We start from the raw sequence: 115343 nt of genomic DNA, 5'->3' as shown, positions 1-115343 counted from the left end.
GGCCCCTATACCTACAAACGTTTCTGGTTCCGCGATGCCGTGTTCATCATCCAGTCACTGCTTCAGGCCGGCCTGACAGCCCGGGCGGAGCGGGCCCTGGACCAGTTCCCGAAACGGCAAAAGCACGACGGCTTCTTCCTCTCTCAGGACGGCGAATGGGACTCTAACGGCGAAGCCCTTTGGATCTTCGATCTCTTCTGCCAGATGACCAACCGGCCTCTGAAAAGAGAGTGGCGCGAACCGGTACTGCGCGGTGCCCGCTGGATTGTGAACAAGCGGCTGCATAAAAATGGTGGCCGTTGCGGCGGCCTGCTGCCCGCGGGCTTCAGCGCCGAACATCTGGGTCCCAACGATTGCTACTACTGGGACGACTTCTGGGGTGTGGCCGGCCTGCGTGCGGCAGCCAGAATCTGCAAGCGAGAGGAACTTTTCCGGGAAGCCCGCGCGTTTAGCGCCGAGGCCGACGATTTCCAAAAAACCATTGAAGACAGCCTGGCCGCGGCTGCGCGGCGGCTGGGCCGTGCGGCCATGCCGGCCTCTCCCAACCGGCGCCTGGACGCAGGTGCCATAGGTTCCATCGTCGCCGGTTATCCGCTGCAACTCTACCCGGCGCAAGACCCGCGCCTGACCGATCTGACGGAATTTCTACTGGAAAGGTGTTTCGTCAGCGGCGGCTTTTTCCAGGACATGGTCCACTCAGGCATCAATGCCTATCTGACGCTACATATTGCCCAGGTACTGCTACGCTCCGGCGATTCCCGCTGCTTCGAGCTGATGCGCAATGTCGCGGCACTCGCCTCCCCCACAGGCCAGTGGCCGGAAGCGATACACCCGCACTCCATGGGCGGCTGCATGGGGGATGGCCAACACGCCTGGGCCGCCGCCGAGTGGGTGAGCATGATGCGAAACTGCTTTGTACGCGAAGAGGGCGAGTCGCTGATACTTATCTCCGGGTTGCCGTCAGAATGGCTGACAGGCGAGTCCGCCCAAAAACCCATTCACTTCGGCCCTGCACCAACCCGCTTCGGCACCATTGATCTGGAAGTAATTCCCGGGACCGAACCGCAAGTTTCCTGGACAACCCACTGGCATAGTGATACACCGCGAATAGAGATACGCCCTTTCGGCTTCCGGCCTATAGGCGCATCTCCGGGGGAAAATCGAGTAACCTTGTCTCCTCTGTGAGTTGCCAATGAACATCGTCATGCTCACAAACACCTACCTGCCGCATGTAGGGGGTGTTGCACGTTCGGTGGCTGCTTTCTCTGAAGAATACCGGAAGCGAGGCCATCGGGTTTTGGTAGTAGCACCGGAATTTCCGGAAAAAATCAAAGGCGAGCAGGATGTAATACGCATCCACGCACTACAGAACTTCAACGGCAGTGATTTTTCGGTGGCTCTGCCCTTCTCCGGCCACTTGCGTGAGCGGTTGGAAGCTTTCCGGCCGGACATTGTCCACGCCCACCACCCCTTCCTACTCGGCATGACCGCCCTGCGAATCTCCCGCGCCTGGGAGCTGCCACTGGTATTTACCCACCACACACTCTACGAGCGCTACACCCACTATGTGCCCGCGGACTCCCAGGCGCTCAAGCGCTTTGTGATAGAGCTGGCCACCCGCTATGCCAACCTGGCGAGCCTTGTATTTGCACCCAGCGCCAGTATCGCTGCCCTGCTGCGCAGACGCGGTGTCAAAACAGCGATTGCCGAAGTTCCCACCGGTGTGCAAAGACAACACTTTATCGCCGGCAACGGCAATAAAGCGCGGGAAAAATATCAGATTCCGCAATCCGCCTTTGTACTCGGACACCTGGGGCGACTGGCACCGGAAAAAAATCTAACCTTTCTCTCCGCGGTAGTGGCGGAGTTTATGCAAAACAATCCCCATGTACATTTTCTGCTGGTAGGCGACGGCCCTATGGCAAAGGAGATAAAGGATTTATTTGCCAGCAGGGGGCTATCGGCGCGCTTGCACATGCCCGGAACCCTTCAGGGCGCTCTCCAGAGCGACGCCTATGCAGCGATGGATGGTTTCATTTTTACGTCCACCAGTGAGACTCAGGGCATGGTACTCAGCGAGGCCATGGCCTCCGGAGTCCCGGTCATCGCCCTGGATGCAAACGGGACCCGTGAAGTGGTACGCGACGGTATCAACGGCCGTCTTCTGCCTCGAGAGAATCGCGGTGATTTTATCGCCGCGCTGCAATGGCTTTGTGAACAAACGCCACAACAGCGCCATAAACTGAAGCAAGAGGCACTGCGCACCGCGGAAAATTTTTCCATGGAAAACTGCGCAACCCGCGCTCTGGCGCTCTATGAACCCCTGCTGAAACACAATTGGCCACTGGACGACTCCCTCTACGCCCAATGGCACCGACTGCGTAACCTGATAGGTGCCCAGTGGGAAATCCTAGAAGGCGTAACGGGGGCAGCGGGGGCCGCATTTCAACACACACCGCCAAGGTGGCCCTGAAGATGCTCACGCGTATAGAGACGGCGCTGCGCCGCTGGCGCCGGCGATTCAGCCGCAGTGAATGGATGGTGCGCCTCCTCAAGCTCCCCACCAGCAAGTGCCCCCCCAGCGCTCACGGCCTAGTACTCATCCAAATAGATGGTCTCGCTTATCCGCAATTGCAAAAAGCCCTGGCGAAGAATCGCATGCCTTTCCTGCAACGCCTGATCCGCAAGGAGCATTACCATCTGGAGCATATGTTTCCCGGTGTTCCCTCCACCACCCCGGCTGTGCAGGCGGAACTCTTTTACGGCGTGCGAGCCGCCGTACCCGCTTTTGCCTTTATGATGCGCGATACGCAGCAACTGGTACGTATGTATGATCCAGACGCAGCAACACGGGTTGAAGCCCGCTTGCAAAACATCGCTTCCGATCCGCTACTCAAAGGTGGCTCTTCTTATTTAAGCCTGTTTCGCGCCGGCACGGATGAGGGTGAGGCCCATTTTTGTCCAGCCTCCCTTGGCTGGGGACCGGCACTCCGCAACGCCAGCCCGTGGAAGCTATTGGCCCTTCTGGCGAGCAATCTTTGGGGGCTCTTGCGCACAGCCGGCCTGCTGATTGTGGAGACCGTACTGGCACTGGTGGATCTGGTGCGCGGTGTTATCCAAGGGCAGAACTTCCTGCGCGAACTCATGTTCGTACCCACCCGGGTTGCGGTTACTATCCTGATGCGCGAATTGTGCACCTTCGGCGTCAAGATGGATATTGCCCGCGGCATGCCGGTGATCTATATCAACCTGCTCGGTTACGACGAACAATCTCACCGCCGCGGCCCCGACTCCGCCTTCGCCCACTGGACACTCAAAGGCATAGACGACGCCATAGGGCGCATCTGGCGCGCCGCGCACCGGTCCGAGCGGCGACACTATGACGTCTGGATATTCTCCGATCACGGCCAGGAGCATACGGAACCCTACGAAACCCGCTACGGTCGCACTCTGGGCGAAGCCCTGACCGAAGCCCTATCCGAACTGCCCGGCCTTCCCAGGGAGTACCGGTCCGCCGGCCGCCGCGCCGTACAGCTGGAGCCAGCGCGCCTCTTTGGCGCCGAATGGATCGAAAAATTTATTCCGGGCGAAGGCCCGGAACATCCACACAGCCAATCCCCTCTGGCACTGACAGGGCTGGGGCCCATGGCCATGCTCTACAACCTGCACCTGGGCGGGGTACCGCCAGCTCAGGTGGCGCAGCGGATCGTCGAGCGGGCTGGTGTCCCTCTGGTCCTCTACCGCTCCGGCCCGGAAGATGGGGCGCCGGTGCACGGCTGGTGTAAAGACGGGCCGGTAAAACTGCCTGAGGACGGCCTCCGCCTGATGGGGGAAGATCACCCTTTTGCTGCGGAAACCACCGCAGATCTGGTCCAACTGTGCCGCCACCCGGACGCCGGGGACTTTATTATGTGCGGCTGGTGTGCCGGTGAACGTCCCATGACCTTTGCGGTGGAAAACGGCAGCCACGGCGGGCCCGGCCCCAACGAAACCCACGCCTTCGCCCTACTGCCCGCGGACTTCCTTCCGCCGGAACAAGGCTACTGGCGCGCGGAAGACCTGCGCCGCTGCGCGCAAACATTCCTGCGCGAGATAGAGACACCACCCGCGCCGCGCCCACAGACAGCAAAGACTCTGCGGGTAATGACCTACAACGTGCACAGCTGCCTGGGGTTGGACGGCAAATATTCCCCGCGGCGTGTCGCCCGCATTATCGCCCGCTATCGGCCAGATGTAGTGGCGCTGCAGGAACTGGATGTCACCCGCTCCCGCAGCGGCGGTGTGAATCAGGCCGAGCAGATCGCCAAGTACCTGGCGATGGATTACCACTTCCACCCGGCGATTCACATGGAAAATGAGCGCTACGGCGATGCAATTCTCAGCCGCCTGCCAATGCGCCTGGTCAAAAAAGGCATACTGCCCGGCCCGCCGCCGCGCAGCGGCGTGCGCCTGGTACCCAAGGTGATCGAACCCCGCGGCGCCATATGGATAGAAGTGCAACTGGAAGGAGAAAAGCTACAGATACTCAATACCCATTTGGGACTGGATAAGCTCGAACGGCTGCGGCAGATAGATACGCTGCTAGGCCCCGAATGGCTGGCACACATCGACTGCCAGGGCCCCACAATACTGATGGGAGATTTCAACGCCCTGCCCAACTCGGTGGAATACAAGCGCCTTTGCGGCCGCCTCCACGACGTACAATTGCACGCGCCGCGCCACAAACCCAAAGGTACCTTCCCCAGCCGCATGAAGCAGGTCCGTATCGATTACATTTTTGTAGAAAGGCACCTCAGGGTGAAGAAAACCCTGGTGCCGCGCAACGAACTGACCAAGTTAGCCTCGGACCATCTGCCTCTGATCGCAGACATTCAACTGCCGTAAAGCAGCTGGTACACAGAACCAAGGGCGAAAGGCAGCGACTCTATTCCTATTTTTTGTGGCCAAATCACTGCAACGCTGGCAGCTGGTCAAGGAAATCGTCAACGAACGGCCTGTTGACTTGATGGTCCAATCTAGCGGCTATATGATTCAATACAATTGTTCACTAGCAGGAGTCGCTAATGCAGCCGCAAATATACACACAGTCCGGAGCGCTGGACCGCCAGGATACGGCCAAGGTTCTGCGCAACACCTACGCCCTATTGGCGATGACCGTACTCTTCAGTGCCGTGACCGCCGGTATCGCGCTGGCGCTGGACATGGGTCGCGGTATGGGCCTTATCTGCTCCATCGCTGCCCTGGTACTCATCTGGTTCGTGCTGCCGCGCACCGCCAACTCTGCCTCGGGTATCGGAGTGGTATTCGCCTTTACCGGTCTGCTGGGCGCTTCTCTCGGCCCGATGCTCAAGCATTATCTCGGCCTCGCCGGGGGCGGCCAGATCGTCATGCAGGCACTGGGAACCACGGCGCTGATTTTCTTCGCCCTGTCCGCCTATGTTCTAACCACCCGCAAGGATTTCAGCTTTATGGGCGGCTTCCTTTTCGTGGGGCTGATCGGTGTGCTGGTGTGTAGCCTGGGCATGGTGATCGCCGGTTTCTTTGGTGTATATATGCCCCTGGCCAGCGTAGTATTAAGTGGTGTAATCGCCCTGCTGTTTTCCGGCTTTATCCTCTTCGATACCAGCCGGATTATCCACGGTGGTGAAACCAACTACCTGATGGCCACCACTGCGCTGTACCTGGATATCCTGAACCTGTTTACCAGCCTGCTGCACATCTTCGGCTTCGCTTCCGACGATTAATCCGCAGCCCTGCTTTCAGGTCCACCCAATGCCCCGCTTGTGCGGGGCATTTTAATTGCCAAGCCTATGAAATTTGCCCTAGCCGTCCACTCAGCCCCGCACACATCCCAGTCCGCGGCCAGCGCACTGCGGTTCGCCCGCGCTCTGCTCGCCCAGGGCCACGAACTCTACCGGGTGTTCTTTTACTGCGACGGTGTGCACAACGGCAGTGTCCTGGCCGCACCGCCACAGGATGAGGCAGACTTGGTCGGCGAATGGCAGGCGCTGCAACAAGCCCACGGTCTGGACCTGGTGGTCTGCATCGCCGCGGCCCAGCGCCGGGGCGTATTAAGCGAATCCGAAGCCGGACGCTTGGAAAAATCAGCAGCAAACCTGGCACCCGGTTTCGAGCTGGCCGGCCTCGGCCAGTTGGCTGACGCAATCGCCAATGCCGACCGGCTGGTAACCTTTGGAGGCTGACACGGTGGAGGGAAAAAGCACACTGGCACTTTGCCGCCAGCCGCCCTACGGCAATGCCCTGGCCCGCGAAGGACTGGAAGCCGTGCTTGCCGCCGCGGCAATGGACTTGGTACCAGACCTGTTATTTCTATCAGACGGTGTTTTTCAGCTGCTCGACAACCAGTCCCCCGCTGAAATACACCAAAAAAGCCTGCAGCGAAACCTACAGGCACTCCCAATGTTTGGCATCGAACAAATCTTCGTCTGTGGGCGCAGCCTCATTGAGCGCGGCATCAGTGCGGATCAAATTACGATCCCTGGCGTGGAAGTGCGCCAAGTACAGGATACCGGTAAGCTAATCGCCGCTTACGATACGGTTTTGAGTTTCTGAAAATGACTCTGCATATCGTCAGTAAATCTCCCTACGGCTGTAACGCCCTGACCGAGTGCCTCGCCACCTTTGCCGAGGGCGATGTACTGCTGTTGATTGAAGATGGTGTCTACGCTCTGACCGACCACAAGTGGGAAGCGGCCCCCGCGGGGTCTGTCTACTGCCTGAGAGCAGATGCGGAAGCCCGCGGAATCGCGATACCGGAAAAGGTCGAGGGCATTGATGACACCCGCTGGGTAGAGCTCTGTACCCGGCACAATCCCATTGTCAGTTGGTACAAGTGATGAACAAGCTCCTGGTGCAAGGGCGCGAAATTGCGCTGGACAAAGAGGGCTACCTGCGCAATCTGGAAGACTGGAGCCCTGCGGTAGCCGAACAACTCGCGGGTGCCGAAAAAATTGAGCTCACAGAAGCACACTGGGAAGTCATCCGGCTGTTGCAAGCCTTCTACAAAGAGTTCGAGCTGTCCCCGGCAATGCGCCCGCTGGTGAAGTACATCGGCCAGCACCTGGGGGCTGAAAAAGGGAAAAGCATCTACCTGATGCAGCTGTTTCCCCCCAGCCCAGCAAAGGTGGCAAGCAAAATCGCCGGACTGCCGAAGCCGACAAACTGCCTGTAGCCCCCCCTCGCCCGTCAGATATGCACAATCACGCGCCGCCTGCCGCGGCAGTGCCTGTGCTCCCACAAATAGATGCCCTGCCAGGTGCCCAACAGCAGGCGCCCGCCTTTCACTGGAATAGAGAGGCTCGTTGCCGTCAACGCCGCTTTGATATGCGCCGGCATATCGTCGGGCCCCTCAAGCGTGTGTGTATAGAGCCTGTCACCTTCGGGTACCAGCCGGTTCAGCCAGTTTTCCAGGTCTGTGCGCGCCGAAGGGTCAGCGTTCTCCTGGATCAGCAAGCTGGCGGAGGTATGCTGGATAAACAAGGTGCACAGCCCTTCATCGACATTCTGCTTCGCCAGCCATTCAGCCACCTGCGCGGTGAATTCGTGCAAACCCTGCCCCCGTACCGGGATGCTAAGCTCCCCTATCGCCATAGAGATTCCTCAATGCTTTTCTTACAATGCGCGCCCGCTTACTGATCCAGCACGGCATTTTAATATGGCTATACATCGCGTTAACACCGGAGACTATGAAAACCAGCTGCGGCAAAAGGCCGAACGGCTGCGCGAGGCCTACAGCGGCTATACGGACCTGGAACCGGAAGTTTTCCCGTCACCGCCGATCCACTACCGCCTGCGGGCCGAGTTCAAGATCTGGCAGGAAGGCGGCCGCGCCCACTACGCCATGTACCGCCAAGGTGAGTACAAAAAGCCATTTGTTATCGAGGAATTCACCGTCGGCTCCGAGCTGATCAATAACCTGATGCCAAGGCTACTAACCGCAGTCAACGACAGTGAAGTATTGCGTAAAAGGCTGTTCTCAGCGGAATTCCTGACCACCTTGAGCGGTGACGCACTGATCACCCTGATCTACCACAAGAAATTGGATGATGCCTGGGTGGCGGAAGCCCGTGCATTGCAAGAAAAACTCGGCTACCCGGTTCTCGGCCGCTCACGCAGGCAAAAGCTCGTACTGGAGCGGGACTATGTCACCGAAGCGCTGAAAATAGGTAATAAAACCTATCACTACAAGCAGGTAGAAGGCAGTTTTACCCAGCCCAACGGCGAAATCTGCCGCGCCATGATCCAGTGGGCCAAAGATGCCTGCGGCGATAGCGGGGGTGACCTGCTGGAGCTTTATTGCGGCAATGGCAACTTCACCATTCCCCTGGCTGAACATTTCAACAAGGTGCTGGCAACAGAGATTTCGAAGGTTTCGGTCAATGCGGCGCAGGAAAACATCCGCATGAACGGCGTAAGCAATCTAAACATCGTGCGCCTGTCCAGCGAGGAGTTTACCCAAGCCATTGACCGGGTGCGGCCCTTCCGAAGACTACGGGACATCGACCTGGACAGCTACGACTTTTCCACGGTGCTGGTGGACCCGCCGCGGGCCGGCCTGGACGCGGAGACCTGTGCCATGGTCGCGCGCTTTCCGCGTATTCTGTACATCTCCTGCAACCCCCATACACAGCTGGACAATCTAAAGGCTCTGAGCAAGACACACAGAATTGAGCGCTTTGCCTTATTCGATCAGTTTCCCTATACGGAACATACTGAAACGGGATTGTTACTGGTGCGAAAATAGGCGCGGCGCAAAAGCCGCACCGACAGAGCAGCGATCAAGCCTGGGAACCTCTGATCCATGCGCACTGCAACTGTGGCCGCCCCGGTCCGCCAAGGAAGCGCGATTCTTTCACAAAGGGAACCTCTGATTAATTCGAGGGGATACTACGGTGGGTTCCGGGGCACTCAGGCAACAGGATGGGTATTTCGAAAACGCACAAGTACTTCCCTGTAGCTCCGTCGGATACATCCCTGTATCCGACGGTTTCGAAATATCCATCCTATCACCTGAGCTTCTCATCCACGAAGAATCTCTGCCCCCAGAACGTGAATTAATCAGAGTTTCCAAAGGTCGCGGATACCCCCGGCCCCTGGCACCGTAACACCGCACACCTGTCAGAAGGTGCGACCCAAAATCCGCCGCGCCGCATCCAGGGCAAAATCCCGGTACTCATCTTCGATTTTTGCCATTTCGCGCTCAAACTGAAACTGCTTTTTGCGCGGCAGTTTTTTCCATTCCTTCAGGATTGGAATATGGCTGGTTTTCTCAGCGACCGTATAAAAAACCACAAATTCCTCGCGGACGCCCTGCTCCACCTGCAGGGCATCCAACAGTACGCGAATACGGATCGACGCCTCCGTCAGCCCTACACCATCATCCAACAATGTGCGCGCAATTATCTGAATACTGTCGTTAACCCGCTGGCGCTGGTCTGCAGCGGCCTGTTCCAACTCCGCCAGCTGCTGCGCCTGCTGTTTTTGTGCAAGATGCAGTTTGCGCAGGTAATAACCAGCCACCACCGCCAAGGCAAATACGATCAGGGCGGCCACAATCAGTACCCAAACGGGAAAAACATTCATTGGAAAAACACCTCTAACAACGCCAGCCCTAGGCTCGCGGTAATAATGGAAAGGAGTGTACTGAGGGCAACAACATTGGCGGCAAGCTGACTATTGCCACCCATTGCGCGCGCCATAATAAAGGAAACCGTGGCGCTCGGCGTACAGGCAAGCAATAACAACACCCCCATGGACTGTGCCGGCAGCTGAAAAAGCCAACCGGCGGTGAGCATGACTGCGGGCACCAGCACTAATTTGAAGCCGACCGCCCCCAAAGCGGCCAGGGAGCTGCGGCGCAACAGGCTAAAATCCAGACTGGCACCGATGCACAAGAGCGCCACCGGAAGCGTAATCGATGCCAGGTATTCCCCTGTTTGCAGCAATATCTGCGGCAGCGCCAATGCCAGTTGTTTACAGATCAGCGCCAGCACTATGGCAATAATCAGTGGATTCTGGGCAATATCTCTCGCCAGTTTGCGCCAACTGAACTTGATATCCTGGCTGTACACTGAGAACAAAATGACGGCTGCCAGGTTGTAGACGATTGTCACCACCGCCATCAGCAGCGCCGCCTGCGCCAATCCACTATTGCCGTAAGCATTGGCCGCCCAGGCGAGGCCGATAATTCCCAAATTGCCGCGAAAGGCGCCCTGAATAAATGCACTGCGATCCCCCCGTGTCAGCGGTCGCGCCGCCAGCCATGCGAGAGGAATGGTCACCAGGGTACCGATCAATCCCGCCGCCAGCAGCGGCAGTTCGCGCCGAAGCTCCGCCTCTGCGGTAAAAATATTGATAAACAGCAATATCGGCAGAGTGATCAGAAACACCAGGCGCGACGAGTCGTCGACAAAGGCGCGCCGCAACAAACCGATCTTCGCCAGCCAGTAACCGATAATCAGCGTCAGAAAAATCGGCCCGGTAACAGAGAAAGCAAAGGAAAATGTCTCCATCTGGCTCAGCCGCCGTCCGCTTCCGGCTCTGGCAGAGCTGCCTGTTCCTCCGCCGCCGCGCGCTCGCGCAGCTCCGCGGCAATCTGCTTGCGAGTGCGGGCACCCAGCTTGCGCAGGCTGTCGATACGCTTGACCGCATTGCCGCGGCCGGTGGCCAGGCGCTTATAGGTCTGGTCATAGGCATCCTGCGCCTGGCGCAGGCGCCCTCCCAGTTCATCGAGTGATTCCAGTACCATGGCGAACTGATCGTGCAGTTTGCCCGCTTCCTCGGCAATCTTCTCCGCGTTTTTATTTTGTTTCTCATAACGCCAGATATTCTCCACCGTGCGCAAGGTGGCCATCAGGCTGGTGGGGCTTACCAGCACGATCTGGCGTTCATAGGCAAAGCGGAACAACTCCGGGTCCGCCTGCATTGCCAGCATGTATGCCGCTTCGATGGGAACAAAAATAAAAACGAAGTCCAGTGTGCGCACACCTTCCAACTGCTCGTAGGCTTTTTTATTAAGGCCTGTAATGTGGGCGCGCAGGGAGTTCACATGCTGCTTCAGTGCCCGGGCCCGCTCCTCTTCAGTTTCCGCGGCGCTGTAACGCTCGTAATCCACCAGTGAAACCTTGGCATCGATAATCAGATCCTTGTTCTCCGGCAGGCGCACGATCACGTCCGGCTGGCGGCGGCGGCCATCTTGGGTAATGGTCACCTGGGTCTCGTACTCGCGCCCTTTTTGCAGCCCAGACTCCTCCAGCAACCGCTCCAGCACCACCTCGCCCCAGTTTCCTTGAATCTTGCGATCCCCCTTCAGGGCCGAGGTCAGATTCAACGCCTCCTCGCTGATCCGCTGTGTCTGTTCACGCAGTGCCTTTATCTGCCCCAACAGGCTATTGCGCTCCGCGTTTTCGCGGTCGTAGACATGTTCCACCCGCTTGCGGAACTCTCCCAGCTGGCGCTCCAACGGGTCCAGGCTCTTGCGCAGGCTGTCCTCGCTGCGGCGCACAAACACCTGTTGCTTTTCCTCGAAAATGCGATTGGCCAGATTTTCAAACTGTTCCGCCATGGCCCTGCGGGTCTGCTCGAGCAGCGCCTGCTGCTCTTTCAGGGCCGCCTCATTTTTTTCCACCAGCACCTGACTGCGGGTCAGACGTTGCAATTTGTCCGCAAGATCCTCGCGCAGCCTTTTCACCTCACCCTCGAGCTGAGTCTCGCGCTCGCGGCTGCTGTCCAAGCGCGCTTCCACGATCTTCAGTTCCGCCCCGGCAGCCTGCAACTCCGCCTCTGTCTGTGCAAGCCGGCGCCCCAGCGCCGCTCTCGCCAGCCACGCGGTCAAAACGACGAGTATCGCCACGGCGGCGGCGAGCAAAATAACGAGATCCAGGCTTAACTGCAGCGGAAACAATTCCATATAAAACTCTTGGATTTGAGGTATTCTTTTCTGACCGGATTGAGCAGTCGGGATTAATTTGTGAACAATGACGGAAGCCGCGTATTCTAACAGCTTGCCCCCCAGCGCGCTGATCTTCGATTCCGGAGTGGGCGCCATCAGCATAGCGCGGGAGATACGCCGCCTGCTGCCCGGTCTAACCCTGCACTTTGGTATAGACAACGGCTTTTATCCCTACGGTATTAAAAGCGAAGACGAGTTGCGCCCGCGTATCGTCGATCAAGCCTACAGAATGATGTCCCGCTGTCGAGCCGACATCCTCGTAGTCGGCTGTAATACGGCCAGCACCCTGGCCCTGCCGCAGCTGCGGGAAGTGCTCACTGAACCAGTGGTTGGTGTCGTACCGGCCATCAAGCCGGCGGCGGCGGCAACCCAGACACGCACCATCGCCCTGATAGCTACCCAGGGAACCGTAAACCGCAACTACACCCGTGAACTGATCGAGCAGTTCGCCAACGGCAACCGCGTTATCAATGTGCCGGCTCCGGAACTGGTACACCTGGCCGAAGCCAAGCTCCGCGGCGAAACGGTAACCGCAGAAGCATTGACGCCCGTACTGGCGCGGATTTTTCACACTGCCGGTGGCGACAAGGTGGACATCGCCGTGCTGGCCTGCACCCACTTTCCACTGCTCCGCGAAGAGCTCGATCGCTTCGCACCGCGCCGCATTCAATGGCTGGATTCCGGAGAGGCAATCGCGCGGCGGGTGCGTTGGTGGCTCGAAGAGCTGAACCTGAAGACCGGCGCACAACCGGAGCAAAGCCTGCTGTTGACCAGTGCCCCCGATCCCGGCGGCCGCATTGCCGGCGCTTTTTCCGAATTTGCCCCCCTGCTGATTTCCAGCGGTTCACCCGCTTGACACCTGCCAGCGAAACCGGGTTAATCCAAGCGACACGTAAAACCGAAATCCTGATTCCATGCTGCAACCGGCATTCCCCGCCCTGGATATCCTTGCCGAGCTTCCCCCGGGAGGCCTGCTCCTAACGCCAAACAACCGCTTGCGCAACCGCTGTCAGCAAGTCTTTGCAGCCCAGCAGCCGCCCGGTGGCAGCTGGGTACCACCGCCGGTGGAATCCCTTTCAGGCTGGCTGGATAAACTGTGGGATGACTTGCAGCAACGCGGCTGGAAACCCGCCATGAAACGGCTGCTGAACCGCGAGCAACGGGAACTGCTGTGGCAGCGGGCCCTGGATGAAGCCCTTGAGCGCCCGCTGTTGAACGCGCCGCAGCTTTGTCGGGATGCGGACAACGCCCTGGCACAACTGCTTCAGTGGCAGCTGGTGGACGATATTGAACAACTGGATACGGCGCTGGACCCGCTGCTGGAACGCTTCGCACTGACCCTGAATAAAGATCAGTATCCGCTCTTTGCAATGATCCGCAGCTTCGCCCGGCAACTTCACAATCACCAGGCGATCACACCGGATCAGCGCGACCAGCTGATTCTGCGCGCCCTGCGCGAGCATGTCCTGCAACCACTGCCGCGCATCGACACCGCGGGGTTCGCGCAGATGCCGCCGCTGGCGGCAGCCATCATTCACAGTGCGGCGGACAAAGTGGTCAAACACCAGTCCAGTCAACGCCGTGCGGAAATCCGCCGCGCCCCCTGCCGCGACCTGGAAGACGAACTCTATCAGGCCGCCCGTTGGGCCGCGCAAAAACTGGCGCACTCTCCCAACGCCAGTGTCGGTATCGTGGTCAACAATCTGGGGCAGTGTCGCGCCCAGGTTGAGGCCGTCTTCGCCCGCGTACTGGAGCCACAGTTCCTAAGTCCTGCCCAGCACCGCTACACCCTGCCGTTTAACTTCTCCGCCGGCACACCACTGGCCCAGACACCGGTCGGGAGTGCAGCCCTGCAACTGTTGGAACTGCTGCGGGACGACTGGGACTGCACCCAGCTCAGAAACCTGCTCTTCAACCCTTTCTGGCATACCCCCGATGAAGCGGAAACGGATGGCCTCTGGCTCAGAAGTGCCCTTTTCCGCCGCCTGCAACAACTCGAGCTGCGACGTATCGATGGCGCCACGCTCCGCTACTGGGCCGAGCGCACAGCGGAAAAACTGGGGCTGGAAACCGCACAGCTGCCGCGCCAACTGGAACAGATCGGTGACCGGCAGCGCCGCTGGCAGCGTGCTCCGGCGGAAATTTGGGCGGTGCGATTTTCCGAGGTGCTCGCAATCCTCGGCTGGCCCGGCTGCCGCAACCCGGACAGCCAGGAATATCAGCAGCTGCAACAGTGGGAAAGCGCGCTCGAAGACTTGGCCGCCCTGTCCGAGTTTGCCGGCAGCCTCAGTCTGGCCCAAGCCCTGCAGCAACTGCGCCAGATCGCCAGCCGGACCCCCTTTCAGGCAGAGACCCGCGACGGGCCACTGCAGATTCTCGGCGTGCTCGAAGCCGGCGGTCTCGCCTTCGATCACCTGCGCCTGGTGGGATTCGGCCAACAGCAATGGCCGCCGGTACCCAATCCCAACCCACTGTTGCCCATCCAGTGGCAGAAACACTGGAAAATGCCCCGCGCCACCGCCGAGCGGGAGCTAGAGCTGGCCACTGAGCTGACCGCCGACCTGCTCAACGCCAGCCCGGAAATCGTCGTCAGCTATGCCTGCGAAGAAGATGGCGTCGCACAGGAACTCAGCCCCCTGTTCGGCAAGCTGGAAACAGCAGGTCCAGTGGATGGCGACCCTCTGAGCACGCACTGCGAACAACTTGCCGCCGCAGTGGCGCTGGAGAAAATCACCGACGACCGCCTTCCGCCTCTAACCCCGGCAGACTGCCGGCGCGTGCGGGGCGGCGCCTCGGTACTCCAGGCCCAAGCCCGCTGCCCTCTCAACGCGCAGCTGCGCCACCGCCTTGGCGCCGTGGAATTCCAGCTGCCGGATATAGGTCCCAGTCCCGCCGAGCGCGGCAATATCGTGCATCAGGTACTGGCGGAGTTCTGGCAACAGTGCGGCGATTCCGTGCGGCTCCAGTCCGTGGACAGCGAAGCGCGCCAAGGGATCATAGATGCGGCCATAGACCGCTCACTGCGCGGCGCACGCAAAAAGCACGGACAACTGCCCGCGGGCTTCTGGGACATGGAGAAACAGCGGCTACAGCGCCTGCTCCAGCAATGGCTACAACTGGAAGCCGCGCGCCCTGCCTTTGCGGTGGAAAACATCGAATGGGAACAGCAGGTGGAAATCGGCGGACTCAAATTCAGCCTGCGCCTAGACCGCCTCGACCAGCTCGCCAGCGGCGAGCAGCTGGTTATCGATTACAAAACCGGCCAACCAAATATCAACGACTGGCTCAGCGAGCGTATTCGCGAACCCCAGTTACCCCTCTATGCCCTGACCCAACCTAAAGCCCGTGCCATCGCCTTTGCTCAAGTGCGTACCAACGATTGCAAATGGAATGGCTGCGGCGACCTGCAAGACCCCATCGACGGGATCAAGGCTGTTGTCGATACCCAGAAAGACGCCCCCTACAGCACTTGGCAGGAGTTGAACGACCGCTGGCGGCAGAGCCTGCAAATGCTGGCCGAGGAATACCGCAGCGGGACCGCCACCCTGATCTTTGATCGCCCCGCGGACAACGATCCGCAACTCTGGCCCCTCAACCGCTGGCCGGAACGGGAACAGGACCGCTAACTGAAAACTGCGCATATGAATGAAGTGCTCACCACATCCCGGCCCATCGACGCCGAAGTCCGCGACCGCGCCCTGGACATCACCCAGAGTTTTGCCGTATCCGCTCCCGCCGGCTCGGGGAAAACCGGCCTGCTCACTCAGCGGGTGTTAAAACTGCTCGCCACCTGCCAGCAACCGGAGGAAGTGCTGGCGATCACATTTACCCGCAAGGCCGCCGGAGAAATGCACCAGCGCCTGATCGAAGCGCTGCACATGGCCCGCGACACAACACAGCCACAAAATCCCCACGACGCTACTACCTGGGAACTGGCCAAAAAACTGCTGGCCCGCGACGCGGAACTGAACTGGCAACTGCTGCAAATGCCGCAGCGACTGCGCATTCAAACCATCGACGGCCTCTGCCGCAGCCTCGCCAGCCAGCTGCCGATCGAAAGCGGCCTGGGCGCGCCGGGAGAGCCACTGGAGCAAACCCAGATTGCCTTCGAAATGGCCGTGGTCAACCTGCTCAAACACCTGCAGGGAGACACACCCGATCCCCACCTGCAGGACCTATTACTGCATCTGGACAACGACCTCGGACAACTCAACAAGCTGCTGCAGACACTACTGGAAAAGCGCGAGCAATGGCTGGGTCCGCTGCTCAGCGTCAGCCAGGCGGGCGCACAGGACTATTTCCATTTCGTGATCGATGAACTGGTGGCGGAGCGCCTTACCCAGCTGGCAGAGCGTCTCGTTCTCTATCGGGGTGAGCTGCTGGAGTTGGCGGATTTTGCCGGCGCCTACCTGCGCGAAAACGACAGCGGCCATCCGCTTGCCGCCTGCGCGGGCATCGACGAACTTCCCGGCGCCGATGCCAGCGCCCTGCCCCGTTGGCTGGCTCTGATCAATATGCTGGTCACCGACAAAAACACACCGCGCAAGCGGGTGGATAAACGCCACGGATTTCCGGCGGAAAAAGAAGTCCCGGGTGCCAATTGCTACAAAAGCCGCCTCTATGCACTGTCCCAGGAAATCTGTGAAAACTCGGCCCTGACGGAGGCCTTCGATGAGGTCCGCGCCCTGCCGACGGGGCTTCAGCAAAACCAGTGGCAACTGCTGCAATCACTCGCGCAGGTGCTGCCGAAACTAGTGGCGGAATTAAAGCTCGTCTTTCAACAGCTCGGCGCCACCGACTATACCGAAGTGGCCCAGGCCGCACTGGTGGCACTGGGCAGCAGCGAAGAGCCCACCGACCTGGCACTGAAAATGGACTTGCAGACCCGGCATATCCTTGTCGACGAATTCCAGGACACTTCGCAACTACAGCTGCAGCTGCTGGAAAAGCTCACCACCGGCTGGGAGCCGGGCGACGGACGTACCCTGTTTATCGTCGGCGACGGCATGCAGTCCTGTTATGGGTTCCGCAATGCCAACGTGGGCATTTTTCTCGAAGCCCGCGCACACGGCATCGGCCAAGTACCGCTCACACCACTGGACCTTCAAGTCAATTTCCGCTCCGAGAGCGCGGTGGTGGAATGGGTGAACGAAACCTTCCAGCACGCCTTCCCGGCCGAAGACAATATCGGCCGCGGCGCAGTGCGCTACCTGCACTCCCATGCCTTCAAAAAGACCCATTGGCCGGGGCCGGCGGTGAATTTCTACGGCTGTATCGACGACGATGAACGCATCCGGGAGGCCCGACAAGCGGTCGAGCTTGTGAAAACGCTGCAGGCAAATGATCCGGAAGCCCGCATCGCCATACTGGTACGCAAGAAAAAACACCTGGGGCGCATACTGCCCGCACTCGCCGCCGCCGGTATTCCCTACCAGGCGCCGGACCTGGCGCCGCTGGCGAGCAAAATGGTGGTACTGGACCTGCTCAGCCTGACCCGCGCCCTGCTCGACCCCAGCGATCGCATCAGCTGGTTGGCCGTGCTGCGCGCTCCCTGGTGCGGTCTGCAACTGGCGGATCTTAACCATTTGGCCAACTGGGGCAATGGCGAGACACCCGCAACCGACACCGCCGCGCGGCCTTTGCTGATGGCACTGAGGGAAATCGATACGATCCAACCGCTCAGCGAAGATGGGCGCGCGCGCCTGCGCCGCACTGCCGCACCAATTCTCGATGCCTGGGAAGAGCGCGGGCGCAAACCCCTGCGCCTCTGGATCGAGGGCCTTTGGCTGGCACTCGGCGGACCCGCCGCTGTCGCGGACAAAAGCGAGCTCGACAACGCACAAGACTTTTTTCAGTTGCTGGAGCGACACGACAGCGGCGGCACCATCGGCGACTGGCAAGCGTTCTACAATGCTCTGGAAAAACTCTTCGCCCGCCCCGGCCAGGATGCCGGAGTACAAGTGATGACAATTCACAAATCCAAGGGGCTGGAATTCGAACACGTTCTGATTCCCGGCCTGGACCAGGGCGGCAAACCCGGTGGCGACCAGCTGCTGCGCTGGGCCGAATGGTTGAACCGGGAGGGCGATCCCCGCTTTCTGCTGGCTCCGAAAAGTGCCCGCGGCGAATCCGACCCGCTGTTCGACTATCTCAAGCATGACAACAGAGAGCGCGAGCGCCTGGAAGGCACGCGCCTCCTCTACGTCGGCTGCACCCGCGCTATCCGCTCCCTGCACCTCCTCGCCTGCCTGAAACGCGACGAAAAAAAAGGCGAACTAAAGGCTCCCGGCCCCGCCGCCCTGCTCGCCGGGATCTGGCCATCGATCGAACGCGATCAAGCGAACAACTGGTGCCACTGGCTGGAAGCTGAGGCTGCGGCTGAAGCACAAGCAAAAGGCGCCGGCGAGCTCGACTACCTACTGCGCCTGCCCCGCGACTGGAAGACCCCGGAGCTGCCCGAACAAAACTGGCTGGCCCGCTACCGCATGCCGGACTATCAGCCTCGGGAAAGCGAAGCGCCGAACTACCCCGAAATGGGCCAGGTGGCTCTGCGCTGGCTGCGGCACGCTGGCACAGTGGCCCACCAGACACTGGCCGCTATTGCCGAATCTGACCTGAACGAATGGAATTCGGAGCGCATTCAAAACCAGCGCCCCCTTTGGCAACTGCGCCTGGGACAACTGGGGCTCTACGGCGGCAACCTGGAAAAAGCCAGAGAAAAAGTCGAGCAGGCTGTCGTGAACACCCTGAACTGCGAAACCGGACGCTGGCTACTCGACCGCAATCACAAATCCTCCGCCTGTGAACTCGAACTTCACAGCGGCGGCCGCCAACTGCGCCGCGCCATTGTCGACCGCACCTTTATCGACGAAAACAATGTGCGCTGGATTGTGGATTACAAAACTGCAGAGCCGGGCGCTGGCGAAAACGAAAACGAATTTGTCCACTTGCAATTGGAGCAATATCGCGGCCAACTGGAAAATTACCGCAAACTCTTTTACGCCAGAGGAGAGCGCAATATCCGCTGCGCACTCTACTTTCCCCTGTTAAAGAAACTGGCTGAACTCAACTAGGAAAGCTCGGATACGTTCACTCCCAGCACTTAAGGAACCTCTGATTAATTCGCGTGAACGCTTTGGTTAGTTTCGTGGCGCTAAGGCAATAGGATGACCATTTCGAAAACGCACGAGTACTTCCTTGTAGCTCCGACGGATACATCCCTGTATCCGACGGTTTCGAAATAGCCATCCTATCACCTGAGCTTCTCATCTAGCTCCAAAGAATTTTTACCGTCAGGAAGCGAATTAATCAGAGGTTCCTTAAAAAACTTCCCGGTCAGGTAATTGGTTTCGATGAACACTGGCAATGAGCCCCAACACAGAAGACAACAATCCGATCCCTCCATGTCGCCAAAAGATAGGAGCTTGTTTGCAATAATGTGCGCGCTTGAAAACCGGCATTTGGTTTCAAATGAAACCCTCGCCCTCCCCCAACCCAGCAAGTAGCATAGGCGCTCCCTCTGCGCGCCAGCCAGAGTATTGGAAAGGACCAGACTGATAGCGAGCCCCATGACCACACAGCAGTTCGACGACCTGAACGTCGTCTCCCAGGAAATCCTGATCAGCCCCGAGGAGCTCAAGGCCGAGTTGCCGGTAACTGATGCCTCCGAAGCCACAGTGGCCGCCGGCCGGGCCGCCGTGCGCGATATTCTCGACCGCAAAGACCACCGTCTAATGGTAGTAATCGGCCCCTGCTCCGTTCACGATGTGGACGCAGCCATCGACTATGCCAAGCGACTGAAAAAAGTGGCGGACCAGGTATCCGACACGCTGCTGATTGTTATGCGCGTCTATTTTGAAAAGCCGCGTACCACCGTCGGCTGGAAAGGCCTGATCAACGATCCTTTCCTAAACGACACCTTCAAGATTCAGGACGGCCTGCATATCGGCCGCAAACTGTTGCTGGATATCGCCGAGCTGGGGTTGCCCACCGCCACCGAGGCTCTGGACCCCATCTCACCCCAGTATCTGCAAGACCTGATCTCCTGGTCCGCGATCGGTGCGCGCACCACAGAATCCCAAACCCACCGCGAAATGGCCAGTGGTCTCTCCTCCGCCGTGGGCTTCAAAAACGGCACCGACGGCAGTTTGGACGTGGCCATCAACGCCCTCCAGTCCACTGCCAACCCGCACCGCTTCCTGGGTATCAACAAACAGGGGCAGGTTGCCATCATTCACACCACCGGCAATAAATACGGCCACGTAGTGCTGCGCGGTGGTAACAACAAGCCCAATTACGACTCCGTCAGCGTCGCCGTGTGCGAGCAGGAGTTGCGCAAAGCAGGCCTGTGTCCGAACATCATGATCGACTGCAGCCATGCCAACTCCAACAAAAATCACGAGCTACAGCCACTGGTTGTTGAAAACGTGATCCACCAGATTCTGGATGGCAACCAATCCATTATCGGAATCATGGTGGAAAGCAATCTCAAAGCCGGCAACCAAAAAATCCCAGAAGATCTGAGCCAGCTGGAATACGGCGTATCGGTAACCGACAAGTGTATCGACTGGGAAACTACCGAGACCCTTCTATTGAAGATGGCTGAACAGTTAAAGGAACCCCTGAAGGCCCGCAACTCTTAAAAATGGATTCGGGTCAAGTGGCCGTGAGGTCCGGCATTCCGGTGCCGGGCCTACCGCCACCACACGGAAATCCCTCCCCCTACCCCTGCACCACCCCGCCTCATCACGTTGAATTTTGCGTCACGACGCCAGTGTGGTAAAAATCGCACTTTCCAGTGGAAAACGCATGAAAAACAAGTAGTTACCTGCGTTTACAGGTGAAATGCAGTTCGGAATTTAGCGGCCAACCGCCCGTAACACACCGGGATCCGCCGCAGCTTTATGCACCCAACAGCAAATCCCCGTCGGAAAATTATCCACCCAACGTATACCCATGCATCAATTGATATGAGGAAATCCAGATGTATACCATGTTCACTTTGATAATCACTCTGCTCCTCGGAACATTCGCCGCTCTGATCCCGGCAGCATGGCTTGCACATCGTGTTCACCCCCTTGCGGGCATCATAGGGTGGATTGCTGTTTTCCTGATGATTTCCGGCCCCACGGTGATCCGTTGGCTGCGATGGCGCAAGCTGCCCACCTTGGCAGACTATAAGTCACAGAACCCCGACGCCAATACAAAGCGCGGTATTCAGTGTATTCACTGTGGTGGAAAGCGAATCCGCAACTGGGGAGTCTGGAACGCCCAAGACACCAAGCGGACCCATATCTGCGAAACCTGTAACAGCGCACTGTACCGGAGCTATGGGAAGCGCTGATTCTGTTTCAGCGGGCTATCTGGCCCAATTCGCCGATGGATTCCCTTCCCTACGCTACATTCCACGGTATCACCTACCGCGCAGTGGTTATTGAAGGAAAAATTCACAACGATGACCCGAATGCCGCTCCAATGTGAATGCCGAGCGGCTCTTTCTGGACACAACCCAAAGGAGAGGTGTAGGGTACGGCGGCACAAGGCCCCACCACTGTCACACTGGTAGAGATTAACAAGGCCCCTATCTCTTACACCCGCCCAAAGACGCATTTGATAGGGGCGAAAGGTCCGTCAATATTGCTGTGGCAAATATTGTATGGACCGTCCCTCCCGAGCATACTTACTCTAAGCTAGGCCCCCAAATCGCCTGTCTATGGAGTAAACTACAGCCATGTCAAGTCTGCGGGTCCTTTGTCAAACTCCCGAGGATTCAAAAGGTGAAATACAGGCCCATGTTGACACCTCCCGCGCCGTAGTGATTAAAGACAGTCAAGTAATCAAAGAACAACTAGCCATAGCCCGACTAATACTGCAAGCGAAAACCAGGGAATCGGAAACGGGAAAACAAAATGAAATCAATTGGAAGATTGGTAATTCTGGTAAAGGACTATGACGAAGCCATTGAATTCTACAGGGATAAGCTGGGATTCGAAGTTTTCGTTGATATAAACTCAGAACCTCACAGGTTTGTACACCTTCGCCTGCCGGGGCAACCCGATGTTGGAATCTGGCTACTAAAAGCCTCTTCTGAACATCAAAAATCCCAAGTTGGTCAACAGACTGCAGGCCAGCCCTGTGCAGTGCTATATACGGATAACCTTCAAGAGGACTACAGAGAACTTAGCGAGCGCGGGGTTATCTTCAATAGCAAACCCAAAGTAGAATCAAATGCGGAATATGCGCATTTTTTAGATTTGTACGGCAATGAATTTGTTCTGGTCGAGCTAAAACAATAACTCTGGTTACAAATTACAGCATCTAATGCATAAAATTATTATCACTTTAAAAATCCCAACTTAATCTCTTTTATCTGAAAACTCTTCACCCTCTTAACCGAAAAAATGAACATCGAATACAAAATAAATGCTGACCTTAGCCCAGAGCAGTTTATCGACCTGCTAAAGAGGTCAACCCTCTCTGAACGGAGACCAATCGACGACAAAAACTGCATAGAAGGAATGCTAAAAAACAGCAATCTTTCCGTCACCGCATGGAACTCGGGAACACTAATTGGCATAGCGAGAAGCGTTACGGATTTCAGCTACGCATGCTACTTATCCGACCTTGCTGTAAGCAAGTGCCATCAGAAAAAAGGTATCGGGAAGCAACTGCTGTCAATCACGCAAAAGCAATTGGGCCCAAAGTGCAAACTTATCCTTGTTGCCGCTCCAGCAGCAAACGCATACTATGAAAAAATTGGATTTCAACGCAATGAGCGCTGCTGGATCCTCGAACGCAGCCACCGCATCGGACAACGATAATCAGCTGAAGAAGTTCAGGCGAGGGTGTTCAAAATTCTGTGTCAGCCAAATAGTCACAGACTGATGTATTTCTCCAAGCGCTCTGGGAAGTGGATCGCCAGCTGTGACAGCGTCAGGTTCCAGTTCTGGATTGGGTGCGTCCAGCGCTCGGAGGCTTTCAGTATACCGGCGTACAGCAGCTTGAGTAAGCTGTTCTCATTGGCGAAGCCACCCTTGGTTTTGGTCAGTTTTCGAAACTGCCGGTGCACGGCTTCAACGGCGTTTGTGGTGTAAATTGGCTTGCGTACGTATTCCGGATATTTGAAGTAGGCCGATAGTGTGGGCCACTTGCTGCGCCAGGACTTGATCACCATCGGGTATTTGTCGCCCCACTTGGCTTCCAGCTCGTCCAGTGCGCTCTCGGCAGCATTGAGTGTTGCCGCCTTGTAGACACATTTGAGATCCGCCATAAAGGCCTTCTGGTTCTTCGAAGCCACGTACTTCATCGAATTGCGGATCTGGTGGATCACGCAGTGTTGGATCTCAGTCTTGGGGTAGATACTCTCGATGGCTTCGGGGAAGCCCTGGAGGCCATCCACACAGGCGATCAGGATATCTTTGACCCCGCGGTTGTATAAGTCGGTCAGAACGCTCAGCCAATGGTGTGCGCCTTCCTGGTCGGACAAGTAGAGTCCCAGCAGCTCTTTCTTGCCTTCGATGTTCAGGCCGAGGATGGTGTAAATAGCCTTGCTGATATAGCGGCCGTTTTCCTTGATTTTATAGTGGATAGCGTCGAGCCAGATGATAGGGTAGATAGGCTCCAGGTCGCGCTCACGCCAAGCCTGAAGCTCGGGCAGCAGCTTGTCTGTAACGGCGTTAATGGTGCCGTTGGAGAGTTCCATACCGTAGATTTCGGCAATGTGTGTGCGGATGTCCTGGTAGCTGTTACCGAGGGCAAACAGGGCAATCACTTTGCGCTCCAGTTCGTCGGTAAGCTGCGTCTGATGCTTTTTGACGATCTGCGGTTCGAAGGTGCCGGCACGGTCCCGCGGCGTATCCAGTTCAAAGCTGCCAGCGGAGCTCTTCATGGTCTTAGATGTATGGCCATTCTTGCGGTTGGGCTTGTCCTCGCTTGCGAGGTGCTCCTCCAGCTCCGCCCGCATGGCCGCTTCGGTAAGCTGTTTGATCAGTGGGGTCAGGATACCGTCTTTGCCACTGAGGTCTTTGCCCTCACGCAGTGCCTTGATGGCGGCATCCATATCGAAGGTAGGTTTGGTCATAGGTCATCTCTTTTTTGTTAATGGTAAAGAAATGACACAGAATTCTGAACACTACCCGCTGCATAAAAAGTTGCACTTATTACTTGAAACCAAGTCATACTGGCGCCCTGCAATCCAACAATTCGATATACCATCCCATCACCTGTGAGACTCCTACCTGCCTTTCAAGTATCTTTGCCGTTAGAAGCAGTTTAACTACAGCCCTCTAGAATTGTTCCCATACCCTCTGCAACACCAGAAACAGAAAAGCCGTGGAACATCCAAACATTAATAAGCCATTGATGGCGACCAAGGGCCCAAGCACTCTCCAGGGATGCCGCAAAACCAAATCTCCATAGCCCAATGCGGTAATCGAGCTTGCTGCGAAATAAATTCCATCACTCAAGCAGACCACCATTTTTTTGCGCCACAGAAAACTCCCCCAAAATACAGCTTCGATAATGTGGGTCAAAAAGAGGATAAAGAAGCAGATACAAACCAAAATCCTGCCGGCATTTGCGGCGCCGTAATTACCCGTCAACCAGCGGTGCAACCACGCCAGATTGCGAGCCACTTCCAGTAATACAGCTGTGTGAAACAGGAAGATGCAGGCAGCCAGTAGTAGGGCTGCGGCCAAAGTCCTACGCCAATGACGCCGCTCTGCCCGCGCCTTCATTTGCTGAGCCCCCCTGGCGCGGCCAGTCCTCCGCCAAAACTACCACCTAGGGCGAGGTGCAGGCGGATGCGGTTGGCAATCCGAGCATTGCGCAACTGAATCACTTTCGCTTCCGCGGCGATTTGTCCCGCCTGCAACTCCTCTACCCAAAGTAGATCTCTCCGCCCAGCGCGATACTGCACTCTGGCAATCTCCACCGCCCTGGTGCGATCTGCCAATGCCCGCTGAGCATATTCGAGTTGGCGTGCCAACAAAGCTTCACTGGCGATTGCATTTTCCACTTCACGGAATGCATTGAGCACCACGCTGCCGTAGTGGGCCACCGCCTGTGCCTGTTCCGCAGTGGCGATATTGAGATAGGCACAGAGGGCGCCGCCTTCATAAATAGGAACAGTCGCGCCCATCTCCACCGACGCGCGGTACGGACTGAGATGCAGAACCTCCAACAGGTGATCACCCAAACGTTCCGCGGTCAGCGAAAGAGAAAAATCCGGCAGCAGAGCGAGCCGCACGGCTTCTCGCTTGCGAAAAGCCGCAAGCACCCGGTATTCGGCGGCGAGAATATCCGGGCGCCGCTCCAACAGGGTGGCCGGCAAACCGGCCGCGACCGGAGGCGGCAACGGCGGATAGTGCGGTGCTGCCTGTATTTCTGCCGCCGGGTACCTGCCGAGGAGCACTTCCAGAGTCCGTCGCGCGCGATCAAAATCGATACGTGCGGACTGCAATTCACTCATGGCGGTTTCCATTCGCGCCCGAGCATCTACCACATCCAGATCGGTGCTCTTGCCACTATCTCTTCGGATTTCGGCCAGCTGCAACAGGCCAGCATAGATTTCCACCGCACGTTCAGCCAACTGGAGTAGCTGGTAAGTCTCTGTGGTCAAATACCAGTTCAAAGCCACCGTCGCCGCCAGGGACTGCTGCGCGTAGGCGTATTCAAAAACACCGGCATCGTATTCAGCTTCCGCCGCGGCGCGCTGGCTGCGCAACCGTCCCCACACATCCATTTCCCAAGCAATATTAAGTGCTGCAACTGTGTGGCTGTGCGTATGCTTTATATAATCTTCGTCGCCGAAATCATGCGTGCGCTTGCCGGCAATCTTGCCTCCGATCTGCGGCAACAGCTTGGCGCCAACCACTGTCACCATCTGCCGCGCAACTTCCACCTTATCCGCCGCCTGGAGCAGATCCAGATTGTTGGCGAGCGCCTCCGCCAGAATGGCGTCCAGTACCGGATCATTGAAAGCGCTCAGCCAGTCGTTCGTCACCGCCCCAGGGTAACGGTCTGCAATCCATTCATGGGGAATAACCGTTTCCGCCGGGAGCGCGCTTGCGAGGATTTCCGGCTGTGATGGCGGCGGCCGCAGCGCGCATCCGGCGAGTGCCAGAACCAAGGTGAGAGCTGCTCGTGATATGCGCATTATCCGGCAAAGGGGTAGAGCCAGTTGGCCCAGGAGTATGCGCGGATTCCAATCTTGCGCAACACTACGAAGCCACTGGAAGTATCAGTGTAAATAGCCGCACGCCCCTGTGTGCCGATGGGAAACTTGGACTGGTCTTCCTCGTCGAGACGGATGGCGACTACAAACTGGCCCTGGGGTAACTCGGTGGGCCTGAAGAAAAAATCTGGCAATTTGCCGCTAGGCAACATTTGTCCGTGGCCACTTCCGCGCCAAATGGCCTCTACCCTGCCGGTAAATATTTGGCCGGGGTAGAGGTCCAAGGCCACCTCCGCCTCTTGCCCTTCCTTCACATGCTTTAGGTTCTCCAAAAAATAATTAGCCAGCAAATAGCGGTCAGAGTCGCATATAAATGTGGCGATGGCACCAATACGCAAAGCCCCTGCCACCATTCCAGGGCGCACTTGTAAATTGATGATATACCCATCCTCTGGCGCCACCATCAGGGTGTTGTCAAGATAGTAACGGGCAAGATCCAGCTTGGCCTGAATAGCGGCCACCGTAGTGTTCACACCATCAATTTGCGATTGATAATTAAGCTCCGCTCGCTTGAGTTCCGCCTGCGCCTCGCGGATAGCCGCTTCATTGGCTGCTACTCGCGCCGCCCACTTTTGCACATCCTCTTCCGGACCTGCACCGCGACTGGCCAGATTTTGTGAAAGCTTCTGCTCATAGCGGGCATACACCAGTTCGCTTTGCAGCTGAATGACCTTTTGCCTGGCGACCTCGATATCCGCCTCCAGGACATGCACATTTTGCTTCGCTTTGGCGAGTTCCGCCTCTAGCTCCCGCACCTTGTACTCGTATGGCCTGCGATCAAACTGAAACAACGGTTGCCCCTTTTTAACCGGGACATTGGGCTCTACCAGTACGTCCGTGACTAAAGTGGGCTCGGTAAGGCGCGGTGTCAGTTGAATGGTGTGTTGAATAATCCGCGCATTAGTGGAGTAAGGTGTGATAAAACGCAGGCCAATCAAAAAAATAATCAAAAGGTGCAGTCCAACTGATACGGAAACTATGCCCCAGGTAATGTTGAACTTCATCCATTTGAATTTGAAAAAGGTCAGCCACACCACAATGATGTAGGCAAACAGGATGACAAATCCCAGGAGCACGGGATCCTCCTCAGCCGCTGTTATCGCTATCCGAATCTCGCCCGTCCTTGTCTGGTGAGCGGGATTCCCCTTGCAGGCGACCAATCTCTTTCTCCATTGCCCGCGCCTCCTCTTCCGGGAAGCGCCGGATATCAACGGTATCGGTCGGTTTAAAGGCCCAGATAAACGCGTTGATCCAGGGCACCACGGCAAGAAATCCCGCATACCCCATAATCTTTACCGCCTCTGCGTCGGGATGCCTCCGCGACAAAGCAATTTTGCCCGGTAATCCCGCAATCCAAAGCAGAATCAAAAGGATAGATATCCCCGCGGCAATGATGACCAGGAAGGTCAGATAGTCCCAGTGGTCGAGTTTAAACCCCATCGCGTTCTCCGTTATCTGTGGCCTCCAGGCAGATAATGACAGGCGCCAAGACTAATACGGTCGTACCAAACTACATAGGCACCGCGCAGCTCAGCCATGTCACACCTTGCAGCAGCCTAAGGTTTAGTTCAGCGGTCAGCCTACTGTAAAGGCGCTCCGCGGCAGGTGGCGCACCACTCGTTACCTGGACATCCAAATACAAAAGGCCCGCATCATCTTCGTCTCAATAAACCAACGCAGTATCTCAGCCGGGGATAGGCAATCTTTACAGCGGCTTTTGGCGACAATATTCTGTTCCGGTTGATCATGTGCGATCTCAATTTCGCAGCAATCAGTTCCCAAAGGTTAATTCATAATGAGTACAAAGTTTCAACAGCTGGCGATTGCGGCATTGGCCGTTGCGGCCACGCCCGCGGTTTGGGCTGAGAAAGACCCCTATTTGTGGCTAGAGAACGTCGACGGCGATCGCGCCATCGAGTGGGTGAAAGAGCAGAACGCCGAAACCCAATCCACTTTGGCGGAAAGTGACTTGTACAAATCCCTCTATGCCGACGCACTGGCGGCTTTGAGCTCAAAAGACCGCCTGCCGGAGATCACCCAGAAAGGAGATTGGCTGTACGAAAACCATCACAGCGAAAAAAACCCGCGCGGACTGTACCGCCGCATCCAGGCAGACAAGTTCGATCGCGGCAACGACCAGTGGGAAACGGTGCTTGATATCGACGCCCTATCCCGCACGGAAGACAAAAAATGGGTGTTTAAGGGCATGGACTGCCAAGATAAGGCCCAGACCCGCTGTCTGGTGGCACTTTCTGAAGGCGGTGGCGACGCAGTGGAATTGCGCGAATTTAACGCCCGAGACAAAAAATTCGTGAAAGACGGTTTCTTCTCGCCGATGGCCAAGCAGTCCGCGGTGTGGATCGATGCAGACCACCTGCTGATCGCCAGCGCCCGGGGCGAGGATGCGGCGACCGACTCCGGCTATGCCCGCAAGGCCAAGATTTGGCGCCGGGGCGAGCCTCTGGCGAAAGCGGAAGTGCTCCTGGAAGTGCCGAAATTGTCCGCATGGCTTTCTCCCGACGCAGTCGGCAGCGGCGATCAGCGCACCATTATTCTCAACGAGGGACTGGATTTTTGGCATTCCCGCACCTTTGCCTACCGCGATAACAAAACCCTACCACTGGCCCTACCACAAACAGCAGTCATCAAGGGTGCCCTGGGCGATTCTCTGGTGGTGATGCTGAACGAGGACTGGAAAGTGGGCGGCAAGCAATGGCCACTAGGTAGTCTGGTACTGGTATCCCTGGATGCACTGATCGAGGGTTCCCCCCGAGTTTCCGCGCTGGTCACCCCAAACGAGCACGAAGTAGTGGAATCCGTGGCAGTTTCTGAAGCCGGTGTACTGGTGACCATGCTGGACGACGTCAAAGGCCGCGCCTACTTTTATCGCCGTGACGACAAAGGCTTTAAAAAGATTCCTGTCACTTTCCCCGACAACGGCAAGTTGGTTATCGCCACCTACAATGATGAAAGCGGTAACGCCTACCTGACCTGGGAAAACTTTGTCACGCCACCGAGCCTCTATCACTACCGTGCCGACAGCGACAAACTCGACCGTATAATGGTGCAGTCGCCAACCTTCGACGGAAGCAAGTTTAAAATTGAGCAGTACTTTGCCAAGTCTGCTGACGGCACCCGGGTACCCTACTTCGCGGTAATGGCAAAGGACATTGAACTGGACAGTGACAATCCCACCCACATCTTCTCTTACGGCGGCTTCCGCAATGCCCTGTTGCCTTCCTACTCCGGTTCCTACGAGCCACTAAACGGCGCCTACGGCAAACTCTGGCTGGAGCGCGGCGGTGTCTTCGTGCTGGCCAATATCCGCGGCGGCGGCGAGTACGGGCCCAGCTGGCATGCAGCGGCTCTGCGCGAGAATCGGATCAAATCCTATGAGGACTTCGAAGCGGTGGCGGAAGATTTAATCGCGCGCCGTATTACCCGCCCACAGCGCTTGAGCATCGAAGGCCGCAGCAACGGCGGGCTGCTTGTGGGAGCGAGCATGGTTCGACGTCCGGACCTTTTCAACGCGGTCATTTGCGGTGTTCCCCTGCTGGACATGAAGCGCTACCACAAGCTTTTGGCCGGTGCCTCCTGGATGGGGGAATACGGCAATCCGGACACCGACGACTGGAAGTTCATCAAGGAATATTCCCCCTATCAAAACCTGAAGCCCGGGGTCGAATACCCGTCGATATTCTTCTTCACCTCCACTCGCGACGACCGGGTGCACCCGGGCCACGCGCGTAAAATGGCTGCCCGCATGAAGGCAATGGGCCAGCATGTGGAATACTTCGAGAATCTCGAAGGCGGCCACAAGGGAAGCGCGACCAACGAGCAGCTGGCGCACCGGGTTGCACTGATGTACACCCACCTCTGGAAAGCATTGGAGCGGAATGATCAGAGCGAAGCACTGAGTGCCGGGCATTAAAACCTGTGAGTAAACCACTTCATAGCGGTAAAGATGATTTTAGGCCAGATGCCAACTCAGGCGATGGAGTGGACATTTCGAAACCGCCGGATACAGGGAAGTATCCGGCGGAACTACAAGAATGAACTCGTGCGTTTGTGACATGCCGACTCCGTTACCTGAGCGCTTCGCTATCAACTACAGCGCTCATTCAAATTTCATCGGAAGTCTCTGAGCCGTGCCCAGCTGATAGGCCCACAATCCGTCATAAGCCGGAGTCTCCCTCCGCATCCTCCCGCTTCACCAGTTTGTGTTGATCCTCGCTGAGTCCCTTTTTCCAATAGCTGGAAATATAGCGGTGGCTGTTTGGTACACCACGCTGGCGAAAATAGCGGCGCAACTGCTGCATTTCGCTGAACTCACAGGCAGCCCATACCGAAGCCTGACCTTGCAGCCAATCGAGCTTCTCGATTTGCGCCAAGATGGTGAAATCATTCTCCCCCTCTTGATGATCAATCACCCACTGAATATCCACACCAGCCGGGTGGTGTAACGGCTGTATATCCGCCTCATCAAGTACTGAGATAACTGCATACCCGCGGGCCGATGCCGGCAAACTTTCCAGGTTCACGCTGATCGCCGGCAGCGCGGTCATATCGCCGGCAAGCAGGAACCAATCCGCCTCCGGATTAATCAGCTTTCTGGCGCCGGGGCCGCCAATCGTTATCCGATCACCCGGCCGTGCACGCCTAGCCCAGGATGACGCCGGGCCCGTATGCTCATGCATCACGAAGTCGATATCAATTTCCCCCTCGCGCTGCTGACGGATGGTATAGGTGCGCATCAACGGGCGGGCCTGTCCAGGCTGGGGAAACAGCAGTTTGACATAGGCACTTTCCTGATCCGGTGGAAAGCCAGCCATTTCCTCTCCGCCCAAAGTAAGGCGTAACATATGGGGGGTGACATAGGCGCTGCGCAGCACCTGCAATTCTCTCATCATAGGTTTGGCCATAGCGTGCTTTCCTCCGGTTCAGCGCTGTGGGGACTCTGGATCGCCGCCGAGGTTTTTGGCCATGGCAGCGGCGAGGCGGACAAATTGCGCCACCTCTTCCCGATCGAGATTCTTTGTCATGGCGGCAGCGGTTTGCCGCTCTATGTTCTGCAGCTGCCCCATGAGTGCCTCTCCTTTTGGAGTGGGAAGTAACAGCTGGCTGCGGCGGTCCGCAGGGTTGTCCCGCTTTTCAATCAAGCCCTCGCCCAGCAGGTCATTGAGTACCCGGGTGATTTGCGCCTTGTCCCGTTGCATCCATTGCGCCACTGACTGGGCGGTGCAATCCGGATGTCTGCATATACCCTTGAGAGCCCGGATATGAGTAATGGGCACCCCCAACTGCTCGTCCTGTAGTGCCCGGCGCATACGAGACTTGTACGCGTGCATCAACCTGAGCAGCGCTTCACTAATGGATGGAGATGACATTTCGCCTCCGACAAATATGTTGACAATGTCAACCATACCGCCAACTAGTTGACATTGTCAACCACTGTATCCGCGGCATATGTCAATCCCCTATAATCGCCGCCATGTCAGAATTACCAATTAACTCCGTACTGCCCCAGCTAATGGCGGCAATGAGCCACAACAATAACCTTGTCCTCCAGGCCCCACCCGGTGCGGGCAAGACCACCGCAGTGCCCTTGGCATTACTGCAATGCGACTGGCTCGGCGACAGGAACATCATCATGCTTGAACCGCGGCGGCTGGCGGCGCGCAGTGCGGCCACGAGAATGGCGGAATTACTAGGGGAATCCGTTGGGCAAACCGTGGGCTATCAGATCCGGGCCGAGCGCAAAGCGAGCGACAAAACTCGTATCTTGGTTGTCACCGAGGGCATACTGACACGGCTGCTGCAATCGGACCCGGAACTGGCACAGACGGCCCTGGTGATCTTCGACGAATTTCACGAGCGAAGCCTGCAAGCAGACTTGGCTCTGGCACTCTGCCTGCAGTCACAGGAATACCTGCGCGAGGACCTGAAGCTCCTGGTAATGTCCGCCACCCTGGAGACAGAAGCGGTCGCCGAGCTGCTCGGCCAGGCACCAGTGATAACCAGCGAGGGCCGCAGCTATCCGGTGCACCTGCACTATTTGCCACAGGAGCAGATACCGGACGATACAAAGCAGCTGCCGCCGCTGATGGCGCGCAAAATCGCTCAGTGGATGGATGAACAAGATGGCAGCCTACTCGCCTTCCTACCCGGCATTGGCGAAATCAAACAACTGGATACGCTACTCAAGGAGCAGCTGGGAGACCGGCCTGAAATCACCATAGCCCCGCTGTACGGTGATCTTAACCGGGAGCAGCAGGACGCAGCGATTGCCCCCACCCCGCCCGGCCGGCGCAAAGTGGTGCTCGCCACCAATGTGGCCGAGACGAGCCTGACCATCGAGGGTATCCGCATGGTGGTGGACTCGGGGTTAATGCGGGAATCCCGCTTTGATCCCAACACCGGGATGAACCGACTGGTAACCACCGCCATTTCCCGCGCGTCCGCCGCCCAGCGCTGCGGGCGCGCGGGCCGCCTGAGCGAAGGGCACTGCCTGCGCCTTTGGAGCGAAGCCCACCACCGTCAGCTGGCGCCAAAAAATACACCGGAAATACTGCTCAGCGACCTGGCGCCCCTGGTACTGGAGTTGGCCAAGTGGGGCGTGCGCGATGTGAACGAGCTCCGCTGGCTGGACCCGCCACCGCCGGGACCGGTGGCACAGGCCCGGTCGCTGCTGCAACAGCTGGGCGCGTTGGATGAAGAGATACGCATAACCCCTCACGGCAGTGCCATGCTGGCCTTTGGCACCCATCCGCGCCTGGCCCATATGATGATCCGCAGCCAGGACCTCGGACTAACAGAAGAAGCCTGTCTACTGGCTGCTCTGCTGTCGGAGCGGGATATTTTCCGCGGTGAGGCGCGCTGGGACAGAGATATCGGTAAGCGCATCGACGTGCTGACCGGCAAAAGCAAACATCACGGCGCAGACCGCGCTGCCGTGCAGCGGATCCGCAAACAAGCAAAGATCTGGCAGAAACAACTGGAGAAAAGTCCACAGCAGTGCGCCGTACACATAGACGATGAAGACCGCATCGGCATTCTCCTCGGTCTCGCCTACCCGGATCGCATTGCACAAAATCGCCGCGACCGGGAGCGACGCTTCCGCCTTTCCGCTGGCCGCGGCGCACGCTTTTCCCACGACGATGCGCTGGCGCTGGCAGACTACCTGGTAATCGCAGAGTTGGATGGCCAGGGGCGCGATGCACGTATCCACCTGGCCGCGCGCATTTCGGAAAGCGCACTGCGGGAACACTTCACCGACCTGATTGTACAAAGCGAGTCTGTACGCTGGGACGACGAGGCCGGGCGCGCCGTTGCCAGCCTTCGCACCCAGCTTGGATGTCTGATACTGGACGAACAACCGGCCCCCACCCCTTCTGCGGAACAACTGAGCCGCGCCCTGCTCGACGCAGTGCGTCAGAAAGGGCTGCACCTACTGCCCTGGAGCAAGCAGGCAAGTGCCCTGCGCGCCAGAGTGGAATTCCTGCGCCGCAACGCGGACCAATTTCCGCAAATGCTCTCGGATCTGCCACTACCAGATTGGAGCGACGCTGCGCTTTTACATTCACTGGAGGAGTGGCTACTGCCACACCTGCAAGGCGCCAGCAAACTGGACCATCTCAAGCAACTGAATCTGCACACTATTCTGCTCAGCCAGCTCGACTGGCCGAGCCAGCAAAAAATCGATGAGCTTGCGCCGGACCTCTTTAAAGTCCCCAGCGGCTCCCGAATCCACATCGACTACGGCGAAGAAGTTCCCGTTCTGGCAGTGCGGTTACAGGAGATGTTTGGCCAGAAACAAACACCCGCGATATTGAATGGCTGCTATCCACTGATGATCCACCTGCTCTCCCCCGCCGGCCGACCGGTGCAAGTGACGCGGGACCTGGCCAGTTTCTGGGTCAATACTTACAATGAGGTGCGTAAAGAACTGCGCATTAAGTACCAAAAGCATTTCTGGCCGGAGGACCCACTGACGGCGCCCGCCACATCCACAACCAAAAAAAGAATGAAGATTTCGTGAACCCCTGACACCGCATCGAAGTCCAGTGCCGAGGCAGGGGTTCAATACCTTTGGAGATAATTGATGAAACGGATTGTATTCACTTTTCTATTCCCCCTGGCTCTTTCGGGTTGCGATTTCGATGATGTTCCGCGTTTCGTACCCGAACAGGGGCATACCGATTACCGGCAAGAAATGCGGGATTTGGTGCAGGATATCAGCCGCTACGCGAAGAGTGTGGACTCTAGCTTTATCATCATTCCCAACGGTGGCGTCGAACTGATCACCACCAATGGCAAAACAAATGGCACTCCCGACAACGCGTATCTGAATGCCATTGATGGCATCAATCAGAATGGCGTTTTTTACGGATATTCCATTATCGACCAACCGACGCCGGAAGCTGAACAGGAACGTCTGCTCGATTTCCTCGATATCGCACAGGACGACGATGTCAGTATACTGGTTACCGACTTCGCACTAAGTGAGGTCAATATCGATGACGCATACGAATTGGCCGAGGGAGCCGGTTACAACGCTTTTGTTACCGACAGCCGGACACTGGACGATATCCCGATCTACCCCCCGGAACCCAATGAAGAAAACCGCAACGATATCGAGCAACTGCTGGAAGCCAGAAACTTCTTAAGCCTGACAAATACACGGCTTTACTCCACACCTCAGGAACTGGTGGACGCAATCAACGATACCAATTATGACTTGATCATCATCGATTTCTTCTTTAACGGCGCCGCCTACACCGAAGACCAGATTGAATCATTAAAAGTCAAGAGCGACGGCGGTAGTCGCCTGCTGTTGACCACCATGAATATCGGCCAGGCGGAGAATGACCGTTTCTACTGGGAAAGTCACTGGTATTCGAGCCCCCCATCCTGGCTAAAAGAGGAAGACCTCAGTGACAGAGGTCACTATTATGTTAATTACTGGCAAGAGGCTTGGCGCGATCTGTTGTTCGGAGAAACCTCTGATTATCTGGACAAGATATTGGACGCGGGATTTGACGGCGTATTCCTGGAAGGCATTGAGGTTTACGAGCACCTCGAAGAAAAAAAGGAATCTGACCAGTAACGAGAAATGTCATTTCCGGTTGGCCAGAAACGAAATCTATGCACAGCGTGCATTTTTCGTGACAGAAGTCAAAGTCCGGAAATGACCCACTCTAAATTCAAAAAATTTCTAACTAACTCCTGCCGACGGCAAACCCCAACGTCTCCCGGTGCACCTCTCTTTATTCGGCACGACGATTAAACACACAAAAAACGCAATGGATGAGCTGGGAAATCCATTAACGTCAACTACAGGAGTTAATACGACAGTAAATTACCCGCGGTGTTTAACGTGATTATGCCATTTTCCGGCCCGCCCAAATCAAGCACACCCCTCCTGTAAATGATTCCAAAGCCTTTCAGCCATCATCCCGAAATGGCGCGAGTTTAAACCAATAAAAATAGATTTTATTTCCAATAGAAAAATTTCCGCACAAAACCAAGTTCACTCATGTGCCACTTTGCGATTTTTGTACTTTGTGGGTCGCTACCGCCCCAACAAAACCCAATAATTCCGCGCGCAGCGTGACGCTGCAAAAGCACCAATTAATATGTCCAACAAGTGGACCACTCATGCATTATGCAGACGGTGCGGTCCATAAAAAAATCAACATAGGCTGACAACTATGACTAGTTTCAGAGTCTTGAAAAAAACCCAGCTATTGATTATGGGCGCCGGCCTACTAGCCGGTGCTTCCATTGCCAACGCTCAAACCACAGTGTTTCAGGCGGAGGATTATGACAACGCCTACGACACCACCCCCGGCAACAGCGGCGGGGCCTACCGCAATGAAGACGTGGATATTGAGGTAACCACGGATACAGGTGGCGGATACAACGTCGGCTGGATTGACGCCGGTGAGTGGCTCGCATACTACAACTTGAATATTCCGACCAGCGGCAAGTACACAGTGCGCTTCCGCGTCGCCAGCGAAGTCGGCGGAACCCTTTCCAATGATCTGAATGGCGGCTCCATCGTGCTCGGCAGTCTGACAGTGCCCAATACCGGCGGCTGGCAGAACTGGCAGACCATTTCCCACACCGTGCATATCGACGCCGGTACCTACTCCCTCGGCGTCTACGCCGTGACCGGCAATTGGAATCTGAACTGGATAGAGGTGGTCCCGGAAAACAGTCAGGGCGGCGTCGCCACTGTCCACGAGCATTGTGACTATAATGGCTGGTCTGCCAGCCTGGATGTGGGTTCGTACAATCTGAGCGCCCTTCAGGCACTAGGATTCGTCAACGACGCCGCCTCTTCCATCAAGGTCTCTCCCGGTTACCAGGTAACCCTCTATGAGCACGATAACTTCACCGGCGCTTCCGTCACCGTCACCGGCGATAACAGCTGCCTGACGGACGAAGGCTTTAACGATAATGTGTCCTCCATCGTCGTCAGCCCGACACAGAGCAATGGCTTGGTTTGGAGCGATGAATTCGACACTATTGACATGAACAACTGGTCGTTCGAAACCGGCGGCGGTGGCTGGGGCAACAACGAACTGCAGTACTACACCAACGGACAGAATGCCTTCATCGAGTATGATCCCCAGGCGGGCAGCAATGTGCTGGTTATAGAGGCCCGCCGCGAAGGCGGCAACAGCTGCTGGTACGGTGCTTGCGAGTACACCTCATCGCGCATGATTACAGCCGGTAAGAAGGACTTCCAATACGGTCGGATCGAAGCGCGCATCAAACTGCCCCAAACTCAGGGCATCTGGCCGGCCTTCTGGATGCTCGGCAGTGACATCTACAGCACTGGCTGGCCCAATTCCGGGGAAATCGACATTATGGAACATGTCGGCTATGAACCCACCCTGTCTCACGGCGCACTGCACGGACCCGGCTATTACGGCAACACACCATTCGCCGGCACTTACTACCACAGCGCCAGTGTCGATACCGACTACCACGTATACGCCGTGGAGTGGGACAGCGACTCTATCCACTGGTTTGTAGACGGCAACAACTTCTACAGTGTCTCCCGCGCTCAGGTGGAACAGTATGGCAACTGGGTCTTTGACCACCCCTTCTATATCCTATTGAACGTTGCCGTGGGCGGTAACTGGCCGGGCAGTCCGGATGGAACGAGTGTTTTCCCTCAGCGGATGTATGTGGATTACGTTCGGGTCTACCAGTAACATCGACCTTAGAAGCCAACAAAAAAGGGCGAACCAAATGGTTCGCCCTCGCATCAACGGCTTCGCACTGGCCGATCAATAATAGGCTTGGGATTTATCGCTGTGATCGGTAATGTCCCTGACCCCAGCGAGTTCCGGAATCTTTTCCTTCAGTGTTTTCTCCACACCTTCTTTCAGGGTCATATCCACCATACCGCACCCCTGACAACCGCCGCCAAATCGCAAGACCGCGAACATGTCCTCGGTGACTTCCACCAGGCTCACCTGTCCGCCGTGGGCCGCGAGCCCAGGATTTACATCGTTGTACAGTACGTAATTGATACGGTCCTCTATGGGGCTGTCATCCGTAATCTTGGGCATACGGGAATTGGGGGCGCGGATCGTCAGCTGCCCTCCCATCTTGTCTGCTGAGTAGTCTACCCGCGCCTCGTCCAGGTAAGGGACGCTACGCGCTTCGAAGTAGGCCTTGAAGCCATTCATCTCCATCACCACATCATCCTCCTGCTCTTCACCAGGGCGGCAGTAGGCAATACAGGTCTCGGCATTCGGCGTGCCGGGGTTGGACACAAACATGCGCACAGCAATGCCCTCGCAGTCCTGTTTCTCCAGCAACTCGCGCAGATATTCCTGGGCGGATTCAGTGATGGTGACATTCAGTTCTGACATAAGACTTCTCAAATAACCGAGCTTCTTTGTCGGGTATTCTACTCCCAGTTGCAGGCAAGTTAAACTGGCACGAATGGCCCCAGCTCGCAGGGAGCTCAAGGAGCCATCAGGGACAGTAATGACTCGGCAGCCGCCGCTGAAGAGGCGGGATTCTGACCGGTGACCAGCTTGCCGTCTACCACCACATGACACTGCCAGTCATCCGCCCTTGAATAGTTTCCCCCATTTTCTTTCAACATCTCCTCCACCAGAAAGGGCACCACATCCGTCAGCTGGACAGCCTCTTCTTCCGAATTGCTGAACCCGGTAACTTCCCGTCCGGCAACCAGGGGCGTGCCGTCTGATCGCCTGGCGTGGCGAAAGATCGCGGGCGCGTGGCATACGGCACCGATCGGTTTACCGGCCGCATCGAAGGCTTCAATTAATGCGATTGAATAGCGGTCTTCGGCGAGATCCCACAAAGGGCCATGACCACCGGGATAGAAAACGGCGTCGTAATCTGCGGGAGCTATTCGTGCCAGCGGGACAGTAGTCCCCAACGCTGCCTGCGCATCCGAATCCTGGTGAAAACGCTGCGTGGCCGCGGTCTGCGCGTCGGCATCGTCGCTCTTGGGGTCCAGCGGCGGCTGACCGCCCTTCGGCGACGCCAGTGCCACCTCGGCACCGGCATCTTTAAAGACATAATATGGTGCGGCAAACTCCTCCAGCCAGAAACCGGTCTTGTGCCCGGTATCACCGAGCTGGTCATGGGAAGTCAGCACCATCAGAATTTTCATTGCACATTTTCTCCTCTAGGGGAACCTGACATACACGCATATCTAACCGTTGCTCCAGGGGCATCAGGTCGTATCCATCCCATCACCAGGCCCCCTTCTCAAGTGACCGCGAAGTCCCTTTATCGCCGGGCAGTGAACGGCCCAGAAATCGCCCGGAGAAAGCCAACACCCTCACAGTGTAGGAGTGATTGCCGTAGGTCTGGTATCCCGGGAGCCCCTCAACCTACGCGAAACTTCAGCCAATTAAACCTCCTGCAAGATCTCTGTCACTGCCGCTTCCCAACTCAGCGGGCCAAGCCCATGTTAATATGGCCGCCCCCTCAATTCCGCGAATAAGGAAGCATCCATGTCCCAACAACCCCGCAGTCAACGCCTCGAACAGATCTACGCGGCCCTCGGCCAGCGTATCCTGATTCTGGACGGGGCCATGGGCACCATGATTCAGCGGGAGAAGTTGACTGAAGCTGACTACCGCGGTCAGCGCTTCGCGGATTTCCATAGGGAATTGAAAGGCAATAACGATCTTCTGAGCCTGACCCAACCGGAACTGATCGAGCGTATCCACCGGGACTATCTCCAGGCCGGTGCGGATATTATCGAGACCAACACCTTCAACGCCACCCGCCTGTCGCAATCGGATTACGGTATGGAGGCGCTGGTGCCGGAGCTGAACCGGGCATCGGCGCAAATTGCGCGCCGCGCCGCGGACGCCATTTCCACCCCGGACAAGCCCCGCTTCGTAGCAGGCGTAATCGGCCCCACCTCGCGCACCGCCAGCATCTCTCCGGATGTTAACGACCCGGGCGCACGCAATGTCACCTTCGCAGAGTTGGTGGAAAACTATATCGAGGCCGGCCGCGCTCTGATTGAGGGCGGCAGCGATCTGATACTGATCGAAACTATTTTTGACACACTCAATGCCAAGGCGGCCATCTACGCGCTGCAACAGCTGTTCGAAGAGCAGGGCTTCGAGCTGCCGATTATGATATCCGGCACTATCACCGACGCCTCCGGACGCACCCTGTCGGGGCAGACCACCGAGGCCTTTTACTATTCCGTAGCCCACGCCAAGCCGCTGTCCGTCGGTCTCAACTGCGCTCTCGGCGCCAGCGAATTGCGGCCTTATATTGAGGCACTCTCAAACGTATGCGCCGACTATGTGTCTGCGCATCCCAATGCCGGCCTGCCCAACGAATTCGGCGAATACGACGAGACACCGGAACAGACGGCAGCCGTCGTGGCCGAATTCGCCCGCAGCGGCTTCGTCAATATTCTCGGCGGCTGCTGCGGCACCACGCCGGATCATATCCGCGCTATCGCGGAAGCAGTAGCGGACCTGGCGCCGCGCCAACGGCCGGAAATCAAACCGGCGCTGCGCCTCTCTGGCCTTGAGCCTTATGTCGCCGACGAAAACGCACTGTTTATTAATGTCGGCGAACGCTGCAACGTGACCGGCTCCGCCCGCTTCAAGCGGTTGATTATGGAAGAGGACTACGACACCGCCCTGCAGATCGCCGCCACCCAGGTGGAAGACGGCGCTCAGGTAATCGACGTCAATATGGATGAGGCGATGCTCGACTCCGTCGCCGCCATGCGCCGCTTTCTCAACCTCGCCGCCACTGAGCCGGACATCGCCAAGGTGCCCTTTATGGTGGACTCCTCCAAATGGGAGGTCATCGAGGCTGGGCTGCAATGTATCCAGGGCAAGCCGATCGTCAACTCGATCAGTCTGAAGGAAGGGGAAAAAGACTTTATCGATAAGGCGCGCCTATGCCGGCGCTACGGCGCCGCGGTAGTTGTCATGGCTTTCGATGAAGACGGCCAGGCGGACACTTTCGAGCGCAAGGTAGAAATCTGCAAACGCAGCTACGAGATACTGGTGGAGCAAGTCGGTTTCACACCGAGCGACATTATCTTCGATCCCAATATTTTCGCCGTCGCCACCGGCATTGAGGAACACAATAACTATGCAGTGGACTTTATCCAGGCCACCCGCTGGATTCGCGAAAACCTGCCCGGCGCCAATGTGTCCGGCGGAGTGTCCAATGTTTCCTTTTCCTTCCGTGGCAACAATCCGGTGCGCGAGGCCATCCACTCGGTATTCCTGTTCCACGCCATTAAAGCGGGCCTCAATATGGGAATCGTCAACGCCGGCCAGCTGGCCGTGTACGACGAACTCCCGGCGGAGCTGCGCGAAAAAGTTGAAGATGTGATCCTAAACCGCCACCCCGGCGCCACCGAGGCATTGCTGGAAATCGCGGAAAAGTACCGCGGCGAAGGTGGAGGCCAGGCGCGCAAGGAAGATCTGAGCTGGCGCCAGCTGCCGGTAAACAAACGCCTGGAACATGCGCTGGTCAAGGGAATTAACAACTTTATCGAAGAGGACACAGAAGAAGCCCGCCTCGCCGCCGAGCGCCCTCTGGATGTTATCGAAGGTCCGTTAATGGACGGCATGAACGTGGTTGGAGACCTCTTCGGCGCCGGCAAGATGTTCCTGCCCCAAGTGGTGAAGTCTGCCCGGGTGATGAAGCAGGCAGTGGCTTATTTGCAACCCTTTATCGAAGCGGAAAAAACAGCCGATGCCAAGCCCAATGGCCGTATCCTGATGGCCACAGTTAAAGGTGACGTGCACGATATCGGCAAGAATATCGTCGGCGTGGTACTTGCCTGCAACAACTACGAGGTCGTCGATCTGGGTGTGATGGTGCCCTGTGAAACCATATTGCAGACGGCACGGGAAAAGCAGTGCGACATTATTGGTCTGTCCGGCCTGATTACTCCCTCCCTGGATGAAATGGTCCACGTGGCGGCAGAGATGGAACGCCAGGGCTTCGATATACCACTGCTGATCGGCGGCGCCACCACCTCCAAGGCACACACCGCAGTAAAAATCGATCCCCAATACCGCCGCAGCCAGGCAGTCTATGTCGCCGACGCATCCCGTGCAGTGGGTGTGGCCAGCCAACTTATCTCCGATGAACTGCGCCCCGCTTTTGTGGAGAAGGTGCGCGATGAATACGAAAAAGTGCGCACCCGCACCGCCAACCGCAGGCCAAACGGCACCCGCCTCAGCTATGAGGAAGCAGTAGCGGCGGCACCCAAGTTCGATTGGCACAGCTACACGCCGGCGGTGCCGCGTAGATTGGGCGTTACCGTGATCGATGATTTCCCGCTGGAAAAGCTTGTCGACACCATCGACTGGACCCCTTTCTTTATCTCTTGGGATCTTGCGGGCAAATTCCCAGCAATACTGAAAGACAAAGTCGTCGGCGAGGCCGCCACCGACCTGTTCAACAACGCACAGCGCATGCTGCAGCAAATCATCGACCAAAAACTGCTTAAAGCCCGCGCCGTTTTCGGACTCTGGCCCGCCAACAGCATCGGAGACGACATCATCGTCTTCAAAGACGAAAGTCGTACCGAGGAACTGGCGCGCCTCCACCATATGCGCCAACAAGTGCAGAAACGCGGCGGCGATGGCTTCTGCCGCTCCCTGGCGGATTTTGTCGCCCCCGTGGACTCCGGAGTAGGTGACTATGTGGGGGGCTTTGCGGTAACCACGGGCCATGGCGCAGACGAACTGGCGGCGGACTACCAGGCCAAACACGACGACTACAATGCGATCATGGTAAAAGCACTGGCGGACCGCCTTGCAGAATCCTTCGCCGAGTATCTGCACAGGCTGGTGCGCAAAGAGTACTGGGGCTACGCACCGGAAGAACAACTCAGCAACGAAGAGCTGATCAAGGAAGCCTACCGGGGCATCCGCCCTGCCCCCGGCTATCCGGCCTGCCCGGATCACACTGAGAAGACCACATTGTTTAAACTGCTCGACGCCGAGCAGAATACCGGGGTCAACCTGACCGAGCACTTCGCCATGCTGCCTGCCGCCTCGGTCAGCGGCTGGTACTTCGCCCACCCGGAGGCTAAATATTTCAATGTTGGCAAAATAGGCCGCGACCAACTCGCAAATCTGGCTAACCGCAAAGGCATGGATGAGCGGGAACTGGAACGCTGGCTACGGCCTAACCTGGAGGATCAATCAGGATGAGAGATGAAGATAACAATCAGAAAAAGCCCTCTGCCGGTCAGGTTTTGCTCAGCACCCTGGCCGCCGCCATCGGCGTGCAGAGCAATAAGAATCGGGAGCGCGACTTCAAAGGCGGCAGCATCAAGACCTATATTGCCGCGGGTATCATCTTTACCACACTGTTCGTCGTCACCTTGGTACTGGTGGTAAAAACCGTACTAAGCAATATGGGCTAGCGGCAAAGCCCAAACTGGATCCTTGCGCCTCGGGGGCACCTGGTAGAAACGTCAATAGGAGAGGTCCCGCCCGGCACCACCCTGCTCCGGGCCAGGAGTGGTATCTACTGGGAGGCCACCCAGTAGACGCAGGTCACAACGAAAATAACCACAAGCGCTACAGCGGCAAAAGCATCTGCGACGTTATCGCTTTCACTGGATACAACTACTTTTTCTTCCATCGAATAGACTCCGATTGTGCATTATTGTTATTCAAAGTAGCAGGGCCGTCGGGAACGGCCAGTCAAGTACAGCAAATCCCCGTCCGCCGCGCAAGCAAACCACACCCAATCTGCCTCAACTCCTTATAACATTTAGTTAGATACCTAGCGAAAAATATTGTTATTTTTCGCATAAGCGCGCTGGTATGTTATGCGCCTCCGGGACTTGTGCCGGGGCCACCGTACGCACAAGAATCCTTTTGAATGCGCAAAAACGCAATGGAATCAAGCAGTTATGTACCGATATGACGAACGCGACCGCGCAATCATCCGCGACCGTGTGACCCAGTTTCGCAGCCAGACCGAACGCTACCTGGCTGGTGAATTGACGGAAGAAGAATTTTTGCCGCTGCGCCTGCAAAACGGCCTCTACATCCAGCGACTCGCTCCTATGTTGCGCATCGCCGTACCCTACGGCCTACTGAACAGCACTCAGCTCAGGCGCTTGGCACGCATCACTCGCGATTACGACAAGGGCTACGCCCACTTCACTACCCGGCATAATGTCCAGCTCAACTGGCCACAATTGGAAGATGTACCCAGCATCCTCGCCGAGCTGGCAGAGGTGGACATGCATTCGGTACAAACCAGCGGCAACTGCATCCGCAACACCACTTCCGACCCCTACGCCGGCGTGGCCCGGGACGAGATTGCCGACCCCCGCCCCTACTGCGAGTTGATCCGTCAGTGGTCCACCTTCCACCCGGAATTCGCCTTTCTACCGCGCAAATTCAAAATTGCCGTCAGCGGCTCCGAACAGGACCGGGCGGCCATCCGCGTACACGATATCGGCGTACAGATCGTCAAACGCGGCGGTGAAATCGGCTTCCAAATACTGGTCGGTGGAGGCCTCGGGCGCACACCGATACTCGCCGAAGAAATCCGCGATTTCCTGCCGGAAGAGGACCTGCTCTCCTACCTGGAAGCCATAGTGCGTATCTACAACCAGCTCGGCCGGCGCGACAACAAGTTCAAAGCCCGCATCAAAATTCTGGTAAAGGCACTTGGAGTTGAAGAATTCGCCCGCCGTGTGGAAGACGAATGGGCGCGAATCAAAGATGGCGCAGAGAAGCTTACCCCCGAGGCCCTGGCCTGGGCAAAGTCCTTCTTTACTGCACCGGAGTACGAAACCTTCGATGGCGCCAGCAGCGATGCCGACCTTCAAACACAGGCAGATGGGGACAAGGCCTTCAGCCGCTGGCTCGAGCGCAACACCTTCCCCCACCGTGTCCCCGGATACCGGGCCGTGCGGTTATCCACCAAGCCCACCGGCGTCCCCCCTGGCGACGTCACCGACCGGCAACTGGAAGCCATTGCCGACCTGGCCGACAGTTTCAGCTTCGGCGAGGCCCGCGTCACCCACGACCAAAATGTCGTATTAGCAGATGTGCCGCAAAACCGCCTCTACGAACTCTGGCAGGAAGCCCGTAAATACGGTTTCGCCACACCCAACATCGGCACACTGACCGATATGATCTGCTGCCCCGGCGGCGACTACTGTTCCCTGGCCAATGCCAAGTCCATTCCAGTAGCCGAGGCGATTCAGCGCAAATTCGATGACCTCGACTACCTCTACGACCTGGGCGACCTGAACCTGAATATCTCCGGCTGCATGAACGCCTGCGGCCACCACCATGTGGGGCACATCGGCATTCTCGGCGTAGATAAGAAAGGGGAAGAGTTCTATCAGGTGCAACTAGGCGGCAGTTCATCGGAAAATGCCAGCCTGGCCAAAGTCCTGGGTCCCAGCTTCTCCCGCGCCGAAGTGCCGGATGTGATTGGCAAGATACTCGATCTCTATATAGAGCAGCGCCAACCGGAAGAGCACTTTCTCGATACCTACCAGCGCATCGGCCTGCAACCGTTCAAGGAGAGCGTCTATGCCAACGCCAAATAAACAGCCGGCCAATCCAGCCGAACTGATCATCGACGAAGCCATAGCCGAGAACCAATGGCGCCTACTGCCGCAGAGCGAGGAAGGAAGCGAGATCAGCGCCGAAACTCTGGCGCCGGGCAAGGTGATTCTCCCCTTCTCCATCTGGAGTGCCCTGAAAGGCAGCCTTACCGAACGCGCGAGTGAAATCGGAGTTTGGCTGGACAGCGATGAAAGTGCAGACTTGATCGGCACAGACGCCACCACCCTGCCCTTGATCGCCGTCAACTTCCCAGCCTTTACCGACGGTCGTGGATTCACAACCGGGCGCCTGCTGCGCGAGCGCTACGGGTTCCAGGGAGAACTGCGGGCAGTAGGTGCCTTTATCCGCGACCAGCTTACCTACCTGCGCCGCTGCGGCTTCAACGCCTTTGCCTACGAGGGCGAGCAGCCACTGAAAAAACTGCTGGATTCAATGTACGACTTTAGCGAGAGCTACCAGACCAGCGTGGACCAGCCGCTGCCGATGTTCCGGCGTCGCTCACTGTAAGCGCACCCCCCCTGATCCAGATGGATCGGGGGGATCACCTGCTTAAATTCGCACTGAAAGAGACGAGCGACCGAAAAGTTTGTCTGCAAAAAACAGCTGCATTTCCTCTGCTTCGGGAAAGCTAGCCTCTGATAACCCCAGGGTAATTCAAGCTGTCTATGCTTTGATCATTGAGTTTCGGACAAAAAACGATCAACCACTTCAAACGCTAATCTTTCACGAACACTCCATTCACTCCCGCCAATAACCATATAAGGTAGCTTTAAATTTTCCAATTGCGTTTTCAGAAAGTTAAACATATCCAGCCTAAACTGCTCGCCATACCGAGTGCCATCATCAATCCAAGGCACCTCAGGTGACATTAGCAAATATAGGTCAGAAAAATCTTGTAAGGGATAGCTGTCGCAATTCACATCCCCCAACAACGCCCTCTCCCAGGCCATAGTTTGTATAACATCCGTGTCTTCTATTAATATGTGGCCCGCGTGCTGGGCTAAGGCTTTACGCATAGCGATGTGCGTATTAGCAATGACCTGGAAATCTTCCCTACACCAAGACCTACCTTTTTTCATGGTTACATCATAAGTACGCCCATACTCATTCATCAAATTACTTAACTCGCCGGTAAAATTGAAACGTTTTGCCAGCGCAGCTGCAAGTGTCGACTTGCCACTGCTTTCAGGACCTAAAAGTGTTACTCGACGTTGAAAATAAGGCCTAACAGCAGGCGGAACATACGGCCATGAAGCACTGGGATTTTCTCGGATCATAGTGGCTGAAATATTTATTGTATCTCTACCTAATGGGATGGGCGTAGCACCAATCTCTTCTGCCAGCCGCACAACATATTCTTCACCGCCAAAAACTTTTTCAAAGCTACCATACTGATTAATAGCCTTTCTCCAGATTGACCAAAAATTTACATCATCTTCTGGCAACTGAGGCATCTCTTCATGAAGCTCTTGCACCACGACACCTTGAGGGACACTTGCCCTAACCCATTCTGCACGCAACCTCCCATCAATTGGCTCACTTTCTACCGAGCAAACAAGTACCGTAAGTTCGTCAACCATCTGAGATGCCACCTCTATGATATAAAGATGGCCTTTATGTATAGGCATAAATTTGCCAAGGTATAACCCTCTAATCACGAGGCACCACTCTCCATTGTAATAAACCAATAATCGCCAATATAAGAAACACAGCATACAAAACTGCTGTTGGTGTTAAATCTTTCACAATAAATAATCCTATAGCCAACAAATCCACCATAATCCACAAATACCAACTTTCTATATGTCTGCGCATAAGAAGTATTTGTGCAGTTACACTCAGTGCCGCAATAGCACTATCCCAATTCGGATGTGTAGCATCAGTATATAGACGCATCAGAACACTAATCAAAAGCCACAACACCGTGGTTGATAACATTCCTAATACAAAAGACTTTTTCCCCAAATCAGCAATAAGCACTTTTCCATCAGGCGCCTTATGATTTACCCAATAGAAAAAACCATAGACCTGAGTAAAAAAGAAAAACACCTGAAGCAAGGAATCACTATACAGCCTGTAGTCATAGAATATCTTCGCGTAAAGAATAACCATGACAAAGCCAAAAAGATAATTCCATATTGACCTTTTAATAATAAAATAAACATTTAGGAGGCCACATGTCACGGCGACATACTCAATAAGAGTACTCCCAACCATTTGTTCGATAAAATTCACTAAGACTCCCTATGTATAACGCAGAAGAAAGTTGCGACTATGCAGCAAATTGTTTTTGGTGGCCGCATAGCGGATGCCACCAAAAACAAGAGAAAGAATACGAACCATGGACACCCAAAAAATAAAACGCTTTCTACGCCACTCATATTGCAACATTTCTCACCTCATAGAAAACACTGTCAATTCATACAGCAATATGAACCCAAACCACACCCTACTACCATTGCACCTCTCTCAGTGTGCAAGGGATGAGTACACAGGACGCGGTTTTGAGCAACAGAGATAGTGAATCGACGATCGGCTGTTGGAACTGGCCCGGCTGGAGGAAGTAGTTGCAGAATCATTGCCCACCAAGCCAATCGAGAGGATGGCTGCACCGGTCGTTTCTGGGAAGGTAGATTCAAGTCTCAGGCCTTGCTCGACGAACGGGCCCTGGCGGCCTGTATGGCCTATGTGGATCTGAACCCGATCCGGGCCAAAATGGCCGATACGCCCGAAACCTCAGACCATACCTCCATACAACGGCGTATTTCAGCAGTTCAGGATGGCAAACAGCCACAGCAGCTCTTTCCCTTCGCTGGTAACCCACGAGAACCTATGCCAATGAATGGGGCTGTCGTTTCACTTTCAGGACTATCTGGAGCTGGTGGACTGGAGCGGTCGCTGCCTGCGTGAAGACAAGCGAGGCGCTATCGATGAACAACTACCACCAATTCTCGAGCGGCTACAGATCGATCCTCGACACTGGCTCTACCTGAACCGAAACTTCGAAAGCCGCTTCAAGTCTCTGGTTGGCGCCGCGCACTCGGTACGCAATGCCTGTCAGCAGCTCGGCAAACGCTGGGCGCAAGGTATTCGCGACTGTGAGCGCTATCTATCTCCACCGATCATCTCCTAAATTTTTGCCTCTCCTTGAAAAATACCATCGCGGGCTTCTGCGAAGGACTGCTGTGCCACAACAAAACTGTTTGGCACAATTAAACACGGAACATCAGCTCTACTTACTCGAATAGCAAGCTATGGCAATAGTGGACTATATATGCAGCAATTTTCTCATCAATTTTTCAATTAGTGGGTATCCAATTTTATGTGGCCAGGGACGACAAAGCTCCGGCAGATTACCCTGCCGGAGCTTTGATGATTCTTACTCCGCTAAAAATCAGTGGCTTTTAATAGGTATCCCGGATACTCTGCCCCAGAAACTGCCGCCGCAACTACCTTCCGCAGTTAAGTTTAGTTTCTTCGCCTATTTCTGCCTGCTTAAAAATTTCAATAAAATCACTTGTATCAAGCATAAGAATTTCAGGAATAGATTTTCCATCACCATAAGCGGCTTCTAGCTGGATATCTGATATTTCTCCTTGGCGCCTAACTGCAACAATTCCAATCTTTCGGTAGTTCCCCTTTTTTTCTGGGACAATTTCAAAAGTGGTTGACTCCCCACCACCCGAAGCAACCCTCATGTTCGCCATTTCAAAATTTCGTTTATTGAATTTGTCAGGGAAGTGAATATTTACAAGCAAATGAGATGATCCTGTATCTTCAAACTTCACACACACTCCAGCAAGACTAAGGTTGGAAGGATCGACCGATAGAGTGTTTGCCTCAACTTCAACCTGAGATGCCGAAGCAAACGGGGATATCAAAATCAAAAACCATAGAGATTTTTTTATTGATCTAATCACTTGGCATCCCCCTATAAATCAGATGGTCGCTAGTATTTCTAGGACTCATATTTACCATGATTGCATTGCTTTTCAGGCCGTAGATCAGGTCCGCCTGAGAAGGTAACAGTTGTCTTTGATACGGGTTCCTGTTTCGGCGAATCATGGACACCCACAAAACAAAAAGCTTTCAACGCCATCCATATTGCAACATTCTCTACCTCACAGAAAATACTGTTTATCCATACATGTTAATGGATAGCCAAAATGGGACGCCCGTGCAAATCCCTGATCTCTCTCGAAGCTACACCCTACTATCATTGCGTCTCCCGCTGCGTGCGCCGCGCATTCCTGTGTGGCAAGGATGAGCGCACCGGGCGCTGCTTCGAACACCGAAGGCAGTGGATCGCTGGCATCGACTCTGTAAAGACTCTCCACTTTCCCAACGTTTTGCCCGAAACAAAGCCTTGCACGCTGCAGAACTGGCCCGGATGGAGGAGCTAGCCGCAGAATGGCGCGCACGGCAGATGGATATCAGCTGGTTTATGCGGATACTCAATGAATCCATTGCCCGGCAAGCCAATCGGGAGGATGGCTGCACCGGTCGCTTCTGGGAAGGTAGATTCAAATCCCAGGCACTGCTCGACGAGCGAGCTCTGGCGGCCTGTATGGACTATGTGGATCTGAACCCTATCCGAGCCAAAATGGCTGATACACCCACTTCCATACAACGGCGTATTTCAGCAGTTCAGGAGGCAAACAGCTACAAAAACTCTTCCCCTTCGTTGGTAACCCACGAAAACCTATGCCAATAGGACTGCCGTTTCAGTTACAGGACTATCTGGAGCTGGTGGACTGGAGCGGCCGTTGCCTTCGTGAAGATAAGCGCGGCGCGATCGACGAGCAACTGCCGCCGATTCTCGATCGGCTGCAGATCGACCCACGACACTGGCTCTACCTAAACCGAAATTTTGAAAGCCGCTTCAAGTCTCTGGTTGGTGCCGCCCATTCAGTGCGCTCTGTCTGCGAGCAACTCGGCAAACGGTGGGCCCACGGAATCCGCGACTGCGAGCGCTACCTATCCCCGCCGATCACCTCCTAAAATTTTTCCTGTCACGGAAAAACGCCATCGCGGGCTTCGGCGAAGGACTGCTGCGCCACAACAAGGCTGTTTGGTGAAATTCCACATAGGACGCAGGCCTGCTTGCCCGAATAGCAAGCTCTGGCAATAGTGGACTGAATATGCAGCAACTTTCCCATCAATTTTTCAATTGGTGGGTGTCCAATTTTGTTCAACTTCGAAAGCCGCTTCAAATCCTTGGTTGGCGCCGAACATTCGGTGCGTAATACCTGTGAAAAGCTCGGCAAACGTTGGGCACAGGGCATTCGCGACTGTGAGCGCTATCTATCTCCGCCGATCACCTCCTAAAATTTTACCTTTCCTTGAAAAATACCATCGCGGGCTTCTGCGAAGGAATGCTGCGCCACAACAAAACTGTTTGACGCAATTCCACACAATACTCTGAGATTACTTACCCAAATAGCACGCCTTGGCAACGGCGGGCTGAATATGCAGTAGCCTTCATTTTGTGTCGCCAGCACAAAAAGATCCACGGAACAAATTGTCCGACTGGCACGTATTGTTATGTGATTTTTTTACAGCTAAGCCGCTCATTTACTACCTTGCATTGAAACTTCCACAACTTAGGGTATTCGCTGCCAAACACACCTATATTTTCCTCCCAGTAGTAAGTATTACCACCCGCACCAACTGCGCATATTTTAATTGGCTTATACGAATCTACTGGAACAAAATAAGCCGCTTTTAGCCATCCATATTCTGGTTCGGAAACAAATCTATCTGCTACAAGGCTTAATACTTTTCCACCTTCACATGTTCCAGCCTTAGCATCTAGTGCCGAAGTAATTCTGACGATTTCGAATTCATCACCACTAATCCAAACTTCATACCTAGGTTCTGAAACATACCTTACCGGATAGACAACACAACCTGAAAGAAAAAGCGTAAAGGTTAATAAACAAAATACCTTCAAGCTGACCTCATATAACGCCTCAATAACCGGCGCGCTTTAGCGCGTCCGGCGCCGAAAGCGCGAAGTTGATTGATTTGTTAAATGGCATACCTTCGCACTCGCAGCGGATTTTGTAGAACTGAACTACCTTCGGGCTTTCATTCGAAAGATCCTGGCTTCGAAGTCTACGCTTGCCAAGCCGAGAATCTAGCATTGCTAGGCACCTTATAAGGACGTTATCCGACGCCATAGATGTATCAATTGAGTTGTTACAGTAATCATCTAGCGAATCATAGTAGGTGTATTGGTTAAACTTACCTTCAGAGGCAAGCTCTTCATGAGCGATTTTCTGAGCCTCATATGGGGTTATTCCTTCACGGGCTACTATCTCATCAATTCGTTCGTATTCGATCGAATAGAATGAAAGTGTGCACATGCTCCATATTTCATATTTATCGAATGTAATATACCCACGCCCCTCTTCATCATGGGTTCCTCGATAATGAGTAGAACGCAATTCGACTCTTCCACGCACTGTATGAGAGAAGAATTCTTCTACTTTTTTCTTTCGTTTACTCCATTGCATGACTATGCCATTTAACGCCCAGCGCAGCCGACGCGGAGCGCCTTTTGTGTTAATGTTTGAGCGACAGCGAGTGACACAAAAGGTGCGTAGTATTGGCTGTCGCTCTGCCGCTGCTCGTTAAGCGATTTCTTGCTCTACTGCATCTTCTAAGCGTAGGTAACAGAACTCTTCGCTAAATATGCCTTTTAGCCTACTCAGCAATTCAGGAACACTTGGTATTTCACTTACCAAATAAATACCATTTCCGTCTCTTTTGGCGCTTTGAATTTCCTCGATTGATTCTATTTCCGATATGAGTTTTTCGAAGTGAGCCTCATACTCAACATCATCAGGGGGAAATGGACAATCTCTATTCAGATCAGTTTCTACTACTTTCCGAATGGACAATAAAAACTTCATAGTTCCCTCATTGCTTAACGCCGCCAGCACGCGCGGCTTTGTAGTGGAGGCGAAGCCGCAACAGAAAAGACGTCGCTGTGCCTGGCCTTGTTAATGGGCATTGGCTATGACCACATTTGCACGATAATCGTAATGGCTACCCCACCTGCACCAATACCAAATAAAACCATCTGCCACCAAAACAAACGCCACGACAAGTTTCCCAGCGCTTTGGTTTCTTGCCGGTCACTGGACCTTACTGGCTCATCTTTGTAGCGGGAACGTGCAATTTGCGTGGTAGCACGAAAATCCCGGAGGCCGTTGATGGCACACCAAACAGCCAGACCAATTGAAACAGTCAATAAGACCATTGAGCATGTTGCGAAAATAAGCAAGCAACGACTAGCAGGTTGTGCTCCAACCAAACCAGAAACTATAAATGCCAGAAGACCTGTAGATAAGCCAAGCACAAGATTGGATACGGACGAAAAGTAGTCTCGCGTAATACCTTGCCACCGAATGAAGCTTTCTTTATTTTCTGCTGCCACTTACTTGCTCCTGCCCATTAACGAAATAGCGAAAGAGCGCCGCGTTTTTTGCGGGGACTCTTTCCGCGTCTTGTTAGATTTAAGCCCAATAGGATCGCCATTTCTTTCAGTAACCTCCAGACTATTTTCCCTCTGCGTAAGCAAAGCTTAACGAACTGTGTGGAGGTGAAGTTACTACTGGAAGGGATAGTAGATGCGACAAAATGCCTTGCCGTGAAGTGAGGCTTACGTCCGCAACCACGTGTGCTTGCGTGCGTAAGCTGCGCTTCACGGTAACATAAAAAGTTTTTGCTCGCCATCTTCCTTTTAGAAGTGTTTCCACTATCCCATTTGTTTATTATTTCTTTACTGTATTTCCATACAGTATTAAGATCTCTGTATCATCAAAAAGCCGACCGCCCCGTTGTCGACAAAATCTAACAATTTTATTCACAAGCCACCGGCTCTATATCATATTGGCCCTTGTTCACAGGCGCGCAATGCCACATTCTAGAAAACCTTCATTGAAATCAATTAGATAACTTACAGCTCTCTTTAAATTCAGGAGTTAAAGGGGCCTGATGCTCAGTTATTTTTTGTTTATGCAGCTCAAAGTTTTATCACTATGTCCTTTAAAGTCAATAACTTAGCGGATGCTCATCGGTGAACAAGAGCCACTGGCTACTGAACACAAGCTTGACATAGCCGTTCCTGCAACAGCGCTGCATATAAAAACAGTTCCCAAGATCTCTACCATGATCATGGATGACGTTCACCCCTAGATACTCGCCAGCACATTTTTTAAACAGTGTGCAGCTACGTATTTCCTCAGAACGGCTTAATATTTAAGATCAAGCGCTCCTATACCCATTGGGTGCGGCGTTTTATCTGATTTCATTAACAATGGCACCCTCAGGAAATAGACTCCGCGGCAGATCGTCCTGTCGGGGCTGCTGACGCCACCCGTACTTGAAGATCAACAGGCGTCCGGGATCTTCTCCCCCAGCGTTAAGTACCACTCCTCCGCAAGAATCGGTGCGCAGGCGTGAGGAGTCCAAGGTGGACACGCCACAGGAAGGCTTGATTCTGACTTGCTGGGCGTAGTTGCGGTCGGTTTTAACCTTGTACGCAGCCACGCCGATCTACGTCCCGCTCCCCCTGCCTGGGGACTGGATTTCCCAGCGCCAAAACGTCAATATGCGCAGCGTAACAACCTAGGGGATGCCTCCCCCAAAAGAACCATTGTTAAGAGCAGATACATGCAAGTTGAATCCGTAGATTCCCTGTTGAAATCCAGCGGCCGCGAGGGCAGTGAGGCCCGCGTGCAGGGCTGGATCAGAACCCGTCGCGATTCCAAAGCGGGCTTGTCTTTCCTGGCCGTGCACGATGGAAGCTGTTTCGACCCGATTCAGGTGGTGGTCGAGGCGGACCTACCCAACTATCAGTCGGAAGTGCTGCGCCTGACTACCGGCTGTGCAGTGGATATTACCGGCACGCTCAAGCCCTCCGAGGGCAAGGGTCAGGCCATTGAATTGCTGGCGAGTGAGGTTCGGGTGGTCGGCTGGGTCGAGGACCCGGACACCTACCCCATGTCCCCCAAGCGCCACACCATGGAGCACTTGCGCGAGCACGCCCATCTGCGCCCGCGCACTAATGTCAGCGGCGCCGTGGCGCGGGTGCGCAACTGCATTGCCCAGGCCATTCACCGCTTTTTCCATGAGCGCGGTTTTTACTATGTACACACGCCGATCATCACCGCTTCTGACTGTGAGGGCGCGGGCGAGATGTTCCGGGTGAGCACCCTGGATCTGCAAAATCTGCCGCGCAACGACAAAGGCGAGGTGGACTTCAGTAAGGACTTCTTCGGCGAGGAGAGCTTCCTCACCGTGTCCGGCCAGCTGAACGTGGAGAGCTACTGCCTGGCGCTGTCAAAGGTGTATACCTTCGGCCCCACTTTCCGCGCGGAGAACTCCAATACCACCCGCCACCTGGCAGAGTTCTGGATGGTGGAACCGGAGGTGGCTTTCGCCGATCTCGCAGACGTGGCCAATCTGTCTGAGGAGATGCTCAAATACATCTTTAAGGCGGTGCTTGAGGAGCGCGCCGACGATATGGCCTTCTTCGCTCAGCGCATCGACAAAGAAGCCATTTCCCGCCTGGAAAACATCATCGAGAACGACTTTGCGCGCATCGACTACAGTGATGCCATCGAGATACTGGAAAAATGCGGGGAGAAGTTCGAGTTCCCTGTATCCTGGGGGATCGATCTGGCTTCGGAACACGAGCGCTATCTGGCAGAAAAGCACTTCAAGAAGCCTGTCATCGTCATGAATTATCCGAAGGATATCAAAGCCTTCTATATGCGTATGAATGATGACGGCAAAACAGTGGCAGCCATGGATGTGCTGGCACCGGGCATCGGCGAGATCATCGGCGGTTCTCAGCGCGAAGAGCGGCTGGAGAAGTTGGATGAGCGCATGGAGGAGATGAACATTCCCAAAGAGCATCTCTACTGGTACCGCGACTTGCGCCGCTACGGCACTGTGCCCCACTCCGGCTTCGGTCTCGGTTTCGACCGCATCGTGGCCTATGTGACCGGCATGGGTAATATCCGCGATGTGATTCCCTTTCCGCGCACACCCAAAAATGTGGCCTTCTAATCAGAAAGCCCCGCAAATGCGGGGCTTTTTTTATTCTGAAAGAAAGCGTCACTCCATCACTTAAACAGTGCCGCCTTTTTTCAGTTGAGCGATCTCGCTATCGCTTTTACCCAGCAGCTCTCGCAACACCTCCTCGGTGTGCTGACCAAGCAACGGCGGCGCCTGCTCGTACTCCAGCTGGGTCTCGGAAAACAAAACCGGATTGCGTACGGTTTTTACCCTGCCTGCTTTGGGATGCGGTTGTTCGACAACCATCTCCCGGGCCTTCACTTGCGGATCGGCGAAGACTTCCTCCAGCGTATTGATGGGGCCGCAGGGTACATGGGCATCGCTGAGTTTTTCCAGCCACCAGGCGGAGTCCTGCTTGCGGGTCGCCTCTTCAATCAGCGGCATCAACTGTTCCCGCGCCATCACCCGAGCGGCATTGGTGGCATAAGCAGGATTTTTGGCCAGCTCTTCTATTCCGGCGATATGGCAAAAGCGCTTGAACTGTTCGTCATTACCCACCGCGAGCATAAAATAACCGTCTCGGGAGGGCACCGCTTGGTAGGGAACAATGTTCGGGTGACCGGTACCCTGGCGCACCGGGCTTACCCCGGAGGTGAGGTAGTTCTGTGCCTGGTTGGCCAGCCAGGCGACCTGTGTGTCCAGCAGGGCCAGGTCAATATGCTGGCCAACGCCAGTTTTATCGCGGTAAATCACTGCGGCGAGTACTGCGGAAACCGCGTACATACCGGTCATCAGATCCACAACCGCCACCCCCACTTTTTGCGGGCCGGCGCCGGGTTGCCCCTCGGGCACACCGGTAATACTCATCAAACCGCCCATGCCTTGAATCATGGCATCGTAGCCAGCTCGATTCTTGTAGGGACCTGTCTGACCGAAGCCTGTGATAGAACAGTAAATGATGCGCGGATTGACTTGTTTTAGGGAGTCATAGTCCAAGCCATACTTTTTCAGGCCGCCCACCTTGTAATTTTCGAGCACAATATCACAGTGCTGAACAAGCTCCTTGATCAGCTTCTGCCCCGCCTCAGTGGTTATATCCACGGTGATGGACTTTTTACCGCGATTGGCGGCCAAATAGTAAGCAGCATCATCCGTATCGACGCCCTTCCCGTCCTTCAGGTAGGGAGGGCCCCAGTGGCGGGTGTCATCTCCCCGCTGAGGGCGTTCAACTTTGATCACTTCGGCGCCGAAATCGGCAAACACCTGGCCGGCCCAGGGGCCGGCCAGTATGCGGCTGAGATCGAGAACTTTCAGGTGTGCGAGTGGACCTGCCATAATTTCCTCTTTTAGCTTGCCCATTCTCCCCGTGGGAGAAACCTGCGCAGCCTACCAGATTTGAACCGACGCCGCCCGATTTGAACTTAAAACGCGAATAGCCGTAAACTCACCCAAGCTATAACAATAAGGAACTGTGACATGACCACAGCGCAACCGCGAAAATTCCAATCCTTCCGCGACTTTTACCCCTTTTACCTGCAAGAGCACAGTAACCCAATCTGCCGCCGCCTGCACTTTGTCGGCACTGGCTTAGTGATCCTGCTCTTTGCCACCGCCTTGGTTACTGGCGAACTGCTACTCTTCGCTGCCATGCCCATTGCCGGTTATGGGTTTGCCTGGATTGGGCATTTCTTTTTTGAGCACAATAAGCCGGCCACCTTCAAAAACCCCTTCTACAGTCTGTGGGGAGATTTCGTGATGTTTAAAGATATGCTGCTGGGGCGGATAGCCCGCTAGAGGACCTCTGATTCAATGGCTTTCTGTCGATAAAGAAGTTCCGGGGTAAGATGAAAAACCCTGGTGATGGGATAAACTTTTCGAAACCGACGGATGCAGTGCGCTATCCAGCAAAGTGCTTGGCGTCGTGCAAAAGCATTTTTGCTCTCCTCCCCTACTTAAAAATTCCGTATTTACGCAATTTATTGGCCACCGCCGTGTGGGATATGCCCAAACGCTTGGCGAGCTTGCGGGCGGATGGTTGTTCCGCGGCCAAGTCGGTCAACAGCGCCCGTTCCACCTGCTCCATCATCTCCCGATAACTGAGTCCGCGCCCCCAGTTCCGCCAGGGTAGCTCCGCTCTCACCGCCAGGTCGGGCAGATCCTCGGGCTCAACCCGATCGCCTCCGCGCGCCCTACAGCGACGGACAGCGACGGACAGGTAATCCTTCAGGCCATTGAAATTATCCGGCCAGTCGTGTGTGCGCAGCAGGGGCAACACATCCTCGTGGATTGGCAGTGGATCGGCCCCGCCATCGGCTGCCGTCTCTTCCCGCACTATGGCCGCGGCAAAACGCGCAAGCGACGGACGCATGGTACGCAACGGTGGCAGGCGAAGCGCCAGGCTTGAGAATAACTGCACCAGCACCGGTTGCAGGCGATCCGTTGTGGTACAAGTCGCCACCAGCCTTATTTCTCGCGGCAGATCCCAAAGATTCCGCACCAGCGCGACTTGCGCCTCGGCACTGGTGTGGTGCAGGTCTTCGAGTATCAAGGTGGCCGGGGCGCGCAAGCTCGCGGGGAGCTGCAGGCGGCCTTCGCAGGGGGTACAGCGGTAACATCCGCCACTTGTCCCCAAAGGGGACAAGTAATGCAGGGCAGCGGCAAATGTGCTCTTGCCGCTACCGCACTCGCCAGCGATCAGCAGGGGGGAGCCAAGGGTGGCCATCTCCTGGAGTTGGAGACACGTCTGCCGACGCTCGCCAAAGTCCCAAAGCGCCGCGGGCCGAGGCTGTTCCGCCAGGGGCTGGCCCGAGCCCCAGGGCTGCATCGTCAACACCGCGCCGGCCAGCGAGTCCACTGCCTCGAGCTGACTGCCGGGGCAATGGCCACCGTCGGCGAGTGCGATGGGCGCCCAGTCCATGCGGTAAGAGCGACCGCGCACCACAACCGGCAAGCCGTACCGGGGCACAGTGAAGTCGCGCAATAGCTCCGCTACCTGCATCAGCGGCAAGAAACGCTGCAACTGCAGACCGGGAACCCGGTCCAGGTTGACCCCGAAAGCCCGCGCCGCGGCCAGATTGGCGGCGACCACCCGCCCCTCCCGGTCCACGGATAGCACGGGATCGGCCACATGGCGCAGCAGGGTATCCAGCTCGAAGTTGCGCCGTTCCGATGGAATCAGCGCAATGCGCCTCACCCGTTGCACACCCGGCACCTTGTACAGGGATTTCTCAATGGTTTGGTATTGAGTAGCCAGCATGCCCGGCGCCGACAGATAGACCTTGTCCCCACTGTCTCCACCCAGCTCACCAGAAGTTACGTTTATTCGGTATTCACCGAAAATATCCATAATTTCCGACAAAATACCGACTCGATTGGCGCAAGTTATCTCAATTCTCACCGTGCACCCGGCAATAATTATTTACAAAAAGTGTAGCGCTGGCGGCACTCATCTCACAAGAAAAGCCCCGCAACTCTCCCCGTAGAGCCCACTACGCCCTAAAAATAGACGCATAGATAACAACAAAGACAGAGCGGCGCGCCTCCACCCGGTCTTCCCGCCCGCAGGTGGACCGCCGCCGGGAGTACAAAGCCATGACCAAAAACGCCAAGAAACCCAGCAAATATGTGGCCCGTGAACCGGATGAAAAGGGTTTTATCCACTACACCGATTTGGAGCACGATACCTGGCAGCGCCTGATCGAGCGCCAGCTCAAAGTGATTCCCGGCCGCGCCTGCGACGAATATCTGCGCGGCCTGGAGCTGCTGGATCTGCCCCGTGATCGCATTCCCCAACTGGACGAAATCAGCTCGGTGTTGAAGCGTGAAACCGGCTGGGCAGTGGCACGGGTTCCCGCACTGATCGGGTTCGAAACTTTCTTCCGGTTGTTGGCGGAGCGCAAGTTTCCTGTGGCTACCTTTATCCGTACCCCAGAAGAGTTCGACTACCTGCAAGAACCGGATATCTTTCACGAAATCTTCGGCCACTGCGCCATGCTCACCAATCCGGCGTTCGCCAACTTCACGCAAAAATATGGCCAACTGGGCTTGAAAGCGACCCCTAAAGAACGCGCCTTCCTGGCCCGCCTCTACTGGTTTACGGTGGAATTCGGCCTGCTGCATACCGATAAGGGGCTGCGGATTTACGGTGGCGGAATCCTCTCTTCGCCAAAGGAAACCCTCTACGCCCTCGGCGACGAGCCCGAGCGCTACGACTTCGATGTGCTGGATGCCCTGCGCACCCCCTACCGCATCGATATAGTGCAGCCCATCTACTATGTGCTCAATGATTTGCAACAGCTGCAGCAACTGACCGAGAGCGACTTAATGGCAATGGTGCGGCAGGCCATGGAGCTGGGGCTGTTCGAGCCCCGCTTCCCGCCCAAGGATGCCGCCTGAGCGATAACGATTTGTCTTTCCCCGGGAGCTGGCTTCGGCCACTCCCATCTCAATTTGCCCCCCCCCCAATTGGATACCGCGGCAACATTGCGCTACCGGCACGATCAATCGGAGCCTATCGTTACACCAGTGAGTACCGCGTGAGCCCAGACACCCCCGAGGGGGTACCGGGCGGCGCTGACTCTAAGTAATCGGGTATTTTCACAGGGGTACCGCGCCATTGACGGCGCTGCGAACGTCACTAAGGAATGCACGGCCCCGACTTCTGGGAGCTTAGTGGAACCATGTCCTTACTCGACGCCATTGATCGACAACTTCTTGCCATACTTCAGTCCGATGTCAGCCTCTCTATAGAAGAACTGGCGGACCGTGTGGGGCTGACCAAAACCCCTTGCTGGCGGCGCATACAGAAACTGGAAAAGAGTGGAATTATCCGTCGCAAGGTAGCACTGCTGAATGCCGAAATCCTGGGACTGCCAGTGTCGGTATTCGCACAGGTCAAGGCTGGCCAGCAGACTCCGGAATGGGCTGATTCCTTCGCCGCCCACATGGCAAAACTGCCGGAAGTTGTGGACTGCTACCGCATGGCCGGCGACTATGACTATCTGCTCCGAATTGTGGTCAGGGACATCGCCGCCTATGACCGCTTCTACAAAGAGCTGATCCAGCATGTGGGGATCAGCGATATTGTGTCCAATTTCGCACTGGAGCAAATTAAGAGCACAACGGAACTACCGATACCACCGGTCGAGTAGCGCGCGCCGCTGAGGGGTCCCCCTGCAGCTAACCACCACGGGATAAGAAAGCGCGCGTTCCGGCCCGCCCCACAACGGGGTGCAATGCCCACCGGCAAGGGATGTCTAGTGGCGGAACAAACTCTTTTTCAGTCATTTTTTCTGATCTTCACCGGCGCCGCCATTGTCGCTTCGCTGTTTCTTTACGGGCGACAGCCCTTATTGGTTGCCTACATTGCCCTGGGCGTACTGCTCGGCCCTTCGTGCCTGGCCGTTGTAGGCGACGTCAAGTTATTGGCGGAAATGTCGAGCATCGGCATTGTCTTTTTGCTGTTTCTACTCGGGCTGGAAATGCAGCCAAAAGCCCTGGCTTCCGTATTACGCAAGGTCACGGTGGTAGGTTTGGCCAGCTGTACCCTCTTTCTTGTCCTCGGCTTTGCCATTGGGCGGCTGTTCGGCTTTACCGATATCGAATCCTGGGTAATCGGTATGGCACTGATGTTTTCCAGCACAATTATCGGCATCAAGCTGCTACCCACCACAGTTCTGCACCACAAGTATCTGGGAGAGCTGATGGTTGGCCTGCTACTGTTTCAGGACTTTGCCGCCATCCTCTGCCTGGTGATACTGCTCTCCGGCAGCGCCGGTGCGGTGGATTTTGCACGGCTGATCCTTTCCTTCGCTGCCCTGCCCCTACTGCTCGTTTTGGCCTGGTTATTCGTAAAGTTTCCGCTGCGTCCTCTTTTCGCCCGCTTTGACCGCTTTCACGAGTATGTCTTTTTGCTCGCGCTAGGGTGGTGCATGGGGCTGGCGGAATTGGCGGAAGTACTGGGACTATCGCGGGAAATTGGTGCGTTTATCGCTGGTATTAGCCTCGCTACCAGTTCTATCTCCCAATACATCGCACTCAACCTGAAACCCTTGCGAGACTTTTTTCTGGTCATGTTTTTCTTCAGCCTCGGGGCCCAGTTCAAACTTTCGATGGTGCCGGAAATCGCCCTTCCCGCTCTGGCCACAGCCGCAGCGGTGCTGACGATTAAGCCGCTGGTCTTCCGCTACCTACTGGGCAACCAAAGCGAACAGAAAGTGCTGGCCTGGGACATAGGCTTTCGACTGGGGCAAATCAGCGAATTTTCATTGCTGATTGCCTTCCTCGCTTTTAAACAACAACTGATCGGGAGCGCCGCCTCGCACCTGATCCAGGCCACGGCGATCCTGACCTTTCTGGCCTCTTCTTACATTGTGGTGCTGAATTTCCCCAATCCCATTGCCATCAGGGACGAATTGCGCAGAGACTAGGGATTAAAGAACAGGAGGTAAACCCAACCCGCCGGACCGAAGGTAACCGGCGGGCAGGATAAGCAGCGCTAGGGAACCTCTGATTAATTCGCTTCCCGACGGTAAAAATTCTTTGGAGCTAGATGAGAAGCTCAGGTGATAGGATGGCCATTTCGAAACCGTCGGATACAGGGATGTATCCGACGGAGCTACAGGGAAGTACTCGTGCGTTTTCGAAATGGCCATCCTATTGCCTGAGCGCCACGGAACTAACCAAAGCGTTCACGCGAATTAATCAGAGGTTCCCTAGACCCGCGCTTTGGCCGGTTTTCTGCCATTGCGCAACAGGCCGAAAAACTGCGGAATATCCTTGGCAAACATCAGGTACAGACAAGGCACCAGCAATAGGGAAATGGCGGTCGCCGCCAGTATGCCGTAGCCTAGGGAGATGGCCATTGGAATCATAAATCGCGCCTGTACCGATGTCTCAAAAATCATCGGCATTAAGCCGCAGAAAGTGGTCACCGTAGTGAGGATAATCGGGCGGAATCGGCGTGCTGCAGCCTGTTTGATTGCGTTAGTGATATCGACACCCTGCTCCCGCAAACGGTTGCCGTATTCAATCATCACCAGCGTATCGTTAATCACCACACCGGCCAGCGCCACCATCCCCAGCAGGCTCACCATGCTCAGGCCATAGCCCATCACCAGGTGTCCCAGTAGTGCGCCAATAACGCCAAAGGGAATCGCTACCATCACGGTCAGAGGCTGGATATAGCTCTTCAGAGGAACAGCCAGCAAGAGGTAGAGTGCGGCGATCGTCAGAGAGAAGGTCAAGCCCAGTGAGGCGAGTCCCTCGCGCTCGTCCGCCTGGCGCCCCTCATAGGAAATCGTGAGCCCCGCGAACTCCGCCTGCAGCTGAGGCACCACACTGCGGTTTAGTTCATTGATGACCAATGCGGCCTGATCCGGCGGATCCACATTGGCGGTGACCGTCATTACCCTGCGCCCCTCGCGCCGGCTGATGGTGGCATAGGCGCGGCCCTTATCCACTTCGACAAGGTCCGGCAGCGGCAGCCACAGGCCATTGCCAGCACGGATCATAATGCTGGACACATCATCCAGGGATACTCGCTCCTCCTCGGGCAGGCGTACCATCACTTTGACTTGATCGCGGCCGCGCTGCTGACGCATCGCCTCGGCGCCGTACAGGGAGGCCCGCAACTGCCGCCCGATATCCTCCGCGCTAAGTCCCAGGCTCTTGGCAGTTTCGGTGAGTGTCAGATCCAGTTGCTGCTTGCCCAGGGAAATACCCGCATCGATATCGCTCACTGCGGGAAAGGCTTCCAGCTCCCGTGCCAGCCGCTGTGCCGCCTCTTCGAGTACATTTGTATCCGTGTGGCGCAACTCCACTGTCAGCGCGGCGCCCGCACCGGGCCCACCGCGGTCGGCGGCAAAGCTGGAACTGAGCGCACCGGGCACGATCCCCACCTCGCGGCGCCAATCGCGCACGAATTCTCCGGTGGTGAAATCCCGCTGATCCGAAGGCACCAGATAAACATCCACCACCACCGAGTTATCCCGGACAAGTCCGCGCATTCCGAGAAATACCTTGTCGCGCTCCCTCTGCGCCAGCACCCGGTCCGCTGCGGCCATAATCTGGCTGCGCGCCCTGTTCAGCTGTTGCTCGGCGATACCCGGAGGAAAAGTGACCTCAACCCGGCCGGAATCCCGTTCCACCTTGGGCATAAGGGTAAAGCCCATGCGCCCGCTGGCGGCGTAGCCGCCCACCACCAGCAAAACAGCGATCGCCACAGCGATTGAGGTGTAGCGGTGGCGCACACACAAATCCAGTAACGGCTTGAAGCGCATCTCGACAAAGCGGTCCAATCCCCGCGCAATTAGCTTTTGTCGCGCCGCGACACGGCGCGCCCAGCCTTTGCGGTAACCACGGCGGGAATAGGCCAAGTGCGCCGGAAGAATAAACAGAGCTTCCACCCAGGAGATCACGAACACGGAACCGACTACCAGGGGGATGACACCGAATATCTTGCCCATAAAGCCGGGCAAATACATGAGGGGAATAAAGGCGACAATATTGGTGAGAATCGCAAAGGTCAGCGGCACCGCCACTTGGCGCGCGCCCGCGATGGCCGCCTGCAGGTTACTGTAACCGCGGCTGCGCCATTCGTGAATGTTTTCACCGGCAATGATCGCGTCATCGACCACAATTCCCAACGCGATGATGAAGGCGAACATACTGACCATATTCACCGAGATACCCATCCCCGGTAAAAACAGCAGCGCGCCGAGAAAACTGGTGGGAATACCCAGCGTCACCCAGAAGGCCAGGCGCAGCTCGAGAAAGGCTCCGAGCACGACAAACACCAGCAGCAAACCGACAAAAGCGTTTTTCAGCAGCAGCGATAAACGCTCCTTGAACACCAGTGAATCGTCATCGCGGATGGTCACGTGCACGCCCGGCGGCAGTGTGCTTTCCAACTCCGCCAGCACTTCGCGTACAGCCTCGCTGACACTCATCGGCGTTTGATCGCCGATCCGATATACGTCAATACCTACCGCCGGTTGGCCGTTGTAGAGCATATTGCGCGGCTCATCCACCAGCGCGTCGCGAATGCGCGCAATATCCCGCAGGTAGACAGCGCCACCCCCGGAGCCCTGGGCCACAACAATATCACCGAACTGCCGCGCCCAGTCGCGCCGCTCGGTGACCCGGACCAGAATCTCCCCCCCCTCATCCGATTTGACGCCGCCGGCCGGCACATCCACCGCGGCATTGCCCACCAGCTGCGCGACCTCCGGCAGCGAGAGACCGTAGCGGCGCAAATCGTCGCGCTTCACTTCGATGGCCACCTCGAAATCGCGTACACCGGAGGCCTCGAGCTGGGTAATATCCGGGTGCGCTTCCAGCTTGTCGTACACCTGCATGGCAACATCGCGCAGGGTGCGGTCATCGAGATGTCCGTGGACCACCAGATCCATCACATCCCGCTTGCGTTCGGCGAGGCTGACCTGAGGGCGCTCGATATCGGATGGAAACGTGGTCACCCGATCTATCGCCTGCTGCACATCCTGGTAAACCTGGTTGGCATTGGCGTCCTCCTCCAGCTCCAGGGTCAGGCTGGCGCTGCCTTCGGAGGCGTTACCACGCATTTCCTTGATGCCGACGATTCCCTGTACCGCCTGTTCAGCGGCCACCAACACGCCTCTTTCCACCTCCGCGGGGCTGGCCCCTGGGTAAGAGATGCTCACTGTGACGGTGTCCAGGCTGAACTCGGGGAAGACCTCTTTCTTAATGGTGAGAGAGAAAAGCAAACCGCCGAGGATAAACACCAGCATCAACAAATTGGCGGTGACGTGATTGTGCGTCATCCAGGCGATAGCGCCGGTGCGGGTATCCACCGGAGATTTGGAGAGCTTGGCCTGATTCATTCCCCCCTCCTTCCCTGCGGCGGCATCTGTCTCTGCCGGGGCTCACCTTCCGCTCCAGGCGCACGCATACCTAGCGCCTCCGGGCGCTGCACGGGCTCCTCACCGGCAACCCTGACCGGCATGCCGCTGGTCACCGTGGTTAGGCGCGTGGTCACCAGCCGCTCCCCGCCGCGGAGGCCGCTGGCGAGCACCGCGTAGTCATCACTTAGGTACTCGATATTTACCGGCCGTATCTGGATGCGGTTGCCTTGAACTATCCACACCACATCTCCATCCTGCACGGCGGTCAGCGGTACCCGTACCCTATCGGACGTTGTACGCGCGGTGATTTCCACCTGGGCAAGATCATTGAGCAGCAGTTGCGGCTGGGATGGATCATCGATCGCCAGCGGATCCTTCAGTTCCACCAGCACCCGCGCCAGTCTGCCCTGCTCCTCCAGCACCGGGATGGCACGCACGAAGTCGCCCTGCCGATACTGGTCCTCCGGCCACTGGCTGCCGCGGATACGCACTTCGGTGTCCGGGCTGCTGACATACCGCAAGCGGGATGCCGGCACTTCCACCTCGATCTGAAAACGCTCGGCGCCGGCTAGGGTATAGAGCTCCGTGCCCGGGGCCACGCGGTCCCCCACATCCACACTGCGGCTCACCAGCAGAGCGGTAAAGGGAGAGGTGATGCGGGTGAGGCGCAGATCCCGCTCGGCCAGGCGCACCTGAGCTTCCGCCGAATCCACCCGCGCCCTGGCTGCCGCCAGTTGCGGCTCGCGCAGCACTAGGGCCCGGTCAGCCTCCGGCAAGGTGGCCCCCAATAAGGCGTACTCCTCCTGTGCCACCGCCCGCTGGCCCTCTTCCTGCTGCAGTTCGGCGCGGCGCTCGGCCAGTGTGCTACGCGCTGTTTGCAGGGCGAGTTGGTAGGGCTCGGCTTCAATGCGCAGCAACGGTTGACCCCGCTCCAGGGTTGAGCCCGGTCCCAGTCCGTAATCGATCCACTCCACACGGCCTTCCACCTGCGGCTGCAGTTCTACCGTTTCCCTTGCGGTAACCAGCCCGAGCCCCGTGACCGTCAAAGGAAACTGTCCCCGCTCGGCCACCACTGTGTCCACCGTGGGCGGCGGCGTCTTGCGATCGCCGCGGCTCATGGTGGGCTTATCCCGCAACAACCAGCTGGCGATCAATACCGCCAGCAGAATCAGCGCGATGGGCAGGGCAAAATTCCAGTTCAACCGTTTCAACTGCTTAAGCATCTAGTTCCCCCGTCCGGTACAGCTCCAACTCCACCGGCTCCGCCGCGGGCAGGTCTTCCCACGGAAGACCGCCGGAGAGCGCGCGATAGAGCGTTACCCGGTTTTCCAACAGTTCTCGCTGGGCGGTCAGTATCTGCCGCGCCAGACTTTGTTGTGAATTAGTGGCGGTCAACACATTGAGGAAATCCACCGTACCGCGGGCATAGTTGCGCCGCTGGCGTTCCACAATCATGTCCGCCAGCCGCTCGCGCTCGCGCAGATGACGCAAGCGGTCGAGCACCGCCTGCTCGCGGATAAGAGCCTGCTCCACTTCGGAAAGGGCCTGAATCACGGTGCCGCGGTAAAGGGCCCAGCGCTCCTGCAGTGCCGCATCCGCCTGTTCCTGAGCAGCGGCCAACTGCCCTCCGTCGAAGATCACGCCTTCGACGGCGGCAGTGAGCGTCAGAAGCCAGTCGTCGACGATATCCGAGATGGCCGGGCCACCGCCCGAGGCCACGGCGGACAAGCTGATCACCGGCAGGCGGTCCGCCCAGGCCTGCTCCGCCGAGTAGTAGTCCGCGAGCAGTTCGCGCTGGGCTTGTTGCACATCCGGGCGACGCAACAGAAGGCGTCCAGGCACACCTGTGTCCGGAAGCGCGGGCATAGATGGCATTCCCGGAGCGGTTTGTACCAAAGGCTCGAGCCGCTGAACACTGATACCCAGCAGGGCCGCCAACTGCACTTTGAGCGTCTCTATATCCGCCTCTGCCTGCTGCAGCTCCTGCTCGGATTGCTGTACCAGCTGACGCTGCTGCAGCACGTCAGCGGCGGCGGAAACACCGCGGCCAAAACGCATCTCCAAGACCTGCAGTGTCTGTCGGTTGATTTCCAGCTGCTGCGCCAAAAGATCCCGCTGTCCCCACTGTTCACGCAGCTCCAACCAGGCAATGGATACTTCCGCGGCAAGGCTGAGTGCGGCAGTCTGTAGATTCTGCTCCTGGGCCAGGTAGTCCGCTTCGGCGGCCTTACTGCCGGCGCGCACCCTGCCCCAGAGGTCCACCTCATAGCTGGCCGCCAGACGCCCGCTCCAGGTGTTGCCCTCATTCTCACTGCCCTCGAAATCAAAGTCACCATCCGCGCGACGCTGCTCCGTGTTCTCCAGTCTGCCAGTCAGCCGCGGCCAAAACCCCGCGCGCGCGCCGCGCGCGGCGGCGGCCGACTGTTGCAGTCGCCACAGAGTGGCCTGAAGGTCAGGGCTGTCTTGTAGTGCTAGCAGTACCAGTCGATCCATCTGCGGATCATTGAAGCTCCGCCACCAGCGTATTTCGGCCATTTCAGTGCCGGAAGCGCGGAAGGTATCAGGCAGGCCAAGACTCTCTTTTGCCAAGTCCGGAGGCAGAGTCGGGGAGGCACAAGCGGTGAGTAGCGGCAGACAAAGCGCAATTAACCGATGAAATCGCAAAGATATACCACCAAATTATCTGTATTAGTGTGGATCTTGGAAAATTTTTGCGCTTATTATCGGAAACACCCCTGCGCCCGCAAGGTAATTTACGGTTGTTTACGTTTCGGGGGGTGAGGCTTGAGACAATCCGGCCGTGCCGAGTGGCCTCTACTTAGGTATGATGCGCCACACTAAACTGAACGGTCACACAGCGGCCGCAATCAAGTTGGAAGTAGACGAGAAATACAATGAGTAAACATCAGCCCCTGGCCCACTGGGACGACATTCTCCTGCTGGACCGCCAGCTCACCGACGAAGAGCGCATGGTGCGCGACACCGCGCGCGAATACTGCCAAACCAAACTCATGCCCCGTGTCCTGGAGGCCAATCGCCACGAAATCTTTGACCGCGAAATCATGCGCGAGATGGGCGAGTTGGGTCTGCTGGGTTCGACCATTGAGGGCTACGGCTGCGCGGGCCTGAACTATGTTTCCTACGGCCTTGTGGCCCGCGAAGTGGAACGGGTGGATTCCGGCTATCGCTCTGCTATGAGCGTACAGTCCAGCTTGGTGATGTACCCCATCTCGGCCTACGGCTCCGAAGAACAAAAAGAAAAGTACCTGCCCAAGCTGGCTACCGGTGAATGGGTCGGGTGTTTCGGACTCACTGAACCGGACGCTGGCTCCGACCCAGGCGGCATGAAGACTCGCGCCAAGAAAGTCGACGGCGGCTATCGTCTGACCGGTTCGAAAATGTGGATCACCAACAGTCCCATCGCCGATGTATTCGTAGTCTGGGCCAAGGACGACGAGGACGTCATCCGCGGCTTTATTCTCGAAAAAGGCATGGAGGGGCTGTCCGCACCGAAGATTGAAGGAAAGTTCTCTCTCCGCGCATCCATCACCGGCGAAATCGTGATGGATAATGTGTTTGTACCGGAAGAAAACAAGTTCCCGGAAATCGGCGGCCTGCGCGGCCCCTTCGGCTGCCTGAATCGAGCCCGCTACGGCATTTCCTGGGGCGCCATGGGCGCGGCGGAATTCTGCTGGCACGCGGCTCGCCAGTACGGGCTGGACCGCAAACAGTTCAACCGCCCTCTGGCACAAACCCAGCTGTTCCAGAAAAAGCTCGCCGATATGCAAACGGAAATTGCCCTAGGCCTGCAAGGTTCCCTGCGCGTTGGTCGCATCATGGATGAAGACAAACACTTTGACCCCACCATGATCTCCCTGGTCAAGCGCAACAACTGCGGCAAAGCACTGGAAATCGCCCGCGTGGCTCGCGACATGCACGGCGGTAACGGCATCGCCGACGAATTCCATGTAATCCGCCACGTGATGAACCTGGAAGCGGTCAACACCTACGAAGGAACCCACGACGTCCACGCACTGATTCTCGGACGCGCACAGACGGGCCTGCAGGCGTTTTGCTGACATCTGGGCGCAAACCCGAGGCTCCGCTCGGAGGGCAACCGGACTACCGGGGGCCATCCGAGCCTTTCCATGCCCGTTATGGACGTAAACAGCTGTGGACTCGTATGCGCCGCCTCCGTAAATTCCCACCTGTGCGGCCTTGCGCCACATACAAACGCCGTCGCCACCCCGGAAACCAAAACTTATGGAACAATTGCTCCACTGGTTCGACCTAATCGGCATCGTGGTCTTCGCCTTCACTGGCGTGCTGGCCGCCGGGCACAAACAGATGGACCTGTTCGGAGCAGTGGTGCTCGCCTGCGTTACGGCCACTGGCGGCGGCACCACCCGGGACATGATTCTGAATATTCCAGTATTCTGGCTGCAGGATACGCACTATCTGTGGATCGCCGCAGTCACTGGTGTAATCAGTTTTTACCTGATCCGCTATTTACAGGTCCCCATGCGCCTTCTCATGGTTGCCGATGCCATGGGGTTGGCGGTCTTCGTCGTTATCGGGACCCAAAAAGTACTGGAGCTCGGCCACTCCCCGACAATTGCCATTGTCATGGGGGTAATGACCGGTACCTTTGGCGGTCTGATCCGCGATATCCTTGCAGGCGATATCCCGCTTCTGCTGCGCCGAGAGATCTATGCCACTGCCGCGCTGGCCGGTGCTGCCACACTGGTGCTGCTGCGAGCCAGCGGCAAGGTGCCCGGCGAAGCGGTAGTGGCCACGGCAGTCTTGGTAACTCTGGCGATACGCCTGGCGGCATTGCGCTGGAATCTGTCCGCGCCCATCGCGCGATTCGGCAACAAATGAACGGCATGCAGTTTTTTACGAATTTCCCGGCGGAGAACCGCTTCCGCGCTGCGAATATTACTCTTCTTATCATCTGCCTCCTGCTCGCCGCCTGCGACCGGGAGTTGGCTCAGGATCAGGCCGTGTCCCCTGCCCGCCTGATTCCCAAGGCCTGCTGGTTTGAAACCGATGACAGCTGGCCGGAAAGCCAGTGCTTCATGATGGAGGTACCGGAAAATTACGCCCAGCCGGCGGACCGCACAATTCGCTTTCCAGTGGTACGTTTTCTCGCCCCGGAGCGCGACCCCGACAAACTACCCCTGCTGCATCTGGGCGCTGGCGGCCCCGGCGCCAGCCTCGGGCTGGAGCCGGAAAACGCCAGCGAGTGGCTGTGGATCAACTACGCCGCAATGACCGTCGACAACGGCCGCGACCTGATCGTAATGGACCCACGAGGTACCGGCATGGCCCAACCGCGGCTCACCTGCGATGAATTTATCCAGGACGCCGATACTGCATACCGGCAGAATTTGTCACCGGACGAGGAAGCGAGGGTATTCACCTTCAGCATGGAACGCTGCTACAGCCGCCTGTCGAAAATCGCCGACCTGACACAGTACAACAGTGCCACCGTGGCCCGGGACGTAGAGGAGTTGCGCAAACAACTGGGGCTGGAGAAACTCAACCTCTACGGGGTCTCCTACGCCTCCCGCTACGCCCTCACCCTCGCCCGCGACTACCCGGATTCCGTGCGCGCCCTGGTACTCAACAGCGCCGTGTTCCCGGACATCAAATATACCCAGCAGCTGGCCGATGACGCACTGGCTGCCTACGAACGGGGTTTGCGCTACTGCAGCGAAAACAAAACCTGTAACAGCCGCTATCCCAATCTCAAGCAGAGACTGGAAAACCTGGTGCAGTCGCTGGATGAAAATCCGCTTACCGTAACCGTCAAACACCGATTCAGCGACAGTGAATACCCCTTTGTGCTTAACGGACAAAGGCTGTTGCGGGTACTGTTTCAAGCTCTGTACGATGAAAACTTCTACAGCGACCTCCCCCAACTGATCGAGGCCCTGGAAAACCGCGAAGAGGAGCCGGCCCGCGCGGCTGTCGCCAGCTTTATGGAGATACTGCTCGACCCCTATTTCGGTGACGCAGCTGGCATCAGTCACTTCTGCTATGAAGAAGCCCCCTTTGTGGACTTCGACAAAGCCCGCGCCAGTGCGGCGGAAAGCGGCATTCTGGGTGGTGCCGTGCGCAGCGACATCGATCTGATTCAAATGCAGTGCCGTATCTGGGCCATCCCCTCCGCATCGCTACGAGAATCCCAACCGGTGGAGACATCATTGCCGGTGCTGGTGATGCACGGCGCACTGGACCCAGTGCTCCGCGCGGACGATGCCGACAAAGCGCGGCGCAAACTAGCCAATCACCAATGGCTGCTATTCCCGCAACTGGCGCACGATGTCGTATCCGCCAGTAACTGCGCAGAGCAGGCCGCGGCCCGCTTTCTCGACAACCCTCGAGAACCCCAGCGGGAAACAGTCCTGGTCTGCCGCGAGGAAGAGCTCGCGGGTCAGCGCTCCGCGAACGGCGCCTGGTCTGTGCCCGCCGTGGACGGCCAGGCGGAGTGAAGCGCGAATGCCGCGCGTTTTGCGGTTCAGATAAAAAAGATCAAAGACAACTACAGCAACACGATGAGTATGGACACAAAGGAAGTGATCGAGGTCCGGGAACTGGCGGAGATAGCGCCATCCTCTAAAGTGGTGATCCTAGACTGCCGCTACGACTTGGCCGATCCCGAGGCCGGTGCCAGAGACTATGCCAAGGGGCACATTCCGGGAGCGCATTACGCCAGCCTGCACCGGGACCTCTCGGGTCCCAAGGCCCGCTATGGCGGCCGCCACCCGATGCCCAGCGCGGAAGACTTTCAGCGCTTCGCCCGCGCCCTAGGCATTGAACGCGACTCTCTGGTGGTGTTATACGACGATCACCGCCTGGCCTTCGCAGCCCGCGCTTGGTTTCTGTTCCACTACTTTGGCCACAATCGCATCGCGATATTGAACGGCGGGCTGAACGCCTGGCGAAATGCCGACCTGCCCCTGCAACACACGGTCCCTGCCCGACCTGACGACGGCGACTTTACCGCGATTCCACGCCAGGAAATTCTGTTGGATCACGGGCGTATATTCAGCGCCCTCGACAACCCGCCCTGGCAATTGATTGACGCCCGCGATCCCCGGCGCTTTGCCGGTATCGAAGAGCCGATTGATCCGATCGCGGGTCATATCCCAACTGCCATCAATAAACCCTGGCAGGGAGTGACCCGGAAAGACGGCAGCCTAAAGAGCCGCTCCGAGCTGCGGAAACACTGGCAGGATATTCCCGCCGACGATCAATTGGTGAACTACTGCGGCTCCGGTGTCACGGCCTGCGTAAACTACTTCTCGCTATATCTGATCGGCCGCACAGATGCCCTACTCTACCCAGGCAGCTGGAGCGATTGGTGCGCACATATGCTCTATCCGCAAACCGAACAATCGGAGTAATCCAGCACTGTACGCACCTATAGTCAGTCATCAGCGAAGCAAGCAGGCACCGGTGCCCGCCAGGCCACAGTAGCCATCCGGATTCTTCGCCAAGTATTGCTGGTGGTCTTCCTCCGCATAATAAAAAACAGGCGCTTCTGCGATCTCAGTTGTGATGGCGCCTAACCCTTTCTCTTCCAGCGCTTGTTGGAACAGCGCTTCCGAGGCCTGCGCTGCCGCCAGCTGTGCATCGCCAAAGCAATAGATACAAGAGCGGTACTGTGTGCCCAGATCATTGCCCTGACGCATGCCCTGGGTCGGGTCATGCTCTTCCCAAAATCTCCGCAACAATTCCTCGTAGGAAACTTTGTGCGGATCGAAGACGACTAGCACCACTTCGGCATGACCGGTACCTCCGCTGCATACCTCCCGGTAATTGGGGTTGGGCGTACTTCCGCCCGCGTAGCCCGCTGCCGTGCTGTAGACACCCTCTATCTGCCAGAAAAGCCGCTCGGCTCCCCAAAAGCAACCCATGCCGAAAATCGCTTTTTCCAACCCCGCTGGAAAAGGCTCCTTCATTGTATGCCCATTCACATAGTGCACGCCGCTGATGGGCATCGGCTGGTCTCGGCCGGGTAGAGCTTCTTCCGGACTGGGAATGGTGAATTTGTCGTATTGCATTGCGTTTCCTGTCTACAGCGTTAGCGAGGTCCGGCCACAAAAACCGCGCACCTCAAATGTTAAAGGTCCCCACCTGCGATCAACAGACAACCACTGGCCTTCATCGGTCGGGTTACCGCCCAGTCAATAAAATCGGCGCCCAGTCTTTCCTGCGCGCGCGCCCCCAGGCGCAGAAACGGAGAGCGCCCGGGGTCCGCCAGAATCACTTTTCGGACACCGGACTGTAACGCACGCCGGGTCAGGTTGTACAAGGGATTCTCCAGCTGATCCCAAAAACAGATATCGGTGCCGATCAATACATCAAAGTTTGCCAGATCCACCCGCGTGACTCGCTCATAGCGGCAGCGCCAGGTTTTTACTTGAACACCATTGAGCTCCGCGTGATATTCCACAAAGGGAAAAACACTCGGATCTGCATCCAGCCCGGTGACATCCGCCTGGAAATGTTTCGCGCAAAATATCCCGCCGAGCCCCCAACCGCAGCCTAGATCCAGTACCCGTGTGCCCTTTTTTAATGGATTTTTCTTCAGATAATCCATCATCAGACAGCTGCTCTTCCAAAATTTGTTGCCATGCAGTGCCGGCTCCCCGGCCTGCCGCCGCAGTCTGCGCATATCCGGATGGGCATTCTGACGGATGGTGAGCCCGAACAAGCGCCGACTGTATTTTATTTGTGTCATAACTTGGCAGTGACTCCTCACAGAAAGAGATCAGATGATAGTTAAGGGGGTCTGATGATCGCGTAAAGTCCCCGCTGGGCGGGATGCACTTGTTTCCGGATTTAAGGAACCTCTGATTAATTCGCGTGGACACTATGGTAGCTTCCGGGGCGCTCAGGCAATAGGACGGACATTTCGAAAACGCACGAGCACTTCCCTGTAGCTCCGACGGATACATCCCTGTATCCGACGGTTTCGAAATGCCCGTCCTATCACCTGAGCTTCACGTCCGCTCCCGAAGCGCCTCTGCCACCAGAAAGTGACTTAATCAGAGGTTCCTTAAATTAAGGCTTTGCGGCCAAATGTTCATTCCATTGCCTGAGCGCCCCGAGAGCAACTACAGCACTGCTAAGAATTAATCAATAGTTCCTCAATGCCCCAACACAGAGATTCCAGCGATCAAATCCGCTCAATTTTATCTTTTGGCGAACAAAGCTTCATCTGTCGCGAAATACGCGTCGCGCAGAACAAGAAACTGTTCACCGCGCCTTTACGGCAGCTCTTTTGTCGCGGGGAAGTACCGGCTGGCGGCTTCAACATTGGTTATGCGGCATTCCACCTTCCACACATCGATGATCTACCCTATAGGACGCGGATAAAAAATTGTCCGTACAACACAACAGGGAAGTGGTATAGAGCAAAATGCGCAGATGTATATGGATTATCCCCGCCTGTGGCGGCCTGCTGTTTTCAGGGATCGGCAAGGCCCTGCCCCTATATGAATCCGATCTGGTATCCCTTCACATCAACGGCTACCTGACGGCTCATCAAATCAATATCGACGGTAACACGGAACTGATCGACGGCGCCTCGCGGCTCAGTTTAAAACTGGAGACGCCCGCGTACGATCAATGGAATGTCGGGTTCTTTCTCGAGTGGGGCCTTCTGGCCGTTTCCCCCGATCAGGAAATCGTCATATCCGGTGACCAGCAGGCGGAATCCGGCGAGATCGCAGACCCGCTCTACATCCGTCACGGCAACGCGTTTGCGCAACATGACTTTTGGGGCGACTTCCGTGTCGGCAAGCAGTGGTCGGTTTACTACGACATCGCCTATATCACCGATTGGTACAACGTATCGGGCGCACTCGCCAGCGGTGCCTTTGCCTTGGGGGGAGATGGCGGCGTCACCGGTACTGGGCGTGCCGACGCGGCTCTCACTTGGCGCAAACGCTGGAAAGGTTTCGGCGGCGAGTTTCAAATAGGCCTACAGTACGCCGCGCACGCGGGAAAACTGGACTATATGGTGCAAGATGCCAGGGGACCGGACACACTGCTCGTATGCCCGACAGATGACTGCGAGTACGGCATTTCACGCGGCGCCTCCCTAACCTACACGGTGGATATCGGCGATGGGCTGTTTCTCGGCACTGCGTACAACCGGGTGAACCTGGATCTCTTTACGGAAGATGGCATGCTGTTCGATATTTCCGACCCGGCCTTTCCTGTACTGATCCGCGACGACGAAGAAATTAACGAAAGCGGAAATGATTTCGCCTTTATCGGCGGTATCGCCTACGGTAAGGGCCCCCTGGAAGAAGGGCTGTATGCCGCCTTTAACTGGCACCGCTCCCACAACAATGAAATCGCCCCGCCGAACTCAACCATGGGTGTCCTCAATTTTTTCAACGCGATCGGCTCTGAGTCCTACGTCAGCTGGACCTGGGGCGCCTTGAACTGCTACTCCATCTACGGTGGACACAACCTACTGAAATCCTATGACGACGACGAGTTTGAAGAGGGGCTGGTGACAGGGGATAAATACCGCCTGGCCAAGTACTTCCTGGGATTTAACTACAAGTGGAATTCCCACGTACGCCTCTATATCGAAGGAGGTATAGACGACAGTAACCGGGTGGCGGAATCCTCCGGTGACTTTATCGCGGCGGGCGTAAGGGTCGACATCTGATAAGCTAGCGGACCGGAGTTCGACGCAAGAGGATTGACCTTTGGCCCGCATCATTCTATTGATCGCCGTCGGTATCTTTGCCTGGCTGGCATGGCAAAAATTCAAAGCCAGCGCTCCGCGCGAGCGCCGCAAATTGTTGCTGCAATGGCTGCTGATCGGTCTGGCGCTAGCGGCGGTGCTGCTCGCCATTAGCGGCCGCCTGCACTGGGTTGGCGCCGCCGTGGCAGTCGCATTGCCGTTGGCCGGGAAAGCGCTCGGCTGGCTCGGCCGCCACCTGCCGTGGCTGGCACCGCTGTTGGCCCGCCACGCCCAGGCCAGAAAAGAGCAAACTGAGCGGAACGGCGGCGATACCGACCGCCAGCCGCCGCTAACCGCCACCGAGGCGCGCCGCATACTCAATGTTGGCGAAAACGCCAGTCGCGCTGAAATTATCGATGCGCACCGCAGGTTGATCCAAAAATTGCACCCGGACCGGGGAGGCAGTGATTATCTGGCCTCGCGGGTCAATGCCGCAAAGGAGTTGCTACTGCGCGACCTTTAGAACACCGCAGGTACATTCGCTGCCTGGCACAGAAACCTCTGCAGGCCCCAGTAACTCACGCGCCTTCCATCACGCTGGATACGCCTAAGGAACCTCTGATTAAGTCACTTTCTGATGGCAGAGGCGCTTCGGGGGCGGATGTGAAGCTCAGGTGATAGGACGGGCATTTCGAAACCGTCGGATACAGGGATGTATCCGTCGGAGCTACAGGGAAGTACTCGTGCGTTTTCGAAATGTCCGTCCTATTGCCTGAGCGCCCCGGAAGCTACCATAGTGTTCACGCGAATTAATCAGAGGTTCCCTAAGGCAACATACAGAGCAGGTGGATATAGCGCGCCAGCTGCCGGTAAGGTTCCACACGGGAATAAGCCAGCTCCTTTTCCACGATCGCCGCCGCGGGCAGGCGGTCGCGCATTTCCGGCGTCATAAAATCGTGGAAACAGCGAATGCCACTGTGGGCGACAACCGCGAGCCCCGCCTGGGCCACCCAGTCCCCCACCCATTCCAGCAACAGCGGATTCTGCGGCGTAAGGCTGCCAGGATGGCCGCCCCAATGCCCCGTTTCGATATTGTGGTCCAGCTGCCGGAAACTGCCCCGCTGCAGCAAACGGAATTCCAAGGCGCGCCGATTGTAGAAGGTCAGGGACAGATGCCCACCGGGTTTCAGCAGCGCGCGCAAACGGTCGATCGCTTCCTTGGGCCGTGCCAGCCACTCCAGCACAGCGTGACAGATCACCAGATCGGCGTTTTGCAGCTCCGGCAATTCCACCAGCTCCTGCAGTGGCCGCTGCAACAGGGTCACCCGTTCCTGCAGCTGCCGCTCCTGCAACTGTTGCTCGGCTTGCGCCAACATCTGCGCGGAAATATCGGCCAGGAAAACGCGATGCCCGGCGGCGGCCAGATCCATCGCGAACTGCCCCTGACCGCCGCCGGCATCAATCACCTTCAGGCTCGGCCCGCCCTCCTCGAGCAATGGCGCCAAATCGCGGTTCAGCACGGCCAAGCGGATGTCCCCTTTGAGACCACCGTAGATGCGGTTGCAAAAGCGGTGCGCCAAATCGTCAAAATTGCGGTCTGAGGTCATCCGGGATAGACCTCCGCAGTTTTATCCGCGCAGCGGCGTCGGTTTTCAGCAATCTTTTCGGCCAGAGCCTTCTCCATATCCACGTCCAGTATCGCGGCCAATTTCATCAGGTACATCTGGATATCCGCCAGCTCTGCCGCCACCTCGCCCGCTTCCGGGGTGCGCATCATAGCCTCTATTTCCCCGTCACTGCGCCACTGCAAGTGCCGGCACAACTCGGCGACTTCCACGAACAGTGCCATGGCCAAATTCTTCGGCTTGTGCAGCGGCTGCCAGCCGCGGCGGCGGGCAACGTCGTCAAAGGCTGCGAGGATCGTATTGCTATCCATTTACTTATCCCATCGCTGTTCCATTGCGCGCCCCTTCGCGGCCAGTATGGCCTGGAGAGTGCGCGAACGGAATTCCCGCTGGTAGAGCACCCAGACCACCATCAGATAGCAGGCGATAAAAAGCACCGGATGAATAAACCAGCCCATGACCGCCATCGCAAAGTAATAGGATCGCAGGCCATAGTTATAGCTGTGCCCAGCCTGATCAATCACCTTGGCGGTACTGATGGCAAAGCGGCGCCGCTCCTCCTCAGTAATGTCATCGGCATCCGCTGGCGGCGCGGCGCCCATCAGCACATTGGCGAAAGAGTACTGGCGCAGGGACCAGGTGAAATTGAAAAACGCAAAGATAAAAATGAGCACTAACAGCAGTATCTTCAACTCGAACTGCTCCGCGGTTTGCTCGCCGAACGGCAGGCTGCTCAACACCTCTATCGCGGCCTTGTTTGCGGAAAGCGCCGTCACCAAACCCGCCAGGATCAGAATACTGGTAGAGGCGAAAAAGCCGATCACCCGTTCGAGGTTGCCGATAATAGCGGCATCCGGCATGCGCATATCCCGCTGTAGCATGCACAGCATCCACTCCACCCGATACCACTGCAAGGACGAAGACAGGGACCAGGTCACTTTCGCCTTCCTACGCGCAAACACGGTATAGCCCGCCCAGGTAATCATAAAGCCACTGACGCTAGCGATATCCAGCCAAGTCAACGCATTACTCCGTCTTCGTCTACAGTTATGCTCGGTCTACTCGAGTATCGCCAGTTTCAGTCATAAATTAAAGGCGTCGCGATACTTGGCCACCAGTGGGAGAACGCAGACCGCTTGCCGACGATCCCGTAAAATTACCCCTCCGCGATCTTTGTGCAGCGAAGTCTTGGCCCAGCCGACAACCGTGTCAATACTGTTATTCCCCGCGGGGCAAACGGTAGAATAGTGTCCCAATGCCGGCTTGGCCGGCCGCAGAATTTGCATAAATCAACGGAGCTGTCTTTTGAGCAACTCACACCCTGCTTTCGAACTGGTTACCAGCGCGGAAATCGAATCTCTCGGTGTACGCGTGGAAGAGTACCGCCACATCAAGACCGGCGCCCAGCACCTGCATATCGCCGCAGACAATCCGGAGAACGTCTTCCTGGTGGCACTGCGTACTGTCCCCCAGGACTCCACCGGTGTGGCCCATATTCTTGAGCACACGGCGCTTTGCGGCAGCGAAAAGTACCCGGTGCGCGATCCTTTCTTCACTATGATACGGCGTTCCCTGAACACTTTTATGAACGCCTTTACCAGTTCGGATTGGACCGCCTACCCCTTTGCCAGCCAAAACCGCAAAGACTTCAACAACCTGCTCGACGTCTACCTGGATGCGGTCTTCTTCTCCCGCCTCGATCCGCTGGATTTTGCACAGGAGGGCCACCGTCTGGAGTTCGCGGAGATGGACAACCCGGACAGCGAGCTGGTTTACAAAGGTGTGGTCTACAACGAAATGAAGGGCGCCATGAGCTCTGTCGGCTCTCAACTGTGGCAGACACTGAGCAAATACCTCTTCCCCAGCACTACCTACCACTACAACTCCGGTGGCGATCCGGCGGATATCCCCAAGCTCACCTATGAGCAGCTGGTGGATTTTTACCGTTCCCACTATCACCCGAGCAACGCTATCTTCATGACCTTTGGCGATATTCCCGCCGCGGAACACCAAGCGGTGTTCGAGGAAAAAGCGCTGCACAAATTCGAACCATTGCAAGAGACCATATCCGTCGGGCGCGAAGACCACTACCTGGCACCGCTGCGCGTCGAGGAGCACTACCCGCTCAACGAGGAATCTCTCGAAAAGAAAACCCATATTGTGCTCGGCTGGCTGCTCGGTGATGTCACCAACCTGGAAGACGTACTGACCGCCCACCTGATATCCGGCGTGCTACTGGACAACAGCGCTTCACCACTGATGAAACTGCTGGAGACCACGGACCTGGGGACCGCCCCGTCGCCACTGGTGGGGCTGGACGACTCCCAGCGCGAGCTGGTCTTTGTCTGCGGCATTGAAGGCAGCGAACGGGACCGCGCCGACGAGCTGGAAAAACAGATACTCGCCGTGCTCGAGGAAGTGGCCGAGAAAGGGCTGCCCTACGAACAGGTGGCCGCCAGTCTGCACCAACTGGAACTGCACCAACGCGAAATCACCGGGGACGGCTATCCATACGGCCTGCAGCTGATACTGACCGCGCTAACCGGTGCCACCCACCGCGGCGACGCCATCGGCCTGTTGAATATAGACCCCACGCTGGAGAAATTGCGCGAACAGATCAAGGACCCCCGCTTTATCGCCGATAAGGTGCGCCAACTGCTGGTGGAAAATCAGCACCGGGTACGGCTGGTGTTGACGCCAGATAACAAGCTGGCCGAGCGCCGCGAAGCCGAGGAAAAAGCGCGTCTGGCGGCAATCAAGGCTGGCCTCGATGAAAACGAAAAACAGCGTATTGTGCAGACTGCCCGCGCTCTACAGGAGCGCCAGCAACAGGAAGACGACATATCCATCCTTCCCAAGGTGGGCGTCGAAGATATTCCCTCGCAACTCCCCGAAGTAGAAGGTGAAGAGGTTTCTCTAAGCGACCGGAAGCTCACCCGCTACAGCACAGGGACCAATGGACTCGTCTATCAGCAACTGATCTGCGCGCTGCCCGAATTCAGCGAGGAGGAAAAACAACTCCTGCCCTACTACTGCCAGATACTCTGCGAAGTGGGCCTCGGCAATAAGGATTACCTGGAAGTGCAGCAGTGGCAGACCCGCGTCGCCGGCGCCCTGCACGGATATACCAGCAGCCGCACCGCCATCGACAACTTGCAGCAGCTCTCCGGTCACTTCGTGCTCTCCGGCAAGGCCCTGGCCCGCAACCAGGCTGCACTTACCGAACTGATGCAGGCGACGGTGGAAGAAGCGCGCTTTGACGAACTCCCGCGCATCAAGGAGCTACTGCTGCAAACGCTGGCCCGGCGCGATCAGAGCGTCGTCGGCAATGGCCACGCCCTGGCCATGGCCGCCGCCAGCGCCGGCTACAACCGCGCCGCCTACGAAAGTCACGCCAGCGGCGGCCTGCTGGGTCTGCGCCAGCTGAAGACCCTGGTCCGCGATATCGACCGCGAGCAGGCCCTGGAGAATCTCGCGGCCACTCTGAGGGACATTCACAATAAAATTCTCAAGGCCCAGCGCCAGTTCCTTTTGATCGGCGAAGGCGACAGGCTGCAGGATTTCAGCCGGGCACTGGCGCCCCTCGCCGCCGCACCGGCCCTTGCTGCGGCGGATCCCAACGCCCCCTTCGATCCCCGCCAGACGAGAGAGTTATGGATCGCCAACAGTCAGGTCAACTTCTGCGCAAAAGCCTATGCCACAGTGCCCTTCACCCATCCGGATGCCGCGCCACTGGCTGTACTGGGGGGATTCCTTCGCAACGGCTTCCTGCACCGGGCCATCCGCGAACAGGGTGGCGCCTACGGTGGCGGCGCCAGTCACGACAGCAATATCGGTGTGTTCCGCTTCTATTCCTACCGCGATCCGCGCATGGCCGGAACCCTCAAAGACTTTGACGCATCCCTGCAGTGGCTCGCAGAGGAGCCCCACAAAGAGGAACAGGTGGAAGAAGCCATACTGGGCGTGGTGGGCGCTCTGGACAAGCCCGGCTCCCCCGCTGGCGAAGCCAAGAAAGCCTTCCATTCCGCGCTTTACGGTCGCACCCATCAGGTGCGCCAGGAATTCCGCCGCCGGGTGACCGAGGTGCGCCTGGAGGATCTCAAGCGAGTTGCCGACACCTATCTCTCACCGGACAGAGCGAGCACCGCAGTCGTTACCGGACAAGCGGGACGCGCGGAAGGGCTGGATCTCGGCCTGACGGAGGAGAAGCTTTGATGGGGCGAAACTCCGACCCGCAGAATCACGGGACCGCAATCCGACGCGACAATATCTACGCGAGCCCACTTGGCGAGGTGAGCGGCTTTACCTTCGACCAGTCCGTCGTTGACGTTTTCCCCGATATGATCCAGCGTTCGGTGCCCGGTTACACCACCATAGTGGCGATGATCGGCACTCTGGCCGAGCGCTATGCCCAGGCCGGCAGCCGCTGTTACGATCTGGGCAGCTCCCTCTGCGCGGCCACCCTCGCCATGCGCCACCGGATTCCGGCGGCGGATTGCGAGATTATCGCCGTGGACAATTCCGAAGCCATGGTGGAGCAAGCGCGCAAAGTGCTGGCGGCGGACAGCGGCAGGATACCGGTGCAGCTGATCTGTGACGATCTGCAAAATGTGCGGATTGAAAACGCTTCCGTGGTGGTGCTCAATTTCACCCTGCAGTTTGTCCCGGTGGCGGATCGCCTGTCTATCGCGCGCAAGATTTACGACGGCCTGCGTCCCGGCGGCATACTGATCATCTCGGAAAAGGTGGACTTCACTGACCCGGACCACCGCGAACTGATGATCGATCTGCACCACGCCTTCAAACGTGCCAACGGCTATAGCGAACTGGAAATCGCCCAGAAACGCACCGCGCTGGAAAACGTGTTGATCCCGGAAACCCTCGATACCCACCGCGAACGTCTGAAAGCCGTGGGCTTCACTAGCGTGGACGTCTGGTTTCAGTGTTTTAATTTTGCCTCTCTTATTGCGATTAAAGCGAAGCCGACGCCCTCACATAGCGGCGCTAGTGACGCCAAGGAGCCTCTGATTCAATCCCCATGAGCGCTGTAGCTGATTCCGGGCCCTTCGGGCCCCGAAGTATCTTTACCGCCAGGACGCGACTTCTTCAGAGGTACCCTAATCGATGATCGACTACACTCCGCTCTACGCCGCCCTTCAGCATATTCCCGAGCTGCGCCCCTGGCTGGCACAACTCCCGGCACAAGTGGCCGAGGGCCTGAGCCCGCACCGCTGGGGCGACCTGCCGGACTGGCACGCGGCCCTCAGAGCACTGCCGGACATTGCCCCATCCACCATCGACGTACAATGTGCGGTAAGTATCGGCAGTGCAGAAGACGCCTCTCCAGAACAATTGGCGGAACTGGAGCAACAGCTGCGCAAACTGCACCCCTGGCGCAAGGGGCCCTGGGAAGTATTCGGCCTCACCATCGACACCGAGTGGCGCTCGGACTGGAAGTGGGACCGGGTGTTGCCGCACCTGGCGCCACTCAAGGATCACTTGGTACTGGATGTCGGCTGCGGCAACGGCTACCACTGCTGGCGCAGTTTCGGCGCCGGCGCACGGCGGGTGATCGGCATCGACCCCTCGGCAAAATATGTGGCGCAGTTTTACGCTCTGAAAAAATACCTGGGCGAAGATCAGCCAGTGGACTTACTGCCTCTCGGCATTGAGGCCCTGCCCCCCAGATTGCGCGCTTTCGATACCACCTTTTCCATGGGCGTGCTCTACCACCGCCGCTCGCCGATGGATCACCTGCGCGAACTGCGCGAAACTTTGCGCCCCGGCGGTCAGCTGATCCTGGAGACGCTGGTCATTGAAGGTGAATTGGGCGAGTGCCTGGTTCCCGAGGGGCGTTATGCCAAGATGCGCAACGTTTGGTTTATTCCCAGCTGTGCCACTTTGGAGAGCTGGCTGCGCAAATGCGGCTTTGAAAATCCACGCACAGTGAACCTCAACACGACCAGCATTGAGGAACAGCGTCGCACCGACTGGATGCATTTCGAATCTCTGGCGGATTTTCTTGACCCCAAATCGCCACACAAAACCATTGAAGGGCATCCGGCGCCTCTACGGGCCGTTGTGGTCGCAAACGCGACCTAATAGTCAGAAACTGTTGTAAGCGCCTGCGATTTTGCCGGCGCTTCCCTCATCCAAGCAGGATTCTGTACGCGTAAATGCGCTAGTTTCAGAGTTTTCTATCTTTTCCTCGCCTGCCTCTTGATCAGTGCCGCACGACTGGCACAGTCTGCGCTCAAATGGTGCATTATCCGGGTGTCCAGCCCCGAGAGCGTTTATGAGCATTAGCGTATTTGAACTTTTTAAAATCGGCGTTGGCCCCTCCAGCTCCCATACCGTGGGGCCCATGGTCGCCGCCCGCCAATTCGTCCACGACCTGGATAAACGCGGGCAACTACAGGCAGCCGAGCGGGTGCAAGTCCACCTGTACGGGTCGCTGGCCCTGACCGGTGTGGGTCATGGCACCGACATGGCGGTGTTGATGGGCCTTCTCGGCGAGGCGCCGGATACCATCGATGTGGACAGTATCGACGACAGGCTTGAAGCCATAGCGCGGGAAAGCCAATTGGCACTCGGGGGCAGCCACCCCGTTACCTTTGATCGCAACCGGGACCTGATCTTCCACGGCGACCAATTCCTACCGCAACACGCCAATGGCATGACCTGCCAGGCCTATCGGGGCGGCGAGCTGCTGTTCGAACGCAGCTATTTCTCTATCGGCGGCGGTTTCGTGCTATCGGAAGAAGATTTCGCCCACAAAGAGGAAATCGCCACCTTGCTGCCCTTTGACTTCAGCTCCGCCCGCCAGCTGATGGAATTGTGCGACAAACACGGCTGGACCATTGCCGAGCTGGCCATGGCCAACGAAAAAGCGTTTCGCAGTGAGCGGGAAGTAACCGATCGTCTGTGGCATATCTGGCAGGTGATGGACGCTTCCATCCAACGCGGCTGCCGCCGTCAGGGCATACTGCCGGGCGGTCTCAATGTGCGCCGTCGCGCGGCTGAGCTTTACAGGGAACTCAGCGGGCAATCGGAGGAAGAGCGCAGGAGCGGTCTCGCTATTCTCGACTGGGTCAGCCTCTATGCCCTTGCGGTCAACGAAGAAAATGCGGCCCGCGGGCGGATCGTCACAGCCCCCACGAACGGCGCCGCCGGCGTGATTCCTGCGGTCATCGCCTACTATGTCAATTTTGTCCACGACCCAGCGGTGCACGGCGACCTGAAAGATCAGGTGGTCAAATTTCTGCTCACCGCTGGCGCCATCGGCATGCTGTACAAGAAGAACGCCTCTATTTCCGCGGCGGAAGTAGGCTGTCAGGGAGAAATCGGCGTGGCCTGCTCCATGGCGTCCGCGGGTCTGGCAGCGGTTCAGGGCGGCAGCAACCAGCAGATAGAAAACGCCGCCGAGATCGGCATGGAGCACAACCTGGGCCTTACCTGTGACCCCATCGGCGGCCTTGTACAAGTGCCCTGTATCGAGCGCAACACCATGGGATCGGTCAAGGCAATCAACGCCGCACGCCTGGCACTGCGGGGAGACGGCGCTCATGTTGTCCCGCTGGACAGCGTTATCGAAACAATGCGCCAGACGGGTATCGATATGCAGAGCAAGTACAAGGAAACCGCTCTCGGCGGACTGGCGGTAAACGCGGTGAACTGCTAGGAAGCCTCTGATTAATTGGCTCCTGGACGACAAAGAGATATATCACACAAATAAGAAGCTCAGGTGGTGGGATGGATATTTCGAAACCGTCGGATACAAGGAGGTATCCGGCGGAGCTACAGGAAAGTACTCGTGTGTTTTCGAAATATCCACCATTACCTGAGCGCCCCGGAATCAACGACTGTGCTCAGGTGAATTAATCAGTGGCTCCCTAGAGAACTTCTGATGCGTTTAATTCCTGTCGGTAAAGAGACTTCAGAGCCTGAGCGTCTCGATACTAACTACAGCACTTTTGCACATAAATCAGAGGTTCCCCGAGCGGCAATCCCCTCGATTGGTCACCATTGTCCCGTGTTCCCACACGGCATTACCAACGGTCAAGTCGGTATACCGTGCTTGGTATAGATATCAAAGCGCCCCGACTTACCCTGCAGTGACAGGGCAGGTTTTTTACCGGCCAGGAAGGGGGCGACACGCGGACGCTTGACCACCACCCGGTAATAGCAGGCGGCATAGGCCGGCGCCAGCAGTGCGTCCGCGTCCTCGTCAGAACCGACTAACTGATGAAAAGCCGCCATCTCCTTTTTCACTTTGGCACTTTTGTCCCGCGCGGGGAACATCGGGTCCAGATAGACTACGGGTATTGAGTTCGCCGGCTGCTGCGCGAGCCAATCCAGCGCAGAAATTGGCCGCTCCTCCAAGGTCATGCGCGCGGCGATTTCAGCCAGTGTCGGATCTTCGCTCGCCGCCCGCCGCAACCTTTCCAATCCATCCCGTAACAGTGCGCGCACAACCGTATTGCGCTCCAGCATATGCACTGCACAACCGAGAGACGCCAGCACAAAGGCATCCCGCCCCAAGCCTGCGGTCGCGTCCACTACGCGCGGACCAAATCCGCCCCGTATCCCCACCGCCTTGGCGATCTGCTGTCCCTTGCCACCGCCATACTTGCGCCGGTGCGCCAGCGTGCCACCGACAAAATCCACCAGTACCGGACCGGGTGCCTTGCGCCCGGTAGCGCACAGTTGCAACTGCGCACCCAGCTGCAGCACATAAGCCGGCTCGGCGATATCCACCGGATCTACGCAGTCCAAACAGGGGATTTTCAACTCGTCCGCCAGTGCCCGGGCCTCGGGCAAGCATTCGGCCGCACCGGCGACCAGGGCCAATGGATTTCTCACATCCTGTCCAGAGGTTGTTTCAGAAGAGCGGAATGCTAACCCGGCTCGGCGAGCCACTCCAGCGCCCGCGTATAGTCCGCCGAGGGAAAAGGCCGGACCTCGGCACTGACGAAATGGTCGACCAGGCGCGGCATATAACCGAGCAGGCCGTGATCGGAGACCACCGCGATCCGGTGAATATAGCGGTGGTGATCGCGGACAAATTTACAGTGACAGACAAGCGTGGCAAAACTCTCCCAGCCGGCAAAATCCCTCGCATCAACCAAGAGCCCGTTCAGCCGGCCATACTCGCTGATTACCGGGTCCACCTGAGCTGCCAGTATCCGGAAATCTTCTTCCTCCAGAGGGCCCGAGGGCCGCACTTCGAGTACTTTGTGTCCCCAGTGCCAATTATGATCAATCATCTGTCACGGTATAGCGGAAGCCGCGACGGGTGCGCGGCTTCCACTGACTGTGGTGAAATTAAAGTATCAGTTCTGCGGTTCATCATCACTGTCGCTGTCAGAACTCTCATCACTGTCGGTGTGCTTGCCCCGCAGCTTGTCCGCCGCATCTTCAGCGGCCTTCTTGGTGGCATCACCAGCGTCCTTCACCGCCCGTCCGGCATCTTCCGCAGCGTCGCCGACAGCCTTTCCGACATCCTTGGCAGCTCCCTCCGCTTTATCCATCAACGAGGGATCACTACTCGCTCCCGGCGGCACAGTATCCGGCCGATCGGATTCCTGTGGCATATCTGTGCCCATGCCATCGGGTGGTGTCTCAGTATCAGTTGGAGGGGCGGTGTTGTCCGGTGGAGTGGTATCCTCCATATGTTGTTCGGTTCCGGGCTTATCGAGCGAATCATAGGCATCTTTGGCCTTGTGATCGCCGCCGCGCGACATAAAGTAACCGATAATCAGCAGCAAGATTATCAGTGGAAGCAAAAGCTTTTTCATAAACCCACCTATTGACCCCTGGCTGTTGCGTATTGAGACTTTTGTAGCGAGGCATGCTGCAGCACCGGACCCCGGTGGCCAACAGTAACTCTGCACCCTCCACTCGCCCCTTGACGCCAAGCCGTTCTCCGCGATACGCGGGTTGGCAAAAGAAGTTGACGCCAATATTGATAAGAATAACTCGGCCTTTGGGTTCTTCAAGGAACATGCTTCCCCTTGTTCAGCACCAATTGCTATTAAAAAAAGCGAAATTACAACAAGAGGATTTATCAGTGTGCAGTGCTGGGAAACAAAAAACCACTAGCTACGGCACTTTGTTCCCGGGAAGCTTCAGTGCGTTACACCCTGGGGGTGAAGATCCGCTTCAGCCACACCAAAAAGTTATCTGATAAAGCGACAGAGAAAATTCCGCGGGCTTTCCACCAGCCCTCTTTGCCAGCACACAGCGAAGGAGATAAGCGGGTGAACCAACACTCGCCCTGTCCACCCGCATAAGTATCCAGGGGCTCTACCCCTGTAGCTGAAACTGTTTTAAACGCGCCAGCAGGGGCGCGGCCTCGGACTCTTCCATCACAGCATCACAACCGCGCAGCTGCAGGCGGCCCTTGCTGTCCGGACTGGCAAATATCAGGTACCGGGCGCCCTTTTCCAATTTCTTGTCACAGGACTCAAAGCCGAGCCGGAAAGCGATCAAACCATCGGCCTTACCCTTCCAGACCCGCATGGAGGTGGCTGAATAGACGTAGCCAGAAATGGCTACCATGCCCGGTTCGGACAGGGCGTTATCCACATCCCGGTGAATAGCGTTAATCTGCACCTGCGCGACCAGCTCCGCTTCCGCAAAACGCTCAGCGAGCGTGTCACCGTTCTCAACCTGCGCCGCCGCAAAAAGGGGCGCGATCAACATCGCCAAACCGAGGAAAATTGCCCTTGCGGACAGGCGCCTTCCACTTCCGTTGTTATCCACTCCACGCCTCCTTATCTTGTCTTGCGCCCACAAAAAAGGGCACCAGAGTGCCCTTTGTTCCCGTGTTATTTGAGCGGCAACAGCTCCAGCTCCACCCTGCGGTTGGCTTGGCGGCCAGACTCTGTGTCGTTGCTGGCAATGGGGTAGCGCTCTCCGTAGCCCACCGCTTGCACGCGGCCTGCCGCAACCCCACGGCTGACAAAGAAGTTGGCAACGGAATTGGCGCGGCGCTCACTCAGTGTTTGGTTATAAACATCAGAACCTGTGCTATCGGTGTGACCACTGACGCGGATTGCGGTCTGGTCAAACTCCTTGAGTACCAGAATGACGGAGTCCAGGGTGTCATAGAAGTCGGAGCGAATATCCGCGCGGTTGGTGGCAAAGGTAATGTTGCCCGGCATAATCAAACGGATGTTGTCGCCTTCACGCTGTACTCGTACGCCAGTTCCCTCCAGGCGTTGGCGCAACGCCATTTCCTGACGATCCATATAGTAGCCGATACCACCGCCGATGGCCGCACCGCCCAGTGCGCCGGTAATAGCGCCCTTCTCACGGTCTTTTTTGCTGGCGGTAGCCGCACCGATGATGGCTCCCGCCACGGCACCGATACCGGCCCCCTTTGCGGCGTTACTGGTCTTGCTCTCCCCGGTGTAAGGATCCAGCGTGGTACAGCCTACCAGCGAGCCCAGTGCGAGAATTGCTACCATTTTTTTCATCTAAGACTCTCCTAACGCTTTTTTTCGATGAAATGTGTCGAGTGAGGGGAAGTATGCCGGATACAGCTGTCTGGCAGCTGAATCGCCCCTTCATTTCGGTAGCGAAGCCTATGGCGAAAAAGCAGGCACGTCTACTGCTTACCGCTCAAATCTCGACGGCAGAAGTGTCAGGGATTGTTAAGATGCCGTCGACCCATACGCCACCCGAAGCGCGCTCTTTCTTCCACAAATTCTGTGGATAACTCTGTGCAAGAACCGCTTAATGTCAGCGCTAGCCAGCGAAATTTCTTACCCTTAGCGAATCGAACACTTTTTAACCTTTTTAAATTTTTCCTTATAAATCAGTAGCTTACGTCGTATTAAAGTGCTTTCGTACCACTTTGGCGCAAGCTGAGGATAAACACGCACAATTGCCAAATACATGTGGAAAAAATTTTGTCAATACTTGACTTCCAGGTGGGAAATAAATTTTTAAGAAAAATTTATGATTAGATGACAGTGGACTATAGCGTGCTGGTAATTAAGGTACGTTTGTACCAATCAGAAATCCCCCTGGCGACTACTCATTCTGTCGTCTCCGCTTCCGCGCAGGGATAACACACGTGCCGAGTATCACGAGGCTGAAACTTTGCCCCCTCGGACACAGGCCCTGAGCGATGGGGAAGAAAAGATGCGTTTTCCCGCTATCCCCCCTTGGCCCGAGCGCGCGAAAGCGGCATAGCTCCCGTGTGAATTCAGCAGAAGATCCTAAGGAGCCTCAGATGAATTCACCTGAGCACAGTCGTTGGTTCCGGGGCGCTCAGGTAATGGGATGGATATTTCGAAAACGCACGAGCACTCTCCTGTAGCTCCGCCGGATACCTCCTTGTATCCGACGGTTTCGAAATATCCATCCCACCACCTGAGCTTCTCATTTGGGTGATATGTCTCTTTGTCGTCCAGGAGCCAATTAATCAGAGGCTCCCTATCCCTAATAGTGCGGCGGCTTTTCGTTCCGGCTACCGGCGCCACCTTGTATCTCAAACGTCAGATCCCGGTACTTTTCCGCCAGCTCACGCACTTGTGCCACCAGCTGCCGGATATCCGCATCCTGTGCGGCAATCACATCGTTGAGCTGCCCCAGGAGGTCCTCCTGGAAGGCAACGCGGCTCTCCAACTCCTCCACCCTCGCCGACAATTCCGCCATACGTTGTTCCATAACCGTACCGCCCTTCACAACAATTGATACAGGTGTTCCACCAAACGCACCGAACGCCGATCCATAAACAGGCTTTGGCCCAGGCGCGTGGTGACATACCCGCAGCCGAGGCCCCGATCCGGATCGGCGAATCCGACACTGCCACCGGCACCGGGATGGCCGAAGCCGTGCTCGCCGCCAAAGCGCAGATCCGCAGCCCTGCCACTGAGGATATAACCGCAACCAAAACTCACTTCTGCTTGCAGCACCGCGTCGCGCCCGCGACTCTGTTCCCGCCCGGCCTCTTCCACCAGCACTTTGGGCAGAGTCCGCGGTTGTTCTGCAGCGAGATCCCCGTAGATTGTGGCCAGGTCACGGGCACTGAAGTGACCGTTGGCGGCAGGTATCAGTGCACCGCGCCACTCGGCACTGTTGGTGCCCATCATCAGGCTCATGGGATTGGTAAAGGCCATGGCCACCGGACCCTTGCGATCCTCCTTGATCGCCCGGCCCACGGCATTCTCACGCAATTCAGGCAACGGCTGTTTGAGTGGCCCCACATCCGCAATCCGGCTTGATTTATGGCCCACGGCGCCGAAGCCCCCATCCAGATCCAGGGTCCCCCCCAGCCCTTGCCGATACAGTTGCAGCAGTCCGGTGGCGGCGACACGCTCGAGCAGACCGCCGAGACTCCAGCCGTATAGGAATGGCGCATAGCCCTGCTTGCTGCCGGGCTCCCACCAGGGTTCGGTAGCAGCCACCTGGGCACAGGCCCCGGGCCAGTCATAGATCAGGCTGTCAGCAACCTTTTCGCGGAATGCCACCAGGCCCGCGCGGTGGCACAGTAACTGCCGCGCAGTAACTTGCGCCTTGCCGGCCGCGGCAAACTCAGGCCAGTAATCCGCCACTGGCCGATCCAGATCCAGCCTGCCCTCTGCCACCTGCTGCAGTACCAACAGCGCCAATACCCCTTTAGAAGAGGAGAAAACATTGGCCAGAGTATCTTCGGTATAGGGAGTTTCACCGTTGCGGTCCGCGCTACCCGCCCACAGGGACACGACCAGTTCACCGTGCTGACGCACCGCAAAAGCTGCACCGCTGTCGCCGCACTCGCGGAAATTGGCGGCAAAGGTATCGTACAGCGGCTCCAAACCGGGGGCGCAAAAACCATAGATCTCCATGGGTCTCCATCCTGCGGGGTAAAATGAGGCGCAATAGTAGTTTCTTCCACAGCCCGGCTCAAATCGTTAGCATGGCGCCGAATCAACTGGGAACACAACAATGAGTGAACAAAAGGCAATACAGGATCAGATCCCGGGCAACCACTGTTTCGGCTGCGGCCCGGAAAATGAACGGGGACTGCGCATCAAAAGCTACTGGGATGGTGAAGATAAAACCCGCTGCGAGTTCCTGCCGCTCCCCCATCACAATGCGGGCCCACAGCAATACCTAAACGGCGGTATCATAGCCACCGTAATCGATTGCCACACGGTGTGCACAGCCATCGCCGATGCCTACCGGCAGGCGGGACGAGACCCGGGCACAGGAGACAAAATCTGGTATGCCACCGGGAAACTGGAGGTGAACTACCGCGCACCGGCAGCCATCGACAAGCCGGTCATTCTCGAGGCAACCATCATCGAACGCTCAAATCGAAAAACGCTGCTGCACTGCACCCTCTACAGCAGTGGACGCGTTTGCGCCACGGCCGAGGTGGTGGCAGTGCGGGTGCCGGACAACTGGTAATCCGGGCGCGGCAGTGCCGTAACGATAGCGCAAATGCGACGGCTACAGCTCCGCATGGAGGTCCTCCAACTTGTAGCCACAGTACTTACAGTACTCCGCATCCCGATCGTGCCCCGCCCGGCTGCAGTTATCGCAGCGGCGCAGACTGCGTTCCTGATGCAGCTCGGAAGCCAGTTCCGCGGTCACTATGCCGGTGGGCACGGCAATAATGGAATAGCCGATCAACATGGTCATGGAGGCAATCGCCTGCCCCAGCACGGTGTGTGGCGAAATATCGCCGTAGCCCACGGTGGTAATGGTCACAATGGCCCAGTAAACGCTCTTCGGGATACTGGTGAAGCCGTGTCCGGGGCCCTCCACCAGGAACATCAGCGCACCGAATATCACACACATTACCAGTACGCTGGCGTAAAAGACCAATATCTTGCGCCGCGCCAGGCCAAATGATCGCAACAGCACATTGGCATCGCGCAGATAACGCACCAACTTGAGCACACGGAATATGCGCAACACCCGCAACAACCGCACAACCAGCAGATAGCTTGCTCCGGTGTACACCAGTGCCAAATAACTCGGTAATATCGCCAGCAGATCGACAATACCGTAAAAACTGAAGATATAACGGCGGCGCTCCACGGCACAGTAGATACGCAAGAAGTACTCGACGGTAAACAAAGCGGTAAAAAACCACTCGAGCGCAAAGAGGGTTTCACCGTAACGGCCGGCAATGCGCTCCACCGAAGCCAGCAACACCAGCCCGACACTGACCAGGATGGCCCAGATCAAAAAAACATCGAAGTTTCTTCCGGCCGGTGTATCCGTACCGAAAATCACCTCATTGAGCCATTTTCGTCTACCTGTCAGTGCCATGGTTCCTCCGGAAAAAACCGCACTATAGCGCCGGCGCCTTTTTACCGGAAGCGACAGGTGACAGACCCGGCCTGGTACCGTACCCTTGCGCGGTCGAAAACGGGTGAAATAGTGGTTGCCATGAAAAAAGAAAGCCGCCTCGTCTACTCCACCGACCGGGGGCGCATCAAGGAAACGTCTAAAACGGAAATCCGCCGCGAGGGCGATGGCGTAGTGCGCATCCAGCGTGAAACCAAGGGGCGCAAAGGCAAAGGAGTAACCTGTGTGCGCGGCCTCGGCGGCACCGATGCAGAACTGAAGCTGCTGCTGGCGGAGCTGAAGAAACGCTGTGGCTGCGGCGGAGCTCTCAAAGACGGGGTGATCGAGATCCAGGGCGACAAGCGCAGCGAAGTCAAAGCCCTACTCGAGGCGAAGGGTTTCACAGTGAAGATGGCGGGCGGCTGAAGCCGCCTCTACACCTGCTTCACCAAGCGCAGCGGGCGAATCTGCAGCGCCTGCTCTCTTTTCAGGCAGAGTTCCACCAACCGCGCCAACTGTATCCGGTAGTGTTCGTAAATGGCCGCACAGGCATTCTTGCTTCTGAGTTCCAGTGCCTGCAAAGCATCCACGAGTTCCTGGCGCCGCTGCGGCAGTGCCATTGACGCAGTGTCACCCAGGCGCTCCCGCAGCGCCGTATCCAGGCCCAGAGCGCGCAGATCCGCGGAAGCCTTTACCGCTGTGAGGAGCCCCTCCAGCGCCTGCCCCGCCATTAAAAAATATTTTTGTACCAGTTCGCGCTGAGCGGCTTGGAGAGACAAGCGGTCGATCATCAGGCTAAGAATGTCCACGTAGCTCTCCAACTTCTCCAATCGCAGCGCCAGATCCGAATAGGCGCGCAATGCCGCAAGCTGCCGCTGGGCCGGCTGCCGCTCAGCTGCGGACATGGATTGTAGCGCGCGCTGCACGCGCAAAAAGAAAACCCGGTGAATCTGCGTTAACTGTTGCTGCAGCTCTCCCCGCTGGACCCGGTTGTCGCGGATACATTCCTCCGCCGCCGCCGGCGTGGCACCGCTGAGGAAGAACGCCCGCGGATCGATCTTTTCCTGAATTTTGATCAGGCCTGTGCCCAGCTGCATGGCCGCGCCGCGTGCACGCAACTCCTCGCCGCGCTGTTCCAGCTCCCGCAGCTCGACCAGCTTGCTCCGCAACCAGTCAACCGTCTCTTGCAAATCCATCGACTGCATCGTCTCACCCGCGGGCAGCTCCAGCGCCAGGAAGCGGCGCGGGGGCATTTGATTGAAGTACTCTCCCAATACCTTTTGCGCCTGCTCCGCCTCCTTGCTGACGCAGAGCAGCTGCCGGTTTTCCACTGGGCGTGCCCCATCGGGAGCCACCAAAGCACTGACCGCCTCGGCAGCGGCCTCGGGGTTGTCAAACAACTTGCGGAAGGAAAAATCCCGCCCGACCAGCGGTTGCAGATTAAGCGCCTCGACCGCGGCAATACGGTCGTTGTCAGGCGGCTGGGTAACATCCCAGGCATCGCTGGTCTGCGCCATTGCCAATTCGATATTGGAGCGGGTCTCGCCGTCGAGGTTGTTCAATATCCAGTGCACCGCCTCGGGGTAATCCCGCAGCCGCTGCCCTGATACCGATGCCTCGCGGTTGATTTCCGATACGAGCAACTCCGCGTGAATCAACTGGTGCCACTTTTCCGCGAAATGGGCATAGCCTTCGCTGCCGAGTATTTGCGCGGCCCAGGCATCGCCCCTACGCACCAACAGACGCGCAAGAGCCCCCGTCAACAGGCGGTGCCATTCACACAAGCGATCCACCAGGGGCAGTAGTACCCCACCACAGGCAGCGAAGAAAGTGTGTAGTGATTTGAGCCCACGGGGCTCCCCCTTGGGGGCGAGTATATGGCGCTCGTTTTCCAGCGCCCACTGCATTCGCTGCAGTCGCCGTGCGCTATCCAGTACCAGCCAAGTGGCAAGCCCGCTCAACTGGCCCCGGTAAATCCCCAGTGCCTGGGCGACCAGGGCCAGCATTTCACCACCACTCAGCGAGCGCACCGCTGCCAACCCGATGTTGAGAGGCAGTCGCTGGTGGCGAATATCCGTCAGCCCGGGCTGCGTCAGCACCTCTACACCGGCAGTTACGGATATGCGGTCCGCGACTGGCAGGCCGGCCTTTTCGGCCAACACCTCCAGTAAAAGGTATAAACCCGGCGCCTCCTGCCGCTTCAGCGGCACCGCGCGCCACTCCGGCTGCGCCAGACGCCGACCGGCAAAAAAAGGCCAGACGAAAAGTGCTGCGACAAATGCGGCCATCAATATCGCAAACAAACTACCGACAGCGGTGAGCGCACTGAATTGCCCCGCAAAAACCGCCTGGGGAATCCGCCACAGCGCGCTTGCCGCGCCGTATGCACACACTCCCGCCAAAAAAACAAACAGCGCCGGAACCAGTGCCGCCGGGAAGAGCCCCAGCAACAGCTGCATTTTTTCCGCCGGAGACTCGCTCACGGCCGGTGACGCTTCGACAAATAGCGCATCGATCTGCGCTCTGGCACTGTCGCGTGGCTTCTCTGCCGAAGGCGCCGCCGCCGTAGGGGAGTCCGGCTTGACCCGCGCCGCTTTTTTTACTGACTGGGCGGAGGCTCGCGCCCGCCGCTTCTGCGCGAACTGCATCCGCGCAACCAGTGCTCGGTTATCAAACTTTCCGGCCGGAAACACCTCCACTTTGAGGCCGATTTGCTGCAGCCGTACGCGGTATTCCAGCGCTTGTTTCGACGATAGTTGGTCCTTGATCACCCAACCCTTGAGCAACAACCTACGCGCCTGGGACAGAGGAATGGAAAAAGCCTGTGCCGCATCCCGCAGCACCTCCTCCGGCGCCCTGGCACGCAGCGTCTTTCCCGCGGAAACCAGCTGATATTTTTCCTGCCCGGACATTGCGCGCTCCCCAGACAATAAGTGACAGGCAGTGTCACATTTGAACCGAATGAGCGGCGGAGCCTAATGGATTCCGCCAGCATAGGGTGAGCACTGGTTCTCAACGGAATGGCCACTGGCGGCGTTTTTTACAAAAGCCGGTGGGGCGCACAGATTCAAAGAGAAAAAAACCCGTCTTTACTGAGTAGCACGCCCCATGCACGACGTGAAAATACACACGGAGAGGGGCTTCCCCATACGCCGCGCTGCTACACACACGCCTCTCTTTCGAGGAGCCCACATATTGATCCGCGCGCGCACTAAAGTAGATGACCAGCGACCGCCTCCCCAACGGCTTGTATTGCCTGCCGGCGACCGGCAGAATTCGCCGCGAACCGCCCCAGGCAAAAAAAGGAAGCAACCCCATGAGCGACGCCACCGCAGTAAAAACCGCTCCATTCGGCAGCTGGAGATCCTCCATAGATGCGGATCTGCTGGTCCAAGGCAGTGTGCGCCTGAGTGAAGCCAGCCTGGTGGACGGGCGCTACTATTGGCTGGAATCCCGCCCGGCGGAAAAGGGCCGCTCTGTGCTAGTGCAGTTTTCCCCGCAAGAAGGCAGGCGCGATGTGCTCCCGGCGCCCCTTAGTATCCGCTCCAAAGCGCACGAATACGGCGGTGGCAGCTATTTGGTCGACGGCAACACCGTCTACTTTGTACTGGCGGACGACCAGCAAATCTACCGCATGGATTTGAACAGCCAGCTGCCAGAACCCATTACCGCGGAAAACAACAGCCGCTATGCTGATCTCACCCTCGACCGCAAACGCAATCGCCTATTGTGCGTGGAGGAAGACCACACTCCATGCGCCCGAGGCGGACAGCCGGTGGCACGCATACTGTCCATTGATCTGGACCGACCACTGCAGAATGCACCACGCATTCTCGCTCAGGGCGCCGACTTTTATTCCAATCCCCGACTGAACCCCAAAGGCGACCGGCTCTGCTTTCTGCGCTGGCACCACCCGGACATGCCCTGGGATGCCACTGAACTCTGTGTGGCCGAACTGGATGCCGATGGAAACGTAAGTGATGTCGCCCAGGTCGCCGGTGGCAGCGGGGAATCGATTTTCCAGCCACAGTGGTCCCCGGAGGGGGAGCTGTTTTATGTCTCGGACAAAAGCAACTGGTGGAACATCTACCGCCTGGGCAGCGAGCGTCCACTGTGGGAAAAAAAAGCCGAATTCGCCACACCGCAGTGGGTATTCGGTATGTCCACCTACGGTTTTCTAACCTCAGACGAAATCCTGTGCACTTTCACCGAAAGCGGCCGCTGGCAATTGGCAACCATCGATATTCACAGCGGCGAGCACCGGCTGCTGGCACTCCCCTACTGCGACATCGAAAGTGTCCGCTGTGAAAGCCACAGCGCCGTGATGATCGCCGCTGGCGCCGATCGCTTCCCGGCGGTGGTGTCCTACAACAGCCACAGCGGTAAATTCGAGACCATCGCCAGCAGCAATAACACCACTCTGCAACCAGCGCTTTTCTCCATTGCCCAAGAAATTGAATTCCCCGCTGGCGGACGCAGTGTGTACGGCTTTTACTATCCGCCACACAATCCGGCCTACACAGCGCCGGAAGGTGAAAAACCACCGCTGATTGTATTCAGCCATGGCGGTCCCACCGGAGCCACCTCCGCCGGGCTAAATCTGAAAATCCAGTACTGGACCAGCCGCGGCTTTGCCATTCTGGATGTCAACTATTCCGGCAGCACCGGCTTTGGCCGCGCTTACCGGGAACGTCTGCGCGGCAGCTGGGGAATCACCGATGTAGAGGACGTCTGCGCCGGGGCTGAATACCTGGTCGCCAAGGGGCTGGCGGACCCGGAGCGGCTGTTGATCAAGGGCGGCAGTGCCGGCGGTTACACGGTACTCGCGGCACTGACTTTCCACAATACATTTAAGGCCGGAGCCAGTCACTATGGTATCGGCGATCTCACCACACTGGCTCGGGACACGCACAAATTCGAATCCCGTTATCTGGACAAGTTAGTGGGCCCCTGGCCGGAAGCGGAAGCCATTTACCGAGAACGGTCGCCGATCCAACACGTGGAACAGCTGAACTGCCCGGTAATCTTCTTCCAGGGTTTAGAAGACAAGGTAGTGCCTCCCAGCCAGGCGAAAACCATGGCCGATGCGCTGAGACGGCGCGGTATACCGGTGGCTTATATTACCTTCGCAAATGAAGGGCACGGATTCCGCAGTGGCGAAAACATAAAAATGTCACTGGAAGGCGAGCTGGAATTCTACAGCCGCATTTTCAATTTCCCTCTGCCGGAATCCGGCCCCGGCATTACCATTGAGAACCTGTAATAACGAGTAATACACAATGGCAAGATGGAGACCACCGCGCCCGCGCGGCTCCCGCTATATCACACCAGAAGGCGCGCGGCGTATGCGCGCTGAACTGAAACAACTGTGGGAAGTGGAGCGACCCCGCGTTACCCACGCTGTCAGCGAGGCCGCCAAGCTGGGGGATCGCTCCGAAAATGCGGACTATATCTACGGCAAGAAACGCCTGCGCGAAATCGACAGCCGGGTGCGTTTCCTCACCAAGCGGTTGGAGGAAGTCACTGTGGTGGACCGCATCCCGGAAGATACGGAAAAGGTCTTCTTCGGCGCCTGGGTAACTCTCGAAGACGACGAGGGCAATAGTAAAACCTACCGCATCGTCGGCCCTGACGAATTCAACGTAAAGGCTGGGTTGATCTCCATGGACTCCCCCGTGGCCCGCGCCCTGCTGGGCCGACGTCTCGATGACGAGGTGGAGCTCAAGAACAGTGACCGTTGGACTCGCTACTACATTGTAGATATCCGCTACGAGCAGCCCGACAAGACATAGATACTCCGCAGGCTGCCCGCCACTGAACCCCGATGGTTCTGTTCTTACCGGCCTATCCAGCGGCTACGAAAAAAAAATCATTTCGCGCCCTTGAAAAATTCGATTTCACACCCACATCTCGCCCCTGTACGCGCCCCGAGGAGGCGCGCACATCTTTTTACCATTTGATTTTTTATGATCTTTACGGAGGTTGTATGGAAAAATCATCTGGTCACCCAAACCACTTCATGACGTTTTCCTTTGGCGGGGATTCCACTCCCGCAACGAATCCGCCCTAGTTGATCTCCGGAGCCGACCTTTTTTCGACGGCCTCCACTTTCTGTAGTCCCTTCATTTGCCAACGGCGCACTGTCCCGATGGCCGCTGCTCCTTTGTGTTCAGCCGGGCCGTGTCCGCTCCGTGGCGAAAACAGGGAATCCAGTCTTGTTGACCAACACACTGAACAATACAGAGGTGAAGCATGAAAAGAATCAAGGTTGCCATTGCCGGCATTGGGAACTGCGCCAGCTCTCTGATTCAGGGTATCCACTACTACCGCAACCGGGATCCACAAGAGGCGGCCGGACTCATGCACCCGGTGATCGGTGGCTACGGTGTCAGTGACATCGACATTGTCGCCGCCTGGGATATTGACGCCCGCAAGGTCGGGCAGGATGTTGCTACGGCCATCTTTGCCCCGCCCAACTGCACCCAGGTGTTCTGCAAGGACATTCCGCCCACTGGCGTCAAGGTGCGCATGGGCCGAATCCTCGACGGTTATTCCGACCACATGGCCCAGCATCCCCAGGAGCACACCTTCGTACTGGCGGACCAGCCGGAGCCGGACAAGGATACGGTGGTCTCTCTGCTCAAGGAGAGCGGCGCCGAGGTGTTCATGAACTACCTGCCGGTGGGATCCGAGGAGGCCAGCCGCTTCTACGCCGAGTGTGCCCTGGAAGCGGGGGTCGCCTTCGTCAACAACATCCCCGTATTCATCGCTTCCGACCCGCAATGGGCCAAACGCTTCGCAGAGAAAAAGGTGCCCATCATCGGTGATGACATCAAGGCGCAGCTGGGAGCGACCATCACCCACCGCACCCTGACCGACTTGTTCAGGAAGCGGGGGGTCAAACTGGAGCGCACCTACCAGCTCAATACCGGTGGTAATACGGACTTCCTCAACATGAAGAATCAGGACCGCCTCGCCTCCAAGAAGGAGTCCAAAACCGAAGCAGTACAATCCGTTGCCGCCAAGCGGCTGGACGAAGCCAATATCCATGTGGGTCCCAGCGATTACATCCCCTGGCAGAAGGATAACAAGGTCTGCTTCCTGCGCATGGAAGGCAAGCTCTTTGGGGATGTACCCATGAACCTGGAGATGCGCTTGTCCGTTGAAGACTCCCCCAACTCCGCCGGGGTGGCCATCGACTCCATCCGCCTTGCCCGACTGGCGCTGGACCGGGGTATCGGCGGAGTTCTAGAGGGGCCCAGTGCCTACCTGTGCAAGCATCCGATGAAGCAGTACCCGGATGACGAAGCCTATCGCATGACAGAAGCCTTTATTCAGGACAACAGGGTGGACCTCGATGAAGTGCGTCATACTGGCCGCTGGACAAGGCCGGCGGCTGAAGCGGTCTGACAGCAAACCCCTCACATCCCTGTTGGGTCTTCCCCTGATCGAGAGGACCATGCGCACCGCCATGGAGGGCGGTGTCACGGGATTTGTCGTGGTGACCGGCTACCAGGCCGAGCGGGTCAGCACCTTTGTCAGGGCTCTGGGAGAACGGCTACAGGTCGAGGTCACCACGGTAAACAACCCGGATTGGGAACACCGGGAGAACGGCTATTCGTTACTCTGCGCCCGCCCGTATCTGCAGCAGGCCCCCTTTCTGCTGACTATGGCCGACCACCTCTTTGAGGCGGATACGGTGCGCCGGTTGCTGGGCGCCTCCCTGCCGGAGGGCGGCATCCTGCTGGCCTGCGACCACCACCGGTGCAATCCGCTGGTGGATCTGGAGGATGTCACCCGAGTACGGGTCGATACCCACAGCGGAGCCATCCAGGCAATCGGCAAGGGATTGGCGGACTACAACGCCTTTGACACCGGCCTGTTTCTCTGTGCACCCGGTTTTCTCGACCGGCTCCAGGAGGCCATCGACGCCGGTGACAGCACCCTTAGCGGTGCCGTGCGCAGACTGGCTGACCAGGGACAGGCGCGAACACTGGATGTGAGCGGTGCCTTCTGGATCGATGTAGATGATGACGCCGCTTTCCGCCGGGCGGAAGAGGCCCTGCTGGGGCTGGCTCGGGGCAAGGAGCGGGACGGCCCCGTCTCCCGCTATCTGAACCGCCCCCTCTCGGCGCGGCTGTCTAAACGCTTGGCCTACACCGGGCTGACGCCCAATCAGATCAGTCTGTTCTCCTTTGGGCTCTCGCTGCTCGGTGCAGCGCTGATGCTGATCCCCCACTACTGGGGGCTATTACTGGGCGGCATTCTGGCCCAGGGGGCGTCCATTGTGGATGGCTGCGATGGGGAAATCGCCCGGCTCAAACACCAGCAGAGCGACTACGGCGGCTGGTTGGATGCGGTACTGGATCGCTACTCCGACGCCCTGCTGCTCACCGCGCTCGCCCTGCACTGCTGGCAGATCGGTACTCCGGCTGCCATCCCCATCGGCTTTCTCGCGGTCACCGGGGCTCTGGTGCTCAGCTATACGGCGGACAAGTACGACGGCCTCATGCGTGACAAGGGCGGCAGTCGCTTCCGCCTGGGGCGGGATCTGCGCCTGCTGGTGATCGCCCTGGGGGCCCTCTTCAACCTGCCCCTCACCACCCTGGTGGTGATCGCCACAACCATGAACGGGGAAGCGATCCGCCGCATGGTGGTCTGCCGTGGATAGGGTTCTGCAACAGGCCATGGCGGCCATTCGCCGCTATATCGCCGGCTCCTCCACCGAGGAGGATCCGGCCCATGCGGACAACACTCTGGAGTGGTTGCTGCGGCTCAGGGCGGACGCGGATCCAGCCCTGCAGCTGGCGGCTCTAGGGCACGATATCGACCGAGCCTCCCCCGACAAGGTCCGCCGCCAGGACTTTGCCGATTACGATGCCTTCAAAGCGGCCCACGCCCACCATGGGGCACAGCTACTGGAACGGCTGCTGGAGGAACAGGGGGTGGAGCGGGCAATCATCGAGCGCTCCTGCCAACTGGTACGCCTGCATGAGGTGGGCGGTAACGAAGATGCGGACCTGCTCCGGGACGCGGACAGCCTCTCCTATTTTGATACCAACCTGCCGCTTTATCTGCGCCGGGAGGGGGAAGCGGAGGCCCTGCGCCGCAGTCTCTGGGGCTTGCGGCGGCTCTCCCCTCGCGGGCTGGCGCTGCTGCGACAGCATCCGGTGACAGACCCGGCAGCGGCGGCTGTCCTGACCCGCGCCCTGGCACTGTTCGACCGGCTCGACAGCGGCTGACCGGGAGCCAGCCTTCGCTATGGCCAGAAGTCCAAAACTATCGCCCACTGCTCTGCAAACCTCGGCCTGGCTCTACGCTGCCTCCGATAAACACAAGGCTTACCCACCACCCAGTGTGCAGTCTCAAAAGGCGATAGCCACTCGGGGTTAAAATCCGCTGTCCGGTGGAAAGTCAGGCGCCAGCTGCGCAAAAATCCAGTCCGGATTCTGAACCGATGATCTACATTGATAGCGGCCTGTGATCGGACCATCAGTCGCACAATGACATCCGACCGGGTGCTGTAATTCCCCCCAAGGTTCATCGTTTCCCACCACTGGTTGGCGTTAGCCGCAATGCCTCGGGACCGGTGGCGCAATCGATGTGTGGTTCAAATACTCCCTGAACAAAAATGCCGGGTGGCAAAGGAGATTCATATGGGAAGTTCAAATTGGTTTGAGAGCGCAATCGCCAAGGCGGATGCGCAATGGGAACTATCCAAGTCCCACATTATTGGCAATACCTACAGCGATGTTCGCGACGACGAGGGCCATCAATATGTCGACCTGGTTCTGGAAGGCGGTGGTATGCTGGGCATCGCGCTGGTCGGCTATACCTACGTCCTGGAAAAAGCCGGCATCCGCTTTCGCAAAATAGCGGGAAGTTCGGCCGGCGCCATCAACGCTCTGCTCCTCGCCGCAGCCGGTAAGCCCAATGAAATCAAGAGCGAGCGACTGTTGACGATTTTGTCCAATACTGACTTCTCCAGTTTCGAAGACGGCAGGGATTTCAGTAAGAAAACGGTCCAGCGACTGCTCTCCGGCAAGGGTTTCTTCGGCGCCCTCGCCTTGCATCCGATCGATGCCTTCCGCACCCTGCAATACCTACTCAAGCACAAGGGATTAAATCCCGGCGACAACTTTAAGCAGTGGCTGCAGGATCAGCTCAAGCAGTTGGGCATAGAGTCCACCGCGCAACTCAACACGCGAATTAATCAGTTTCCGGCCCTGAAATACCGTGGCAAGAAGGACACCCAGGTGGGCAATGGCGCCGTTGCCCTGGTCGCCGCGGATATCCGTACGGAAACCCGGGCCATATTCCCAGAGATCGCTCAGCTTTACTTTTCCAATCCCGATGCGGTCAACCCCGCGGAGTATGTGCGCGCGTCCATGTCGGTACCCGGTTTCTTCGAACCGCATCGAGTGCGCAATATTCCCCATATCGAACTCCACAGCGAAGTGGCGGAGAACTGGAAAAAGTTCAAGGGGATCAGGAACCCGAAAACCTTCTTTAAAAAGGGTTTCCCCCAAAGCGTGGAGTTTGTCGATGGCGGCTTGGTCTCCAACTTTCCCTTTGATATTTTCCATATCAAATCCGGCGTACCCAAGCTGCCCACCTTCGGCGTCAAACTGGAACTGGATCTGTACCAGCCGACTAGCAACAAAATCGGCCGTTTCACCATGGGGCTGATCAACACTTGCCGGAACATGCTCGACAACCACTTCCGCGCCAGTGTGAACGCGGAGTACAACCAGCTGGTTAAAGAAATCGCAATCACCAGACTGGCGAACGGTGAGCGCCCGCACTGGCTGGATTTCTCCATGCCACAATCACACTTGGAGCACCTGTTCGTGTGCGGCGCCCGCGCAGCCATCGACTTTCTGCGCAAGGACCCGGCCGACCCCAACCAGGGTTTCAGCTGGGATAAGTACCTGCAAATCCGCATGACAGAGGCACCCCTGCCCACAGTGGTCGAACCCGAAGTGGAGAAGCAGGAGCAGTAATCCGCTTTCTCTGGCAGCGCCGCGCCCCGCGCGCGGTGCTGTTGTGCCCGGAATATTGCCCCGCACCTCACAGCAACCCGACACTTACCTCGAAAAGCAGTCTCCTGTCGCGCATTCGCACACTTCAATCAGAGGTTCTCTAAAATCATGCAATGGCATCTTTGAGAGGCCACCGGAGTAGCGATGCAGCAACCCCCACCTCCAGCCAGCACCAAAGACGCAATACCTGAATCGCTAAAAGCATTTATCGACTCGGAAAGTGTCATCGCCTTTGCCATTGCGCTGGGACTGGGCCTGTTAATAGGACTGCAGCAGGAAAGGACGAAAGACCGCCTTGGCGGGATTCGCACCTACCCGCTGATCGGTATTTTCGGCGCCCTCGCCGCTAGAATCGGCGCACTGAACGACATTCCCTGGCTGGTACCCACCGGACTGCTGTGCATGACGACACTGATCGTACTCGGCAATCTGGAGCGGATTCGCGGCGAGCAGGAAAGCAGTGGTATCACCACAGAAGTGTCCGCCCTGCTGATGTACCTGCTGGGCGCTTTTCTGATTCTCGGCGATTTGTCGGTGGCTGTTGTCCTCGGCGGCACCACCGCCGTGCTGTTGCACTTGAAGCCCAGCATGCACCGGTTCGCCCACAAGCTACCGGAACAGGACCTGCATGCCATCATGCAGTTTGCGCTGATCTCAATGATCATTCTGCCGGTACTGCCCAACCGTACCTTCGGTCCCTATGACGTGCTCAACCCTTTTAAAATCTGGCTTTTAGTGGTCTTGATTGTCGGCATTGGTCTTGGGGGTTACGGCGCCTACAAGCTCGTGGGCGCACGCGCCGGCACTCTGCTGAGCGGCTTGATCGGTGGCCTGATCTCCTCTACTGCCACCACAGTCAGCTACGCGCGCCGCGCAAAGACCGAAAAGGGGGTGGTGAACATGGTGGCACTGGTGATACTGATCGCCTCTACCAGCATGTTTATCCGCATGTTTGTCGAAATTGCCGTGGTAAGCCCACACATGATGTCCAGGCTGCTGCCACCGCTGGTATTTTTACTGGCGGTCAATGTCACCACCTGCTCGGTGGCTTACCGCTTCGCGGAACACCGCAATAGTGAAATGCCAGAACAGAGCAACCCCGCGGAATTGGTGCCGGCGCTGCTGTTCGCCGCACTCTTTGCCGTCATTCTGCTGGCCATCGCAGCCGCCCGCGATTATTTCGGCGACCGGGGGATTTACGTAGTCGCCCTGATCTCTGGTTTTACCGATGTGGACGCCATTACGCTTTCCAGTGCCAATCTCGCCGAGCGCGGCACGCTTTCCCCTTCCACCGCATGGCGTGCCATGGTTATCGCCCTGCTGGCCAATCTGGCATTAAAAGCCGCAGCAGCGGGTGTGCTTGGTGGCCAGTTACTGTTCCGCCGACTGCTACTGCTTTTTGCCGCGCCATTTGTTTCCGGACTGGCAGTGATTCTGCTCTGGCCCTGAGCGCGCCGACGCAACGGCAGCGCTCACGCCAATGATCAGAAGGCTTTAGAAGGAGCGGCGGCGGTAGTGCCGATAACAGGGGGTCCAGAAATTGCGTTCGATAGCGCGCAAAAGTCGCTCATCGTCCACCACTGGAGCCACACCATCTTCCTGGGCCTGCTTAGCCACCGCAAAGGCGATGCTGCGGCTCAAGTCGCGGATTTCCGAAAGTGGCGGCAACAGTGCCCCCTCCCCTTTTTTCACTACTGGCGATTGCTCCGCCAACGCATTGGAAGCCGCCATCAGCATATTATCGGTCACCCGGCGGGCACCGGCGGCGATCACGCCGAGACCGATCCCAGGGAAGATATAGACGTTGTTGCACTGTGCAACCACATGGCACTGCCCGTCCAGTTCCACAGGCTCAAAAGGACTTCCGGTGGCCACCATTGCCCGGCCCTGAGTCCAGTTGAAGATATCCTGAGGCCTGGCTTCGGCACGGGAAGTGGGGTTTGAGAGGGGCAGCACCAGGGGCCGCGCGCAGCCCTCGTGCAAGCGCTCGATCACCTCGCGGGTAAACAGTCCACCCTGCCCCGACACGCCGATGAGAACGGTGGGCTTTACCTGCGCAATCAGATCGGTCAGCTCCCACTCAGTCGAGCCTTCCAGTTTGGCGGGGTCCTGGGCCAGCCGGGCCTGAAAATCATGCAGCCCCTTCATGTCTTTGGTAACCAGACCGTAACGGTCAAACATATAGATGTGGCTTCTGGCCTGCTCTTCACTCAGCCCCTCATCCACCATGGCGGTAACTATCTGCTCAGCGATACCACAGCCGGCGGACCCGGCTCCCACCACCACAACGCGCTGCTCGGCAAGACTTTCCTTTTTCGCTTTACAGGCCGCGAGTATGGTTCCCAGACTCACGGCGGCGGTGCCCTGAATATCATCGTTGAAGCAGCACAGCTCATCTCGGTAGCGCTGTAACAACGGCATCGCATTGGCCTGGGCGAAATCCTCGAACTGCACCAATACCCGCGGCCAACGGCGCTTGACCGCGGCGATAAACTCGCCCACAAACTCGTCGTACTCCTCCTGAGAGATGCGCTCGTGCCGCCACCCCATATACATGGGATCGTCCAACAGCGCGCGATTATTGGTGCCCACATCCAGCATCACCGGCAATGTATAGGCCGGGCTGATGCCACCACAGGCGGTGTACAGGGACAGCTTGCCAATGGGGATACCCATGCCGCCGATCCCCTGGTCTCCCAGACCGAGAATGCGCTCGCCATCAGTCACCACGATCACTTTGACATTCTCCTTGGTCGCGCTGCGGAGTATGTCGTCCATATGTTCACGATCGGGGTAGGAAACGAAAAGCCCACGGTGATTGCGATAAATATTGGAAAATTCCTCACAAGCGGCACCCACCGTCGGCGTATAAATAATCGGCAGCATCTCTTCGATATGCTGCTCGATCAAATGGAAAAACAGTGTCTCGTTATCATCCTGGATAGCGCGCAGATAAACATGGCGATCCAGATCCGTCTTGCACTGCTGGTATTGACGGTAGGCCCGGCGGGCCTGCTCCTCGATAGATTCCACATTATTCGGCAGCAGGCCGATGAGGTTGAATTCAATCCGCTCCTTCAACGTAAAGGCACTGCCCTTGTTGAGTAGCGGCATTTCCAACAGAGAAGGTCCGGCGTGCGGGATATAGAGGGGGCGTTTATCTTTGGTGCTCATAAACCTGCTTACATCTTGTGCATTTGGGCTGCCACTGCAGCAAAGCGGGAAGACTAGCGACTGCTCCCGGGGATCACAAGACCCAAACAGAGTTCATCTAAGAAACCTCCGATTAAGTCACTTTCTGGTGGCAGAGGCGCTTCGGGGGCGGATGTGAAGCTCAGGTGATAGGACGGGCATTTCGAAACCGTCGGATACAGGGATGTATCCGTCGGAGCTACAGGGAAGTACTCGTACGTTTTCGAAATGTCCGTCCTATTGCCTGAGCGCCCCGGAAGCTACCATAGTGTCCACGCGAATTAATCAGAGGTTCCCTAACAGGTCCGTAGAAGGCAACAAACGATTCTATTGTGCCGCGACTGTTCTATGGACTTTTCCTCTGCCCGTGACCCATAGCGCACTTTTGAGTCATATCTCCAATTTATCCAACAACAGATCCTTAATGACCGCAGTTTGGCGGGCTGAATCACGATGATATACCCACGACCGCAGAATACTGTGCCCCGGCACCCGCTGAAAGGTAAGAAGACGCGCCCCTTTTTAATAGCACAAACAGAATGACCTATTGTTTAAGAAACTTCTGCTGAATTCGCTTTCTGGCTGTAGTGACATATTGGGTCCCTATGAAAGCCTCCGGTGATGGGTGGAAAAGCACAAAATGTGCCCGCAAGCGCCTATCCCAATAGCGAATGGTTTCGCAAGGCCCAAAACCACATTGCCGAGGCGGGATCGCGCAATGTTGCGGATGCGAATGCGGTGTACTTATCTGAAAAGCACAGAGCGCTTCTTGACCCAACAGTGGTGAACAACCCATGAGAGCTTACCGCCACTCAGTTTTACTCAGCCTTTTAATGGCATCCACAACACTCATATTAAGCAATACGCTTCTTGCAGCAGCAGATCCCCTCCCCTCATGGAACGAAGGCCCGACAAAACAGGCCATCACCGCCTTCGTGAACCGGACAACCAACCAATCCAGCCCAGACTTTATCCCGCAGGAGCATCGCATTGCCACTTTTGATAATGACGGCACTCTCTGGCCATCCCATCCCATGTATACCCAGCTCGCGTTTGCCATAGAGCGTATAAAGGCAATGGCGCCGCAACACCCGGAATGGAAGACAAAACAACCTTTCAAAGCGGTCCTGGAAAATGATATGGACACTCTGGCGAGTTCGGGCGAGGAAGGTGTCGCACAACTCGTAATGGCCTCCCACGCGGGAATGAGCACTGCCGAATTCGAAGCCATTGTCACAGAATGGTTTAAAACCGCGCAGCATCCCCACTTCAAAAAGCGCTACACTCAACTGGCCTACCAACCGATGATCGAGCTGCTCAAATATCTGCGTCACAATGGTTTCAAAACGTATATCGTTTCCGGGGGTGGCATTGAATTCATGAGACCAATGACACAAGCAGTTTACGGTATCCCCCCAGAACAGGTCATCGGCTCAAGCATAGAGATCAAGTACGAATTGCAGCAGGGAAAGCCGGTTCTGATGCGGCAGGCTAAAATCGATTTTATCAGCGACAAAGCCGGGAAACCCGTTGCCATTAACCGTTTTATCGGCAAGCGCCCTGTCGTCGCCATAGGCAATTCCGACGGTGACCGCCAGATGTTGGAGTGGACCGATGCAGGAAGTAAATCAAGTCTGAAGATGCTGGTGCTCCACGATGACGCCAAACGCGAATACGCCTACGGACCCGCAGAAGGCCTGCCTGACACCAAAGTCGGCGCTTTTTCCGAATCATTGTATAAAACGGCGAAAAAAAGAAACTGGATTGTGATCAGCATGAAAAGAGATTGGAAACGGATATTTTCCTTTGATTCCGCCGAACAGCTTGGCACTCAAAATACGGGCGCTAAAACATTTAGCACCAATGAGTAATAGAGATGATGATGTGGAAAATTTTCGGGCACAACCCCAAATCGCACAGTCTCGAAATATCCAGTTCACCAACCGGACTTCCGGTCCCAGCATATCTCCCGGAACCCCAAATACATGAATTCTCAGCACAGCAAATGCACCGCCAAACCATCACCCCGAGGCAGCCATGAATAGGAAGAGATCGCAAACGGTTCTGTTACTCAGCCTACTGATACTGATCGCTGCGCCTGGAATTCTAACCGCCCAGTCGAAGCCCAATATTGTATTTATCATGGGCGACGATATCGGCATGTGGAATATCAGTGCCTACCACCGAGGCTTGATGGCGGGACGCACACCGAATATCGATCAACTCGCCAACGAAGGTGTTTTGTTCACGGATTACTATGCCGAGGCGAGCTGCACGGCGGGGCGAGCAAACTTTATCACGGGTCAGCTGCCCATTCGCACCGGCATGACTACCGTGGGCCAGGCTGGCGCCAAAATCGGACTGCCCGCCCGCGCGCCGACCCTTGCCACCGCGCTGAAAGAACTAGGATACGCAACGGGCCAGTTTGGCAAAAATCACCTCGGTGACAGAAATGAGTTCCTTCCCACGGTCCACGGTTTCGACGAATTTTTCGGATATCTTTACCACCTGGACGCCATGGAAGACCCTTTTCACCCCAATTATCCGAAAGACCTGTTAAATACCGTTGGACCGCGCAACGTTTTGCACACCTTTGCCACCGATAAGTATGACGACACCGAAGACCCGCGCTGGGGCAAAGTGGGACGGCAAAAAATCATCGATAAGGGCCCCCTTCCGCCGCACCCTATGGAAGGCATAGAGTACAACATGGAAACTTTTGACGAAGTTATCCTGCAATACACCTTTAACTTTATGAACAAGGCCCAGAAGGAGAATAAGCCTTTCTTCGTATGGCTCAATCCCACACGAATGCATGTGATAACACATCTTTCCCCCAAATATAAAGCCTTGCGAACCCCAGAAAATAATTGGAGCCTGCAGGAAGCTGGTATGGCACAGTTCGACGATATCGTCGGCAGTGTGATGAAGCAACTAGAGCAAATGGGTGTCGCCGACAATACCATCATCGTTGTCACCACAGACAACGGCGCAGAAGGCTTTACTTGGCCCGATGGCGGAACCACACCATTCAAAGGCTGGAAAGGTATGGCAACGGAGGGCGGCTTTCGCGTTCCCTGCATCGCCCGCTGGCCGGGCAAAATTAAGCCCAACCAAGTGAACAATGAAATCATGTCCGGGCTTGACTGGTTTCCCACCTTCGTTGCCGCGGCGGGATACGATGGAGATATCATCGAAGATCTCAAAAAGGGAAAAACGCTCAACGGCAAGAAATACAAGGTCCATCTGGACGGATACAATCAAATGGATATGCTCACCAAGGGCAGCAAGTCCGCTCGCAATGAAATCTGGTATTTCACAGAGTCCAGTCTGGCAGCGGTCCGTATAGGGGATTACAAATACACCTTTCTAAACCAACCTCAAGGCTGGTTTGGCCCCAAAGTTCCAATGGACTGGCCGGGTATTGTGAACTTGCGCCTCGACCCGTTTGAAAAGATGGGACTCAATGAATCCCTTTTTGCCGCGAATTGGTGGGCCTACGAATTCTGGCGTTTTGTCTTTGTCCAGCAGCAGGTTGAAAAGCTGGCTAAGACCGCCGTTGAATTCCCCCCCATGCAACCCGGCGCAAGCTTTAATCTCACCAGTGTCAAGCGGCAGATCGAAAAAGCTATTTCCAGTCGAACTGGCCAATAGCGCCGACAGACAGGAAAGCACTGTGACTATGACATCTCTAGGGTACCTTTGATTTATCTGCCTTAAAGCAGGATTTGATTTTGAGTCGCTTATGCGAACAAATCAGAGGTGCCCTAGTGTCACCGATAGAGCGGAAGCTTGAATACAAACATTTACAACATAAATATTTTATTACACCGTATCTACAGCGCTCTATCGCTCAAGGGTAGCCCTACCGCTATACCCGGTCAGCTGTTACCACTGCTATTGACAGCTTTGGTTTTCGTCGGATGCGATCGCAATGCAAATTCTGACCCGGACCAGCAGGTCAGAAAGTCAGCAACCCAAAGCGTGCAGGGTACCTCCGATGCAACATCCCAAAAGCTGCGCTTTGTCGGCTCTTCCAAATGTGCCGGCTGCCACCAGCAGCAATTCCAGCAATGGAATCGATCGCATCACAGGTTATCCATGCAGAAGGCCGACGAGCATAGAGTCCTCGCAAATTTCGATCATTCCGAGTACACACATTACGGACAAGTGTCTACGTTTTATAGGGAAAATGACGCGTATTTTGTGCGCACTCATGGACCAGACGGTGCCCCACGCGATTACCGTATCGCCTACACCTTTGGCGTCCATCCCTTGCAGCAGTATTTAATCGAATTTCCCGACGGAAAACTGCAAGCATTCAGCATTGCCTGGGACAGCCGCGAAAAATCCGAAGGCGGCCAGCGCTGGTTTCACCTCCACCCCGATGAACCCATAGCCTACGGCGACGAACTCCACTGGAGCGGCATCAACTACAACTGGAATTTTATGTGCGCCGATTGCCACTCCACCGGTCTGCAGAAAAACTTTAGCCTGGCAACCCAGAAGTACAACACCGAATGGGCCGAAATCCATGTCGGCTGCGAAGCCTGCCACGGTCCCGGCTCCCGACACCTGAACTGGGCGCAGAATCCCGATTTATCGCTCGGCAACAAAGGCTTATCGGTTTCCTATAGCAAACGCCGACAAGCAGTCTGGGCCATGGATACGGAGAGCGGCATCGCCACCCTCAAAGAACCCGTGGAAACACAGCGAGAAATCGAGACCTGCGCCCAGTGTCACGCACGCCGTGCCGCCAGCTTTCCAGGCGCACAGGCAGGCGATCCATTTTTGGACCATTTCAATCCCGCTCTGCTGCAAGAAGATCTCTATCACGCAGATGGACAAATCAACGGCGAAGTTTTCGTCTACGGCTCCTTTTTGCAGAGCAGGATGTATGCCGCCGGGGTAACTTGCAGCAACTGTCACAACCCCCACAGCCTGCGCCTGAACGCGGAAGGCAACGGTGTCTGCACCCAGTGCCATCTACCGGCAAAATTTGATACGTCAGAACACCATTTCCACCCCGCCGGAAGTACCGGAGCCCAGTGTGTCAACTGCCATATGCCGGCAAAGACCTACATGCAGGTGGATGCACGCCGGGATCACAGTTTTCGGAAACCGCGTCCAGACTTATCCGACAAGCTCGGCACCCCCAATGCCTGCAGCGGATGCCACCGAGATATGCCTGTCGCCTGGGCTGCGGAAGTATTGAAAGAACACTTTGGCTCTCCCAAAGAGCGGCACTTCGGTGAGGCAATTTACGCGGGGCGTCACGGCTTGCCGGGTGCTGAGGATCAGCTGGTGGCGTTAATCCTGGACACCAGCCAGCCGGCCATCGCCCGCGCTACTGCCACCAGTCTGCTGACCCGCTACCTGTCACCGGCCTCTCTGCAACTGCTGCAAACCATTGCCCAGAGTGATGAGCCTCTCTTGAATCTGGGAATCGCACAATCGCTGGAATCGGTATCGCCGCAGTTGCGCCCCTCACTGGCCATTCCACTGCTCTATAGCGACCACCGGGTAATTGCCGCAATGGCGGCCAACAGCCTATCCGGCCTGGTCACGCGCGATTACCCGCCGGCAGTACAAAATCAATTTAACCGGGCCATGAAAGACTATCTGGAGTCAGAAACATTTAATGCCGACCGCCCCGAATCCCTCTCCAATCTCGCTGCACTGCACGCACAACGCGGCAATCGCAAACAGGCAGAGGCTTTCTATCGACGCGCCCTGACTGTCGCCCCCTTCTATACTCCGGCTTATGTCAACCTGGCCGATGTATACCGCACCGAAGGACGGGAGCGGGAAGCGGAGATATTGCTGCGACAGGCACTGGACAAGGTCAGAGCCCGGTCGCCAGTTGAGCATGCATTGGGGCTTTCCCTGGTGCGCCAAAAGCGCCTGTCAGACGCCCTGCCTCACTTGCGCCGGGCCGCCGAAGGGCAGCCCGGTAGCCCGCGTTATATCTATGTCTATGCAATCGCCCTGAATGACAGTGGCAATCCGCAGCAGGCCATTGCTGTGCTGGAACAGGGGTTGAAACGATTCCCCGGAAACCGGGAAATTCTCAGCGGACTGGTGGCCCTGCTGCGCTCCCAGGGAAACTTAAGTCTGGCGGAGCAGTATCAGGAGCAACTCAACTAAGCCCCCTTTTGGACTTTCGGGCGCTCGGACCTCGAAGTATATTTGCCACCATCGAAGGAATCTGTCGGAGATTCGCAGGATAAGTACACCTGAAGCCGTTTTACTCTGGCGTATCCTTGTCGACAATACGGCTTCTCACCACAATTTCGGATGTCAGTGTGCGGTGTACCGGACAGTGATCGGCGATTTCCAACAGTCGCTGCCGCTGTGCTTCGCTCAGCTCCCCGATCAATGTTATCTCTCGCACAATTTCATCAATCTTACCCATTTTCGACTCGCAGTCCTCACAATCATCCGCATATATTTTTCGGTGAGAGAGTGTTACCTGAACTCTTTCCAACGGTATTCCTTTGCGGTCCGCGTACATGCGAATCGTCATCGATGTACAAGCACCAAGCCCCATCAATACATACTCATAGGGCCCCGGTCCTTTGTCATCGCCCCCGTATTTTTTCGGCTCATCCGCCACCAAGTGGTGTGAACCGGAGCATATTTTATTGACGAACTTCCCCTCCAGAGTTTCCTCTACGGTAACTACGGTTTTCGGTGGGCGGGACATAAATGCATTCCTCAATATTGTGGCTGGGAATTCGCTGTTGTCAGGGAAGTCTATTGCAGTCGTGCCCAGCTGCAAAAATTCTGCAATGTGGCCGAATAACCACATATATCAAGGCTTTCCGGCAGCAAGCGAAAGTATCCAGCCTTGGCTTCAAGCGATTAGCGCCCTTGATCAGGACGCAGGCATCAATCGGGGTGAGCACCTAATTACCACAAAGCCCGCAGTGTGTCACGCGGCCTAAAACTGGAACTGCACCGAGGCACCCAAAAAATGTAACGCCGTATTCTTGTAGCTGCCCTCCAGGCGCGGGCTAAACGGTTCCCTGCCAATCTGGTCAATATCAATATCGCCAGACCATACCAAGGTGTAGCCGACATCCAGGTGAATACCGGGGCAAACCTCTTTGCCCGCCCCTACCCCAAAACGCCAGGCTTTCCACGTGGGTGTATCCGCTGTCACCTGGGCCTTAGTGCTCATGGAGCTGTCATAGGCAAACCCTGTGGACATGGACCAACCTTTTAAATAGCCGCTTGCGATAGCGTGGCGAATCCCTAGCGCAAAGTGACCCGTATCCCTGTAACCGCGATTCACTCGAATGGTAATCTGTTCCGGACTATCTATCGCCAAAGTTACACCCGCATATTCGGTCCATCCCTGCCAGGCAAGATTTGAATAAAGTGTTGTCGAAGCAGTCAATTTCTGCTGCAGACTCACTGTTGCGGTGGCGGGTATCGTGATATCGATTTCAGTTTTTGCGCCATTAAACCGCTCGGCAAGTGGCTGAAAAAAAGGGCCGAAGTTATCTAGCGTTAGCCGGTCTGTAAAATCTACTTCGACTTCAGAGGTGTAACTCAATCCCAGTGTTGTTCCCGGAACCGGCCGGTACATAATACCCAGATTACCGCCATAACTGATTTCGACATCGCGGTACTTGAGCTTGGCATCCTCAGGGATCAGCCCTGCCCGGGGAGCAGACAGGTATTTGAAATAGACACCCATGATGTTCAAGCCCGCGCCAACTGACAGACAGGGGTGAACCTTCCAGCTCAGGGAAGGAATCAGGCTCAAGCCGATCAGATCCACCTCCTGTGCAAAGCGTCTCCCAGCCCAGTCTTCATCATAATCCAACCCCAAGCCAAAGTTTCCAGCCAGTGCCACCCCCCAGCCAAACTTGTCCGATAGCCGGCCCGCCGCATAACCGCCGCCACCGGGAAACCATTGGATGGGGTTGCCGCCGTCATTGCCGGGAACATTCGTCAAGCCGCCGTTGGAAAAGCCGATATCGCCGTACAGTGCCTGCCCCGCCGCGCGCACTTCGGTATGCTCGCGCCAGACGGTCCCTGCGGGGTTGGTGAAGGCAGTGGCGGCATCCTCTGGCGTAGCGGCCCAACCGGCACTGGCGGTGCCGAGTGTGGGCGTGCCTATCTCCCACAGCATCAAACCGCCCGCTGCAGCGGGAAGGGAAAACAGCGATAGAATTACGGCAACAGCGGATACATTTGCGCTAAAACAAAAGCCCCCAAAAGACATCTCCTGACCCCTCT

The 115343-nt window shown here is 56.8% G+C and carries 95 protein-coding genes and 2 pseudogenes (1 of these 97 running past the window's edge); 55 read left to right on the top strand and 42 right to left on the bottom strand.

Annotation, left to right across the window (positions count from 1 at the left end; genetic code table 11):
• The 8 genes from A3224_RS07715 to A3224_RS07680 all read left to right on the top strand — a co-directional run.
• Nucleotides 1–1185, top strand: partial view of a hypothetical protein gene (locus tag A3224_RS07715; protein WP_067153156.1) — the 3' portion only. The gene continues 1071 nt to the left of window position 1, outside the view; 1185 of the gene's 2256 nt are visible here — the last part of the coding sequence; its start codon lies off the left edge, out of view; the stop codon is at nucleotides 1183–1185.
• Between the two features lie 7 nt (nucleotides 1186–1192).
• Entirely contained in the window at nucleotides 1193–2473 is a 1281-nt protein-coding gene (locus A3224_RS07710) for a glycosyltransferase (protein ID WP_067153154.1), read from the top strand.
• Between the two features lie 2 nt (nucleotides 2474–2475).
• Complete coding sequence (locus A3224_RS07705) at nucleotides 2476–4884, top strand: endonuclease/exonuclease/phosphatase family protein (RefSeq protein WP_067157664.1); 2409 nt, start codon at nucleotides 2476–2478, stop codon at nucleotides 4882–4884.
• 179 nt (nucleotides 4885–5063) lie between these two features.
• Nucleotides 5064–5744 carry a Bax inhibitor-1/YccA family protein gene (locus tag A3224_RS07700; protein WP_067153152.1) on the top strand — a complete coding sequence of 227 codons (681 nt, stop codon included), beginning with the start codon at nucleotides 5064–5066 and terminating at the stop codon, nucleotides 5742–5744.
• Nucleotides 5745–5810: 66 nt separating this feature from the next.
• Nucleotides 5811–6203 (top strand): sulfurtransferase complex subunit TusD, encoded by a 393-nt coding sequence (tusD, locus tag A3224_RS07695; protein WP_067153150.1) that lies wholly within the window; start codon nucleotides 5811–5813, stop codon nucleotides 6201–6203.
• 4 nt (nucleotides 6204–6207) lie between these two features.
• Complete coding sequence (gene tusC, locus A3224_RS07690; protein ID WP_067157663.1) at nucleotides 6208–6573, top strand: sulfurtransferase complex subunit TusC; 366 nt, start codon at nucleotides 6208–6210, stop codon at nucleotides 6571–6573.
• Between the two features lie 2 nt (nucleotides 6574–6575).
• Nucleotides 6576–6857 carry a sulfurtransferase complex subunit TusB gene (gene tusB, locus A3224_RS07685; RefSeq protein WP_067153148.1) on the top strand — a complete coding sequence of 94 codons (282 nt, stop codon included), beginning with the start codon at nucleotides 6576–6578 and terminating at the stop codon, nucleotides 6855–6857.
• Nucleotides 6857–7192 (top strand): TusE/DsrC/DsvC family sulfur relay protein, encoded by a 336-nt coding sequence (locus A3224_RS07680; protein WP_067153146.1) that lies wholly within the window; start codon nucleotides 6857–6859, stop codon nucleotides 7190–7192. The genes tusB and A3224_RS07680 overlap by 1 nt, the downstream gene beginning before the upstream one ends.
• 14 nt (nucleotides 7193–7206) lie before the next feature.
• Here the strand turns inward: A3224_RS07680 and A3224_RS07675 are convergent, their stop codons facing one another.
• Nucleotides 7207–7611 carry a secondary thiamine-phosphate synthase enzyme YjbQ gene (locus tag A3224_RS07675; protein ID WP_067153144.1) on the bottom strand — a complete coding sequence of 135 codons (405 nt, stop codon included), beginning with the start codon at nucleotides 7609–7611 and terminating at the stop codon, nucleotides 7207–7209.
• A 64-nt stretch (nucleotides 7612–7675) separates the two neighbouring features.
• On the opposite strand from A3224_RS07675, the gene trmA reads away from it, so the two are divergent.
• The gene (trmA, locus tag A3224_RS07670) at nucleotides 7676–8764 is read left to right on the top strand and encodes a tRNA (uridine(54)-C5)-methyltransferase TrmA (protein ID WP_067153142.1); all 1089 of its coding nucleotides are present in this window, start codon (nucleotides 7676–7678) and stop codon (nucleotides 8762–8764) included.
• Nucleotides 8765–9138: 374 nt separating this feature from the next.
• Here the strand turns inward: trmA and A3224_RS07665 are convergent, their stop codons facing one another.
• From A3224_RS07665 to rmuC, 3 genes are read right to left on the bottom strand one after another with little or no spacing between them, the layout of a single operon-like run.
• Nucleotides 9139–9603 carry a DUF2489 domain-containing protein gene (locus A3224_RS07665; RefSeq protein WP_067153140.1) on the bottom strand — a complete coding sequence of 155 codons (465 nt, stop codon included), beginning with the start codon at nucleotides 9601–9603 and terminating at the stop codon, nucleotides 9139–9141.
• A complete protein-coding gene (locus A3224_RS07660; protein WP_067153138.1) occupies nucleotides 9600–10532 on the bottom strand; it encodes an AEC family transporter in 933 nt (310 codons plus the stop codon). Before A3224_RS07660 ends, A3224_RS07665 begins: the two co-directional genes overlap by 4 nt.
• Nucleotides 10533–10537: 5 nt before the next feature.
• Nucleotides 10538–11929 (bottom strand): DNA recombination protein RmuC, encoded by a 1392-nt coding sequence (gene rmuC / locus A3224_RS07655; protein ID WP_067153136.1) that lies wholly within the window; start codon nucleotides 11927–11929, stop codon nucleotides 10538–10540.
• A gap of 67 nt (nucleotides 11930–11996) precedes the next feature.
• Between rmuC and murI the strand changes: the two genes are divergently transcribed.
• The 8 genes and pseudogenes from murI (at nucleotide 11997) to A3224_RS07615 (ending at nucleotide 22791) form a co-directional block, all read left to right on the top strand.
• Entirely contained in the window at nucleotides 11997–12827 is an 831-nt protein-coding gene (gene murI / locus A3224_RS07650) for a glutamate racemase (protein WP_067153134.1), read from the top strand.
• Nucleotides 12828–12885: 58 nt separating this feature from the next.
• Nucleotides 12886–15597, top strand: coding sequence for a PD-(D/E)XK nuclease family protein (locus tag A3224_RS07645; RefSeq protein WP_067153132.1), 2712 nt, complete (start codon nucleotides 12886–12888; stop codon nucleotides 15595–15597).
• A gap of 15 nt (nucleotides 15598–15612) precedes the next feature.
• A complete protein-coding gene (locus A3224_RS07640) occupies nucleotides 15613–19044 on the top strand; it encodes a UvrD-helicase domain-containing protein (protein WP_067153129.1) in 3432 nt (1143 codons plus the stop codon).
• Between the two features lie 495 nt (nucleotides 19045–19539).
• The gene (locus tag A3224_RS07630; RefSeq protein WP_067153124.1) at nucleotides 19540–20613 is read left to right on the top strand and encodes a 3-deoxy-7-phosphoheptulonate synthase; all 1074 of its coding nucleotides are present in this window, start codon (nucleotides 19540–19542) and stop codon (nucleotides 20611–20613) included.
• A gap of 341 nt (nucleotides 20614–20954) precedes the next feature.
• The gene (locus tag A3224_RS07625; protein WP_067153122.1) at nucleotides 20955–21314 is read left to right on the top strand and encodes a hypothetical protein; all 360 of its coding nucleotides are present in this window, start codon (nucleotides 20955–20957) and stop codon (nucleotides 21312–21314) included.
• A gap of 289 nt (nucleotides 21315–21603) precedes the next feature.
• Nucleotides 21604–21786, top strand: a pseudogene (locus A3224_RS17635) (hypothetical protein); the annotation flags it as partial.
• Nucleotides 21787–21879: 93 nt separating this feature from the next.
• Entirely contained in the window at nucleotides 21880–22266 is a 387-nt protein-coding gene (locus A3224_RS07620; RefSeq protein WP_067153120.1) for a VOC family protein, read from the top strand.
• Between the two features lie 105 nt (nucleotides 22267–22371).
• Nucleotides 22372–22791, top strand: coding sequence for a GNAT family N-acetyltransferase (locus A3224_RS07615; protein WP_067153118.1), 420 nt, complete (start codon nucleotides 22372–22374; stop codon nucleotides 22789–22791).
• Between the two features lie 53 nt (nucleotides 22792–22844).
• Here the strand turns inward: A3224_RS07615 and A3224_RS07610 are convergent, their stop codons facing one another.
• The 5 genes from A3224_RS07610 to A3224_RS07590 all read right to left on the bottom strand — a co-directional run bounded on the left by A3224_RS07610 (nucleotide 22845) and on the right by A3224_RS07590 (nucleotide 27644).
• Nucleotides 22845–24050 carry an IS256 family transposase gene (locus tag A3224_RS07610; protein WP_067153116.1) on the bottom strand — a complete coding sequence of 402 codons (1206 nt, stop codon included), beginning with the start codon at nucleotides 24048–24050 and terminating at the stop codon, nucleotides 22845–22847.
• A 205-nt stretch (nucleotides 24051–24255) separates the two neighbouring features.
• On the bottom strand, nucleotides 24256–24666 hold the full coding sequence (locus A3224_RS07605; RefSeq protein ID WP_231902498.1) for an ion channel: 411 nt from the start codon (nucleotides 24664–24666) through the stop codon (nucleotides 24256–24258).
• Between the two features lie 35 nt (nucleotides 24667–24701).
• Nucleotides 24702–26099, bottom strand: coding sequence for an efflux transporter outer membrane subunit (locus tag A3224_RS07600; protein ID WP_231902497.1), 1398 nt, complete (start codon nucleotides 26097–26099; stop codon nucleotides 24702–24704).
• 26 nt (nucleotides 26100–26125) lie between these two features.
• Entirely contained in the window at nucleotides 26126–27280 is a 1155-nt protein-coding gene (locus A3224_RS07595; protein WP_067153109.1) for an HlyD family secretion protein, read from the bottom strand.
• 10 nt (nucleotides 27281–27290) lie between these two features.
• Nucleotides 27291–27644, bottom strand: a complete 354-nt coding sequence (locus tag A3224_RS07590) for a DUF3302 domain-containing protein (RefSeq protein WP_067153107.1) — start codon at nucleotides 27642–27644, stop codon at nucleotides 27291–27293.
• A 355-nt stretch (nucleotides 27645–27999) separates the two neighbouring features.
• Between A3224_RS07590 and A3224_RS07585 the strand changes: the two genes are divergently transcribed.
• On the top strand, nucleotides 28000–30135 hold the full coding sequence (locus tag A3224_RS07585) for a prolyl oligopeptidase family serine peptidase (protein WP_067153105.1): 2136 nt from the start codon (nucleotides 28000–28002) through the stop codon (nucleotides 30133–30135).
• Nucleotides 30136–30379: 244 nt separating this feature from the next.
• On the opposite strand, the gene A3224_RS07580 is transcribed toward A3224_RS07585, so the two are convergent.
• Together A3224_RS07580 and A3224_RS07575 are read right to left on the bottom strand one after the other, a co-directional pair.
• A complete protein-coding gene (locus A3224_RS07580; protein ID WP_067153102.1) occupies nucleotides 30380–31126 on the bottom strand; it encodes a siderophore-interacting protein in 747 nt (248 codons plus the stop codon).
• An 18-nt stretch (nucleotides 31127–31144) separates the two neighbouring features.
• Nucleotides 31145–31591, bottom strand: coding sequence for a MarR family winged helix-turn-helix transcriptional regulator (locus A3224_RS07575; RefSeq protein WP_067157661.1), 447 nt, complete (start codon nucleotides 31589–31591; stop codon nucleotides 31145–31147).
• 152 nt (nucleotides 31592–31743) lie between these two features.
• On the opposite strand from A3224_RS07575, the gene hrpB reads away from it, so the two are divergent.
• The 3 genes from hrpB to A3224_RS07560 all read left to right on the top strand — a co-directional run bounded on the left by hrpB (nucleotide 31744) and on the right by A3224_RS07560 (nucleotide 37429).
• Nucleotides 31744–34242, top strand: coding sequence for an ATP-dependent helicase HrpB (hrpB, locus tag A3224_RS07570; protein ID WP_231902496.1), 2499 nt, complete (start codon nucleotides 31744–31746; stop codon nucleotides 34240–34242).
• Nucleotides 34243–34305: 63 nt separating this feature from the next.
• Nucleotides 34306–35310, top strand: a complete 1005-nt coding sequence (locus tag A3224_RS07565) for an endo alpha-1,4 polygalactosaminidase (protein WP_067153098.1) — start codon at nucleotides 34306–34308, stop codon at nucleotides 35308–35310.
• A 604-nt stretch (nucleotides 35311–35914) separates the two neighbouring features.
• The gene (locus A3224_RS07560; RefSeq protein ID WP_067153095.1) at nucleotides 35915–37429 is read left to right on the top strand and encodes a family 16 glycosylhydrolase; all 1515 of its coding nucleotides are present in this window, start codon (nucleotides 35915–35917) and stop codon (nucleotides 37427–37429) included.
• A gap of 75 nt (nucleotides 37430–37504) precedes the next feature.
• On the opposite strand, the gene nfuA is transcribed toward A3224_RS07560, so the two are convergent.
• Together nfuA and A3224_RS07550 are read right to left on the bottom strand one after the other, a co-directional pair.
• The gene (nfuA, locus tag A3224_RS07555) at nucleotides 37505–38095 is read right to left on the bottom strand and encodes a Fe-S biogenesis protein NfuA (RefSeq protein ID WP_067153093.1); all 591 of its coding nucleotides are present in this window, start codon (nucleotides 38093–38095) and stop codon (nucleotides 37505–37507) included.
• 95 nt (nucleotides 38096–38190) lie between these two features.
• On the bottom strand, nucleotides 38191–38871 hold the full coding sequence (locus tag A3224_RS07550) for a type 1 glutamine amidotransferase domain-containing protein (protein WP_067153091.1): 681 nt from the start codon (nucleotides 38869–38871) through the stop codon (nucleotides 38191–38193).
• A 346-nt stretch (nucleotides 38872–39217) separates the two neighbouring features.
• Here A3224_RS07550 and metH point away from each other — a divergent pair, with 346 nt between their 5' ends.
• The 4 genes from metH (at nucleotide 39218) to A3224_RS07530 (ending at nucleotide 45820) form a co-directional block, all read left to right on the top strand.
• On the top strand, nucleotides 39218–42922 hold the full coding sequence (gene metH, locus A3224_RS07545) for a methionine synthase (RefSeq protein WP_067153089.1): 3705 nt from the start codon (nucleotides 39218–39220) through the stop codon (nucleotides 42920–42922).
• On the top strand, nucleotides 42919–43137 hold the full coding sequence (locus A3224_RS07540) for a DUF2970 domain-containing protein (RefSeq protein ID WP_067153087.1): 219 nt from the start codon (nucleotides 42919–42921) through the stop codon (nucleotides 43135–43137). Before metH ends, A3224_RS07540 begins: the two co-directional genes overlap by 4 nt.
• Nucleotides 43138–43632: 495 nt before the next feature.
• Complete coding sequence (locus tag A3224_RS07535; protein ID WP_067153085.1) at nucleotides 43633–45294, top strand: nitrite/sulfite reductase; 1662 nt, start codon at nucleotides 43633–43635, stop codon at nucleotides 45292–45294.
• Entirely contained in the window at nucleotides 45278–45820 is a 543-nt protein-coding gene (locus A3224_RS07530; RefSeq protein ID WP_067153083.1) for a DUF934 domain-containing protein, read from the top strand. Before A3224_RS07535 ends, A3224_RS07530 begins: the two co-directional genes overlap by 17 nt.
• 167 nt (nucleotides 45821–45987) lie before the next feature.
• Here the strand turns inward: A3224_RS07530 and A3224_RS07525 are convergent, their stop codons facing one another.
• Both A3224_RS07525 and pnuC read right to left on the bottom strand, forming a co-directional pair.
• Nucleotides 45988–46941, bottom strand: coding sequence for an AAA family ATPase (locus tag A3224_RS07525; protein WP_197463134.1), 954 nt, complete (start codon nucleotides 46939–46941; stop codon nucleotides 45988–45990).
• Between the two features lie 22 nt (nucleotides 46942–46963).
• Complete coding sequence (gene pnuC, locus A3224_RS07520; protein WP_067153079.1) at nucleotides 46964–47548, bottom strand: nicotinamide riboside transporter PnuC; 585 nt, start codon at nucleotides 47546–47548, stop codon at nucleotides 46964–46966.
• 607 nt (nucleotides 47549–48155) lie between these two features.
• On the opposite strand from pnuC, the gene A3224_RS17485 reads away from it, so the two are divergent.
• Entirely contained in the window at nucleotides 48156–48446 is a 291-nt protein-coding gene (locus A3224_RS17485; protein WP_067153077.1) for a hypothetical protein, read from the top strand.
• A gap of 316 nt (nucleotides 48447–48762) precedes the next feature.
• Here A3224_RS17485 and A3224_RS16875 read toward each other — a convergent pair whose 3' ends face one another.
• Nucleotides 48763–49233 (bottom strand): hypothetical protein, encoded by a 471-nt coding sequence (locus tag A3224_RS16875; protein ID WP_156481449.1) that lies wholly within the window; start codon nucleotides 49231–49233, stop codon nucleotides 48763–48765.
• A 246-nt stretch (nucleotides 49234–49479) separates the two neighbouring features.
• On the opposite strand from A3224_RS16875, the pseudogene A3224_RS17630 reads away from it, so the two are divergent.
• Both A3224_RS17630 and A3224_RS16870 read left to right on the top strand, forming a co-directional pair.
• Nucleotides 49480–50314: pseudogene (locus tag A3224_RS17630) on the top strand (transposase).
• 186 nt (nucleotides 50315–50500) lie between these two features.
• Complete coding sequence (locus A3224_RS16870) at nucleotides 50501–50641, top strand: hypothetical protein (protein WP_156481448.1); 141 nt, start codon at nucleotides 50501–50503, stop codon at nucleotides 50639–50641.
• A gap of 214 nt (nucleotides 50642–50855) precedes the next feature.
• Here the strand turns inward: A3224_RS16870 and A3224_RS16865 are convergent, their stop codons facing one another.
• The 4 genes from A3224_RS16865 to A3224_RS16860 all read right to left on the bottom strand — a co-directional run bounded on the left by A3224_RS16865 (nucleotide 50856) and on the right by A3224_RS16860 (nucleotide 52757).
• Nucleotides 50856–51266 (bottom strand): hypothetical protein, encoded by a 411-nt coding sequence (locus A3224_RS16865; RefSeq protein ID WP_156481447.1) that lies wholly within the window; start codon nucleotides 51264–51266, stop codon nucleotides 50856–50858.
• 19 nt (nucleotides 51267–51285) lie between these two features.
• On the bottom strand, nucleotides 51286–51831 hold the full coding sequence (locus A3224_RS07495; protein WP_156481446.1) for an SF0329 family protein: 546 nt from the start codon (nucleotides 51829–51831) through the stop codon (nucleotides 51286–51288).
• Nucleotides 51832–51948: 117 nt separating this feature from the next.
• Complete coding sequence (locus A3224_RS07490) at nucleotides 51949–52230, bottom strand: hypothetical protein (protein ID WP_067153068.1); 282 nt, start codon at nucleotides 52228–52230, stop codon at nucleotides 51949–51951.
• Nucleotides 52231–52334: 104 nt separating this feature from the next.
• Complete coding sequence (locus A3224_RS16860) at nucleotides 52335–52757, bottom strand: hypothetical protein (protein WP_156481445.1); 423 nt, start codon at nucleotides 52755–52757, stop codon at nucleotides 52335–52337.
• A 1238-nt stretch (nucleotides 52758–53995) separates the two neighbouring features.
• Here A3224_RS16860 and asnS point away from each other — a divergent pair.
• A complete protein-coding gene (asnS, locus tag A3224_RS07485) occupies nucleotides 53996–55396 on the top strand; it encodes an asparagine--tRNA ligase (RefSeq protein WP_067153065.1) in 1401 nt (466 codons plus the stop codon).
• A 60-nt stretch (nucleotides 55397–55456) separates the two neighbouring features.
• Here asnS and A3224_RS07480 read toward each other — a convergent pair whose 3' ends face one another.
• Complete coding sequence (locus A3224_RS07480; RefSeq protein WP_067157659.1) at nucleotides 55457–56680, bottom strand: CaiB/BaiF CoA transferase family protein; 1224 nt, start codon at nucleotides 56678–56680, stop codon at nucleotides 55457–55459.
• A gap of 141 nt (nucleotides 56681–56821) precedes the next feature.
• On the opposite strand from A3224_RS07480, the gene A3224_RS07475 reads away from it, so the two are divergent.
• Nucleotides 56822–57139: a DUF962 domain-containing protein gene (locus A3224_RS07475; RefSeq protein WP_067153063.1), complete on the top strand. Its 318-nt coding sequence runs from the start codon at nucleotides 56822–56824 to the stop codon at nucleotides 57137–57139.
• Nucleotides 57140–57293: 154 nt separating this feature from the next.
• Here the strand turns inward: A3224_RS07475 and A3224_RS07470 are convergent, their stop codons facing one another.
• On the bottom strand, nucleotides 57294–58742 hold the full coding sequence (locus tag A3224_RS07470; RefSeq protein ID WP_156481444.1) for a TyrR/PhhR family helix-turn-helix DNA-binding protein: 1449 nt from the start codon (nucleotides 58740–58742) through the stop codon (nucleotides 57294–57296).
• A 194-nt stretch (nucleotides 58743–58936) separates the two neighbouring features.
• Here A3224_RS07470 and phhA point away from each other — a divergent pair, with 194 nt between their 5' ends.
• From phhA to A3224_RS07455, 3 genes are all read left to right on the top strand, one after another.
• Nucleotides 58937–59740 carry a phenylalanine 4-monooxygenase gene (gene phhA, locus A3224_RS07465; RefSeq protein WP_067157657.1) on the top strand — a complete coding sequence of 268 codons (804 nt, stop codon included), beginning with the start codon at nucleotides 58937–58939 and terminating at the stop codon, nucleotides 59738–59740.
• A 284-nt stretch (nucleotides 59741–60024) separates the two neighbouring features.
• Entirely contained in the window at nucleotides 60025–60495 is a 471-nt protein-coding gene (locus A3224_RS07460; protein ID WP_067153057.1) for an Lrp/AsnC family transcriptional regulator, read from the top strand.
• Between the two features lie 108 nt (nucleotides 60496–60603).
• Nucleotides 60604–61773 carry a cation:proton antiporter gene (locus A3224_RS07455; protein WP_231902494.1) on the top strand — a complete coding sequence of 390 codons (1170 nt, stop codon included), beginning with the start codon at nucleotides 60604–60606 and terminating at the stop codon, nucleotides 61771–61773.
• A gap of 285 nt (nucleotides 61774–62058) precedes the next feature.
• Here A3224_RS07455 and A3224_RS07450 read toward each other — a convergent pair whose 3' ends face one another.
• The 3 genes from A3224_RS07450 to A3224_RS07440 are packed head-to-tail and all read right to left on the bottom strand — an operon-like array spanning nucleotide 62059 to nucleotide 67890.
• Nucleotides 62059–65205, bottom strand: coding sequence for an efflux RND transporter permease subunit (locus A3224_RS07450; RefSeq protein ID WP_067153052.1), 3147 nt, complete (start codon nucleotides 65203–65205; stop codon nucleotides 62059–62061).
• A complete protein-coding gene (locus A3224_RS07445; RefSeq protein ID WP_067153050.1) occupies nucleotides 65202–66449 on the bottom strand; it encodes an efflux RND transporter periplasmic adaptor subunit in 1248 nt (415 codons plus the stop codon). The genes A3224_RS07450 and A3224_RS07445 overlap by 4 nt, the downstream gene beginning before the upstream one ends.
• Nucleotides 66442–67890, bottom strand: a complete 1449-nt coding sequence (locus tag A3224_RS07440; RefSeq protein WP_067153048.1) for an efflux transporter outer membrane subunit — start codon at nucleotides 67888–67890, stop codon at nucleotides 66442–66444. Before A3224_RS07440 ends, A3224_RS07445 begins: the two co-directional genes overlap by 8 nt.
• A 230-nt stretch (nucleotides 67891–68120) precedes the next feature.
• Between A3224_RS07440 and A3224_RS07435 the strand changes: the two genes are divergently transcribed.
• From A3224_RS07435 to A3224_RS07420, 4 genes are all read left to right on the top strand, one after another.
• A complete protein-coding gene (locus A3224_RS07435; RefSeq protein WP_067153046.1) occupies nucleotides 68121–69305 on the top strand; it encodes an acyl-CoA dehydrogenase in 1185 nt (394 codons plus the stop codon).
• A 184-nt stretch (nucleotides 69306–69489) separates the two neighbouring features.
• Entirely contained in the window at nucleotides 69490–70107 is a 618-nt protein-coding gene (locus tag A3224_RS07430) for a trimeric intracellular cation channel family protein (RefSeq protein ID WP_067153044.1), read from the top strand.
• Nucleotides 70108–70112: 5 nt separating this feature from the next.
• The gene (locus A3224_RS07425) at nucleotides 70113–71723 is read left to right on the top strand and encodes an alpha/beta hydrolase (RefSeq protein ID WP_082817601.1); all 1611 of its coding nucleotides are present in this window, start codon (nucleotides 70113–70115) and stop codon (nucleotides 71721–71723) included.
• A 63-nt stretch (nucleotides 71724–71786) separates the two neighbouring features.
• Nucleotides 71787–72638 carry a sulfurtransferase gene (locus tag A3224_RS07420; protein ID WP_231902493.1) on the top strand — a complete coding sequence of 284 codons (852 nt, stop codon included), beginning with the start codon at nucleotides 71787–71789 and terminating at the stop codon, nucleotides 72636–72638.
• A gap of 30 nt (nucleotides 72639–72668) precedes the next feature.
• Here the strand turns inward: A3224_RS07420 and msrA are convergent, their stop codons facing one another.
• Both msrA and A3224_RS07410 read right to left on the bottom strand, forming a co-directional pair.
• Nucleotides 72669–73298, bottom strand: coding sequence for a peptide-methionine (S)-S-oxide reductase MsrA (gene msrA / locus A3224_RS07415; RefSeq protein ID WP_067153040.1), 630 nt, complete (start codon nucleotides 73296–73298; stop codon nucleotides 72669–72671).
• A gap of 59 nt (nucleotides 73299–73357) precedes the next feature.
• Entirely contained in the window at nucleotides 73358–73978 is a 621-nt protein-coding gene (locus A3224_RS07410) for a class I SAM-dependent methyltransferase (RefSeq protein ID WP_067153038.1), read from the bottom strand.
• Nucleotides 73979–74659: 681 nt separating this feature from the next.
• On the opposite strand from A3224_RS07410, the gene A3224_RS07405 reads away from it, so the two are divergent.
• Together A3224_RS07405 and A3224_RS07400 are read left to right on the top strand one after the other, a co-directional pair.
• Entirely contained in the window at nucleotides 74660–75925 is a 1266-nt protein-coding gene (locus A3224_RS07405; RefSeq protein ID WP_067153036.1) for a porin family protein, read from the top strand.
• Between the two features lie 40 nt (nucleotides 75926–75965).
• A complete protein-coding gene (locus A3224_RS07400) occupies nucleotides 75966–76466 on the top strand; it encodes a J domain-containing protein (protein WP_067153034.1) in 501 nt (166 codons plus the stop codon).
• A 301-nt stretch (nucleotides 76467–76767) separates the two neighbouring features.
• On the opposite strand, the gene A3224_RS07395 is transcribed toward A3224_RS07400, so the two are convergent.
• The 3 genes from A3224_RS07395 to A3224_RS07385 are packed head-to-tail and all read right to left on the bottom strand — an operon-like array spanning nucleotide 76768 to nucleotide 78590.
• Nucleotides 76768–77550 (bottom strand): methyltransferase, encoded by a 783-nt coding sequence (locus A3224_RS07395; RefSeq protein ID WP_067153032.1) that lies wholly within the window; start codon nucleotides 77548–77550, stop codon nucleotides 76768–76770.
• A complete protein-coding gene (locus A3224_RS07390; RefSeq protein ID WP_067153029.1) occupies nucleotides 77547–77879 on the bottom strand; it encodes a nucleotide pyrophosphohydrolase in 333 nt (110 codons plus the stop codon). Before A3224_RS07390 ends, A3224_RS07395 begins: the two co-directional genes overlap by 4 nt.
• Nucleotides 77880–78590: a DUF599 domain-containing protein gene (locus tag A3224_RS07385; protein ID WP_231902492.1), complete on the bottom strand. Its 711-nt coding sequence runs from the start codon at nucleotides 78588–78590 to the stop codon at nucleotides 77880–77882.
• 283 nt (nucleotides 78591–78873) lie between these two features.
• Here A3224_RS07385 and A3224_RS07380 point away from each other — a divergent pair, with 283 nt between their 5' ends.
• The 4 genes from A3224_RS07380 (at nucleotide 78874) to A3224_RS07365 (ending at nucleotide 85249) form a co-directional block, all read left to right on the top strand.
• Complete coding sequence (locus A3224_RS07380; RefSeq protein ID WP_067153027.1) at nucleotides 78874–81783, top strand: insulinase family protein; 2910 nt, start codon at nucleotides 78874–78876, stop codon at nucleotides 81781–81783.
• Nucleotides 81783–82610: a carboxy-S-adenosyl-L-methionine synthase CmoA gene (gene cmoA, locus A3224_RS07375; protein ID WP_067153025.1), complete on the top strand. Its 828-nt coding sequence runs from the start codon at nucleotides 81783–81785 to the stop codon at nucleotides 82608–82610. The genes A3224_RS07380 and cmoA overlap by 1 nt, the downstream gene beginning before the upstream one ends.
• 82 nt (nucleotides 82611–82692) lie before the next feature.
• Nucleotides 82693–83670: a tRNA 5-methoxyuridine(34)/uridine 5-oxyacetic acid(34) synthase CmoB gene (gene cmoB, locus A3224_RS07370; protein ID WP_067153023.1), complete on the top strand. Its 978-nt coding sequence runs from the start codon at nucleotides 82693–82695 to the stop codon at nucleotides 83668–83670.
• 193 nt (nucleotides 83671–83863) lie between these two features.
• A complete protein-coding gene (locus tag A3224_RS07365; RefSeq protein ID WP_067153021.1) occupies nucleotides 83864–85249 on the top strand; it encodes an L-serine ammonia-lyase in 1386 nt (461 codons plus the stop codon).
• A gap of 377 nt (nucleotides 85250–85626) precedes the next feature.
• Here A3224_RS07365 and A3224_RS07360 read toward each other — a convergent pair whose 3' ends face one another.
• The 7 genes from A3224_RS07360 to A3224_RS07330 all read right to left on the bottom strand — a co-directional run bounded on the left by A3224_RS07360 (nucleotide 85627) and on the right by A3224_RS07330 (nucleotide 91406).
• Entirely contained in the window at nucleotides 85627–86430 is an 804-nt protein-coding gene (locus A3224_RS07360) for a class I SAM-dependent methyltransferase (protein WP_067153019.1), read from the bottom strand.
• A 35-nt stretch (nucleotides 86431–86465) separates the two neighbouring features.
• The gene (locus A3224_RS07355; RefSeq protein ID WP_067153017.1) at nucleotides 86466–86834 is read right to left on the bottom strand and encodes a SpoIIAA family protein; all 369 of its coding nucleotides are present in this window, start codon (nucleotides 86832–86834) and stop codon (nucleotides 86466–86468) included.
• A gap of 66 nt (nucleotides 86835–86900) precedes the next feature.
• A complete protein-coding gene (locus tag A3224_RS07350; RefSeq protein ID WP_067153015.1) occupies nucleotides 86901–87365 on the bottom strand; it encodes a hypothetical protein in 465 nt (154 codons plus the stop codon).
• 508 nt (nucleotides 87366–87873) lie between these two features.
• The gene (locus tag A3224_RS07345; protein WP_139223270.1) at nucleotides 87874–88332 is read right to left on the bottom strand and encodes a hypothetical protein; all 459 of its coding nucleotides are present in this window, start codon (nucleotides 88330–88332) and stop codon (nucleotides 87874–87876) included.
• A gap of 65 nt (nucleotides 88333–88397) precedes the next feature.
• Entirely contained in the window at nucleotides 88398–89048 is a 651-nt protein-coding gene (locus tag A3224_RS07340) for an OmpA family protein (protein WP_067153010.1), read from the bottom strand.
• 970 nt (nucleotides 89049–90018) lie between these two features.
• Nucleotides 90019–90246 carry a SlyX family protein gene (locus A3224_RS07335; protein WP_067157650.1) on the bottom strand — a complete coding sequence of 76 codons (228 nt, stop codon included), beginning with the start codon at nucleotides 90244–90246 and terminating at the stop codon, nucleotides 90019–90021.
• Nucleotides 90247–90260: 14 nt separating this feature from the next.
• The gene (locus tag A3224_RS07330; RefSeq protein WP_067153008.1) at nucleotides 90261–91406 is read right to left on the bottom strand and encodes a serine hydrolase domain-containing protein; all 1146 of its coding nucleotides are present in this window, start codon (nucleotides 91404–91406) and stop codon (nucleotides 90261–90263) included.
• A gap of 100 nt (nucleotides 91407–91506) precedes the next feature.
• Between A3224_RS07330 and A3224_RS07325 the strand changes: the two genes are divergently transcribed.
• Complete coding sequence (locus tag A3224_RS07325; RefSeq protein ID WP_067153006.1) at nucleotides 91507–91971, top strand: PaaI family thioesterase; 465 nt, start codon at nucleotides 91507–91509, stop codon at nucleotides 91969–91971.
• Between the two features lie 42 nt (nucleotides 91972–92013).
• Here the strand turns inward: A3224_RS07325 and A3224_RS07320 are convergent, their stop codons facing one another.
• Nucleotides 92014–92841, bottom strand: a complete 828-nt coding sequence (locus A3224_RS07320) for an ion transporter (RefSeq protein ID WP_067153004.1) — start codon at nucleotides 92839–92841, stop codon at nucleotides 92014–92016.
• Between the two features lie 120 nt (nucleotides 92842–92961).
• Between A3224_RS07320 and yciH the strand changes: the two genes are divergently transcribed.
• Complete coding sequence (gene yciH, locus A3224_RS07315) at nucleotides 92962–93285, top strand: stress response translation initiation inhibitor YciH (protein WP_067157648.1); 324 nt, start codon at nucleotides 92962–92964, stop codon at nucleotides 93283–93285.
• A gap of 8 nt (nucleotides 93286–93293) precedes the next feature.
• Here yciH and A3224_RS07310 read toward each other — a convergent pair whose 3' ends face one another.
• Nucleotides 93294–95771, bottom strand: coding sequence for a M48 family metalloprotease (locus tag A3224_RS07310; protein ID WP_067153001.1), 2478 nt, complete (start codon nucleotides 95769–95771; stop codon nucleotides 93294–93296).
• Between the two features lie 404 nt (nucleotides 95772–96175).
• Here A3224_RS07310 and A3224_RS07305 point away from each other — a divergent pair, with 404 nt between their 5' ends.
• The 7 genes from A3224_RS07305 (at nucleotide 96176) to A3224_RS07275 (ending at nucleotide 105350) form a co-directional block, all read left to right on the top strand.
• Nucleotides 96176–98122 carry a S9 family peptidase gene (locus tag A3224_RS07305; protein WP_067157646.1) on the top strand — a complete coding sequence of 649 codons (1947 nt, stop codon included), beginning with the start codon at nucleotides 96176–96178 and terminating at the stop codon, nucleotides 98120–98122.
• A 16-nt stretch (nucleotides 98123–98138) separates the two neighbouring features.
• The gene (gene greB / locus A3224_RS07300; protein WP_067152999.1) at nucleotides 98139–98651 is read left to right on the top strand and encodes a transcription elongation factor GreB; all 513 of its coding nucleotides are present in this window, start codon (nucleotides 98139–98141) and stop codon (nucleotides 98649–98651) included.
• A 460-nt stretch (nucleotides 98652–99111) separates the two neighbouring features.
• Entirely contained in the window at nucleotides 99112–100269 is a 1158-nt protein-coding gene (locus A3224_RS07295; RefSeq protein ID WP_067152997.1) for an inositol-3-phosphate synthase, read from the top strand.
• Nucleotides 100217–101530, top strand: coding sequence for an NTP transferase domain-containing protein (locus A3224_RS07290; protein WP_082817436.1), 1314 nt, complete (start codon nucleotides 100217–100219; stop codon nucleotides 101528–101530). The genes A3224_RS07295 and A3224_RS07290 overlap by 53 nt, the downstream gene beginning before the upstream one ends.
• The gene (locus A3224_RS07285) at nucleotides 101523–102101 is read left to right on the top strand and encodes a DUF4202 family protein (protein ID WP_139223271.1); all 579 of its coding nucleotides are present in this window, start codon (nucleotides 101523–101525) and stop codon (nucleotides 102099–102101) included. Before A3224_RS07290 ends, A3224_RS07285 begins: the two co-directional genes overlap by 8 nt.
• A gap of 414 nt (nucleotides 102102–102515) precedes the next feature.
• Complete coding sequence (locus A3224_RS07280) at nucleotides 102516–103862, top strand: patatin-like phospholipase family protein (RefSeq protein WP_067152991.1); 1347 nt, start codon at nucleotides 102516–102518, stop codon at nucleotides 103860–103862.
• Between the two features lie 183 nt (nucleotides 103863–104045).
• Complete coding sequence (locus A3224_RS07275; RefSeq protein ID WP_082817434.1) at nucleotides 104046–105350, top strand: MgtC/SapB family protein; 1305 nt, start codon at nucleotides 104046–104048, stop codon at nucleotides 105348–105350.
• 45 nt (nucleotides 105351–105395) lie between these two features.
• On the opposite strand, the gene A3224_RS07270 is transcribed toward A3224_RS07275, so the two are convergent.
• Complete coding sequence (locus A3224_RS07270) at nucleotides 105396–107075, bottom strand: NAD-dependent malic enzyme (RefSeq protein ID WP_067152989.1); 1680 nt, start codon at nucleotides 107073–107075, stop codon at nucleotides 105396–105398.
• An 812-nt stretch (nucleotides 107076–107887) separates the two neighbouring features.
• On the opposite strand from A3224_RS07270, the gene A3224_RS07265 reads away from it, so the two are divergent.
• The 3 genes from A3224_RS07265 to A3224_RS07255 all read left to right on the top strand — a co-directional run bounded on the left by A3224_RS07265 (nucleotide 107888) and on the right by A3224_RS07255 (nucleotide 113240).
• Nucleotides 107888–108964: an HAD family hydrolase gene (locus A3224_RS07265; RefSeq protein WP_067152987.1), complete on the top strand. Its 1077-nt coding sequence runs from the start codon at nucleotides 107888–107890 to the stop codon at nucleotides 108962–108964.
• 166 nt (nucleotides 108965–109130) lie between these two features.
• Entirely contained in the window at nucleotides 109131–110747 is a 1617-nt protein-coding gene (locus tag A3224_RS07260) for an arylsulfatase (RefSeq protein ID WP_067152985.1), read from the top strand.
• Nucleotides 110748–111299: 552 nt separating this feature from the next.
• Nucleotides 111300–113240 carry a tetratricopeptide repeat protein gene (locus tag A3224_RS07255; RefSeq protein ID WP_231902491.1) on the top strand — a complete coding sequence of 647 codons (1941 nt, stop codon included), beginning with the start codon at nucleotides 111300–111302 and terminating at the stop codon, nucleotides 113238–113240.
• Nucleotides 113241–113340: 100 nt separating this feature from the next.
• Here A3224_RS07255 and A3224_RS07250 read toward each other — a convergent pair whose 3' ends face one another.
• The gene (locus A3224_RS07250; protein WP_067157641.1) at nucleotides 113341–113799 is read right to left on the bottom strand and encodes an OsmC family protein; all 459 of its coding nucleotides are present in this window, start codon (nucleotides 113797–113799) and stop codon (nucleotides 113341–113343) included.
• A 237-nt stretch (nucleotides 113800–114036) separates the two neighbouring features.
• On the bottom strand, nucleotides 114037–115236 hold the full coding sequence (locus A3224_RS07245) for an OmpP1/FadL family transporter (protein ID WP_175487804.1): 1200 nt from the start codon (nucleotides 115234–115236) through the stop codon (nucleotides 114037–114039).
• Nucleotides 115237–115343: the final 107 nt, after the last annotated feature.

Origin of the sequence: Microbulbifer thermotolerans, from assembly GCF_001617625.1 — a bacterium.
In the GTDB taxonomy this organism is placed as follows: domain Bacteria; phylum Pseudomonadota; class Gammaproteobacteria; order Pseudomonadales; family Cellvibrionaceae; genus Microbulbifer; species Microbulbifer thermotolerans.
This window is presented reverse-complemented; position numbering and strand designations above follow the sequence as displayed.

Coding starts and splice junctions, on each gene's coding strand:
- A3224_RS07585 (WP_067153105.1), top strand. CDS start 28,000: ATGAGTACAAAGTTTCAACAGCTGGCGATTGCGGCATTGGCCGTTGCG.
- A3224_RS07700 (WP_067153152.1), top strand. CDS start 5,064: ATGCAGCCGCAAATATACACACAGTCCGGAGCGCTGGACCGCCAGGAT.
- A3224_RS07305 (WP_067157646.1), top strand. CDS start 96,176: ATGAGCGACGCCACCGCAGTAAAAACCGCTCCATTCGGCAGCTGGAGA.
- A3224_RS07350 (WP_067153015.1), bottom strand. CDS start 87,365: ATGAAAAAGCTTTTGCTTCCACTGATAATCTTGCTGCTGATTATCGGT.
- trmA (WP_067153142.1), top strand. CDS start 7,676: ATGGCTATACATCGCGTTAACACCGGAGACTATGAAAACCAGCTGCGG.
- A3224_RS07530 (WP_067153083.1), top strand. CDS start 45,278: ATGCCAACGCCAAATAAACAGCCGGCCAATCCAGCCGAACTGATCATC.
- A3224_RS07335 (WP_067157650.1), bottom strand. CDS start 90,246: ATGGAACAACGTATGGCGGAATTGTCGGCGAGGGTGGAGGAGTTGGAG.
- A3224_RS07625 (WP_067153122.1), top strand. CDS start 20,955: ATGTATACCATGTTCACTTTGATAATCACTCTGCTCCTCGGAACATTC.
- rmuC (WP_067153136.1), bottom strand. CDS start 11,929: ATGGAATTGTTTCCGCTGCAGTTAAGCCTGGATCTCGTTATTTTGCTC.
- A3224_RS07710 (WP_067153154.1), top strand. CDS start 1,193: ATGAACATCGTCATGCTCACAAACACCTACCTGCCGCATGTAGGGGGT.
- A3224_RS07640 (WP_067153129.1), top strand. CDS start 15,613: ATGAATGAAGTGCTCACCACATCCCGGCCCATCGACGCCGAAGTCCGC.
- A3224_RS07535 (WP_067153085.1), top strand. CDS start 43,633: ATGTACCGATATGACGAACGCGACCGCGCAATCATCCGCGACCGTGTG.
- A3224_RS07355 (WP_067153017.1), bottom strand. CDS start 86,834: ATGATTGATCATAATTGGCACTGGGGACACAAAGTACTCGAAGTGCGG.
- metH (WP_067153089.1), top strand. CDS start 39,218: ATGTCCCAACAACCCCGCAGTCAACGCCTCGAACAGATCTACGCGGCC.
- A3224_RS07575 (WP_067157661.1), bottom strand. CDS start 31,591: ATGTCATCTCCATCCATTAGTGAAGCGCTGCTCAGGTTGATGCACGCG.
- A3224_RS07580 (WP_067153102.1), bottom strand. CDS start 31,126: ATGGCCAAACCTATGATGAGAGAATTGCAGGTGCTGCGCAGCGCCTAT.
- greB (WP_067152999.1), top strand. CDS start 98,139: ATGGCAAGATGGAGACCACCGCGCCCGCGCGGCTCCCGCTATATCACA.
- A3224_RS07620 (WP_067153120.1), top strand. CDS start 21,880: ATGAAATCAATTGGAAGATTGGTAATTCTGGTAAAGGACTATGACGAA.
- A3224_RS07320 (WP_067153004.1), bottom strand. CDS start 92,841: ATGGCACTGACAGGTAGACGAAAATGGCTCAATGAGGTGATTTTCGGT.
- cmoB (WP_067153023.1), top strand. CDS start 82,693: ATGATCGACTACACTCCGCTCTACGCCGCCCTTCAGCATATTCCCGAG.
- A3224_RS07275 (WP_082817434.1), top strand. CDS start 104,046: ATGCAGCAACCCCCACCTCCAGCCAGCACCAAAGACGCAATACCTGAA.
- yciH (WP_067157648.1), top strand. CDS start 92,962: ATGAAAAAAGAAAGCCGCCTCGTCTACTCCACCGACCGGGGGCGCATC.
- A3224_RS07280 (WP_067152991.1), top strand. CDS start 102,516: ATGGGAAGTTCAAATTGGTTTGAGAGCGCAATCGCCAAGGCGGATGCG.
- A3224_RS07325 (WP_067153006.1), top strand. CDS start 91,507: ATGAGTGAACAAAAGGCAATACAGGATCAGATCCCGGGCAACCACTGT.
- A3224_RS07435 (WP_067153046.1), top strand. CDS start 68,121: ATGAGTAAACATCAGCCCCTGGCCCACTGGGACGACATTCTCCTGCTG.
- A3224_RS07410 (WP_067153038.1), bottom strand. CDS start 73,978: ATGACACAAATAAAATACAGTCGGCGCTTGTTCGGGCTCACCATCCGT.
- murI (WP_067153134.1), top strand. CDS start 11,997: ATGACGGAAGCCGCGTATTCTAACAGCTTGCCCCCCAGCGCGCTGATC.
- A3224_RS07245 (WP_175487804.1), bottom strand. CDS start 115,236: ATGCTGTGGGAGATAGGCACGCCCACACTCGGCACCGCCAGTGCCGGT.
- A3224_RS07365 (WP_067153021.1), top strand. CDS start 83,864: ATGAGCATTAGCGTATTTGAACTTTTTAAAATCGGCGTTGGCCCCTCC.
- A3224_RS07665 (WP_067153140.1), bottom strand. CDS start 9,603: ATGAATGTTTTTCCCGTTTGGGTACTGATTGTGGCCGCCCTGATCGTA.
- A3224_RS07525 (WP_197463134.1), bottom strand. CDS start 46,941: ATGCCTATACATAAAGGCCATCTTTATATCATAGAGGTGGCATCTCAG.
- A3224_RS07250 (WP_067157641.1), bottom strand. CDS start 113,799: ATGTCCCGCCCACCGAAAACCGTAGTTACCGTAGAGGAAACTCTGGAG.
- A3224_RS07340 (WP_067153010.1), bottom strand. CDS start 89,048: ATGAAAAAAATGGTAGCAATTCTCGCACTGGGCTCGCTGGTAGGCTGT.
- A3224_RS07450 (WP_067153052.1), bottom strand. CDS start 65,205: ATGAATCAGGCCAAGCTCTCCAAATCTCCGGTGGATACCCGCACCGGC.
- A3224_RS07490 (WP_067153068.1), bottom strand. CDS start 52,230: ATGAAGTTTTTATTGTCCATTCGGAAAGTAGTAGAAACTGATCTGAAT.
- A3224_RS07425 (WP_082817601.1), top strand. CDS start 70,113: ATGCAGTTTTTTACGAATTTCCCGGCGGAGAACCGCTTCCGCGCTGCG.
- A3224_RS07430 (WP_067153044.1), top strand. CDS start 69,490: ATGGAACAATTGCTCCACTGGTTCGACCTAATCGGCATCGTGGTCTTC.
- A3224_RS07420 (WP_231902493.1), top strand. CDS start 71,787: ATGAGTATGGACACAAAGGAAGTGATCGAGGTCCGGGAACTGGCGGAG.
- A3224_RS07680 (WP_067153146.1), top strand. CDS start 6,857: ATGAACAAGCTCCTGGTGCAAGGGCGCGAAATTGCGCTGGACAAAGAG.
- A3224_RS07560 (WP_067153095.1), top strand. CDS start 35,915: ATGACTAGTTTCAGAGTCTTGAAAAAAACCCAGCTATTGATTATGGGC.
- A3224_RS07445 (WP_067153050.1), bottom strand. CDS start 66,449: ATGCTTAAGCAGTTGAAACGGTTGAACTGGAATTTTGCCCTGCCCATC.
- nfuA (WP_067153093.1), bottom strand. CDS start 38,095: ATGTCAGAACTGAATGTCACCATCACTGAATCCGCCCAGGAATATCTG.
- A3224_RS07390 (WP_067153029.1), bottom strand. CDS start 77,879: ATGGATAGCAATACGATCCTCGCAGCCTTTGACGACGTTGCCCGCCGC.
- msrA (WP_067153040.1), bottom strand. CDS start 73,298: ATGCAATACGACAAATTCACCATTCCCAGTCCGGAAGAAGCTCTACCC.
- cmoA (WP_067153025.1), top strand. CDS start 81,783: ATGGGGCGAAACTCCGACCCGCAGAATCACGGGACCGCAATCCGACGC.
- A3224_RS07270 (WP_067152989.1), bottom strand. CDS start 107,075: ATGAGCACCAAAGATAAACGCCCCCTCTATATCCCGCACGCCGGACCT.
- A3224_RS07565 (WP_067153098.1), top strand. CDS start 34,306: ATGAAACGGATTGTATTCACTTTTCTATTCCCCCTGGCTCTTTCGGGT.
- A3224_RS07460 (WP_067153057.1), top strand. CDS start 60,025: ATGTCCTTACTCGACGCCATTGATCGACAACTTCTTGCCATACTTCAG.
- A3224_RS07395 (WP_067153032.1), bottom strand. CDS start 77,550: ATGACCTCAGACCGCAATTTTGACGATTTGGCGCACCGCTTTTGCAAC.
- A3224_RS07550 (WP_067153091.1), bottom strand. CDS start 38,871: ATGAAAATTCTGATGGTGCTGACTTCCCATGACCAGCTCGGTGATACC.
- A3224_RS07675 (WP_067153144.1), bottom strand. CDS start 7,611: ATGGCGATAGGGGAGCTTAGCATCCCGGTACGGGGGCAGGGTTTGCAC.
- A3224_RS07480 (WP_067157659.1), bottom strand. CDS start 56,680: ATGGCAGGTCCACTCGCACACCTGAAAGTTCTCGATCTCAGCCGCATA.
- tusD (WP_067153150.1), top strand. CDS start 5,811: ATGAAATTTGCCCTAGCCGTCCACTCAGCCCCGCACACATCCCAGTCC.
- A3224_RS07660 (WP_067153138.1), bottom strand. CDS start 10,532: ATGGAGACATTTTCCTTTGCTTTCTCTGTTACCGGGCCGATTTTTCTG.
- A3224_RS07590 (WP_067153107.1), bottom strand. CDS start 27,644: ATGGGGTTTAAACTCGACCACTGGGACTATCTGACCTTCCTGGTCATC.
- A3224_RS07475 (WP_067153063.1), top strand. CDS start 56,822: ATGACCACAGCGCAACCGCGAAAATTCCAATCCTTCCGCGACTTTTAC.
- A3224_RS07330 (WP_067153008.1), bottom strand. CDS start 91,406: ATGGAGATCTATGGTTTTTGCGCCCCCGGTTTGGAGCCGCTGTACGAT.
- A3224_RS07265 (WP_067152987.1), top strand. CDS start 107,888: ATGAGAGCTTACCGCCACTCAGTTTTACTCAGCCTTTTAATGGCATCC.
- A3224_RS17485 (WP_067153077.1), top strand. CDS start 48,156: ATGGGGCTGTCGTTTCACTTTCAGGACTATCTGGAGCTGGTGGACTGG.
- A3224_RS07260 (WP_067152985.1), top strand. CDS start 109,131: ATGAATAGGAAGAGATCGCAAACGGTTCTGTTACTCAGCCTACTGATA.
- A3224_RS07610 (WP_067153116.1), bottom strand. CDS start 24,050: ATGACCAAACCTACCTTCGATATGGATGCCGCCATCAAGGCACTGCGT.
- A3224_RS07290 (WP_082817436.1), top strand. CDS start 100,217: ATGAAGTGCGTCATACTGGCCGCTGGACAAGGCCGGCGGCTGAAGCGG.
- A3224_RS07645 (WP_067153132.1), top strand. CDS start 12,886: ATGCTGCAACCGGCATTCCCCGCCCTGGATATCCTTGCCGAGCTTCCC.
- A3224_RS07495 (WP_156481446.1), bottom strand. CDS start 51,831: ATGCAATGGAGTAAACGAAAGAAAAAAGTAGAAGAATTCTTCTCTCAT.
- asnS (WP_067153065.1), top strand. CDS start 53,996: ATGCAAGTTGAATCCGTAGATTCCCTGTTGAAATCCAGCGGCCGCGAG.
- A3224_RS07295 (WP_067152997.1), top strand. CDS start 99,112: ATGAAAAGAATCAAGGTTGCCATTGCCGGCATTGGGAACTGCGCCAGC.
- tusB (WP_067153148.1), top strand. CDS start 6,576: ATGACTCTGCATATCGTCAGTAAATCTCCCTACGGCTGTAACGCCCTG.
- A3224_RS07705 (WP_067157664.1), top strand. CDS start 2,476: ATGCTCACGCGTATAGAGACGGCGCTGCGCCGCTGGCGCCGGCGATTC.
- A3224_RS07540 (WP_067153087.1), top strand. CDS start 42,919: ATGAGAGATGAAGATAACAATCAGAAAAAGCCCTCTGCCGGTCAGGTT.
- hrpB (WP_231902496.1), top strand. CDS start 31,744: ATGAGCCACAACAATAACCTTGTCCTCCAGGCCCCACCCGGTGCGGGC.
- A3224_RS07310 (WP_067153001.1), bottom strand. CDS start 95,771: ATGTCCGGGCAGGAAAAATATCAGCTGGTTTCCGCGGGAAAGACGCTG.
- A3224_RS07405 (WP_067153036.1), top strand. CDS start 74,660: ATGCGCAGATGTATATGGATTATCCCCGCCTGTGGCGGCCTGCTGTTT.
- A3224_RS07615 (WP_067153118.1), top strand. CDS start 22,372: ATGAACATCGAATACAAAATAAATGCTGACCTTAGCCCAGAGCAGTTT.
- A3224_RS07630 (WP_067153124.1), top strand. CDS start 19,540: ATGACCACACAGCAGTTCGACGACCTGAACGTCGTCTCCCAGGAAATC.
- phhA (WP_067157657.1), top strand. CDS start 58,937: ATGACCAAAAACGCCAAGAAACCCAGCAAATATGTGGCCCGTGAACCG.